Annotated in this window: 96 protein-coding genes, 9 tRNA genes and 1 other RNA gene (1 of these 106 running past the window's edge); 49 read left to right on the top strand and 57 right to left on the bottom strand. The window is 70.4% G+C overall.

The features are described from left to right. The 3 genes from hrpA to OIC96_RS25260 all read left to right on the top strand — a co-directional run. Positions 1-1523: the 3' end of an ATP-dependent RNA helicase HrpA gene (hrpA, locus tag OIC96_RS25270; RefSeq protein WP_330305659.1), read on the top strand. It extends 2455 nt beyond the left edge of the window; 1523 of the gene's 3978 nt are visible here — the last part of the coding sequence; its start codon lies beyond the left edge, outside the window; its stop codon occupies positions 1521-1523. Between the two features lie 94 nt (positions 1524-1617). Next, positions 1618-1692, top strand: a tRNA-Asp gene (locus tag OIC96_RS25265). A gap of 374 nt (positions 1693-2066) precedes the next feature. Further along, entirely contained in the window at positions 2067-2258 is a 192-nt protein-coding gene (locus tag OIC96_RS25260) for a DUF6274 family protein (RefSeq protein WP_330305660.1), read from the top strand. A gap of 467 nt (positions 2259-2725) precedes the next feature. Here the strand turns inward: OIC96_RS25260 and bldC are convergent, their stop codons facing one another. Together bldC and OIC96_RS25250 are read right to left on the bottom strand one after the other, a co-directional pair. Further along, a complete protein-coding gene (gene bldC / locus OIC96_RS25255) occupies positions 2726-2932 on the bottom strand; it encodes a developmental transcriptional regulator BldC (protein WP_003949541.1) in 207 nt (68 codons plus the stop codon). A 610-nt stretch (positions 2933-3542) separates the two neighbouring features. Next, positions 3543-4391, bottom strand: a complete 849-nt coding sequence (locus OIC96_RS25250) for a hypothetical protein (RefSeq protein ID WP_330305661.1) — start codon at positions 4389-4391, stop codon at positions 3543-3545. 222 nt (positions 4392-4613) lie between these two features. Here OIC96_RS25250 and OIC96_RS25245 point away from each other — a divergent pair, with 222 nt between their 5' ends. Together OIC96_RS25245 and OIC96_RS25240 are read left to right on the top strand one after the other, a co-directional pair. Continuing rightward, entirely contained in the window at positions 4614-5711 is a 1098-nt protein-coding gene (locus tag OIC96_RS25245) for a Leu/Phe/Val dehydrogenase (RefSeq protein ID WP_330305662.1), read from the top strand. 321 nt (positions 5712-6032) lie between these two features. Further along, positions 6033-6290 (top strand): DUF3073 domain-containing protein, encoded by a 258-nt coding sequence (locus tag OIC96_RS25240; protein ID WP_327429915.1) that lies wholly within the window; start codon positions 6033-6035, stop codon positions 6288-6290. A gap of 171 nt (positions 6291-6461) precedes the next feature. Here the strand turns inward: OIC96_RS25240 and purM are convergent, their stop codons facing one another. From purM to OIC96_RS25210, 6 genes are all read right to left on the bottom strand, one after another. Then, positions 6462-7559: a phosphoribosylformylglycinamidine cyclo-ligase gene (gene purM / locus OIC96_RS25235; RefSeq protein WP_330305663.1), complete on the bottom strand. Its 1098-nt coding sequence runs from the start codon at positions 7557-7559 to the stop codon at positions 6462-6464. 43 nt (positions 7560-7602) lie between these two features. Then, positions 7603-9129, bottom strand: a complete 1527-nt coding sequence (gene purF / locus OIC96_RS25230) for an amidophosphoribosyltransferase (protein WP_330305664.1) — start codon at positions 9127-9129, stop codon at positions 7603-7605. 61 nt (positions 9130-9190) lie between these two features. Beyond that, positions 9191-9991 (bottom strand): META domain-containing protein, encoded by an 801-nt coding sequence (locus tag OIC96_RS25225; RefSeq protein ID WP_330305665.1) that lies wholly within the window; start codon positions 9989-9991, stop codon positions 9191-9193. Between the two features lie 244 nt (positions 9992-10235). After that, the gene (locus OIC96_RS25220; RefSeq protein ID WP_330305666.1) at positions 10236-11048 is read right to left on the bottom strand and encodes a maleylpyruvate isomerase family mycothiol-dependent enzyme; all 813 of its coding nucleotides are present in this window, start codon (positions 11046-11048) and stop codon (positions 10236-10238) included. Positions 11049-11057: 9 nt separating this feature from the next. Next, complete coding sequence (locus OIC96_RS25215; protein WP_330305667.1) at positions 11058-12293, bottom strand: hypothetical protein; 1236 nt, start codon at positions 12291-12293, stop codon at positions 11058-11060. 100 nt (positions 12294-12393) lie between these two features. Next, positions 12394-13032 carry a TetR/AcrR family transcriptional regulator gene (locus tag OIC96_RS25210; protein WP_330305668.1) on the bottom strand — a complete coding sequence of 213 codons (639 nt, stop codon included), beginning with the start codon at positions 13030-13032 and terminating at the stop codon, positions 12394-12396. 78 nt (positions 13033-13110) lie between these two features. Between OIC96_RS25210 and OIC96_RS25205 the strand changes: the two genes are divergently transcribed. Beyond that, positions 13111-14595, top strand: coding sequence for an MFS transporter (locus OIC96_RS25205; RefSeq protein WP_330305669.1), 1485 nt, complete (start codon positions 13111-13113; stop codon positions 14593-14595). 144 nt (positions 14596-14739) lie between these two features. Here the strand turns inward: OIC96_RS25205 and purL are convergent, their stop codons facing one another. The 3 genes from purL to purS are packed head-to-tail and all read right to left on the bottom strand — an operon-like array spanning position 14740 to position 17935. After that, entirely contained in the window at positions 14740-16998 is a 2259-nt protein-coding gene (purL, locus tag OIC96_RS25200) for a phosphoribosylformylglycinamidine synthase subunit PurL (RefSeq protein WP_330305670.1), read from the bottom strand. Continuing rightward, complete coding sequence (purQ, locus tag OIC96_RS25195) at positions 16995-17675, bottom strand: phosphoribosylformylglycinamidine synthase subunit PurQ (protein WP_327429924.1); 681 nt, start codon at positions 17673-17675, stop codon at positions 16995-16997. Before purQ ends, purL begins: the two co-directional genes overlap by 4 nt. Continuing rightward, positions 17672-17935, bottom strand: a complete 264-nt coding sequence (gene purS / locus OIC96_RS25190) for a phosphoribosylformylglycinamidine synthase subunit PurS (protein ID WP_005482678.1) — start codon at positions 17933-17935, stop codon at positions 17672-17674. Before purS ends, purQ begins: the two co-directional genes overlap by 4 nt. 359 nt (positions 17936-18294) lie before the next feature. Between purS and OIC96_RS25185 the strand changes: the two genes are divergently transcribed. From OIC96_RS25185 to OIC96_RS25150, 8 genes are all read left to right on the top strand, one after another. Next, the gene (locus OIC96_RS25185; RefSeq protein WP_330305671.1) at positions 18295-18612 is read left to right on the top strand and encodes a histone-like nucleoid-structuring protein Lsr2; all 318 of its coding nucleotides are present in this window, start codon (positions 18295-18297) and stop codon (positions 18610-18612) included. A gap of 124 nt (positions 18613-18736) precedes the next feature. Further along, positions 18737-18808: transfer RNA gene (locus OIC96_RS25180), tRNA-Gly, on the top strand. An 80-nt stretch (positions 18809-18888) separates the two neighbouring features. Beyond that, positions 18889-18964 (top strand) — tRNA-Gly (locus tag OIC96_RS25175). Positions 18965-19125: 161 nt separating this feature from the next. After that, positions 19126-20172 carry an ABC transporter ATP-binding protein gene (locus tag OIC96_RS25170; RefSeq protein WP_330305672.1) on the top strand — a complete coding sequence of 349 codons (1047 nt, stop codon included), beginning with the start codon at positions 19126-19128 and terminating at the stop codon, positions 20170-20172. Between the two features lie 35 nt (positions 20173-20207). Then, entirely contained in the window at positions 20208-21014 is an 807-nt protein-coding gene (locus tag OIC96_RS25165) for an ABC transporter permease (RefSeq protein WP_330310180.1), read from the top strand. A gap of 20 nt (positions 21015-21034) precedes the next feature. Then, positions 21035-22384, top strand: coding sequence for a sensor histidine kinase (locus OIC96_RS25160; protein WP_330305673.1), 1350 nt, complete (start codon positions 21035-21037; stop codon positions 22382-22384). Beyond that, entirely contained in the window at positions 22381-22989 is a 609-nt protein-coding gene (locus OIC96_RS25155) for a response regulator transcription factor (RefSeq protein WP_330305674.1), read from the top strand. The genes OIC96_RS25160 and OIC96_RS25155 overlap by 4 nt, the downstream gene beginning before the upstream one ends. A 23-nt stretch (positions 22990-23012) precedes the next feature. After that, positions 23013-23088: transfer RNA gene (locus OIC96_RS25150), tRNA-Gly, on the top strand. A gap of 96 nt (positions 23089-23184) precedes the next feature. Here the strand turns inward: OIC96_RS25150 and OIC96_RS25145 are convergent. From OIC96_RS25145 to ffs, 6 genes are all read right to left on the bottom strand, one after another. Continuing rightward, the gene (locus OIC96_RS25145) at positions 23185-24084 is read right to left on the bottom strand and encodes a phosphoribosylaminoimidazolesuccinocarboxamide synthase (RefSeq protein ID WP_330305675.1); all 900 of its coding nucleotides are present in this window, start codon (positions 24082-24084) and stop codon (positions 23185-23187) included. 182 nt (positions 24085-24266) lie between these two features. After that, positions 24267-25802, bottom strand: a complete 1536-nt coding sequence (locus tag OIC96_RS25140) for a N,N-dimethylformamidase beta subunit family domain-containing protein (protein ID WP_330305676.1) — start codon at positions 25800-25802, stop codon at positions 24267-24269. Positions 25803-26231: 429 nt separating this feature from the next. Next, on the bottom strand, positions 26232-28070 hold the full coding sequence (locus OIC96_RS25135) for a hypothetical protein (protein ID WP_330310181.1): 1839 nt from the start codon (positions 28068-28070) through the stop codon (positions 26232-26234). A 399-nt stretch (positions 28071-28469) separates the two neighbouring features. Continuing rightward, positions 28470-29723, bottom strand: coding sequence for a phosphoribosylamine--glycine ligase (purD, locus tag OIC96_RS25130; RefSeq protein WP_330305677.1), 1254 nt, complete (start codon positions 29721-29723; stop codon positions 28470-28472). 226 nt (positions 29724-29949) lie between these two features. Beyond that, on the bottom strand, positions 29950-32208 hold the full coding sequence (locus tag OIC96_RS25125; RefSeq protein WP_330305678.1) for a DNA polymerase III subunit gamma and tau: 2259 nt from the start codon (positions 32206-32208) through the stop codon (positions 29950-29952). 82 nt (positions 32209-32290) lie between these two features. Then, positions 32291-32389, bottom strand: an RNA gene (ffs, locus tag OIC96_RS25120) — signal recognition particle sRNA small type. Positions 32390-32484: 95 nt separating this feature from the next. On the opposite strand from ffs, the gene OIC96_RS25115 reads away from it, so the two are divergent. From OIC96_RS25115 to OIC96_RS25105, 3 genes are all read left to right on the top strand, one after another. Next, positions 32485-32572 (top strand) — tRNA-Ser (locus OIC96_RS25115). A gap of 296 nt (positions 32573-32868) precedes the next feature. Then, a complete protein-coding gene (locus OIC96_RS25110; RefSeq protein ID WP_330305679.1) occupies positions 32869-35295 on the top strand; it encodes a helicase C-terminal domain-containing protein in 2427 nt (808 codons plus the stop codon). Positions 35296-35357: 62 nt separating this feature from the next. Then, positions 35358-36779: an ATP-binding protein gene (locus tag OIC96_RS25105; protein ID WP_330305680.1), complete on the top strand. Its 1422-nt coding sequence runs from the start codon at positions 35358-35360 to the stop codon at positions 36777-36779. An 89-nt stretch (positions 36780-36868) separates the two neighbouring features. On the opposite strand, the gene OIC96_RS25100 is transcribed toward OIC96_RS25105, so the two are convergent. Then, a complete protein-coding gene (locus OIC96_RS25100; RefSeq protein ID WP_330305681.1) occupies positions 36869-37534 on the bottom strand; it encodes a class I SAM-dependent methyltransferase in 666 nt (221 codons plus the stop codon). 136 nt (positions 37535-37670) lie between these two features. Between OIC96_RS25100 and OIC96_RS25095 the strand changes: the two genes are divergently transcribed. Then, on the top strand, positions 37671-39200 hold the full coding sequence (locus OIC96_RS25095) for an FAD-dependent monooxygenase (RefSeq protein WP_330305682.1): 1530 nt from the start codon (positions 37671-37673) through the stop codon (positions 39198-39200). Between the two features lie 99 nt (positions 39201-39299). Here OIC96_RS25095 and OIC96_RS25090 read toward each other — a convergent pair whose 3' ends face one another. Then, positions 39300-43829, bottom strand: coding sequence for a CHAT domain-containing protein (locus tag OIC96_RS25090; protein ID WP_330305683.1), 4530 nt, complete (start codon positions 43827-43829; stop codon positions 39300-39302). 154 nt (positions 43830-43983) lie between these two features. Here OIC96_RS25090 and OIC96_RS25085 point away from each other — a divergent pair, with 154 nt between their 5' ends. Together OIC96_RS25085 and OIC96_RS25080 are read left to right on the top strand one after the other, a co-directional pair. Then, positions 43984-44373: a hypothetical protein gene (locus OIC96_RS25085; protein ID WP_330305684.1), complete on the top strand. Its 390-nt coding sequence runs from the start codon at positions 43984-43986 to the stop codon at positions 44371-44373. Between the two features lie 5 nt (positions 44374-44378). Then, positions 44379-45197, top strand: a complete 819-nt coding sequence (locus OIC96_RS25080; protein ID WP_330305685.1) for a hypothetical protein — start codon at positions 44379-44381, stop codon at positions 45195-45197. 9 nt (positions 45198-45206) lie between these two features. Here OIC96_RS25080 and OIC96_RS25075 read toward each other — a convergent pair whose 3' ends face one another. The 8 genes from OIC96_RS25075 to OIC96_RS25040 all read right to left on the bottom strand — a co-directional run bounded on the left by OIC96_RS25075 (position 45207) and on the right by OIC96_RS25040 (position 56673). Beyond that, positions 45207-47219 carry a beta-galactosidase gene (locus OIC96_RS25075; RefSeq protein WP_330305686.1) on the bottom strand — a complete coding sequence of 671 codons (2013 nt, stop codon included), beginning with the start codon at positions 47217-47219 and terminating at the stop codon, positions 45207-45209. After that, positions 47216-48529, bottom strand: coding sequence for a glycoside hydrolase family 36 protein (locus tag OIC96_RS25070; protein ID WP_330305687.1), 1314 nt, complete (start codon positions 48527-48529; stop codon positions 47216-47218). The genes OIC96_RS25075 and OIC96_RS25070 overlap by 4 nt, the downstream gene beginning before the upstream one ends. Positions 48530-48556: 27 nt before the next feature. Further along, entirely contained in the window at positions 48557-49447 is an 891-nt protein-coding gene (locus tag OIC96_RS25065; protein WP_330305688.1) for a carbohydrate ABC transporter permease, read from the bottom strand. Then, positions 49444-50424: a carbohydrate ABC transporter permease gene (locus OIC96_RS25060; protein WP_330310182.1), complete on the bottom strand. Its 981-nt coding sequence runs from the start codon at positions 50422-50424 to the stop codon at positions 49444-49446. The genes OIC96_RS25065 and OIC96_RS25060 overlap by 4 nt, the downstream gene beginning before the upstream one ends. An 8-nt stretch (positions 50425-50432) precedes the next feature. Further along, positions 50433-51746, bottom strand: coding sequence for an ABC transporter substrate-binding protein (locus OIC96_RS25055; protein ID WP_330305689.1), 1314 nt, complete (start codon positions 51744-51746; stop codon positions 50433-50435). A 215-nt stretch (positions 51747-51961) separates the two neighbouring features. After that, a complete protein-coding gene (locus OIC96_RS25050; RefSeq protein WP_330305690.1) occupies positions 51962-53803 on the bottom strand; it encodes a copper resistance CopC/CopD family protein in 1842 nt (613 codons plus the stop codon). 112 nt (positions 53804-53915) lie between these two features. Then, positions 53916-54536, bottom strand: coding sequence for a GNAT family N-acetyltransferase (locus tag OIC96_RS25045; protein WP_330305691.1), 621 nt, complete (start codon positions 54534-54536; stop codon positions 53916-53918). Then, positions 54526-56673, bottom strand: a complete 2148-nt coding sequence (locus OIC96_RS25040; protein WP_330305692.1) for a penicillin acylase family protein — start codon at positions 56671-56673, stop codon at positions 54526-54528. Before OIC96_RS25040 ends, OIC96_RS25045 begins: the two co-directional genes overlap by 11 nt. A 145-nt stretch (positions 56674-56818) precedes the next feature. Between OIC96_RS25040 and OIC96_RS25035 the strand changes: the two genes are divergently transcribed. The 3 genes from OIC96_RS25035 (at position 56819) to OIC96_RS25025 (ending at position 59207) form a co-directional block, all read left to right on the top strand. After that, positions 56819-57403, top strand: a complete 585-nt coding sequence (locus OIC96_RS25035) for an HhH-GPD-type base excision DNA repair protein (protein WP_330305693.1) — start codon at positions 56819-56821, stop codon at positions 57401-57403. A 499-nt stretch (positions 57404-57902) separates the two neighbouring features. Then, entirely contained in the window at positions 57903-58481 is a 579-nt protein-coding gene (locus tag OIC96_RS25030) for an HdeD family acid-resistance protein (RefSeq protein WP_330305694.1), read from the top strand. Positions 58482-59069: 588 nt separating this feature from the next. Beyond that, positions 59070-59207, top strand: a complete 138-nt coding sequence (locus OIC96_RS25025; protein ID WP_330305695.1) for a hypothetical protein — start codon at positions 59070-59072, stop codon at positions 59205-59207. 64 nt (positions 59208-59271) lie between these two features. Here the strand turns inward: OIC96_RS25025 and OIC96_RS25020 are convergent, their stop codons facing one another. Next, positions 59272-60975, bottom strand: a complete 1704-nt coding sequence (locus tag OIC96_RS25020; RefSeq protein ID WP_330305696.1) for a helicase HerA-like domain-containing protein — start codon at positions 60973-60975, stop codon at positions 59272-59274. 105 nt (positions 60976-61080) lie between these two features. On the opposite strand from OIC96_RS25020, the gene OIC96_RS25015 reads away from it, so the two are divergent. Both OIC96_RS25015 and OIC96_RS25010 read left to right on the top strand, forming a co-directional pair. Then, positions 61081-61377, top strand: a complete 297-nt coding sequence (locus tag OIC96_RS25015) for a type II toxin-antitoxin system VapB family antitoxin (RefSeq protein WP_003999914.1) — start codon at positions 61081-61083, stop codon at positions 61375-61377. Positions 61378-61491: 114 nt separating this feature from the next. Beyond that, positions 61492-62121, top strand: a complete 630-nt coding sequence (locus tag OIC96_RS25010; protein WP_330310183.1) for a LytR C-terminal domain-containing protein — start codon at positions 61492-61494, stop codon at positions 62119-62121. Between the two features lie 133 nt (positions 62122-62254). Here OIC96_RS25010 and upp read toward each other — a convergent pair whose 3' ends face one another. Then, positions 62255-62890: a uracil phosphoribosyltransferase gene (upp, locus tag OIC96_RS25005; RefSeq protein ID WP_327429951.1), complete on the bottom strand. Its 636-nt coding sequence runs from the start codon at positions 62888-62890 to the stop codon at positions 62255-62257. Positions 62891-63038: 148 nt separating this feature from the next. Between upp and OIC96_RS25000 the strand changes: the two genes are divergently transcribed. The 9 genes from OIC96_RS25000 (at position 63039) to OIC96_RS24960 (ending at position 68739) form a co-directional block, all read left to right on the top strand. Then, positions 63039-63221, top strand: coding sequence for a hypothetical protein (locus OIC96_RS25000; protein WP_327429952.1), 183 nt, complete (start codon positions 63039-63041; stop codon positions 63219-63221). A gap of 262 nt (positions 63222-63483) precedes the next feature. Further along, positions 63484-64026 carry a tRNA adenosine deaminase-associated protein gene (locus OIC96_RS24995; protein WP_330305697.1) on the top strand — a complete coding sequence of 181 codons (543 nt, stop codon included), beginning with the start codon at positions 63484-63486 and terminating at the stop codon, positions 64024-64026. Positions 64027-64095: 69 nt separating this feature from the next. Next, a complete protein-coding gene (gene tadA, locus OIC96_RS24990; protein WP_330310184.1) occupies positions 64096-64560 on the top strand; it encodes a tRNA adenosine(34) deaminase TadA in 465 nt (154 codons plus the stop codon). A 10-nt stretch (positions 64561-64570) separates the two neighbouring features. Next, positions 64571-64655, top strand: a tRNA-Ser gene (locus OIC96_RS24985). Positions 64656-65063: 408 nt separating this feature from the next. Further along, complete coding sequence (locus tag OIC96_RS24980; RefSeq protein WP_330305698.1) at positions 65064-65243, top strand: hypothetical protein; 180 nt, start codon at positions 65064-65066, stop codon at positions 65241-65243. A gap of 31 nt (positions 65244-65274) precedes the next feature. Next, on the top strand, positions 65275-65568 hold the full coding sequence (locus OIC96_RS24975) for a Dabb family protein (RefSeq protein ID WP_330305699.1): 294 nt from the start codon (positions 65275-65277) through the stop codon (positions 65566-65568). A 198-nt stretch (positions 65569-65766) separates the two neighbouring features. Further along, complete coding sequence (locus tag OIC96_RS24970) at positions 65767-66678, top strand: RNA polymerase sigma factor SigF (RefSeq protein ID WP_330310185.1); 912 nt, start codon at positions 65767-65769, stop codon at positions 66676-66678. A gap of 244 nt (positions 66679-66922) precedes the next feature. Then, positions 66923-67846: an RNA polymerase sigma factor SigF gene (locus tag OIC96_RS24965; RefSeq protein WP_330305700.1), complete on the top strand. Its 924-nt coding sequence runs from the start codon at positions 66923-66925 to the stop codon at positions 67844-67846. Between the two features lie 98 nt (positions 67847-67944). Further along, positions 67945-68739, top strand: coding sequence for a hypothetical protein (locus OIC96_RS24960; protein ID WP_406501784.1), 795 nt, complete (start codon positions 67945-67947; stop codon positions 68737-68739). A gap of 91 nt (positions 68740-68830) precedes the next feature. Here OIC96_RS24960 and OIC96_RS24955 read toward each other — a convergent pair whose 3' ends face one another. Beyond that, the gene (locus OIC96_RS24955; RefSeq protein WP_330305702.1) at positions 68831-69028 is read right to left on the bottom strand and encodes a hypothetical protein; all 198 of its coding nucleotides are present in this window, start codon (positions 69026-69028) and stop codon (positions 68831-68833) included. Positions 69029-69278: 250 nt separating this feature from the next. Here OIC96_RS24955 and OIC96_RS24950 point away from each other — a divergent pair, with 250 nt between their 5' ends. The 4 genes from OIC96_RS24950 to OIC96_RS24935 all read left to right on the top strand — a co-directional run bounded on the left by OIC96_RS24950 (position 69279) and on the right by OIC96_RS24935 (position 73803). Continuing rightward, complete coding sequence (locus tag OIC96_RS24950; RefSeq protein ID WP_330305703.1) at positions 69279-69764, top strand: MarR family winged helix-turn-helix transcriptional regulator; 486 nt, start codon at positions 69279-69281, stop codon at positions 69762-69764. A gap of 41 nt (positions 69765-69805) precedes the next feature. Beyond that, positions 69806-72343, top strand: coding sequence for an MFS transporter (locus tag OIC96_RS24945; protein ID WP_330305704.1), 2538 nt, complete (start codon positions 69806-69808; stop codon positions 72341-72343). A gap of 106 nt (positions 72344-72449) precedes the next feature. Continuing rightward, on the top strand, positions 72450-73277 hold the full coding sequence (locus OIC96_RS24940) for a YceI family protein (protein WP_330305705.1): 828 nt from the start codon (positions 72450-72452) through the stop codon (positions 73275-73277). Positions 73278-73332: 55 nt separating this feature from the next. Next, complete coding sequence (locus tag OIC96_RS24935; RefSeq protein ID WP_330305706.1) at positions 73333-73803, top strand: PPOX class F420-dependent oxidoreductase; 471 nt, start codon at positions 73333-73335, stop codon at positions 73801-73803. 252 nt (positions 73804-74055) lie between these two features. Here the strand turns inward: OIC96_RS24935 and OIC96_RS24930 are convergent, their stop codons facing one another. The 11 genes from OIC96_RS24930 to OIC96_RS24880 all read right to left on the bottom strand — a co-directional run bounded on the left by OIC96_RS24930 (position 74056) and on the right by OIC96_RS24880 (position 86786). Further along, entirely contained in the window at positions 74056-74829 is a 774-nt protein-coding gene (locus OIC96_RS24930) for a TetR/AcrR family transcriptional regulator (protein ID WP_330305707.1), read from the bottom strand. Positions 74830-74909: 80 nt separating this feature from the next. Next, positions 74910-76442 carry an MFS transporter gene (locus OIC96_RS24925; protein WP_330305708.1) on the bottom strand — a complete coding sequence of 511 codons (1533 nt, stop codon included), beginning with the start codon at positions 76440-76442 and terminating at the stop codon, positions 74910-74912. A gap of 113 nt (positions 76443-76555) precedes the next feature. After that, positions 76556-78859, bottom strand: coding sequence for an ArnT family glycosyltransferase (locus tag OIC96_RS24920; protein ID WP_330305709.1), 2304 nt, complete (start codon positions 78857-78859; stop codon positions 76556-76558). Further along, positions 78856-80370 (bottom strand): bifunctional glycosyltransferase family 2/GtrA family protein, encoded by a 1515-nt coding sequence (locus tag OIC96_RS24915; protein ID WP_330305710.1) that lies wholly within the window; start codon positions 80368-80370, stop codon positions 78856-78858. The genes OIC96_RS24920 and OIC96_RS24915 overlap by 4 nt, the downstream gene beginning before the upstream one ends. 14 nt (positions 80371-80384) lie before the next feature. Then, on the bottom strand, positions 80385-82007 hold the full coding sequence (locus tag OIC96_RS24910) for a HAMP domain-containing sensor histidine kinase (protein ID WP_330305711.1): 1623 nt from the start codon (positions 82005-82007) through the stop codon (positions 80385-80387). Beyond that, the gene (locus OIC96_RS24905; protein WP_327429970.1) at positions 82004-82744 is read right to left on the bottom strand and encodes a response regulator transcription factor; all 741 of its coding nucleotides are present in this window, start codon (positions 82742-82744) and stop codon (positions 82004-82006) included. Before OIC96_RS24905 ends, OIC96_RS24910 begins: the two co-directional genes overlap by 4 nt. Positions 82745-82868: 124 nt before the next feature. After that, positions 82869-83792, bottom strand: a complete 924-nt coding sequence (locus OIC96_RS24900) for an amidohydrolase family protein (protein WP_330305712.1) — start codon at positions 83790-83792, stop codon at positions 82869-82871. Further along, entirely contained in the window at positions 83779-84156 is a 378-nt protein-coding gene (locus OIC96_RS24895) for an antibiotic biosynthesis monooxygenase family protein (protein ID WP_330305713.1), read from the bottom strand. Before OIC96_RS24895 ends, OIC96_RS24900 begins: the two co-directional genes overlap by 14 nt. 138 nt (positions 84157-84294) lie before the next feature. After that, positions 84295-85164 carry a DUF2797 domain-containing protein gene (locus tag OIC96_RS24890; RefSeq protein WP_330305714.1) on the bottom strand — a complete coding sequence of 290 codons (870 nt, stop codon included), beginning with the start codon at positions 85162-85164 and terminating at the stop codon, positions 84295-84297. Between the two features lie 178 nt (positions 85165-85342). After that, entirely contained in the window at positions 85343-86278 is a 936-nt protein-coding gene (locus OIC96_RS24885; protein WP_330305715.1) for a BRO-N domain-containing protein, read from the bottom strand. 142 nt (positions 86279-86420) lie between these two features. Then, positions 86421-86786 carry an HGxxPAAW family protein gene (locus tag OIC96_RS24880; protein ID WP_330305716.1) on the bottom strand — a complete coding sequence of 122 codons (366 nt, stop codon included), beginning with the start codon at positions 86784-86786 and terminating at the stop codon, positions 86421-86423. Positions 86787-86954: 168 nt separating this feature from the next. Between OIC96_RS24880 and OIC96_RS24875 the strand changes: the two genes are divergently transcribed. From OIC96_RS24875 to OIC96_RS24865, 3 genes are all read left to right on the top strand, one after another. Next, the gene (locus tag OIC96_RS24875) at positions 86955-87386 is read left to right on the top strand and encodes a MarR family winged helix-turn-helix transcriptional regulator (protein ID WP_330305717.1); all 432 of its coding nucleotides are present in this window, start codon (positions 86955-86957) and stop codon (positions 87384-87386) included. Positions 87387-87592: 206 nt separating this feature from the next. Then, positions 87593-88576 (top strand): tetratricopeptide repeat protein, encoded by a 984-nt coding sequence (locus OIC96_RS24870; RefSeq protein WP_330305718.1) that lies wholly within the window; start codon positions 87593-87595, stop codon positions 88574-88576. A 140-nt stretch (positions 88577-88716) separates the two neighbouring features. After that, positions 88717-89082 (top strand): hypothetical protein, encoded by a 366-nt coding sequence (locus OIC96_RS24865; RefSeq protein WP_330305719.1) that lies wholly within the window; start codon positions 88717-88719, stop codon positions 89080-89082. A gap of 332 nt (positions 89083-89414) precedes the next feature. Here OIC96_RS24865 and OIC96_RS24860 read toward each other — a convergent pair whose 3' ends face one another. Together OIC96_RS24860 and OIC96_RS24855 are read right to left on the bottom strand one after the other, a co-directional pair. Then, a complete protein-coding gene (locus tag OIC96_RS24860; protein ID WP_406501787.1) occupies positions 89415-90053 on the bottom strand; it encodes a lamin tail domain-containing protein in 639 nt (212 codons plus the stop codon). A 622-nt stretch (positions 90054-90675) separates the two neighbouring features. After that, positions 90676-91920 carry a calcium-binding protein gene (locus OIC96_RS24855; RefSeq protein WP_330305720.1) on the bottom strand — a complete coding sequence of 415 codons (1245 nt, stop codon included), beginning with the start codon at positions 91918-91920 and terminating at the stop codon, positions 90676-90678. A gap of 301 nt (positions 91921-92221) precedes the next feature. Between OIC96_RS24855 and OIC96_RS24850 the strand changes: the two genes are divergently transcribed. Next, complete coding sequence (locus OIC96_RS24850) at positions 92222-92512, top strand: tyrosine-type recombinase/integrase (protein ID WP_330305721.1); 291 nt, start codon at positions 92222-92224, stop codon at positions 92510-92512. Between the two features lie 81 nt (positions 92513-92593). On the opposite strand, the gene OIC96_RS24845 is transcribed toward OIC96_RS24850, so the two are convergent. Both OIC96_RS24845 and OIC96_RS24840 read right to left on the bottom strand, forming a co-directional pair. Continuing rightward, a tRNA-Arg gene (locus OIC96_RS24845) sits at positions 92594-92666 on the bottom strand. A gap of 193 nt (positions 92667-92859) precedes the next feature. Further along, positions 92860-92950, bottom strand: a tRNA-Ser gene (locus tag OIC96_RS24840). A 229-nt stretch (positions 92951-93179) separates the two neighbouring features. Between OIC96_RS24840 and OIC96_RS24835 the strand changes: the two genes are divergently transcribed. Together OIC96_RS24835 and OIC96_RS24830 are read left to right on the top strand one after the other, a co-directional pair. Further along, positions 93180-93698, top strand: coding sequence for an SSI family serine proteinase inhibitor (locus OIC96_RS24835; protein ID WP_330305722.1), 519 nt, complete (start codon positions 93180-93182; stop codon positions 93696-93698). Positions 93699-93984: 286 nt separating this feature from the next. After that, a complete protein-coding gene (locus OIC96_RS24830) occupies positions 93985-98070 on the top strand; it encodes a PAS domain-containing protein (protein ID WP_330305723.1) in 4086 nt (1361 codons plus the stop codon). Positions 98071-98129: 59 nt separating this feature from the next. Here OIC96_RS24830 and OIC96_RS24825 read toward each other — a convergent pair whose 3' ends face one another. After that, positions 98130-98714 (bottom strand): TetR family transcriptional regulator, encoded by a 585-nt coding sequence (locus tag OIC96_RS24825; protein WP_330305724.1) that lies wholly within the window; start codon positions 98712-98714, stop codon positions 98130-98132. A 164-nt stretch (positions 98715-98878) separates the two neighbouring features. On the opposite strand from OIC96_RS24825, the gene OIC96_RS24820 reads away from it, so the two are divergent. Continuing rightward, the gene (locus OIC96_RS24820; protein ID WP_330305725.1) at positions 98879-100135 is read left to right on the top strand and encodes an MFS transporter; all 1257 of its coding nucleotides are present in this window, start codon (positions 98879-98881) and stop codon (positions 100133-100135) included. 138 nt (positions 100136-100273) lie between these two features. On the opposite strand, the gene OIC96_RS24815 is transcribed toward OIC96_RS24820, so the two are convergent. The 8 genes from OIC96_RS24815 to OIC96_RS24780 form a co-directional block, all read right to left on the bottom strand. Beyond that, on the bottom strand, positions 100274-101917 hold the full coding sequence (locus OIC96_RS24815) for a long-chain fatty acid--CoA ligase (RefSeq protein ID WP_330310187.1): 1644 nt from the start codon (positions 101915-101917) through the stop codon (positions 100274-100276). A 173-nt stretch (positions 101918-102090) separates the two neighbouring features. Continuing rightward, entirely contained in the window at positions 102091-102654 is a 564-nt protein-coding gene (locus OIC96_RS24810; protein WP_327429984.1) for a SigE family RNA polymerase sigma factor, read from the bottom strand. A gap of 412 nt (positions 102655-103066) precedes the next feature. Further along, positions 103067-104233 carry a lipid-transfer protein gene (locus OIC96_RS24805; RefSeq protein WP_330305726.1) on the bottom strand — a complete coding sequence of 389 codons (1167 nt, stop codon included), beginning with the start codon at positions 104231-104233 and terminating at the stop codon, positions 103067-103069. Further along, the gene (locus OIC96_RS24800; RefSeq protein ID WP_330305727.1) at positions 104230-104625 is read right to left on the bottom strand and encodes a MaoC family dehydratase; all 396 of its coding nucleotides are present in this window, start codon (positions 104623-104625) and stop codon (positions 104230-104232) included. The genes OIC96_RS24805 and OIC96_RS24800 overlap by 4 nt, the downstream gene beginning before the upstream one ends. After that, positions 104622-105752: an acyl-CoA dehydrogenase family protein gene (locus OIC96_RS24795; protein WP_330305728.1), complete on the bottom strand. Its 1131-nt coding sequence runs from the start codon at positions 105750-105752 to the stop codon at positions 104622-104624. Before OIC96_RS24795 ends, OIC96_RS24800 begins: the two co-directional genes overlap by 4 nt. A 1-nt stretch (position 105753) precedes the next feature. After that, positions 105754-106731 (bottom strand): bifunctional MaoC family dehydratase N-terminal/OB-fold nucleic acid binding domain-containing protein, encoded by a 978-nt coding sequence (locus OIC96_RS24790; protein ID WP_330305729.1) that lies wholly within the window; start codon positions 106729-106731, stop codon positions 105754-105756. A 29-nt stretch (positions 106732-106760) separates the two neighbouring features. After that, positions 106761-107957 (bottom strand): acyl-CoA dehydrogenase family protein, encoded by a 1197-nt coding sequence (locus OIC96_RS24785; protein ID WP_330305730.1) that lies wholly within the window; start codon positions 107955-107957, stop codon positions 106761-106763. Positions 107958-108237: 280 nt separating this feature from the next. Next, positions 108238-108543, bottom strand: coding sequence for a hypothetical protein (locus OIC96_RS24780; RefSeq protein ID WP_330305731.1), 306 nt, complete (start codon positions 108541-108543; stop codon positions 108238-108240). Between the two features lie 372 nt (positions 108544-108915). On the opposite strand from OIC96_RS24780, the gene OIC96_RS24775 reads away from it, so the two are divergent. Next, a complete protein-coding gene (locus OIC96_RS24775) occupies positions 108916-109785 on the top strand; it encodes a bifunctional DNA primase/polymerase (protein WP_330305732.1) in 870 nt (289 codons plus the stop codon). Between the two features lie 180 nt (positions 109786-109965). Here OIC96_RS24775 and OIC96_RS24770 read toward each other — a convergent pair whose 3' ends face one another. The 3 genes from OIC96_RS24770 to OIC96_RS24760 form a co-directional block, all read right to left on the bottom strand. Continuing rightward, the gene (locus OIC96_RS24770; protein WP_330310436.1) at positions 109966-110301 is read right to left on the bottom strand and encodes a hypothetical protein; all 336 of its coding nucleotides are present in this window, start codon (positions 110299-110301) and stop codon (positions 109966-109968) included. A gap of 148 nt (positions 110302-110449) precedes the next feature. Then, positions 110450-110536: transfer RNA gene (locus tag OIC96_RS24765), tRNA-Ser, on the bottom strand. A 46-nt stretch (positions 110537-110582) separates the two neighbouring features. Beyond that, positions 110583-112079 carry a S1C family serine protease gene (locus OIC96_RS24760; protein WP_330305733.1) on the bottom strand — a complete coding sequence of 499 codons (1497 nt, stop codon included), beginning with the start codon at positions 112077-112079 and terminating at the stop codon, positions 110583-110585. A 257-nt stretch (positions 112080-112336) separates the two neighbouring features. Here OIC96_RS24760 and OIC96_RS24755 point away from each other — a divergent pair, with 257 nt between their 5' ends. The 3 genes from OIC96_RS24755 to OIC96_RS24745 all read left to right on the top strand — a co-directional run bounded on the left by OIC96_RS24755 (position 112337) and on the right by OIC96_RS24745 (position 115171). Further along, on the top strand, positions 112337-113146 hold the full coding sequence (locus tag OIC96_RS24755; RefSeq protein ID WP_330305734.1) for a glycerophosphodiester phosphodiesterase: 810 nt from the start codon (positions 112337-112339) through the stop codon (positions 113144-113146). A 127-nt stretch (positions 113147-113273) separates the two neighbouring features. Continuing rightward, the gene (locus OIC96_RS24750; protein WP_330305735.1) at positions 113274-113912 is read left to right on the top strand and encodes an ATP-binding protein; all 639 of its coding nucleotides are present in this window, start codon (positions 113274-113276) and stop codon (positions 113910-113912) included. 269 nt (positions 113913-114181) lie between these two features. Next, a complete protein-coding gene (locus tag OIC96_RS24745; RefSeq protein WP_330305736.1) occupies positions 114182-115171 on the top strand; it encodes a DUF5926 family protein in 990 nt (329 codons plus the stop codon). Positions 115172-115343 lie beyond the last annotated feature (172 nt).

The following is a 115343-nucleotide window of genomic DNA, read 5'->3' as shown; positions in this document are numbered from 1 at the left end:
ACGTCGTGTCCGGCGCGCACTTCGACTCCTGGTGGAAGCACAAGCGCCACGAGGAGCCCGAGCTGCTCGACTTCGAGCGCTCGATGCTGATCAACGAGCGCGCGGGGGATGTCAGCAAGGACGACTATCCGGACTCCTGGCGGCAGGGGCCGCTGAAGTTCCGCGTGACGTACCAGTTCGAGCCGGGCGCGGACGCCGACGGCGTCACGGTCCACATCCCGCTCCAGGTCCTCAACCAGGTCACGGACGAGGGCTTCGACTGGCAGATCCCGGGCCTGCGGGAACAGGTCGTCACGGAGCTGATCCGCTCGCTCCCGAAGCCGATCCGCCGCCACTACGTCCCCGCCCCGAACTTCGCGACGAGGTTCCTGGACCAGGCCGTCCCCCTCCAGGAGCCCCTCACCCTGACCCTGGCGCGCGAGCTGAAGCGCATGGTCGGTGTCCCGCTCACGGCCGACGACTTCGACTGGTCCCGGCTCCCCGACCACCTGAAGATCACCTTCCGGATCGTCGACGAGCGGCGCCGCAACCTCGCCGAGGACAAGGACCTGGAGGCGCTGAAGCTCCAGCTGAAGCCGAAGGCGCGCAAGGCGATCTCGCAGGCCGCGGCGGCGACGGCGGAGCGCGAGGGCGGCGAGTCCCTGGAGCGCTCGGGCCTGACGGACTGGACGATCGGCTCGCTCACGCGCCTCTTCGAGACCCGCCGCGCCGGCCAGCCCGTGAAGGCGTACCCGGCCCTGGTCGACGACGGACCGACGGCGAACACCGTCTCCGTACGGCTCTTCGACACGGAGGCCGAGCAGGCGCAGGCGATGTGGAAGGGCACGCGGCGGCTGATCCTGCGCAACATCCCGGTGAACCCGGGCAAGTTCGCGTCGGACAAGCTCACCAACGCCCAGAAGCTCGCCCTGTCCGCGAACCCGCACGGCTCGATCCAGGCCCTCTTCGACGACTGCGCGATGGCGGCGGCGGACAAGCTGATCGGGGACTTCGGGGGGCCGGCGTGGGACGAGGAGTCGTACCGGAAGCTGTACGACAAGGTGCGCGCCGAGATCGTCGACACGACGGTCCGTACGGTCGGGCAGGTGCAGCAGGTTCTTGCCGCCTGGCAGGCCTGTGAGCGCCGTCTGAAGGGCGTGAAGAGTCCGACGCTCCTCGCCAACCTCACGGACGTACGCAGCCAGCTGGACGCCCTGGTGAAGCCGGGCTTCGTGACGGCGACGGGGCTCCGCCGGCTGCCGGACCTGATGCGCTATCTGGTCGCCGCGGACCGGCGGCTCCAGCAGATGCCGACCAATGTCCAGCGGGACACCACCCGTATGGAGAAGGTCCACGAGATGCAGGACGAGTACGCCTGGCTCCTGGAGCAACTCCCGCAGGGCCGGCCGGTCCCCTTCTCGGTCCTGGACATCCGCTGGATGATCGAGGAGCTCCGGGTCAGCTATTTCGCCCATGCGCTCGGCACGGCGTATCCCGTGTCCGACAAGCGGATCGTGAAGGCGATCGACGCGGCTGTTCCGTAACGGGGCCTGCACGGTGGGTGAGTTCGACCCCGGGCTCACCCTCCTGTACAGTCTCATTTCGCAGCACGGCGCACCGCGAAGTGCCGCGAAACCTGGTCCTGTGGAGCAGTTTGGAGTGCTCGCCACCCTGTCAAGGTGGAGGCCGCGGGTTCAAATCCCGTCAGGACCGCAACAAAGACAGAGCCCCGCATCCGGCAACGGATGCGGGGCTCTTCTGTTTCGCCCCCGCCGCCCCTACCCGTCCCATCCCCAGGGACGCCGCCCCTTCGACCCCGGGGGTTGCGTGTCGGCTGCGGGTGGGTGGGGGCTGGTCGCGCAGTTCCCCGCGCCCCTAAGGCGCGGGGCTTCGCCCCGCGATCCCCCGCCCGCCCCCAGTTCTTCAGGGGCGCGGGGAACTGCACAATCTTTTAGGGGGGTCTGGGGGCGCAGCCCCCAGGGATGGGACGGGTAGGGGCGGCGGGGGCGAGACACCTTGACGGCGTCACATTCCGCCGGTACCCCGGAAGCCAGGGTTCTCGTCTCCCCAGCCCCCCGGAGGTGCGTATGGCGGCGTCCGCTAGGCACGAGACGCGCGCTCTGCTCCGTGCCCACCTGGCGGCCGCCTCCGAGTACCGCCATCTGACGCGCCACTGCCCGATCTGCCACCGGCTCCTGCGGCTGGCCATGGAGCCCGCCCAGAGGGGCGAGGAGGACGCCGAGAGCGCCGTCGAGGACGAAAGCCCCTCCAAGGCATGACCAATGGCGGCGGACACGCTCACGGGCCGGTGGGAGTCTCGGCGTACGACCGCCTGCGCGCAGCCCCAACTCCCTTAGCGCACAAGCCTCTCGGGCAACAAGGACTGTGGCATGTGACGGGTGTCACCGCATAAGTTTTCAGAAGTGCGGAACTTACAGCCCACCTACAACTGGTCAATTTAATATGTGCAATTGCACCACCGGGTAAGCGCTCCCACAGGAGATCCGACACCCCTCCCCAGACTGCGACAAGGCCACTCACAGGCCGCCCGCCGGGACACCGTGAGGGCACAAAAAAGATCGCGCTGGACTCGGCGGAGTCCAGCGCGATCTACGACGCACCCTTGTCAGTGCCAGAAAACCTTGGGCGTGGGCTCTGTTGGGGCAGAACCCGCGTCGCTTGGAGCTGTGGTTCGGGCGCCTCGACGGGTTGGGGGACCTGTCGAATTGTCCGGTTATGCAGTTGTTCAGGCCTCGCTGCGCTGCTGCGGGATACCCGCGAGCAGTGCGCGGACCTCAGCCTCGCGATAGCGGCGGTGCCCGCCGAGCGTGCGGATGGACGTAAGCTTGCCGGCCTTCGCCCACCGCGTGACCGTCTTGGGGTCGACGCGGAACATCGTGGCGACCTCAGCCGGGGTCAGCAGCGGCTCGGCATCAGGGGTGCGAGCGGTCATGAGCGGCCTCCTCGGGAGAACCGAACCTTCTCGGTTCATTCCTCTAAATTCTGCACCTTGACCCGCGTTGCCCGAAATGGCGGACGCGAGTCGAGTCGGTTATAGGACGAACGGCTTGTCCTCGGCACTACAACTACACCATCTGTCCAACCGCGTCGGCCAAACCGATGGAATTGCCCTCCCAGGTGTTCATCAGCGACGGAAGCCGATGGACCATGCCATAGCGGACAGTCACGCCACTGTGACGATCAGTCACAGGGCGATCAGGAGTCACCAGACCCCCCATAGCGTGCAATGCTGAGATTCCACCCATACGTGGGTAGACGGAGCCCTCCCCCGGACTCCTTGTCCTATTTTGACACGAGGGGTGGCAAGCGACGCAAGAGCCAGGTAAGTGCCATCCGTCACGCTTGACACCCGCTTGACGCAAAAGCCCGGATCGGGACCAACGTCCCGGAGTGAGGGTCTTCAGCGTGTGAGGACCATACGCGAGTTCGACGCGATCCAGTGAGAAGCAGATCACACTGCACATGCGGCTCGCACGCCCCAGGAACCCCAGAGGCCTCGCGCGTCCCGTCTCGGGAACCCCAGAGGCCTCCCAGGTCCCGCCTCAGTTCGCCGAGCGCCGGTCCCTGACCGACCGCCACCGCTCCACGAGCCGCCCGTACGCCTCGCCCGCCGCGGCCCCGTCCCCGTCACGCAGCGCCTCGATGCCCTCGGCGACGTCCGCGGCCGAGTGGTCCCCTTCGAGATGTGCGGCGGGCAGGACGTGCACGAGCCCGCCGTAGTCCAGCTCCACGAGCGAGCGCGGGTGGAACTCCTCCAGCCAGCGCCCCACGTCCACCAGACCGTCGATGAGCGGCCCCTCGCCGAGGGTGTCCTTCAGCGTCTTCAGGGCCCGTGCCGTCCGCCGCCGGGCCTGCACCATCGGCGTCCGGTAGCGCAGCACCGGCGCGGCACCGCCGGGCCCGGCCCCCTTCTCGTACTCCCGCTCCTCGTCGGAGACGAGCACGAACCAGTTCAGCGGCACCTGCCAGGTCGAGGTGCGGATCCACGGGCGGGCGTCGGGGTTGCGGGCCATCCAGCGCTCGTAGTCCAGGGTGGCCTGACGGCGCACCAGCGGCGGCAGCACCGCGTCGAGCACGGGCGCCGGCAGCTCCTCGGCCAGCTCGCCCAGGGCCTGCCAGCCACGCAGCCGGGTGCGCCAGGGGCAGACGCACAGCACCCCGTCGACCTCCGCGACGAACGCCTCGCTGCTCTCGTGCACCGGCACCGGGATCGGCGGGGTGGGCAGCAAGTCGGCCAGCGAGCGGCGCAGTTCGTCCTGGTACGAGGGGCGCTCGGCCCGGCGGGCATAGCGCGCCCAGTGGCCGCGCTCCGGCTCCGGGAAGGCGGCCAGCGGTTCGTACACACGCAGATACGACGCGTACGGGACGATCACCGAGGACACCTTGGGCACGCCTGCTCCCTCCCCCGTTGGCCACCGGGAAAACCAGCGAAAACCGCTCACAACCTGACGAGAAACCTATGCAAATCGAACCATGGCTGTACTCCGCCAGTGGGTGATCCTGAACACTGCACCGAAGGCGGGTGGGCGCAGGCTCTAGTCTCATGCCCACGGAGCCCGCCATCCGCACGGGCCCCGCACCCAACCGCCGCTTATTACCTGGGAGTCACCACAGTGACCGACGTAACCGGCGCACCTGCTGATGTACTGCACACCCTGTTCCACTCGGATCAGGGCGGTCATGAGCAAGTCGTGCTCTGCCAGGACCGCGCCAGCGGCCTGAAGGCCGTGATCGCCATCCACTCCACCGCACTGGGCCCCGCCCTCGGCGGTACGCGCTTCTACCCGTACGCGAGCGAGGAGGAGGCCGTCGCCGACGCCCTGAACCTCTCGCGCGGCATGTCCTACAAGAACGCCATGGCCGGTCTCGACCACGGCGGCGGCAAGGCCGTGATCATCGGAGACCCCGAGCAGATCAAGTCCGAGGCGCTGCTCCTCGCGTACGGCCGCTTCGTGGCCTCGCTCGGCGGCCGGTACGTCACCGCGTGCGACGTCGGTACGTACGTCGCCGACATGGACGTCGTGGCCCGCGAGTGCCGCTGGACGACCGGCCGCTCCCCCGAGAACGGCGGCGCCGGGGACTCCTCCGTCCTCACCGCCTTCGGTGTCTTCCAGGGCATGCGGGCCTCCGCCCAGCACCTGTGGGGCGACCCGACGCTGCGCGGCCGCAAGGTGGGCGTCGCCGGCGTGGGCAAGGTGGGCCACCACCTCGTGCAGCACCTGCTGGACGACGGCGCCGAGGTCGTGATCACGGACGTACGGGAGGAGTCGGTGCGCCGGATCCTCGACAGGCACCCGGCCGGTGTCACGGCCGTCGCGGACACCGAGGCACTCATCCGCACCGAGGGTCTGGACATCTACGCCCCGTGCGCGCTGGGCGGGGCGCTGAACGACGCCTCCGTGCCGGTGCTCACCGCGAGGATCGTGTGCGGCGCGGCCAACAACCAGCTGTCGCACCCGGGTGTGGAGAAGGACCTCGCGGACCGCGGGATCCTGTACGCCCCCGACTACGTCGTGAACGCGGGCGGTGTCATCCAGGTCGCCGACGAGCTGCACGGCTTCGACTTCGACCGGTGCAAGGCGAAGGCCGCGAAGATCTTCGACACCACGCTGGCCATATTCGCACGTGCGAAGGAGGACGGGATTCCGCCGGCCGCCGCGGCCGACCGGATCGCCGAGCAGCGGATGGCGGAGGCGCGGCACCGCGGATAGCGGAGCCACTCCTTCCGGCCTGACGCGCGCTCGCCCACGGGCTTGTCAGGGACCCGCCGATGGGACACTTAGAGAGAACTCTCACGTCTGTCGGCGGGTCGTCCGCCAAGAAGAGGTTAAAATCGCGGTTGACCAGCGAGGACAGGGCACCTCGCGGGTTCTGGGCAAAGGCGCGTAGTGCGGGCGACGTACCGTATGGGCGCGGGCTCAGGTACCGTGGAAGCCCTACGGACCGGTCTCTCCACGGAGAGCCCGTTCCAGATCATGAACGCGTGTCAAGACTCTGGGGCCACCGAGCCCCGTATCCGAGGGGGTCGAGCCATGGGGCGCGGCCGGGCAAAGGCCAAGCAGACGAAGGTCGCCCGCCAGCTGAAGTACAGCAGCGGCGGGACTGACCTCTCGCGTCTGGCCAATGAGCTGGGCGCTTCGACTTCGAGCCAGCCGCCGAATGGCGAGCCGTTCGAGGACGACGACGAGGAAGAAGACGACCCGTACGCTCAGTACGCGGATCTCTATAACGACGACGATGAGGACGAGGACGACCAGTCCGGTCCCACGTCGCAACGTCGCGGCGCTTGACGCAGCAGCGTCCCTCGCAGTTTTCGCGAACCAGCTTTCCGCGATCTTTCTCAGCAGATTTCTCGTAGCGGATTTCTTCTGGCGGATTTCTTGTAGCGGATCTCGTAGCAGCTGCACTTCACCCGGTCCGGGGCTTCAGCGCCGGACCGGGTTTCGTGCTGCCGTGACGGCTTACTTGGCGTAGTCGCCGATCAGCGCCGCGCCCGTCGCGTGCTCGCCCCGCTCGGTGATCTCACCGGCGATCCAGGCGTCCACGCCACGGTCCGCGAGGGAGGCGAGGGCCACGTCCGCGGACTCCTCGGGGACGATCGCGATCATGCCGACGCCCATGTTCAGCGTCTTCTCCAGCTCCAGGCGCTCGACGTCGCCGGTCTTGCCGACGAGGTCGAAGACCGGGGCCGGGGTCCAGGTCTCGCGGTCCACGATCGCGTGCAGCCCGTCCGGGATGACCCGGGCCAGGTTGGCCGCGAGCCCGCCGCCGGTGATGTGGCTGAAGGCGTGCACCTGAGCGGTCTTCGTCAGCGCCAGGCAGTCCAGCGAGTAGATCTTGGTGGGCTCCAGGAGCTCCTCGCCGAGCGTGCGGCCGAACTCCTCGACGTGCTGGTCCAGGCTCAGGTTGGCCCGGTCGAAGAGGACGTGCCGGACGAGCGAGTACCCGTTCGAGTGAAGACCGGAGGCCGCCATGGCGATCACCGCGTCACCCGTACGGATACGATCCGGGCCGAGCAGCTGGTCGGCCTCGACCACGCCCGTACCGGCGCCCGCGACATCGAAGTCGTCCGGACCCAGCAGGCCCGGGTGCTCGGCCGTCTCGCCGCCGACGAGGGCGCAGCCCGCGAGGACACAGCCCTCGGCGATGCCCTTGACGATGGCCGCCACGCGCTCCGGGTGGACCTTGCCGACACAGATGTAGTCGGTCATGAAGAGCGGCTCGGCGCCGCACACCACGATGTCGTCCATGACCATCGCGACCAGGTCGTGGCCGATGGTGTCGTACACGCCGAGCTGGCGGGCGAGGTCGACCTTGGTGCCCACGCCGTCCGTGGCGGAGGCGAGCAGCGGGCGCTCGTACCGCTTGAGGGCGGAGGCGTCGAAGAGGCCGGCGAACCCGCCGAGGCCGCCGAGGACCTCGGGGCGCTGCGTCTTCTTCACCCACTCCTTCATCAGCTCTACGGCGCGGTCGCCCGCTTCGATGTCGACGCCGGCAGCCGCGTAGGAAGCACCGGTACTGCCCGGGGACGGAGTCCCCTGATCGGACACAGCAGACATTGCCTGGGATCTTTCGGGTTGGTGAAACGGGGCTCTACGGCGCTTACGGGCGACGGATGGCGTCGGACGCGGCCGTGGCTGCGGGACCCGCGGCCAGCTCGGTCTCCAGAAGCTGCTTCCCGAGCAGCTCGGGGTCCGGAAGGTCCATCGGGTACTCGCCGTCGAAGCAGGCGCGGCACAGGTTCGGCTTGTCGATGGTCGTGGCCTCGATCATGCCGTCGATGGAGATGTACGAGAGGGAGTCGGCGCCGAGCGAGGTGCCGATCTCCTCGATGGTCATGCCGTTGGCGATCAGCTCCGCGCGGGTCGCGAAGTCGATGCCGAAGAAGCAGGGCCACTTCACGGGCGGGGACGAGATCCGGATGTGGACCTCCGCCGCGCCGGCCTCGCGGAGCATGCGCACCAGCGCGCGCTGGGTGTTGCCGCGCACGATCGAGTCGTCGACGACGACCAGGCGCTTGCCCTTGATGACTTCCTTCAGCGGGTTCAGCTTCAGGCGGATACCGAGCTGGCGGATCGTCTGGGAGGGCTGGATGAAGGTCCGGCCGACGTACGCGTTCTTGACCAGGCCGGCGCCGAACGGGATGCCGGAGGCTTCCGCGTAACCGATCGCGGCGGGCGTCCCGGACTCCGGGGTCGCTATCACCAGATCGGCCTCCACAGGGGCTTCCTTGGCGAGCCTGCGGCCCATCTCGACGCGCGAGAGGTACACGTTCCGGCCGGCGATGTCCGTGTCGGGGCGGGCCAGATAGACGTACTCGAAGACACAGCCCTTGGGCTTCGCTTCCGCGAATCGCGAGGTACGGAGCCCGTTCTCGTCGATGGCGACGAACTCGCCCGGCTCGATCTCGCGCACATAGCTCGCGCCGCAGATGTCGAGGGCGGCGGACTCGGAGGCGACGACCCAGCCGCGCTCCAGCCGGCCGAGGACCAGCGGGCGGATGCCCTGCGGGTCGCGGGCCGCGTACAGGGTGTGCTCGTTCATGAAGACGAGGGAGAAGGCGCCCTTGACCTGCGGGAGGATCTTGGCGGAAGCCTCTTCTATGGTCAGCGGCTTGCCGTCGTCGTCGACCTGCGCCGCGAGGAGCGCGGTGAGGAGGTCGGTGTCGTTGGTGGCCGCCACACGCGTGGTGCGGCCTTCCTGCTTGGGAAGGTCGGCGACCATCTCGGCGAGCTGCGCCGTGTTGACGAGGTTGCCGTTGTGGCCGAGCGCGATGGAGCCGTGCGCGGTGGCACGGAACGTCGGCTGGGCGTTCTCCCAGGTGGAGGCACCGGTGGTCGAGTAGCGGGCGTGACCGACCGCGATATGACCCTGGAGCGACCCTAGAGAGGTCTCGTCGAAGACCTGGGACACAAGGCCCATGTCCTTGAAGACGAGGATCTGGGAGCCGTTGCTGACCGCGATTCCCGCGGATTCCTGGCCCCGATGCTGGAGGGCGTAGAGCCCGAAGTAAGTGAGCTTGGCGACCTCTTCGCCCGGAGCCCAGACACCGAAGACGCCGCAAGCGTCCTGGGGGCCTTTCTCACCGGGGAGCAGATCATGATTGAGTCGACCGTCACCACGTGGCACGCCTCCGAGTGTAGGCGAGATCGACCACTGGTCCGAATTGGGGATACGGGACCCTAATGGATCACTCGTCGGCGACAGCGCTGATGATCGCGCCGTTTGTGCTGGTCAGCGTGAGGGTGCGGTGATCCAGTTCGTATACGACCGTGCCGCCGAAGAGGCCGAGCAAGGTCTTCTCGGTGTCCATGAGTGAGCCGTCGCACATCATGCGGGTCGTCTTGGGCGCGCCGAGGGTGATATGTCCGTCGCGGACGGTCGCCTTCGCGGAGACGTGGTTGCAGCCGAGGCGGCCGGAGAGGGTGCCGTGCTTCTTGTCGAGGACGAAGTACGCCTTGCCCTCGGCGCCCTTCGGGAGGGACTGGGCGCTGTTCGCGTCACCGAGCGCCGTGACGGTCCACTTCGTGCCGTACAGAGGCGCGTCCTGCTCCTTGCTGAGGCTGACGCGGTCGCCCTCGTCGGTGGTGAGCGTCAGCTTGTCGCCCTTGACCTTCGTGGTGAACGAGCTGTTGACGAAGGTGCGGCTCATGTTCTCCTCGAAGGTCATCGGGCCCTTCTGGCAGCCCATGTCGGTCGTCTCGAGCCGGCCGAACTCGACGCGGTCGCCCTTGACGGTGGCGGTCGAGCCGAATCCGTTGCAGCCGAGGTTGCCGCTGGCCCGGCCGTCCTTGTCGATTCGCAGGTAGGCGCTGGCGGGGGCCTGCCTGGTCGTGCCGTCCACGGTGAGGCTGTCGATGGTCCAGTGGACTTCGGTGACGGGGGACGAGGGCGACCCCACGGAACCGCTGCCGCCGGCCGACTCGGTGCCGCAGGCCACCGCGAGCGGAAGCAGGGTCAATGCGGTGAGGGCCAGTCGCTGCTTGTCCATGCCGGTGTGACGGGAGCACTGGGGTGGTTGGTTCCCTGGTTTTTCGCCCCCGCCGCCCCTACCCGTCCCATCCCCCAGGGGCTCCGCCCCTTCGACCCCGTGCGTTGTTCGTCGGCCGCGGGTGGATGGGGGCTGATCCAAAAGATTGCGCAGTTCCCCGCGCCCCTTTTAGGGGCGCGGGGAACTGCGCGAGCAACCCCCACTCACCCGCAGGCGACACACATCCCACGGGGGCCGGAGGGGCTCAGCCCATCAAGGGCAGGAGCCCCCCGAGGTCGGCGCGTTCTCCGCTTGCGCTGACCTTGGCGTCTTCCAGCGCCGCCTTCCAGGCCACGCGCCCCGTCGCGAGCCGGAGCCACGTCAGCGGATCCGTCTCGACGACGTTCGGCGGGGTGCCGCGAGTGTGCCGCGGCCCTTCCACGCACTGCACGACGGCGTACGGCGGAATCCGTACCTCCGTCGACGCGCCGGGCGCCTTCACGGCGAGCGCGTCGGCGAGCAGCCGGGTGCAGGCGGCGAGGGCCTGCCGGTCGTACGGGATGTCGAGGCCGGGCACGGCGCGGTTCAGGTCGTCGGTGTGGACGACGAGTTCGACGGTGCGGGTCACGAGGTAGTCGGCGAGGGTCATGGCACCGGTGCGGGTGACAAGCAGCCGGTCGTCGGGGGCCGTGGCCAGCCGCTCGGTGACCCGCTGCTCGGTGCGGGCGTAGAGCGCGTCGAGGTCGGGGTTGCCGGCGGCGAGTTGACGCGTACCGTCGGCGATGTCCCCGGCTCGGGCCGCCGTCACGAACGGCCAGTCGAGCAGGGCGAGTTTCCGCGGGACCGGCTCCTGCTGAGCGGGCTCCGGGCGGTCGATGTTCCGGCTGACGGTCTCGACGGCCATGGTGATGTGCGCGGCCAAGTCCCGCACGCTCCAGTCCCCGAGGCCGGTGGCCCCCGCCAACTGCTCATCGGTCAGGGCGCGTACGCCTTCTCGTACGTTCCCGAACTGTGCGAGCACCGCGGCGCGGATCTTGGCGGAGTCGTAGGTGCGGGTGCGCTTCTTGGCGGGCGGCATGCCGGGAGCCTAGTCGGCGCGGAAGGTCGAGGACGCGGGGAACTTGGTGTCCGTGCAGCCGCGGCGCTCGGCGGTGTCGGTGACGTAGGCGCGGAAGACCTTCTCGTACGCGGGTGCCGTCAGTTTGTCGTACGGGTAGGCGACGGTCATCGTGTGGATCTGGGGCGCTCCGTCGCAGACGGAGGACGCCCACCAGATCGATTCATCGCGGCTGCGGCCCGCCTTGCCCGGTTCCGCGGGCTCGGGAAGGTCGTCGTTGCCGTCGACTGTGAGCTCGACGTACTTCGCGTCCTCCCCGGAGTACGTGTGGAAGGAGACGAACCAGTCACCCGCGCGGGTCGGCTCGTCGAGGTCCTTGATGTCGTCGTGGTGCGCGTACCAGAGGTCGCGCGCGCGGGTGTCGCTGACCACGAGGCCGCAACTCTCGTCCCACAGCGTGTCGTCCACGCGGCTTTCGAGCACCTGGTCAGCGAGCAGTTCCTGGCGGGGGAAGCCGGCCTTGCGGTACCAGGCGCAGGTGCCGTCCGCGTGCGAGGCCGAGGTCGGGCCCTCGGTCAGGGCGGGGATGTCCTCCGGCGGATCGGGCAGCCGGTCGGCGCAGCCCAGCCGTGCGGCGAGGTTGTTGGCGGTGCCCACGGCGGTCTCGGCGAGGACGCTCCGGTCGTGGGCGGTGAGCTGGCCGTTCTCGGTGAAGGGCGGCCCGGGGTCCATGAGCGAGGCCCTGGCCCACAGCGCCTTGATCGACTCGCCGTCGGACTTTCCCTCGGGGCACGGGAGTTGGACGGTGACGCCCGTGTCCGAGACCAGGCCGGTTATGCCGCCGCCGAGCGGCTGGGCGGGGTAGGTGTAGTCGGCGTACGAGTCGAGGATGCTGGATATCGGATCGTCGGCGATGACGGCTTTGTCGCCGGGCACGACGCCCACCGCGCCCGTGAAGAACCAGCGCTCGCCGCTGCGGGTGCCGTACTTCTCCCCCGCCTCGGTGCTGAAGATCTCGCAGTCCTGCGGCAGTCCCGCGTTGAGCTCGATGGTGCCCTCGGCGGCCACCCGGTGCGAGATGGAGCCGCCCGCCGGGGAGAGTGCGAGCACACGCCCGGCCGGGACGAGTCCCGCGCAGGCCTCGTTGATCTGGTACCGGCCGTACAGGACCTGCCAGATCTCCAGGCCGCTCCAGCCGATGCCGGCCACGGCGACCAGACTCAGCAGCACGTTGACGAACTTCCGCGCGCGCTCGGGTACTCGCACCGCTCCCCCGTACCTCGTTCCCCACACGTCCCCAGGGTTGCCGAAGTTAGCAGCAGTCACTGTCAACACGACGGCGCGGACTGACATCCGTACGGGAACCTCACGCTTTGCGCGCGTAGTCCCCGAGTCCGTGTTCCACCAGTGCGAAGGCCCGCTCGGCGCGCTCGGCGGCGTCGGCCGCGACGGTGTCCACGCTCTCGCCCGCGTCGACGCGGCGGTGGTGCTCCTCGATCAGGGCGTTGCGGGCGGCGCTCAGCATGGCGGCGGCGATCGTGCCGAGCATGAGGTCGCCGGTCTCCTCGGCCAGGGCGGCGGCCAGGTCCCGGGTGCCCTTCTGGGCGGCGAGGAAGGCGCGTTCCATCAGGACCGGGGTCTCCATGACGAGCCCGCGCACCTGGCGGGCGAACGGCTCGCTGTTGAGCCCGACCGCGGGGTCGCGGCTCTCGACCATCTCCAGGAAGTGGCGACGTACGGCTTCCACGGCGGACTCGCCCGGCTGCCGGTCCCGCACGGCGCGGGCCGCGTCGCCGAAGTGCTCCTCCATGGGGAGGAAGACCAAGTCCTCTTTCGTACCGAAGTAGTTGAAGACGGTCATCTTGGAGACCTCGGCGGCGTCGGCGATCTCCTGCACGGAGACGTTGTCGAAGCCCCGTTCGGCGAAGAGCTCGACGGCGGTCCGGTAGATCCGCATCGCGGTCTGCAGCTTCTTGCGCTCACGCAGCCCCATCGCCTCAGCCATGCGGTCACTGTACCAAGGCGAAATTTAATCCCAGATGAAAGATTGACTGGGTACACATTTGACGCCATGGTGGTGCCCATGACCGAGACCCAGCGCAAAATCGGCTTCGTCGTCTGCCTCGTCACGATCGTCCTGGCTGTCCTGGACATGCAGATCGTGTCCGCCGCCACCGTCCCGATCGTCCGGGACCTCGACCCCGACCACGGCATCGCCAAGATCCCTTGGCTGGTCAGCGCGTTCGCGCTGGCGTCGGCCGCGATGCTGCCGCTGTACGGCAAGCTGTGCGACATCCTCGGCCCGAAGCGCGTCTTCACCGGTGCGATCGCCACCTTCCTGCTCGGCTCCGCGCTGTGCGGCGCCGCCCAGTCGATGGACCAGCTCATCGCGGCCCGCGCCGTGCAGGGCCTGGGCGGCGGCGGGCTGATGAGCGTCACGATGGTGGTGATCGCCCACCTCAAGGGCCCGGAGGAGAAGGGCGCTGGCAAGGGCACCAACATGGGCGGACTCGTCGCCGGCGCCGCGATGGCGGTCGGCCCCTGGATCGGCGGCCTGCTGGCGGATCACGCGAGCTGGCGCTGGATCTTCTACGTCAACCTGCCGGTCGGCCTCGCGGTCCTCGCCGCCTCCGCCTTCGCCCTGAAGCTCCCCGCACACCCTGTGCGCCGCCCGCTCGACTACGCCGGCGCCGCGCTCGCCGCCGCGTTCTCCAGCACGTTGCTCCTGGTCACCGACTGGGGCGGCAAGAAATACGCCTGGTCGTCGCCGGCCGTCCTCGGCCTGATCGCCGTCGTGGCCGTCACGCTCGCCCTGTTCCTGTGGCGACAGCTGAGGGCGGCCGAACCCGTCCTCCCCCTCTCCCTGTTCCGCATCCGCGAACTACGCCTCGGCTTCGCCATCCAGGCGATCATGGGCGGCGCGATGATGGGCGCCATCTACTACGTGCTCATCTACCTCCAGGTCGTCCGCGGCATCACCAGCTCCTCCGCGGGCCTCTACCTGCTCCCGATGGCCGTCGGCATGTCGGCGACCGGGCTGCTCTCCGGCCCGCTCACCGCGCGCGGCTGGACGGCACGGACCTTCACCGTCAGCGGCACGGCCACCACCGCCCTGGCGTTCGTGCTCCTGGCCACGACCACCGGTCCCGACACCTCGCTCTGGCTGATCCGCGCCGAACTCCTGCTGGTCGGCGCCGGGTTCGGGCAACTGCTCGGCCAGCTGATCCTGCTCGTCCAGGACGCGGCCCCACGCCACCAGCTCGGCGTCGCCACCACGTCCATCCGCTACTTCCAGTCCCTCGGCAACGCCCTGGGCGCCGCCCTCTTCGGCACCGTCCTGGCCCGCCTGTACGCCACCCGCGGCCCCGGCGGCGACATCAGCACCCTCGCCCGCCTGACCGGCACCGCCCACGCCGACGGCGTACACGTGTTCATCGACGCGACGAGCGTGGTGTTCTGGTGCGGTGCCGGCCTGATGGCGCTCGCCGCCGCGCTCGCGCTGCGGCTGCCCAGGTCCGCTCCCCCGCAGGCCACTCCGGAGCCGGCGAAGGAACCGGTCGCCGCATGACGAAGGCCCCGCATGACGAAGGCCCCGCATGACGAAGGCCCCGCATGACGAAGGCCCCGCATGACGAAGGCCCCGCCCGTTGGGAACGGGCGGGGCCTTCGTCGTCGTACGACTGCCTACTGCTTACTGCTCACTGCTGTTCGCTTACGCGAGCAGCGCCGGGATCGTGCCCTCGTGCGCCGTGCGCAGCTCCTCCAGGGTGAGCGCGAACTCGCCCTGGACGTCGACCGTGTCTCCGTCGACGACGCCGATGCGGGTGACCGGCAGGCCCCGCGCACCGCACATGTCGTTGAAGCGGAGCTCCTCCGAGCGCGGGACGGCGACGACCGCGCGGCCCGCCGACTCCGAGAAGAGGAAGGTGAACGCGTCGAGACCGTCGGGGACGATCAGCCGCGCACCCTTGCCGCCCTGCAGCGCCGACTCGACCACGGCCTGGACCAGACCGCCGTCGGACAGGTCGTGCGCGGAGTCGATCATGCCGTCGCGGGAGGCCGAGATGAGGATCTCGGCGAGCAGCCGCTCGCGCTCCAGGTCGACCTGCGGAGGCAGACCGCCGAGGTGGTCGTGGACGACCTGCGACCAGGCCGAACCGCCGAACTCCTCGCGGGTGTCACCGAGGAGGTAGAGCAGCTGCCCTTCCTCCTGGAAGGCGACCGGCGTACGGCGGGCGACGTCGTCGATGACGCCCAGCACGGCCACGACCGGGGTCGGGTGGATGGCCGCCTCGCCCGTCTGGTTGTAGAGCGAGACGTTGCCGCCGGTCACCGGGGTGCCCAGCTGCTGGCAGGCGTCGGCGAGACCGCGGATGGCCTCGGCGAACTGCCACATGACGGCCGGGTCCTCGGGCGAGCCGAAGTTCAGGCAGTCGGAGACGGCGAGCGGCTTGGCGCCGGTCGTCGCCACGTTGCGGTAGGCCTCCGAGAGCGCCAGCTGCGCGCCCGCGTACGGGTCGAGCTTCGCGTAGCGGCCGTTGCCGTCCGTCGCGATGGCGACGCCGAGACCGGTCTCCTCGTCGATGCGGATCATGCCCGAGTCCTCGGGCTGCGCCAGCACCGTGTTGCCCTGCACGAAGTGGTCGTACTGGGAGGTGATCCAGGACTTGGAGGCCTGGTTCGGGGAGGAGACCAGCTTGAGGACCTGGTCCTTCAGCTCGTCCGACGTCGCCGGTCGCGGAAGCTTGTTGGCGTCGTCCGCCTGGAGGGCGTCCTGCCATTCCGGACGGGCGTACGGGCGCTCGTACACGGGGCCCTCGTGCGCCACGGTCCGCGGGTCGACGTCGACGATCTTGCCGCCGTGCCAGTAGATCTCCAGGCGGTCTCCGTCCGTCACCTCACCGATGACGGTGGCGATGACGTCCCACTTCTCACAGATCTCCAGGAACCGGTCGACCTTCTCCGGCTCCACGACCGCGCACATGCGTTCCTGCGACTCGCTCATGAGGATTTCCTCGGGCGAGAGCGTGGAGTCGCGCAGCGGTACGTCGTCGAGGGTGACGCGCATGCCACCGGAGCCGTTCGAGGCGAGCTCGGACGTCGCGCAGGACAGACCGGCCGCGCCGAGGTCCTGGATGCCGACGACCAGCTTCTCCTTGAAGGCCTCCAGGGTGCACTCGATGAGGAGCTTCTCCTGGAAGGGGTCGCCGACCTGGACGGCCGGGCGCTTCGACGGCTTGGCGTCGTCGAAGGTCTCGGAGGCCAGGATCGAGGCGCCGCCGATGCCGTCGCCGCCGGTGCGGGCGCCGTACAGGACGACCTTGTTACCGGTGCCGGACGCCTTCGCGAGGTGGATGTCCTCGTGGCGCATGACGCCGATGGCGCCGGCGTTGACCAGCGGGTTGCCCTGGTAGCAGGCGTCGAAGACGACCTCGCCGCCGATGTTGGGCAGACCCAGGCAGTTGCCGTAGCCGCCGATGCCGGCGACGACGCCCGGGAGGACGCGCTTGGTGTCGGGGTGGTCGGCCGCACCGAACCGCAGCGGGTCGACGACCGCGACCGGGCGGGCGCCCATCGCGATGATGTCGCGCACGATGCCGCCGACGCCGGTGGCCGCGCCCTGGTAGGGCTCGACGTACGACGGGTGGTTGTGCGACTCGACCTTGAAGGTGACCGCGTAGCCCTGGCCGACGTCGACGACACCGGCGTTCTCACCGATGCCGACGAGCAGGGCGTCGGACTGGGGGGCCTTCTCGCCGAACTGGCGGAGGTGGACCTTCGAGGACTTGTACGAGCAGTGCTCGGACCACATGACGGAGTACATGGCGAGCTCGGCGCCGGTGGGCCGGCGGCCGAGGATCTCGACGACGCGCTCGTACTCGTCCTTCTTCAGGCCCAGTTCGGCCCAGGGCAGCTCGACGTCGGGGGTCGCGGCCGCGTTCTCGACCGTGTCCAGAGGCGTGCGGCTCATGCGTTGACCAGCTTCTTGAGGATCGAGGTGAAGAAGGGGAGGCCGTCGGTGCGGCCGGTCCCGACCAGCGGCTCGACGGCGTGCTCCGGGTGCGGCATCAGACCGACGACGTTGCCCGCCTCGTTCGTGATGCCGGCGATGTCGCGGAGGGAGCCGTTCGGATTGAAGTCCACGTAACGGAAGGCGACCCGGCCCTCCGCCTCGAGCATGTCGAGCGTGTGCTCGTCGGCGACGTACCGCCCGTCCATGTTCTTCAGCGGGATGTGGATCTCCTGGCCGGACTCGTAGTCGGCCGTCCAGGAGGTCTCCGCGTTCTCCACCCGCAGCTTCTGGTCGCGGCAGATGAAGTGGAGGTGGTTGTTGCCGAGCATCGCACCGGGGAGGAGGTGCGCCTCGGTGAGGACCTGGAAGCCGTTGCAGATGCCGAGGACCGGCATTCCGGACTTCGCCTGCTCGATGACGGTCTCCATCACGGGCGAGAAGCGCGAGATGGCGCCGGCCCGGAGATAGTCGCCGTACGAGAAACCGCCGGGGAGCACCACGGCGTCGACCTGCTTGAGGTCCTTGTCCTTGTGCCAGAGGGCGACGGGTTCGGCGCCGGCGAGCTTGATGGCTCGCTGCGTGTCCCGGTCGTCGAGGCTGCCGGGAAAGGTGACGACTCCAATACGAGCGGTCACTTTCCTGCCTCCGCGACTTCTTCGACCTTGACGGTGAAGTCCTCGATCACGGTGTTGGCGAGGAAGGATTCCGCCAGTTCATGGATGCGGGCGAGCGCGGCGTCGTCCACCGGTCCGTCCACTTCCAGTTCGAATCGCTTTCCCTGACGTACGTCGGAGACACCTTCGAAACCGAGACGCGGCAGTGCACGCTGCACCGCCTGGCCCTGGGGGTCGAGGATCTCCGGCTTGAGCATGACGTCGACTACGACGCGTGCCACTGGCACTCCCGGTGTGTGGTGCTGAGCAGGTCCCTTCAGACTACCTGCACAAAATTTCTACTCGCGTAGATTCGTAGAATCCTACGTGACCCCGATCACGATCCCGCATCGACGCGGGGACCTGCACGGAAAATCCTGGGAAAAACCGCAGAAGAACGGCAGGACCCCATTGCCCTCGGACACGCGGAAGGATTTAGTCGGGCTTCACAATGCAATGCCGGGCACTGTACAAATGAATTGGCAATAGCCGATACTTTGCCCAATAACAGCCGGACAGTCGACATCTCCCCGACAACTCCGTGACGTCTGCGCACGTCATGACTTGATCGCAGAGATGTCGCACGAAGGGACCGATATTCGTGGCGCAGCGTGTCGTGGTCACTCTCTCTGACGACATCGACGGCTCAGAAGCGGCGGAAACGATCGTCTTCGGACTGGACGGCAAGTCGTACGAGATCGACCTCAATCCAGCCAATGCCAAGAAACTGCGTAAGGCGCTCGCGCCCTACCTTGAGGCCGGCCGCAAGCAGTCCAAGTCCGGGAAGGCGTACACGCACACCGCGCTGACCCCCGACCCGGCCGCCGTCCGCGCCTGGGCCCGCTCCAACAAGATGGACGTGCCGCCGCGCGGCCGCATCCCCAAGAAGGTCTACGAGGCGTTCGCCGAGGCGCACTGACCCCCTCGCTCCGGCCGGCCATCCGCCCCTGGGAAGAACCGACTTGCGCTGACCCCCGTCTGATCAGCTAGAGTCTGGAACACGCCGAGGGGCAAGGCCGAAAGGACGAACCCCAAGGAGTCATGCGGGTGTAGTTCAGTAGCAGAACATCCCCCTTCCAGGGGGAAGGCGCAGTGTGCAATTCCTGTCACCCGCTCTGCAACCCCTTACCGACCACTCTTGTGGATCAGGTAGGGTGGTGCTCGCACCGATCGGTGAAAGCCGGTCGGGGGCAATGCGGACGTAGCTCAGTTGGTAGAGCGCAACCTTGCCAAGGTTGAGGTCGCGAGTTCGAGCCTCGTCGTCCGCTCCAGCACGAAGGCCCCGGTCATGGACCGGGGCTTTTTGCTGTGCCCATCTCTGTACGTCTCTCCGTACGTCTCTCCGTACGTCTTCGGCGCATCTGACATTTGTCATGCGGAGTGATGACACCGCGCACTGCTGCGGGGCCCCCTCCGCGGCGACGCTGATTTCATGAACACGAGCGAGCACGACGAGCACGATGACGTGATTGAGGTCACTGATCTGCGCCGTGTGTACGGGGGAGATCGGGGAGGCCGCGGAGTCGGCGGAGCTTTTGAAGCGGTCCGCGGAGTCAGCTTCTCCGTCGGCCGCGGTGAACTCTTCGCCCTGCTGGGCACCAACGGCGCGGGCAAGACATCCACGGTCGAGCTGCTTGAGGGCCTCGCGCCCCCGGCCGGCGGGCGGGTGCGGGTCCTCGGCCACGATCCGTACCAGGAGCGGGCGGCCGTACGGCCCCGGATCGGCGTGATGCTTCAGGAAGGCGGCTTTCCCTCCGAGCTGACGGTCGCGGAGACCGTACGGATGTGGGCGGGCTGCACGAGCGGCGCGCGACCCACCGCGGAAGCCCTGGACCTGGTCGGCCTGACACGGCGGTCCGGCGTACGGGTGAAGCAGTTGTCCGGGGGCGAGAAGCGGCGCCTGGATCTGGCGCTCGCGCTCCTCGGCCGCCCCGAGGTCCTCTTCCTCGACGAGCCGACGACCGGACTCGACGCCGAAGGACGCCGGAGCACCTGGGAGTTGGTGCGCGAACTGCGCGACGGCGGTACGACGGTGCTGCTGACCACGCACTACCTGGAAGAGGCGGAGGAGCTGGCCGACCGGCTCGCGATCCTCCACGAGGGGCACATCGCGGCCTCCGGCACCCCGGCCGAGGTGACCGCCTCCCAGCCGTCCCGGATCTCCTTCGAACTGCCCGACGGCTACTTTCTCGGGGACCTGCCCCCGCTCGCCGAACTCGGCGTGAGCGACCACGAGACGACGGGCCGCGTCATCAAGCTGCGCACCGACGAGCTCCAGCGAACCGCCACCGCACTACTGCTGTGGGCCGAGCGGGCTCGCGTCGAGCTGCGGGGGCTCGATGTGCGGTCGGCCTCGCTGGAGGAGGCGTTTCTGCGGATCGCGCGGAGCGCGGCGGCGGGCAGTGCGGGTGCGCGGGAGCGGGAGACCACGGGGCACGGGGCCGGTGCGAGCACGAGCACGAGGGGGACGGTGGCATGAGCGGCGCGACAGTCACGAACGATGTGGGTACGGGGATGGGGACGGGCAGGGGCAGGGGTACTGGTTCCGGTTCCGGTACGACCACGGCCGCGGGGCGCATGGCCGCGCTGGCGCGTGCCGAGCTGACCCTGCTGGGCCGTACGAAGGCGACGCTCGCCGCCGCCGTGTTCGTGCCGCTGACCTTGCCGTTCAGCCTTCGCGGGACGGTCGACCAGATGGATCTGAAGGGCACCGGGCTAACGGTCGGCTCGGTCATCGTGTCGTCGTCCGTCGGCTTCTCGCTCCTCTTCGCGGTCTACTGCTCGCTGGTGAGCGTGTACGCGGCCCGCCGCGAGGAGCTCGTCCTCAAACGGCTGCGCACCGGGGAACTGCGGGACGCCGAGATCCTCGCGGGCGCGGCCCTGCCCTCGGCCGCGATCGGCCTGGTGCAGTGCCTGGTCCTGACGGTCGCGTGCGCCGCGCTCCTGGACGTCGGGGCGCCCGAAGCACCCCATTTCGCCATCCTGGGGCTGCTGTTGGGCCTGGCGATGTGGCCCCCGCTCGCGGCGGTCACCGCGAACTTCAGCAAAAGCGTGGAGGGCGCGCAGGTCGCCGCCATGCCCCTGATGCTGCTCTCCCTGATCGGCTCGGGCACCTTCATCCCTCTCCAGTTGATGCCCGACGGGCTGGCCTCGGCCTGTGAACTGCTGCCCCTGACCCCGGTGATCACCCTGATCCGCGGCGGCTGGACCGGTGGCCTCTCCGCGCACGACGCCCTCGGCGCCCTCGCCACAGCGGTGGCCTGGACCGTGCTCGCGGTGTTTGCTGTACGACGGTGGTTCCGCTGGGAGCCGCGGCGGTGAGCGGGGGCGCGGTGGTGGGGATGAGCAGGCCCGGGAGCTGGTGCCGGCGCAGAAGCCGGCCGGGGGCTGGTGACGGCGACAGCAGGCCAGGCGGCTGGTGGCGGCGCAAGAGCACGCCGGCGAAGGTCGAGACGTACACGCGCTGGTCGTTCCACTTCTTCGCCGTGATCGAGATCGCCGCGGTCGGGCTCGCGGCCTTCGCGCAGGTGGGGACCCGGCTCGCGACCTGGCTGTGCCTGATGGTGTGCGTACACGCGCTGCTCTGTGCCGTGACCGCGTCCCGGGCGCTCGACTGGACGCGCGGCCGCCGTCAGCAGCCGGTACGCCTCATGTGTGTGCTCGGCGGGGTCACCGCGGTGATCGCGAACGTCGCGCTCGCCCTCGCGGAGCGCGGTCCCGGCGGCGCGGGCGCCGACACCGCGGCGGGCTCGGTGTTCGGGGGCGTACTGACCTTCGGCGCGGGCACCCTCGCGCTCGGCGTCCGCAACCGGCGCCGTGTCCTGGCGATCGTGGCGGGCTTCGCGATGGGCGCCGGAATCTTCGCGTTCCCGCTGGGCGTGCCAGGGCCCGCCGCGCTCGGCACGGCGGTCGCGGTGCTGGTCGGCGCCGGGTTCCTCGCCTTCACCTCCGTCTTCTCCGTCTGGCTGCTCAACGCCGTCTACGAACTCGACGCGGCCCGCGAGACCCGCGCCCGCCTCGCCGTCGCCGAGGAACGGCTGCGCTTCGGGCGCGATCTGCACGACGTGATGGGCCGCAATCTCGCGGTGATCGCTCTGAAGAGCGAGCTCGCCGTGCAGCTGGCCCGGCGCGGGCGGCCCGAGGCCGTGGACCAGATGACCGAGGTCCAGCGGATAGCGCGGGAGTCGCAGCGCGAGGTGCGTGAGGTCGTACGGGGTTATCGGGAAGCCGACCTCGGAACCGAACTCGCGGGCGCCCAGAGCGTGTTGACGGCCGCCGGCATCGACTGCGAGGTCGGCGGCTCGGCGACCGGGCTGCCCGCGCAGGTCCAGTCGGCGCTCGGCTGGGTCGTACGGGAGGCGACGACGAACGCGCTGCGGCACGGGGACGCCGGGCGGTGTGCGGTGTCGCTGCGGGTGGCGGAGGGGCGGGTGACCTTGAGCGTGGAGAACGACGGGGTGCCGGACGCGGAGTCCGGCACCGCCGAGCCGGTGAAGGGATCCGGCCTCGCCGGGCTGCGGGAGCGGCTGAGCGAGGTGGACGGCGTACTGCGGGCCGGGCCGGCCGGCGGCGGACTGTTCCGTCTGACCGCCGATGTGCCGCTGCCCCCGGCCCCTGAACCCGCCCGGCGCCCGGAACCGGGATCGCTGAAGTCCGCCGTCCCGCACCCTGTGAGTGAGGCCACCCCGTGACCGTACGACTGCTGCTCGCCGACGACGAGCATCTGATCCGGGGTGCGCTCGCCGCGCTGCTCGCCCTGGAGGACGATCTGGTCGTGGTGGCCGAGGCGGCGACCGGGCCCGAGGCGCTGGCGATGGCGCGGGCGCACGAGCCCGATGTCGCCGTGCTGGATCTTCAGATGCCGGGGGCGGACGGTGTGAGGGTGGCCACATCGCTGCGAGCCGAACTGCCCGGCTGCCAGGTGCTGATCGTGACGAGTCATGGGCGGCCGGGGCATCTGAAGCGGGCGCTTGCGGCTGGTGTGCGCGGGTTCGTCCCGAAGACGGTCAGTGCGCAGCGGCTCGCCGAGATCATTCGTACGGTGCATGCGGGAAACCGCTATGTGGACCCGGAGTTGGCCGCCGACGCGATCTCCGCCGGGGACTCGCCGCTGACCGTGCGCGAGGCCGAGGTGCTGGAATTCGCCGCCGACGGGGCGCCCGTCGCGGAGATCGCCGAGCGGGCCGCGCTGTCCCAGGGGACCGTACGGAACTATCTGTCGTCGGCCGCGACGAAGCTCGGGGCGGAGAACCGCCATGCGGCGGTGCGGCTCGCGCGGGAGCGAGGTTGGGTATAGTTGGCCTCGCGCCACGGCGCAGTGCGGACGTAGCTCAGTTGGTAGAGCGCAACCTTGCCAAGGTTGAGGTCGCGAGTTCGAGCCTCGTCGTCCGCTCCATAACGAAGAAGCCCCTGACCCTTCCGGGTCGGGGGCTTCTTCGTGTCTCTCGCCGTGTATGTCTTCGTGTCTGTCTTCGTGACTCTCCTGGCGTCCTCAGCTCCAGCTGTTGCCGGTCAGACGCTCGTACGCCTCGATGTACTTGGCGCGGGTCGCCTCCACGACGTGCGGGGGCAGCGCGGGCGGCGGCTGCTCGCTCTTGCGGTCCCAGCCGGACTCGGGGGAGGTCAGCCAGTCGCGGACGTACTGCTTGTCGAAGGACGGCTGGGCGTGGCCCGGCTCCCACACGTCGGCGGGCCAGAAGCGGGAGGAGTCCGGGGTCAGCACCTCGTCGGCGAGAATCAGCGTCTCGCCCTCGTAGCCGAACTCGAACTTGGTGTCCGCGAGGAGGATCCCCCGGTCGCGGGCGATGTCACGGGCGCGGCTGTAGACGGCGAGGGTCGCCTGGCGCAGCTGGGCCGCGGTGTCGGCGCCGACCTGGCGGGCGACCTCCTCGTACGACACGTTCTCGTCGTGCTCGCCGACCGCCGCCTTGGTGGCGGGGGTGAAGATCGGCGCGGGGAGTTCCGAGCCGTCGACCAGGCCCTCAGGGAGGGCGAGGCCGCAGACGGTGCGGGACTGGTTGTACTCGACCAGGCCGGAGCCGGTGAGGTAGCCGCGGGCGACGCACTCGACCGGGGCCATCCGCAGGGACTTGCAGATCAGGGTGCGGCCGGCCCAGTCGTCGGGGGCGCCCGGCGGGAGTTCGGCGCTCAGGACGTGGTTGGGGACCAGGTCGGCGAGCTGGTCGAACCACCACAGGGAGAGCTGGGTGAGCGTGCGGCCCTTGTCGGGGATCTCGGTGGGGAGCACCCAGTCGAAGGCGGAGATGCGGTCGCTGGCGACCATCACGAGGTCGCCCGCCTCGTTCTGGTACAGGTCGCGCACCTTGCCGGTGTGCAGATGTACCAGACCCGGCACCTGAAGGGGCTCGGGCTTTTCGACGAATCCGGACACGGTTCCTCCCCGTGGTTCTGTCCAATTGGCTTGATTCTCCCGTATGCGGGGAGTGGCTTTGGCCAGGGGGTGTGTGAGGTGCGCGCGGGGGTGCGTGGGGGCCCGTTGTGGCGATGGCTTGCGGGGGAAGCTGTGGGGGTGGCTTCTGAGGGTGGCCTGTGGGGGTGCGGGGATGTGCTTCCTCAGTCGTGTTTGCAGATGCGGTCGAGGAGGTTGGCCGTAGCTCGCTGGACACGGGTGTCGACATGGCCCGGGCGGTCCAGGGCCGGGGACCATGCGAACGTTCCGGACGCGAAGACCAGGGCGCCGGACGGGGCCCGGTAGAGGGAGGTCTCCTGGTGACGGACGGCGCCCTCGCTGTCCCGGTACGGGGAGTGGGCCAGGAGGATACGGCCCTGGTGCTCGGGGAGCGGGGTGCGCGGGAAGTAGCGGTCGGCCTCGCCCGCGACCATGCCCTCCAGTTCGTCGCCCTCCTGGGCGCCGGTCGCCTCCCACAGCCAGTGATCGGAGTTGCGGACGACCAGCGGGTGGGGCTCGGGGACTGTTCCCGCGTATTGGATGCCGATGAGTTGCTGCTCAGGGCGGTCGATTTCACGCCACAGGGCCGGTTTGCCGGGGCCCCTGCGCTTGCGGCAGGTCAGCAGGCGGTCGGCGACGCCGGACGGGGACGGGCCCAACTCCACCTGCCAGTACATGGTGTTGGCGGAGAGGAAGACGAGCGAGGTGCCGTGTTCGCGGGCGAGTTCCGTGGTGCGGCGCATCTGCGTCGACCAGTACTCGTCGTGGCCCGGGAAGACGAGGCCGCGGTAGCGGGTGGGGTCGACGCGGCCGGCGTGCAGATCGCGGGCGTCGGCGTAGGCGAGGTCGTAGCCGTAGCGCTCGGCCCAGCGGATGAAGTCGTAGGCGTGGCCTACGTGGAGGGGGAGCCCCGCGCCCGCGTACGGCCGGTCGAAGGAGACCGTCGTCGCGGCGTCGGACTCGCCGAGCAGCCGGCCTTCCTCGTCCCACGCGTGGTACAGGCTGGCGCCGGTGTGGCCGTCCTCCGGGTACAGGTTGTACGCCTGCCAGGTGATGTCCGGGAGCAGGAGGAGCAGGTCGGCGGGGTGGTTGTCGCGGATGGTGAACGGGACGTGGGAGCGGTATCCGTCGGCGGTGGTGAGGACGGCGACGTACGCGCCGATGCTCCAGTAGGTGGGGATCTGGAGCCGCCAGGAGAGCCACCAGTGGTGGCAGGAGACGGTGCGGTCGGCGGTGAGCGGTGGGGGTTGGACGATGCCGGAGAGGCGGGGGCTGGTGGTGATCTTGGATGCCCCGTCACCTCCGTAGTGGCCGATCCGGTAGATGTCGACGCTGAATTCCTGGGGCGGGTCGACGGTGATGTGGAAGTCGATGGCCTCGCCGGGGGCGGCTGCGCCGGTGGAGGTGAACCCCTTGATCTGGCGGTGGACGTCGTCGGCGGAGCGGGGGCCTCCGGCTCGGGGGTGGGGGATGGCTCGCTTGGCCTGGGCCTTGGTGTCGCGGTCGTCGCGGGCGTCGCGTACGAGGGTGGCGCCCGGGGTGTTGTCGATGTGGTCGATGTACCAGGGGACGACGTGGCCGGTGTCGTCGAAGTAGTGCTCGTCGCCGCGGAGCCACGGGACGGGGCCCTGGCCGAAGGGGTCCGTCACGGCGTGCGCGAGTGCTCCCGACTCCCAGCGGCGAATCTGCTCCGACCCCATGCCTGCTCCCCTCCCTCTCGCCCCCGTCATCCTTGTAAGCCCTTGCCTTGTGCGCGATCGGTCCCAGCACATCACATTACGCACGCACTCCGTCACCGTTCGTCGCGAATTGGCGTGAGTGGAACAGAGGGTTCCGCCTTGGGGGTGGGTTCGCTGGGGGTTCGTTGCGGGTCGGGGCCGTGTCACACTCGCCCCCGCCGCCCCTACCCGTCCCATCCCCAGGGGCTCCGCCCCTTCGACCCCGGGGGTTGTGTTTCGGCTGCGGGCCGGTGGGGGCCGTTCGCGCAGTTCCCCGCGCCCCTAAAAGGGGCGCGGGGAACTGCGCAATCTTTTAAGCGGGGGTCTGGGGGCGCAGCCCCCAGGAACGGGATGGGACGGGTAGGGGCGGCGGGGGCGAAGAACCGCCCGGGCGCACCCGGGGGTGGTGCGTCAGACGAGGCGGACCGGCTTCTCCGCGCGGACGCCGAGGTGGCGGAGCCAGTCGCGGAGAGGCGTGGGGTCACCCGTTTCGACGAGGGTCACGACACGCGGTCCAAGATCGGCGGCACGTTCGCCGTCGACGAAGAGGGACGGACCGTCGAGCCAGTCGAGCCCCGGCATCGCCCCCGCGGTGTCCATCGCGGCACAGCACACCATCGCCGTGACATGGTCGGCCAGCAGCTCCCGCCCGGTCCGGGGCGGCTGGAGGGGGAAGAGGGGAAGCACCCCGTCGTCCCAGAGGGCCCGGTCGGGGCCCTGCTGCTCCGTGCCCCCGGCCGACGCGGGCGCCACGGCCGGCGCCGACGCCTCCTCGCGGGCCAGCTCCGCGGTGAGCCCGGCCGCGAGCGCGGCTGTCCGCTCGTTCCCAAGGCCGAGATCCGCGTCGTCCTCGTCCTCGGCCATCCCCTTGTACGCGTCCGCACGGTGCGTGGCGAGGGCGTCCGAGTCCGGGCCCGGCGCCGCTCTGTCCTCCGGCGGCGAGGACAGGTGGTCCATCACCCGCGCCAGCGTCGGACCGTTCGCGTCGGGCGCCGCCGGGTCCGTGGAGTGCCGCACGCCCAGCGCGTCCAGCACCCGGTGCAGGCGGGCCGCGTCGGTGCGCCATTTGCGGTCGACGACCTCGTCCGGGTAGTCCTGCCAGTCGACCGGCGCCCAGTCGGGGCCGGGCTCGGCGGGGCCGCCGTGGAAGAGGCGGGCGGCGAGGAGCGAGGCCGCCTCGTCCACCGTGCCAGGCTCTTCGAGCAGGTCACAGGCGGGGCGCTCGCCGAGGCGGGAGGTAAAGCCCTCGGCCAGGCGGTCGCGGCGGGACAGCTCGGTGAGGGCAGCGACCACGCCGACGTCCAGCCGGGACGGCCAGCGGCCCATCCGCCAGGCGGGCAGCGCGACGCGGGTCAGGAGCCGGTCCCAGCCCGCGTAGGCGAGACCCACCTGCTCCTGCGCGACGATCCGCAGACCGTAATCCACAGCCTGTGCACGCTCGGCCGCGGCGGCCGCCACTCCTCGCTCCATCTCGGCCGCGTGGCCACGGCAGCTGCGCAGCAGAAGGCGGGTCACCCAGCCGACGCCGCCGAGGACTGCGCGGGACAGCGGTCCGCGCTTCGGCGCCGAGGTCACGGCCACGGCCGCGTCCAGACCCCGTACGAAACGGCGGGCTGCGGCTATGTCGGGGTGCGCCGAGGGACCCGTACCGGCGACGACCGGGGCGAGGACCGCGCGCAGTTCACCGACCCGCATCCACCACAGGAAGGGGGAGCCGATGACGAGGACGGGGGCGGAGGGGGCGCGGCGGGGCCCTGTCGACAGCCCTCGTACGCCACGGGTCCCCGCTCCGCGTATGCCTCGCATGCCGTCCGGCTTGTCTCCGCCCGCTGAACGGGGCGGGCCGTGCGCCGGGTGGGTGCGGTCCTCCAGCCAGCTGTCGCAGTCCGGGGTGAGCGCTATCGCCGACGGGGCCGGGACGTCGAGGCGGTCGGCCAGGTCGCGGACCATGCGGTAGAGATCGGGGGCCGATGCCTCGGTGATCGGGACCGTGGGGCTCACGGCGGGCCGCGCGCGGGCGACGACGAGCGCGATGCCCGCGGCCGCGAGGAGGACGAGGGCGGCGAGGATCGTCACGATCCAGCGGGTCGTACCCCAGCTTCCGCCGGTGATGTGCCCGGTGGAGCCGCCGACGAGCAGCACGACGGCGACGGCCGCGGGCAGCAGGGCTACGGCCAGCGCCCTGCTGCGGATGCGCAGCACGGCGAGAGCCCGGGACCGCGCGGCCTGCGCGCCCACGTCCACACCCATACCGGTCACGACCGGACGTCACCCCCTACGGTCCGCCGGGCGCGAGCTGTCTCACAGCTCGTGCCGACGGATGTCCTGGCGTTGCTCACTCCCCCACTGTGGCACCCGCCACTGACATCGCAATGCCGGTGGGCCAAGTGCCGGAACGCTTTCGCCGCACCCTAGTTGGGGCCCCGGCCCCCGTCAGCCGGATGGGGCATCGGTCACCCGATGGAATGGCTTTGGGGAAAGGTGGATGACGGTGGGCGATGATCAGGCCCCCGTTTCCGTACAGAAATCCATGCGGCCCAGGCTGTGCCCAGTCCGTGCGCCGTCCGTGCGCCGTCCGTGCGGAAAGGCCCCGGATTCCTTGCGGGATCCGGGGCCTGGCGGCGCGTCGAGCGGTCGGGTGCCGGGGGCTTACGCCTCCGCCGCCACCTTCGCCGCGATGTCCGTGCGGTGCTGCGAACCGTCGAGACCGATACGGGCGACCGCCGTGTACGCGCGGGCGCGGGCCTCGGTGAGGTCGGTGCCGGTCGCCGTGACGGAGAGCACTCGGCCACCCGCGCTCACCACCGCGTCACCGTCACGCTTGGTCCCGGCGTGCAGGACGTAGGCGTACGGGGCGTCCTGGGCCGCGACCTCGTCGAGTCCGGTGATCGGGTCACCGGTGCGCGGGGTGTCGGGGTAGTTGTGCGAGGCCACGACCACCGTGACGGCCGCGTCGTCGCTCCAGCGCAGTGGCGCCAGGTCGGCGAGGGTGCCGTTCGCCGAGGCCAGCAGCACAGCCGCGAGCGGGGTCTTCAGGCGGGCGAGGACCACCTGGGTCTCCGGGTCGCCGAAGCGGGCGTTGAACTCGATGACCCGTACGCCACGGCTGGTGATCGCCAGACCCGCGTAAAGAAGGCCGGAAAACGGTGTGCCGCGGCGGCGCAGTTCGTCGACGGTCGGCTGGAGGACGGTCTCCATGACCTCCTCGACGAGCTTCGGGTCCGCCCAGGGCAGCGGCGAGTACGCGCCCATGCCGCCGGTGTTCGGGCCCTCGTCGTTGTCCAGCGCGCGCTTGAAGTCCTGGGCGGGCTGCAGCGGGACGACGGTCTCGCCGTCCGTGATCGCGAAGAGGGAGACCTCGGGGCCGTCGAGGAACTCCTCGATGACGACGCGGTCGCAGGCGTTGGCGTGCGCGCGGGCCTTGTCGAGGTCGTCGGTCACGACCACGCCCTTGCCGGCCGCGAGACCGTCGTCCTTCACGACGTACGGGGCGCCGAAGGCGTCCAGCGCCTCCTCGACCTCCTCGGGCGTCGTACAGACGTACGAGCGCGCCGTCGGAACGCCCGCACCCGCCATCACGTCCTTGGCGAAGGCCTTGGAGCCCTCCAGCTGCGCGGCCTCCTTCGAGGGGCCGAAGACGGGGATTCCCGCCGCGCGCACGGCGTCGGCGACCCCCGCGACGAGCGGGGCCTCCGGGCCCACGATCACCAGCTCGGCGCCGAGCTCCGTGGCCAGCGCGGCCACGGCGGCGCCGTCGAGGGCGTCGACCGCGTGCAACTCGGCCACCTCCGCGATGCCTGCGTTCCCGGGGGCGCAGTACAGGGCGGTGACGTCGGGGTCGAGGGACAGGGAACGGCACAGGGCGTGTTCGCGGGCGCCACTACCGATGACAAGGACCTTCACGGGGTCAGCCTAACCGTCGGGGGTGGGTGCCTTTGTGGGGGCTTCCGAAGAGAGGGGCGTGCGGGGCTGGTGGGATCCTCTAAAGGAAGGCGGTGCCGGCGGGTGAAGCGGTCGTACGCGGGTGGGGGCGGACAGGAAGGCGGCGTACGCCGATGGAGGCGCCGGAGAGCGCTCGTGAAGTAGCTGCACGCCGGTGAAAGCCCCGCTACTCGCCACTCGCCACTCGCTACTCGTTGGAGAACTCCTCCATCACCGTCGCCCCCAGCTCGCGGACGATCAGGTCGTGGCCCGAGAGGGCGGACTCGTCGAGGTCGGGGTCGTCGTCCTCGGGGATGTCGTCCTCGGGGGCCACCGGAGGCGGTTCGGGAGCCGGAGGACGGGTCGGTGTCGGGGCGGGCCCGGTCGGGGCGTGGCCTGCGGAGGGGCTGCCCTGGGGAGCCGCGGGGCGTGCGGCAGGAGCCGGTGGCTGCTGGGGCGCGGGGCGCGCGGCGGCCGGAGCCCCGCCGTAACCCCCGCCGCCGTAGCCGGAGCCGGCCGGAGGCGGCGGTGCGGAGCCGCCCGAGGCGTCGACGATCGCCTCGATCCTCCACTGGAGGTTGAACTGCTCGGCCAGCGCCTGTCGCAGCACCTCCTCGCTGCCGCTGCTCGCGAAGTTGTCCCGCGCGCCCGCGTTGACGAAGCCGATCTGCAAAGTCGTACCGTCGAAGCCGGTGACCTGCGCGTTCTGGCTGAGCAGGATCCAGGTGAACCGGCGGCGGTTCTTCACCGCCTCCAGGACGTTCGGCCACAGCGTGGTGAAGTCGATGCCGCCGCTCGCGGGAGCCGCCGGAGCGGCGGGAGAGGCAGCTACGGGCGCGGGGGTGGCCGCGGCAGGAGAGGGCGCGGGCGCACTCGGCGTCGCGGCCGGAGGCTGTCCCCCGCCCGCGGGGGTCGCCGTCGGCCATCCGCCTGGGCGTCGGCCACTGCCCGCTGCCGTCGCGGTGGGCCAGGCGCCGGGCGCCGGCGCCGGCGGAGCAGCGGCTGGGGGTGCGGCGGCCGGGGCCTGTGGCTGCGCAGCCACAGGCGGGGCCGCCGGAGCGGCGGGGGGCGCACTCGCCGCGGGGGCCGAGGGAGCCACGGAAGCCACGGGCACGGCCGGCTCGACGCTCTGCGGGGTGGCCCCGCCAGGCCCAGGACCGGCCCCGCGCGCCGCGGCCCGGGCCGCGGCGGCCCCGCCCCCGGGCGGAACCGGCGGAGCCCCCGGAACCGAAGCGACCGGCGCCGCGCCGTGTACCTCGGGCCCGGGCACGTACCCCATGACGGGTGCGCCACCGCCGCCGGAGAAGTTCACACCGCGCTCGATGCGGTCCAGCCGGGCCATGACGGACCGCTCGTCCCCGTACGCGGCGGGCAGCATCACGCGCGCGCAGATGAGTTCGAGCTGGAGCCGGGGCGAGGTGGCGCCGCGCATCTCCGTCAGCCCCTCGTTGACGAGGTCGGCGGCGCGGCTCAGCTCGGCGGCGCCGAAGACTCCGGCCTGGGCCTGCATGCGCTCCACGACATCGGACGGGGCATCGATGAGCCCCTTCTCGGCGGCATCGGGCACGGCCGACAGAATCACCAGATCCCGCAACCGCTCCAGCAGATCGGCGACGAACCTCCGAGGGTCATTGCCGCCCTCGATCACCCGGTCCACGATCTCGAAGGCCGCGGCGCCGTCCCCCGCGGCGAACGCCTCGACCACCGAGTCCAGCATCGACGCGTCCGTGTACCCGAGCAGCGAGGTCGCCATGGCATACGTCACACCGGCGTCGCCCGCGCCCGCGAGCAGCTGGTCCATGACGGACATGGAGTCACGCACGGACCCCGCACCGGCCCGTACGACCAGCGGCAGCACCCCGTCCTCGACGGGGATGCCCTCGCGTCCGCAGACCTCGCCGAGGTAGCCCCGCAGGGTTCCGGGCGGCACGAGCCGGAACGGGTAATGGTGGGTCCGCGACCTGATCGTCCCGATGACCTTCTCGGGCTCGGTCGTGGCGAAGATGAACTTGAGATGCTCGGGCGGCTCCTCGACCACCTTCAGCAGGGCGTTGAAGCCCGCCGGGGTGACCATGTGGGCCTCGTCGATGATGTAGATCTTGTACCGACTGCTGGCGGGCCCGAAGAAGGCCTTTTCTCGCAGGTCACGAGCGTCATCGACACCACCGTGCGAGGCGGCGTCGATCTCGATGACGTCGATGGAACCCGGCCCGTTGCGCGCGAGATCCCGACAGGACTGGCACTCCCCGCACGGGGTGGGCGTGGGCCCCTGCTCGCAGTTGAGACACCGGGCGAGGATTCGTGCGCTGGTCGTCTTCCCGCACCCGCGCGGACCGCTGAACAGGTACGCGTGATTGACCCGGTTGTTCCGCAGCGCCTGCTGCAACGGGTCGGTGACATGCTCCTGCCCGATGACCTCGGCGAACGACTCCGGGCGATAGCGGCGGTACAGCGCGAGAGACGACACGCATACGAGGTTATAGGCGCCCACTGACAACGAGCACCGCTCGCTGACGACGACAGGGACCGCTCACCGGCACATCCCCGCAAACGCAAGCGCCCCCCACGCACCCGCCAGAGCCAACCTACCCTTGCTGCCTTCCGGCCCTGGGGGAGTTCAGTCAGATAGCGCCACGTGAGGGGCTCCGCACAGGGTACCCGATCTGAGCGGGAGGAACGAACGCGATCTGAGCGGGGGGAACGGGTTCGCGAGCACTCCTCAACGTCTTGTATTGTTTGCGGCGGAGGATTCGCCTAGAGGCCTAGGGCGCACGCTTGGAAAGCGTGTTGGGGGCAACCCCTCACGAGTTCGAATCTCGTATCCTCCGCCAGTGCCTCACCGGGCACGATGTCGAAGGGCCCCACCGTTCGCGGTGGGGCCCTTCGACGTGTTCTCAGCCCTCGCTGTCCTGAGTTTTTTGTCCACAGCGGGTGTTTCCTGGGGTCCCCAGATGGCCCTTCGCGCCGCGATCGCGGCAGTCCCCCGAGGCGCCGACGCCCACTAAGGGGTGACCTGTCTGCATGCGACCCTGCGGATCATGAGGATGCGCCATCCTTGAACCCGGCGCCGGACCGGCTCCGGCCACGCTGCGGCGCTCGTACTCCGGTCTGACGAGGTGCACCCCACATGACGTCCCGATCAACGCTGGTTACGTGGCTGGGCAGCCTCGACGGCACTCGACTGGCACGCGTGCTCGTGACACGGAAGGACGCCGTGTCCCCTCCAGAGCCACGCTCACTGGGGGAACTGGCGGACCGTCTTCAGCGTCCCGGGTCGGTGTCGCTGGCCCTGCCACGGCTCGCGCTGCCGTACCTGCAGGCGGCCGAGGCACTGGCGGCGCTGGGGGCACCCGCGTCGCGTGATGCCCTGGCGAAGCTGCTGGGAGCGGCGGACGAGGAAGCCGCTCGCGAGCTGAACGTTGTGCTGGGGGTACTGGCCGATCATGCTCTGGTCTGGCCGGATGGCGCGGAGAAGCTCCGCATGGCCGCACCGCTGCGGCAGGCATGGGACGCGCCTCTGGGGCTGGATGCTCCGCTGAAGGAGCTGCTCGCGGGCACGACCTCCGACGAACTGCGCAGCATGCTGGTGGCACTGGGAGTCAAGCCTCCCGGCACCAAGCCACAGCGAATGGTCGCTCTGGTGGAACACCACGGCGACCCGGAGCAGATCGCCGCGCTGGTCGCGAAGGCTCCTACTGCGGCCCGGAAGTTGCTCGAACGCCGAGCGGAGGCCACTGCGAGGCAGCCTGAGTTCATCATGTTCGGGGCTCCCGGCCCCGGCCTCGAATCGGGCACGCAATGGGCACTGGACCGGGGGCTCCTGGTCCAGGACCGTCATCGCTACGGCCCGGCCCGTATGCCTGTCGAAGTGGCGCTCGCGCTGCGCGGGCCCTCCTGGCACGCCCCGTTCCATCCCGTCCCACCTTTCGCCCCGCTGGTGCCCGTCACCCCGGCAGAGGTGGATCGCGAAGCGTCGGCCGCGGCCACGGCGTTCGCCGCTCACGCCGTCTCCGTCCTGTCGGCCTGCGCGGCGGCCGCGCCGGCCCGGCTGAAGTCCGGCGGGATCGGCGCACGTGAACTGGTCCGGATCGGCAAGGCCGCCCAGGCCGAAGACGCCGTCGTACGCATCACCCTCGAGACCGCGTACGTTGCCGGGCTGCTGGGCCGGGACGGCGATCACATGGCATCCACCGACGCTTATGAGGCCTGGGCGGAACAGGAACCGTCGGAGCAGTTCGCCGTACTCCTTCGAGCATGGCGGAACCTGCCGCTCACCCCCACCCGGGCTCGTGACGAGGACAACAAGGCGCTTCCGGCCCTCGCCGGCGCACCGCCCTGCGACGGCTGCCTGCAGGCTCGCGAGGGGCTGTTGGCCGCAACCGGCCTGCTCCCGACAGGTCAGGGCTTGAGGGCCGCCTCGGATCTCGGGCCGCTGATCGCCTGGCACCGTCCACTCGCCGAGTCGTCGCCCCAGGACCAAACGCCGTTCGCCGCCGCGATCCGTGAGGCCGAACTGCTCGGCGTACTCGCTCGTGGTGCCCTGTCCCCCCTCGGCGCCCACCTGCGGACCGACGACATGCAGGAACTGGGCACCACGTGCCGGCGGCTGCTGCCCCCGGCCACCTCAGCGGCCCGAATCGGCGCCGACCTCACCGCCGTCGTCACGGGCACACCGTCCGCGCGGCTCGCCGCGCTCCTGGACTCCGTCGCCGACCGGGAGACCAGCGGCACAGCGTCGGTGTGGCGGTTCAAGGCCGGCAGTATCCGCCGGGCCCTGGACGCCGGCCGCACCCCCACCGACATCACCGCCGAGCTGGCCGCTGTCGCCGCCGGGCCCCTGCCACAGCCACTGTCGTATCTGATCTCCGACGCCGCGCGCCGCCACGGGCGGGTGCGCATCGCCCCGGCCGCCTGCGTCCTCCACGGCGACGAGCCCGCGCTCCTGGCGGAGATCGCCGCCCACCGGGGGCTCACCAAGCTGGGACTACGACAGCTGGCGCCGACGGTACTGGTCAGCCGCAGCCCGGTCGACGCGACCCTCGCCGCGCTCCGAGCCGAGGGATACGCCCCTGTCGGCGAGACGGCCGAGGGAACGGTACGCATCGACAGAACCCGGCCTCGGCGGGCCGCCGTTCCCGTGCCGGCCCCACGCGGCACCAGCGGAAGGAGCAGCTTCCGGATCACGGCCACCGTCACGGCGAAGGCGCCGGCCGCCGTCGACCCGAGCGCCTTGGCGGCCCGACTGCTGGCCGCCCCGCCGAATGCTCCGGATCCGGCACCGTTCGACGGAGGGGTGCCCTTCGGCACGGACACCGAGGAGATCGTCTCGTCGTGGGCGAAACTCCTGCCCTACACCGATGTCCGCCAGCTCGCCCATGCCATCGACACCGGTCGGGCCATCACCGTCGAATACGTCGCCACCTCGGGCAACCGGACCGTACGTACCCTCAGCCGCCTCGCGCTCGACCCGCCCTATCTCGAAGCCTGGTGCCACCTGCGGGACGCCGAACGCGTCTTCACCCTCTCGCGCATCCACAGCATCATGCCCGAGTAGGGCAAGATGGTAACAATGGAGATAGTATCTCCAGCGATACTATCTCCCACGGGGGTATTCCCATGCGTCGTTTCATCGGACGGGACCGGGAGCTGAACGTGCTCCGCAACGCCCTGCAAGCCGTTGGCGATGCCGTCGGGTCAGCGAAGCCGGGCCAGTGCATCCTCATGCGGGGGCGGCGGCGGGTCGGCAAGTCCAGCCTCGTCGAGGAGTTCCTCCGGCGCACCGAGACGCCGTACCTTTTCTTCACCGCTGCGGGCGGAACGGCGGAGGACGAACTGACGGAGTTGCTCGACGCCGTCGCCAGATCCACGCTCCCGGAGCGAGGGCTGTTCTCGGAGGAGGCCCCGGAACAGTGGAACGCCGCATTCAGACTGCTTGCGGAGGTCCTGCCCGACGACAGCCCGAGCGTCGTCGTCATCGATGAGGTTCCGTATCTCATGGACCGCATCGACGCCTTCGAGGGCATGCTCCAGCGCACATGGGACCGGCTGCTCAGCCGCAAGCCGGTGCTCCTCCTCCTGGTCGGATCCGACCTGTCGATGATGGAGGCGCTGAACAGCTACGACCGCCCCTTCCACCAGCGGGGCCGGGAAATGGTCGTGGGGCCGCTGAACCCGGCCGACATCGGCGAGATGCTCGGGCTTGAGCCGGCGGACGCCTTCGACGCCGCCCTGATCACGGGCGGCCTCCCGCTGATCTGCGCGGAGTGGCGGGCCGGAGCGGATGTCTGGGAGTTCCTCCGCGACTCGCTGGACAACCCGATCTCGGCGCTGCTGGTATCCGCCGAGCGCTCACTGGCCGCTGAGTTTCCACCGCAGGCGATGAGCCGGGAAGTGCTGCGGGCCATCGGAAGCGGGGAGCGAACGTTCACCAACATCGCGCGCGCCGCCGGCGGCATCGCCCACACCACTCTCACTCGAGCCACGGATGTCCTGACCGAGAAACGGGCGGTGGCAGCCGAGTTGCCACTCTCGATGCGGCCGTCGAAGGAACGCCGCTACCGGGTGGCCGACCCTTACCTCCGGTTCTGGCTCGCGTTTCTGGATCCGCACATGGCGGAGATCGAGCGGATGCGGGGAGATCTCACTCTGAGCCGGATCAAGGAGCAGTGGACGAGCTGGCGGGGCCGCGCGATCGAGCCCCTGGTCCGGGAATCCCTGGCCCGTCTCCTGCCGGACGGGCTCCTGCCCGCCGCCCCGGCGATCGGCGGGTACTGGACCCGCAGCAACGACGTCGAAATCGACTTGGTGGGCGCCGACCGACAGCCCGTGGCCAAGCAGTTGCTCTTCCTCGGCTCGGTCAAGTGGCTGGAGACTTCCGCGTTCGACAGCCACGATCTGGCCGCGCTGCAGAAGCACCGGGCGGCGATCACCGACGAGCCCGTTCCACTCGTGGCGGTCTCCCGCAACGGGATCAGCTGTTCCGGGCTCCAGGCGGCATACGGCCCCGAGGAATTGCTCAGCGCCTGGCACAGGGCGTGAGCAGGGACCGGCCCCCCGCTGGTTGCAATTCTGGTTGCATCACGATGTCGAAGGGCCCCACCGTTCGCGGTGGGGCCCTTCGACGTATGTCACCGTGGCACGGTCTGCGTGACCCGCCACAGTCGGCGCGGCAGGCCGCCCTCCTCGAAGGGGTGGACCTCGTGAAGGATCCAGCCTTCGGCGAGGTGGTCGACCAGGGAGCGCGGGAAGAAGTGGACGGCGAAGCCGCCGTGCTCCCAGATGTCGTCGCCGTGCCCCGTACCGGCCCGGTAGTGCGCGTCCCCGGTGTGCCGGACCGTGTAGACGAACGCGCCGCCCGGCCTCAGCACCCGGCGGACCTCGGTGACCAGGGCGTGGATTTCCCGGGTGGAGAGAGCCATGCACAGCAGCATGTGAGCGAAGACCGCGTCCACCGATGCATCCGGGAGCGGGAGCGGCCGGCGGACGTCCTGCACGTGAGTGCTGACCCGTTCGGCGACGCCTTGAGCGTGGGCGGCCTCGTGCAGCTGGTCCAGGCCGACCGGGCTGAAGTCGGTGGCCAGCACGGTGAAGCCCTCGCGGGCGAAGAACAGGGCATCGCGGCCGTGCCCGGCGCCCAGCTCCACAACCTCACGGGCGCCGGCGGCCCGGAATACCTCGGCGGCGTGGACGGCCGGTTCGGACGGCTCCTCGCCGTACATGCCGGGGTGCTCGCCGTAGGTCCGCTGCCAGTGCTCTCGCTGGGCTCCGGCCAGCTCCTGCCCGTCCTCCGACATGCTGATGTCCTTCTCCCTCATGGCCGCGTCAGCGGTGCGATCCGCATCGGCCCAGCAGGCGCGGTGGCCCTCGGCCCCATGATCGCCCGTACGGCGAACGGGAAGCATCGAGACGGCCGAGCACTACCGTGGACTCATGACGGCTCCTCTGGACGTGCTGGTGGTCGGCGCGGGGCCCACCGGGCTCGCCCTCGCCGCTCAGCTGCGGACCTACGGAACCACTTTCCGGATCGTCGACCGCTCACTGGACCGGGTCCACGAGTCGCGCGCGCTGGCCATCCAGCCACGCACCCTGGAAGCGCTGGCCCCGTTCGGGGTGACCGACGAACTGGTCGGACGCGGCAACCCCGCGATGCGGGTGAGGATGCATCTGCCGCAGCGGGTGGTGCAGATGCCGTTGTTCGACATCGGGCTGGCTGACACCGCGTACCCCTTCGTGCTGTTCCTCTCGCAGGCGGAGACCGAGAGCGTCCTCTCGGAGCATCTGAGGGGCCGGGACGTGGACGTGGAGCGGGGCACGGAGGTGGTCCGTCTGGAGCGCACGGGCTCGTCCGTCAGCTGTCGGCTCCGGCACGGCGACGGCACCGAGGAGGCCGTAGCGGCGAGGTACGTCGTGGGCTGCGACGGTGCGCACAGCACGGTGCGGGCCGAGGCGGGCATCGGCTTCGAGGGGTACGCCTACCCGCAGAGCTTCCTGCTCGCCGACCTGGAAGTCGACGGGCTGGAGTCCGGGGCGGTGCACGCGTACATGACCGGGGCAGGGGTGCTGCTCTTCTTCCCCCTTGGGACGCCGGCCACCTGGCGGATGCTCGCGATGCGACCGCCGGGCGCCCCGGACACCAAGCTGACTCTGGGGCTCCTGCAGGAGATCACCGACCGGTACACCAGCGACCGGCTGGCGTTGCGCGACCCGGTGTGGATGACCGACTTCCGCCTCCACAACCGCGCGGCCGCCCGCTATCGCTCGGGGCCCTTCTTCCTCGCCGGGGACGCGGCCCACATCCACAGCCCGGCAGGCGCCCAGGGCATGAACACCGGCATCCAGGACGCCCTCAACCTGGGCTGGAAACTCGCCCTCGTCTGCCAGGGAAGGGCTCCGGAGGAACTGCTGGAGACATACGAGGCCGAGCGCGCCCCGGTCGCCCGCAGAGTGCTGCGCTTCACCGACCGCGCGTTCACCATCGGCACCAGCAGCAACCCGGTCATCCGCTTCGCCCGTACGCGACTCGCGCCGCGCCTGGCTCCATTGGCGCTGCGTGCGAACGGGCCGCGCGGGCGGGTCTTCCGTACGGTGTCTGAGCTGGGCATTCACTACCGGCGCAGCCCCGCCACCACCGTGGGCCCACGGCCGCCGAGGCGCGGACCGCGGCCGGGCGACCGTCTGCCCGACCTCCCGCGCGGGCTCCAGGCACGGACCGCGGGACCGGGTTGGCACCTGCTGCTGTCCGGGCCTCCCGAGATCTGGAGCGATGAACATCTCGCCTCTGCCCTGTGCGGCCGCGACGACATGATCAGCGTGCACCGGCTCGGCGGGGAGAGTCCATGGCCGACCGTGGTCCACGGGCTCCTGCGCCCTGATGGGTACTTCGGCTACGTCACTGCCGGGACGCACCTGGAAGGGCTGCGCGACTACCTCGATCGTTGGCTGCCCGCCCGACAGAGTTGACGCGTGTGCGGGGGCGCAGTCGACCCCTGAGTCACCCATAGGCCGAGTCAACGGTGCCGGCCACCACGCTTGGAGGGTCGGGCCACCCGCACGGTGCGGTCAGGTGCCCGCGTGGACGTACGCCGCCCAGACATGCGGGCGGTCGGGGATGCGGTGGCGGAGTTCTCGGACGGTGTGGTGCAGGGCGTGGGCCGAGGTGTCGGTGCCAGGGGTTGTCATGCGGTCGTAGAAGGCGCGGGTGACGTGGTCCGCGTGGGTGCTGTCGATCTCCCAGAGGGTGCCTACGGCGGTGGGGAAGCCGGCGAGGAGGAAGGCGCTGGTGATGTGGATGGCCTCGTCGGCGAGCCGCTCGGAGGCGCGGGCGGTGCCGCAGGCCGCGAGGAAGGCGAGGCGGGCCGACCGGGGCCGGGCGCGGCAGATTTCGAGGACGGACAGGTGCTCGCCGCTGGGCAGGTGCAGCAGGGCGCCCGAGGGTTCCGTGGGGTCGGTGGCCGCGTGGCAGCCGAAGTGCGCCCAGGGGGTGGCGCCGAGCGCGGCGAGTACGGCCTCGCGGGTGGCGGCGGCACCGACCAGCGGCTCGTGCGCGCCGAGCAGTCCGGCGGCGTAGCCGGCCGCCGCCGCGACGCCGGGCAGCTCGTCCTCGGGGGACGCGACGAGCAGGGCGCCGCCGTTGTCGGCGGTGTCGCGGTGCCCGGCCCGGGTGCGCGCGTACGCCAGGGTCTGGAATCCGGGGACGTACGACGAGACGACGGCGTCCAGCGCGGCGCCGCAGCCGTCGAGTGCGCAGTCGGGCAGCGTGCACTGGGCCGCGTGCAGCGGCAGGGCGTTGAAGGCGCCCGTGGGCACCCACCAGATGCGCGGCCAGCTGCCTTCGTCGGGAACGGGCGCGCTTGACCCGACCAGATCGAGCACCGGGCGCACGATCTTGTGCCAGGTCCACGCCAGCGTACGAGAGAGCGTGGCGCCGGCGGCGATGAGCTGCGCCGGGGACGGTCTCGACCGGCCGCGTGCGTTGATGGCGTCGACGGCGTCGCCGAGTTGTCGGGCCGTTTCGGTGATCTCGTCCGCGTCGGGTTCGAGGTGCAGGGAGGTGATCGACTCCGCCGTCACCACGAGGGCGTGGCACGCGCCCTGGGTGTGGTTGAGCACGACGATCGGACCGTCGGCCGCGAGCAGGCGCAGTTGCCCGGCGGAGAGCGGGCGCAGAAAACCGTCGAACCCCGGCTGGGCGCGGATGCGGTCGACCAGCTCGTCGAGTTCGCGTGACGCGCGGAGCCCCGCGAGCCGGGCCCGTTCGGCGTGCCCGGCGGGGGCCGGATCGGATACGCCGGGTGTGCCGAGCACGTCGGGTATGTCGGCCTCGGTGGCGAGCAGGTCGGTCAGCCGCTCGAACTCGCGAGCCAGCGCGGGATGCGCCGACCGTACTTCGCCGATGTCGGCGCGGGCCTCGATCCGCCGTGCCAGCAGCAGCCCGCGCCCGCGTTCGAGCAGCTCGGTGGTGCGGTCGACGTCGGGCCCCGCGACGATACGGAGCTTGCGGGAGAGGGCGGCGGCATCGGGCAGGGCATCCGGCACACGCTGTTCCCGCAGGGCGGTCTGGAAGTCGTCGAGGGCGCTTTTGACGTCGTCGGCGAAGGCGCTCACCTCGGTGGCGGCCTGGCGGCCCTGGACCGTCAGGAGGATCAGCTCGACGATCCGGCGGATGTCCCCCTCGAACGAGGTCAGACCGTGCTCGGCGGACTGCTGGTCGCTTCCCCGGTCGGTGACGTCCGCCATGGCTTCGATGGCCGCTTCGAGGTGGGACAGGGCCAGCTCGACACTGCCGTTCTCCCTCCCCAACGCACCGGCCGCGGCGCCGAGTTCCCCGTGCGCCCGGAACCACGTCGGGAGCATGGGGTCGCGCAGCGCGGTGGGGTCGGCGCTGCCGGACAGGCGGGTTCCGAGAAACGCCATCATGGCCTCGACGGCGTTCGCCGGCGCCCGGGAGGGGGTCATGGGCGGCCCGTCCGGCAGGGAGAGCCGAGGCAGGCGTCCTTTCCCGATGACACCGATGAAGACGCGCATCGTGTCGGCCCAGCCGTCGGGTGCCTCCCCCTCGACGCCGCTGATCACCTCGTTGGCCTCGGCCGCCAGGCGCGCCGCGTGCTCCGGATCGGCGCGGCGCACCGCGACGGAACGCTGGGCCAGCGCCCGCATGAACGTGGAGGCGGTGAACAGCCGCATCGGGTGGCCCGCCGGACACGCCTCGAACGTGCTCCGGCACTGCTCGACCAGCTCGTCGGTGATGTCGGGCTTGGGGCCGCCGCCGGGCCCCAAGGTGTCGACCAGGTTGAGCAGGGCGTCGCCCAGCACGTCGAGCCCCGGCAGACGGTCCCCGTCCTGGGCGTCCGCTCGGCCGGTGAGTTCCTTGAGCCGTCGCGCGAACTCCCGGGCCCGTTCGAGCTGGGCCGGTTCGTGGCCGATCAGGTAGTTCTCCACGGCGTTGGTGAATTCGGTACGGGCCGACAGCACCTCCACCTCGAAGTCGGTGAGTTCCCCTTCGGCCACCGCCGCTTCGACGCCGGGCGATGACCCGTCAGCCGCCGCGGCGAGCAGTGCCGCCGCCTCCCGCGCCCCTTCCGCGTCGAAGCGCCCGAACGACCAGGCCGTGAGCGCGCCGGCGAGGACCCGGTCGATCCCGTCGAGCCCCTCGGTGACGCCACCGGCGTCGGACGCGTGCGAACGCGCCTGACGCAACAGCGGGACGGCCTCGTCGAGCGGGGCGAGATCGCCCTGCTGGGAGCTCTGGGCGGAGAGCGCGCTGCCGAGCGCCCCGGCCAGCAGCGCCTGTATCGAGGGGTCTTCCTCGCCGAGGTCCGCGAGCAGTTCCCGCATGACCACGATGTCGGCGTCGAGGTGATCGGGGTCGTCGAGCCGGACGTCGTCCATGCGGGACACGAAGGAGACCAGCCTGGTCAGGTCGCGCAGGTCCTCCGCACCGTCCGGCTCGTCCGCGTGGATCGCCGCCATGGCGACGGGCAGCGCGGCGTCGAAGAGGCCACGGCGCAGCAGGCCGAGCGGCAGGAAGCCGTCCGGGGCGGCGGCCGCCACCTCGTCGGTCAGCGACCGGGATTCCGCCGTGAGCGCGGCCGCCCTGGCGGGTTCGGCCTCCCGCAGGGCCTGCGCGTGCGCTCCCGTGAGGGCGGCCAGCACGGCGACATAGGCGTAACGGTGCGGGCTGTCGGCGGGCAGGCCGGCCAGGGCGGCACGGTAGCGGGCGATCCGTTGATCGGAGACCACGCCGGAGTGCGCGGATCGCCTGGAATCTCTGGAGTCCTTGGAGTCCTTGGAGTCCCTGGAGTCCCTGGAGTCCCTGGAGTCCCTGGAGTCCCTGGAGTCCCTGGAGTTTTCCGCCTGCCCCGACTGCCCCATGATCACGCTGACCATGTCGAGGATTTCGAGGTCGATGTCCGGGGCGGGTGCGGACTCCCCGTCGCCCGGGGCGCGTTCCCTGAGCTGCTCGACGAGGTGGCCGAGCAACGGCCCCGCCTGCTGCCGGCGGCCCGGATCGTCGTCCTCGATCAGCTCCGTCAACCCCCGGACGGTGGTGAGGAGTTCCTGGTCCGCTCCGGGGAAAGCGGCGAGGGTTTCCGCGTCGGCGCCGTTCAGCAGGCGCGTCACGTCGACCGTGGCGAGCAGTTCGGCCGCCTCACGTGCCGCCTCCCGTGCCACCGCGTCGTCGCCCCGCTCCTGGGCGAAGGCCGCGAGCGTCCGGCTCAGGGCGGCGGTGGCGAAGGGATGGGCCGGATGGTCGGCGGGGGTGTGGGCGAGCGCCGCGCGCAGCCGCCGGGCACCGCAGACGATCCGGCTCGCGTCGTGCTCACGTATGCCTGCGTCGGCGATGACCGAGCCGACGCGCAGGTCCATCTCCCCCGGCCAGGCGGCCGGTTCGGCGTCCAGCTCACGCAGGAAGCGCAGCGCCTCGGCGCCCTCCGGGGTGAGCGCGCCCTCCGGGGCCGCCGCCACCAGCCGCTCGACCTCGCCGAGCGGGGGTTCGCCGAGCAGCCGCGCGGCGTCCAGGACGGTCCCGAGGGCGACCGCCGCCGCCTCCGCTCCCTCCGGGCCGGCGGAATCCAGCCCTTCGCACACCGCCCCCGCGTACCGGGCGGCGACGGCGAGCGCGTCCGGGTCCGCCGCGAGCTGGAAACGCGCCGCGTGGAGCCCGAGGCTGTGGAACGCCAACTCGACGAACCCGTCGTGGCCTTCGGGCAGGAGCTGATGCGCCGTATCGGACCAGGCGAGCGCACGGTCCAGCGCGGCCAGCCGGCCGGCATCCCCGTACGCCGGACTGTCGCCGACAGCCTCCCCGTACGCCGAACTCACGAGGTAGGCGAACCGCGCCTCGTGCCCCGGATCGGCAGGGTCGAAGCCGTCCCGCAGCGGCTGCGGAAGCTGCGCGTCGGCCGGCACCTGCGGGCACAGGAATCCGAACGTGCTCAGCGCGATCAGCACGTTTCGCTGGGCGTCCGGGTCCTCGGGGCCCTGATGGCGGAGAAAGAACGTCCAGCAGACGGCGGCGACCCCGTCGAGGTCGATCGTTCCCTCGGGCGACGGCGCGGCCTCACGCAGCAGGGCCAGCGCATCGCTCACCGCGTCCTCCCCGCGCAGCGGCGCGGGATCTCGGGCGTTCTGAGCTGCTAAGAGACGGGCGATCACTCGATCCTGAAGCTCAGTCATCCTTCATTACACTAATCTGATCTCACGTCAGAGGGCAGTGATTCTCCGGACTTTCAGGGAGTCTGCGGTGGGGGACGGGACGCAAGCGCGCAGGCTCTACGAGAATGCCGTCGAATACCTGTGCCGCAATGTCGACGCGGTACGCGAGCTGATCGGCCCCGCGCTCTGGGAGGCACCCTTCGCGGTCGTCCGGGACGGCGACCCGTCCACCGCCGCGTGGCGGGACGCGGTGCGCGCGCTGCACAACGCGGTCGAGGCGGCCGGGATCCCCGGCGGGATCGGCCTGAGCATCACGATGGGCTCTAGCGTATGGCCGTCCGGGCCCACCCCGCGGTCGGTCGGCTGGGTCTGCCCCACGGGCCGTTGTGGCCGGGTGGACCTGCGCGAAGGGGCGACGGGCCCGGAGACTCCGGCGTGTGCCCTGGTCGATCGGCCGATGCGTCTCGTGGACGGCTGAGGGCCGTGGGGCTGCTCGTCGAACTCCAGAAGCGCATACCCGACGGCTGGTTTCTGCGCCGGCTGCTGCCCGCCGTGCTGTTCGTCGTGGTGGCGATCGTGGGGGGCGGGCAGCTCGGACAGCGCCACTGGGACGATCTCGGGCTCGCCCGCGAACGGATCGCCGGTGCGCTGCGGTGGAGCGGCGGCATGTCCGGGGACGGCGTCGCGTCCCTCGTGCTCGTCGCGGTGGCGGCGGTGGGAGCCGCGTTCGCGGTGCCCTTCGCCGGGGGCGCGATCGGCGCGCTGGCGTCGGGGGCCTGGCCCTGGTGGCTGATGCCGCTGGGCCGCCGGCTGACCGCGTGGCGGGTACGGCGCTGGGCGCCTCCCGAGGAGACCGGGCGGCGGGCCGTCCGCGCACGCGCCGCCGGACGGCAGCTGCGCGCCGACCGGCTCGACGCGCGCAGGGCCCGTACCGGGCCGGCCGAGCCCGGCTCCCCGACCTGGTCGGGCGACCGGTTCCGCGCCACCGAGGCGCACGTCAGAGCCGAGACGGGAACCGATGTCGCGAGCGAGTGGACCAGGCTGCTCCTCGCGCTGCCGGACGCCCCCCGTGCCGCGCTGAGCGAGGCCCGGGACGCCTACGACGCGGCGTGCGAGGCGCTCGCCTGGAGCCTCGCGTTCACGGTCCTCGGTGCCTGGTGGTGGCCGGCGGCGCCCCTCGGCGTCGTGGTCGGGCTGGCGTCCTGGCGGTCACTGCGCGGGGCGGTGGGGGCCCTGTGCCGCACCACCGAAGCGGTCTTCGCCATGTGGCACACCAGCCCGCCTCCACCGCCACAGCCGTGACCGCCCCGGTCAGCTCCCGTGCGGCTCCCGTACCACGGCCGTCCCACCCGGCGGAACCGTCACCGACCCCAAAGCGGGCTTACCGGTGAGGAGTTCCGTCGCGTCGGCGGCGACCGGCACCTCAGCGCCCTGGCCGCCGTGGTCGATCAGGAAGAGGTAGTCGGCGTGCGGCCCCCGGCGGCGGACCGCCTCGATGCCGAGTGGGGTGGTCGCGACCGGCTCGACGCCCGCCTCCTCGCGGATCCGGGTCAGCAGGGCGCCCAGTGTGGCCGGATCCGGGCGGGTGGCCAGGTACCAGGCGGTGCCCGCGCCGTATGTGTGCCGGGTGACCGCCGGAACGCCCGTCAGCGGGCCCTCCGTGTACGAGGTCACCGCCCGCGCGCCCGCGAGACGCACCCGCTCCGACCACAGCGTGGCCGTGCCGCCCCCGCTCAGGCCCACCGTCTCGTCGGCCAGCAGCGGGAACAGTTCGTCGGACCGTACGCCGAGGACCTCCCGGAACGCGCCCGGGTAACCGCCCAGCCGCACATGGCAGTTCTCGTCCACCGCCCCGCTGTGGAAGCCGACGGCGAGCGTGCCGCCGCGTTCGGCGAAGGCGGCCAGGTTCGCCGCGCCTGCGTCGTCCACCAGGTACAGGCTCGGCGCCAGGACCAGGCGGTACGCGCTCAGGTCCGCTTCGGGGCGTACGAAGTCCACGGCCACGCCCGCGCGCCACAGCGGCTCGTACCAGTCACGGACCAGGTCCTGGAAGCGGAGTTCGCCGCTCGGCTGGGAGGGCAGTTCCACGGCCCAGCGGGCGTTCCAGTCCCAGACGATGGCGACGGACGCCGTGCCCGTGCTGCCGCGCACCTCCGCCAGGGCCTTCAGGTCCTGGCCCAGTGCGACGACGTCCTGCCAGATGCGGCTGTCCGTCCCCGCGTGCGGCAGCATCGCCGAGTGCCACTGCTCGGCGCCCGCCTTGGCCGCCCGCCACTGGAAGTAGGCGATGCCGTCCGCGCCGTGCGCCACATGCGCGAGGGCGTTGCGGCGCAGCTCCCCCGGCCCCTTGGCGCGGTTGACGGGCTGCCAGTTCACCGCGCCCGTGGAGTGCTCCATCAGCAGCCAGGGGCCGCCCGCGAGCGAGCGCATCAGGTCGCCGCTCAGCGCGATGTCGATCTCCGACTCGGGGTCGGCGGACATCAGATAGTGGTCGTTGGAGACGACGTCCAGCTCGGGCGCCCAGCGCCAGTAGTCCAGCGCGTCGAAGTTGTCCATCACCATGAAGTTGGTGGTGGCGGGCGTCGCCGGGGCCGCCCGGCGCAGTACGTCCCGCTCGGCGACGTACAGCGACAGCAGTTCGTCCGAGCAGAAGCGGCGCCAGTCCAGCTGGTGGGTCGGGTTGGGGACGGCTCCGGTGGCGCGGGGCGGCAGGATCTCGTCCCAGTCGTAGTACCACTGGCTCCAGAAGGTGGTGCCCCAGGCGTGGTTGAGCTCCGCCAGGTCGTCGGAGTACCGGGCCCGGAGCCAGCCGCGGAAGGCCGCCGCGCTCGTGTCGCAGTAGCACTCCGCGTTGTGGCAGCCGTACTCGTTGTGGACGTGCCACATCGCCACCGCCGGGTGGCCGGCGTACCGCTCGGCGAGGGCGCCCGCGATGCGCAGGGCGGCCTCGCGGTAGGCGGGGCTGCTCGGGCAGAAGGTCTGCCGGCTGCCGTACGAGAGGGTGCGGCCGTCGCGGTCCACGGGCAGCGCCTCGGGGTGCGCGCGGAAGAACCACGCCGGGGGCGCTGCCGTGGGGGTGGCCAGGTCGGCCGCGATGCCGTTCTCGTGCAGCAGGTCGAGCAGGCGGTCCATGCGGGCGAAGTCGTACACGCCCTCGGACGGTTCGAGCAGGGCCCACGCGAAGATGCCCACGCTGACCATGGTCACGCCGGCCTCGCGCATCAGGCGCATGTCCTCGGCCCAGACGTCCTCGGGCCACTGCTCGGGGTTGTAGTCGCCGCCGTACGCGATACCGGGCACGGACAGAGTGCGGATGCCGCTCATCGGGTAACTCCCCCCAGCAGACGTCGAGTTGTGGTCACGCCCCACTCGTCCAGCGACAGCAGCCGGTCGCTGGACGCCATCAGGCCGCCGGTGGCCTCCACATGCGCCGCCCAGCGTTCGCGGGTCTCCACGGCGGGGCGGGCCATCAGGCAGTCGGGGTCGTTGACCCAGAGACGGCCGTGCTGCCACTGGCGTCCGACGCCGGTGAACTCGGCGGCGTCCTGGCCGGGCTGGGAGTAGTCGTCGGCCTCGGAGCGGCGGTGCGGAGCCGTGTCGGGGCTGACGCGCATCGCGTCGAACAGGCCGATGGAGGGGAGGACCGGCGCACCGCAGCCCAGCAGATAGGCGTCCGGGCCGATCGCCTCGCGGATCAGGGCGATACCGGAGCGGTACGCCGTGAGGGCGTCGGTTCCGTCGTGCCGTACGCCGTCCAGGGCGCCCGCGTAGAGGAAGTCGACCTTGAAGTAGTCGTAGCCCTCGGCGCGCAGGGTGGTGAAGACCTCGGTCAGGTAGGCCGCCGCGGCCGGGTGCGTGGTGTCCAGGACGTACAGGTCGTGGCCCCAGTTGCGGCCCGCGTGCAGGGGCGTGCCGTCGAGGGACCGGACGAGCCAGTCGGGGTGGGCCGTGGCGAGTTCGCTGCCCGGGTCGACCAGGAACGGCGCCGTCCAGATGCCCGCCCTGCGGCCCCGCGCGCGGATGGTGTCGGCGATGCCGGAGCGGGAGCGGAAGCGGCCGGAGAGGGTGAGCCAGTCGCCGAGGGCGCGCTGGTAGCCGTCGTCGATCTGGACGACGTCGATGGGGAGGTCGAGGGTGTCCATCGCACGGAGGTTCTCGTGGATGTCGTCCTCGGTGACGGCGGTGAAGTACTCGTACCAGGAGCACCAGACGGTGGGCGCCGGCCGCGGGGCGGCGAGGCCGAGGCCGTCCGCCCAGTCCGCCAGCAGGGACTGGATGTCGGTGCCGGTCAGCGACTTCACCGGCCCGTCGGCGCTGATCTCCGCCCGGTCACCCCGTATCTCCAGCCGGATGGACGGCACGGACCGCAGCGGCTCGGCCGCCGCCCACAGCCGGACCGGCGAGCCGTCGCCGGGGTCGAGCGCCAGCAGGCCCTCACCCTGGAAGGTGCCGTGGGGGACGGTGACGCCTGGCCGGTAGCAGACGGTCGCCCAGTTGTCGTTGGTCGGCCGGTACGGCGTCGCGTCGAGGGCGTAGGCGCCGCTGGGGCTCCAGGACTGCCAGCCCTCCTCGTAGACCCTGGCCCTGCGCGGGTCCACGGGCACGGAGTCGAGCGGAGTGAAGGGGTGGGGCACGGTGGTTCTCTTTCAAGTACGAGGGCGTCAGCCCTTGTTGGCGCCCAGCGTGAGACCGCCGACGAACTGGCGCTGGAGCGCGAAGTACACGGTCAGCGTCGGGATCGCGGTGAGCAGGGCGCCGGCGGCGACCAGGTTGGGGTCGGTGAAGTACTGGCCGGAGAGGTTGTTCAGGGCCGAGGTGATCGGCATGTTCTCGCCGGTGGAGATCAGCACGATGGCCCAGAAGAAGTCGTTGTAGATCCAGATGGACAGCAGGGTCGCCAGGGCCGCGATCGCGGGCTTGCACAGCGGCAGCACGATCTGCCAGTACAGCCGCCACACCGAGGCGCCGTCGACGAGCGCGGCCTCGGTCAGCTCGTGCGGCAGCGAGCGCATGTAGTTGCTCAGCACGAAGGCGCAGAACCCGGACTGGAACGCCACGTGGATGAGGACCAGGCCGAGCGCGGAGTCGTACAGCTTGCCGCTGACGGTGATCCCGGGCAGGTCGATCAGCAGGTACAGGCGGTACAGCGGGGTGATGATGACCTGCTGCGGGAGCAGGTTGCCGGCCGTGAACACCAGCAGCAGGAAGAGGTTGACGCGGAAGTCGAAGCGGCTGACGTAGAACGCGACGCACGACGACAGGAACAGCGTCAGCAGCACGGCCGGGATCGCGATCAGCAGCGTGTTGCCGAAGTAGTGGAGCATGTCGGACTGCTGGAACGCGTTGGTGAAGTTGTCGAAGCTCAGCTTGTCGGGCCACGAGACGTAGCCCTTCTCGCTGGTCTCGCCGTACGGCCGCAGGGCGGCGAACAGGGCCCACAGCAGCGGGCCGAGCCAGGCCAGTGACGTGAGGACGAGGAACACGTGCAGCAGGACCCGGGCCGGGCGGACGGGGGTGCGCTGCTTGCCGAGCGCGGCGGTGGGGGTGCTCATGCGCGCCGCTCCTTCCGGAAGGTGGCCACCAGGTACGGGATGATCACGACGAGCGAGATCACGAGCAGGACGACGGCGATGGCCGATCCGTACCCGATGCGGCTGGACTCGCCGATGATGTTGTTGGTGACCAGGATCGAGAGCAGCTCGGTGCCCTGGGCGCCCTTGTTGAAGACGAACACCAGGTCGAAGGCGCGCAGCGACTCGATGATCGTGACGACCAGGACGACCGTGTTGGTGGGGCGCAGGGTCGGGAAGACGACGTTCTTGAACGTCTGCCACTCGTTGGCGCCGTCCAGCGCGGAGGCCTCGCGCAGGGCCGGGTCGACACCCTTCAGACCGGCCAGGTAGAGGATCATCATGTAGCCGGTGTGCCGCCAGGAGGCGGCGACCAGGATGGCCCAGAGGTTGAGGTTCGGGTCGCCGATCCAGTCGATGTAGTGGCCGGGCTTGTTGGCGCCGATGAGGCTGTTGATCAGGCCCGTGTCGGGGTTGTAGACGAGCTGCCAGACGAAGCCGATGACGGCCATCGACACGACGACCGGCAGGAAGAACGCGGTCTGGTAGACCCGGCTGAACCGGATCTTCTTGTCCAGCTGCACGGCCAGGAACAGGCCGATCGGGGTCGGGATCAAAATCAGCACAACGAACCAGATGACGTTGTGCTGGACGGCGGGCCAGAACTGCGGGTTGCTGCTGAACAGCTCCTTGAAGTTCTGCAGCCCGACCCACTTGATCGAGCCGAAGCCGATGCCGTCCCAGGTGGTGAAGGCCAGGGCGATCGAGGCGAGGGCCGTGAACCAGACGAGGATCACGTGCAGGACCGTGGGCACGCCGGCCATCAGGCCGAGCGTGATCCGGTCACGGCGGGTCAGCAGACGCTTGTGGCCCTGCGGAACCCGCTTCTTGGGGGACGCGGCGCCCGGAGGCGGCACGGCGGCCGCCTCCGGGGACTTCGTCGTCGTATCGATGTTCATGTCGCTGCTCATGAGGACGCGAAGATCGTCTTCTTCTGGCGCTCGATCGACGTCAGCAGACTGTCGATGCCCTTGGGGTCGCGGACGAACTTCTGCAGCGCGGGCTGCATCACCGTCGAGGTGAAGTCGGGCCGGCTGTCGCGGTCCATGTACTGCGTGAGGTTCTTGGCGCCGCTGATCATCTCGTACGCGCGCTTCTGCAGGGCGCTGTACGAGGAGGTGTCGGCCTTGGTGGACGCGGCGACGACGTTCGGGTCGGACTTCAGGTAGATCTGCTCGGCGGCCGGGGTGCCCAGGTACTCCAGGAGCTTCAGGGCCCCCGCCTGGTTCTTCGGGCTCTTGCTGAGCATGAACCCGTCGGTCGGCGCCTCGACGGTCTCCTGGCCGTAGGTGGGGTCGATCTCCGGGAAGGCGAAAAAGTCGAGGTCCTCGCGGTCGGCAGCGTTGGTGAACTGCTGGCCCACGAAGGAGCCCAGCAGATACATGCCGGCCTTCTTGGACACCAGGGTCTGGGCGGCGTCCTGCCAGGTGCGGCCGACGGCGCCGTCCTGGTGGTAGGGGAGGATCTCGGCCCAGTTGTCGAAGGCGGCGCGGGTGCGCTTGTCGGTCCAGGAGGCCTTGCCCGCCATCAGCTCGACATGGAAGTCGTAGCCGTTGGTACGGAAGTTGATCTGGTCGAAGGTGCCGAGCGCGGGCCAGGCGTCCTTGTCGCCGAAGGCGATCGGGACCAGGTTGTCCTTCTTCATCTGCTTGCACAGCGCGATGAACGCGGACCACGTGGTGGGGACTTCGTACCCGTACTTCTTGAAGACGCTCTTCCGGTAGAAGACCGCCCAGGGGTACGTGTACAGCGGCACGAAGTAGTACTTGCCGTCCTCACCCTTGCTGAGCTTCTTCATCGCCTCGGGGAAGTTGCCCCCGATCTTCTCCCACACGTCGTCGATCGGGGTGGCGAGCTTCTTGGCCGCGAAGAACTGCATGCGGTAGCCGGCGAACCAGTTGAACACGTCGTCGGGCGTGCCCTGGAGGTAGGAGTTGATCTGCTCCTGGAAGGTGTTGTGGTCCTTCGTGTTCACATCGACCGTGATGCCGGACTGCTTCTTGTAGGCCGCGTAGATGTCGGCGAAGGCCTTCTTCGGCACGGCGTCCGACGCGTTGGAGCCGACGGTGACGGTCTTCGGGTCACTGGCCGCCGTGCTGCCGCCACAGGCGCTGAGCAGGGGTATTCCCGCCGCGAGCGCGGCCGCGCCGCCGACGCCGCGCAGCACGCTGCGACGGCTCGGGCCGGGGACGGAGAGACCGGAAGGGGAGAGGTGGTGCATGACGGCTCCTCGAAGACGTGCGTCCGGTCGCGGGGGAGAGCGGGGTTGAGCCAGATCGAAATCGACCAGAAATCAACTTGACCGAACATCGTGTGGCGCAATAACAGTCGTATGTCCTGTCATACGTCAAGAGTTGTCGGCGGCCTTTGTTGAAACGTGATGGACACGACGAAGATCAATTCCGGTGACATACGGGCCGGGAGGGCGGCGAGCCGTCAGCCGACCCTCACGTTCTTCGAGACCGTGACCTGATCGATGTCGGTGGTGCGCACCGTGACCTTCATGGTCCAGGTACCGGCCAGCGGGAGCGTGAGGGCGTCCGTCCCCCAGTAGCCGCCCTTGTCGGTGAGCCCGGCGTCGATCGGGCCGACCTGCTGCGCGGCCAGCGTGAAGGTGAGCCGCAGCTCGGGGACGGTCGCGATGCCCCCGTCGGGCCCGAGGATCACGGCCTGCACGGAGTTCTCGCCCACCCGCCCGGGCGACAGCTCGATCTGCACCTTGCCGTGCCCGCCCGGCGTACCGACGTCGAAGGGAACCAGCGACGTCGACGACGTGGGCCGGTCCGCGGCCACGGCGGAAGCGGCCGCCTCGGTGGCCGCCCGCCCCGGCTGGGTCCCGGTCAGCACGGTGGTGATCACCAGGACGACGATGCCCACGGTGACCTCGGCGAGCACGGAGCGGCGCAGACCCCGCCGGTACGTGGCGGCCTGATCGGCGCGGGACGCGGCTTCCGGTCGTACGTCATCGGGGGCGGCGTCAGGTCGTACGTCGTCGGAGGCGCCCGCGTCCGTGGCCGCCGGCCCCCCGACGGGCACAGCCACCCGTTCCACGGCGGCGGGAGCGAGAAGTGCGGCCTCCGTCACCGCCAGCCGCGCCGTCCAGCGCCGCGAATACGCCGCCCCCGCCAGCAGGAGCAGCACCGCGCACAGCTTGGCGAGCAGGATCCTGCCGTACGACGTCGAGGTCAGGGCGTCCCAGGAGCCGAGGCCGCGCCAGGACTGGTAGACGCCGGTGCCGGCGAGGACGGCGACCGAGGCGAGGGCGAGCCGGGAGAAGCGGGTGACGACGGCCGTGGAGAGGGGCTCGGCCGGGCGGTAGAGCGCGGTGAGCAGGGCGGTCAGGCCGCCGAGCCAGAGGGCCATGGCTAGCAGGTGGAGCACGGAGGAGACCATCGCGGCGGGGACCTGGATCCCGGCGGACGCGTGCTCGGCGGCGGCCCAAGTGACCGCGAGACCGAGGGCGAGCGCCCCGCCGAGGACGAGTGCACCCCGCGCCCGCCCCCGTTCCCGTACGCGAACGCGCTCGGGAAGGAAGGCGGCCACCCCCAGCAGCACCAGCCGGGCCACCAGAGCCACCCCTGGCCGGCTCGTCAGCGTCTCGCGCAGGGCGGCCGGGTCGAAGGCCGCGGTGACGCCTGTGCCGCGCTCGTAGGGGCCGCGCAGGAGCAGCAGCGCGAGCGTGGACAGCAGCAGGGTCCACCAGCCGGTCAGCAGCAGGCGCCGCACGCTCCCCTGGAAGCCGCAGGCCAGGACGAAGCCGGCCGCGCCGATGAGCAGGGCGAGGCCGCCGTACGCGACATAGCGGGCGATGTCGTAGAGCGTGGCGGAGGCGGTGTCCCCGGCGGGCGCGGAGGGCAGGGCGACGGAGGTCGCGGAGGGTTTGCCGATGGAGAAGGTGAAGGCGCCGGAGACGGGGTGACTGTCCGCCGAGACGACCCGCCAGGCCACCGTGAACGTGCCGGTGCCGAGGCCGCGCGGCAGGGTCACGCGGGCGGTGTCGGAACGGCCGCCCGCGTGGCCGGGCGCGCCCGTGTGGACGCGCCGGTTCTCCGGGGTGAGCACGCGGAAAGAGTCGTCGAGGAGCCCGACGGACTCGCTGAACGTCAGCGTGATCTGCCGGGGCGCGGACTTCAGCACACTGCCGTCCTGCGGATCGGTGCCCGTCAGCGCGGCATGCGCGGACGCGCCGCTCACCCCGCCGAACAGAACCAGCACCAGGACGCCCGCCAGCAGCGCCAGGCCCCGGACCACGCCCCGCCGCTCCCGCTGTCCGCTCACACGCCACTCCGCATCCGCGTTTCCAGAGTCCCGGTTACGTACGGACGCGAACGGCGCGCTGCTCACCCACAGGCGAGGAACCCTCCTCAAAGGCCTTCGTCAAAGGATCTCCTCAACGACCTTCCTGAAAAGCCTTCCGGGTGAGGAAGGCGAGCCGGGCGCGCTTCTCGGGGAGGTAGACCTCGGGCAGGTCGATCTCGGGCAGCACGATCTCCTCCGCCGGGACGAAACCCTGCCGGGTCAGCCGGTCGATCGCCTTCACGTTGCGCGCGTCGGGTTCGACCACGACCCGCTGCCGGTCGAGGCCGGTCAGCAGATACGTGGTGAACGCGGTCAGCAGGGTCGACGACCAGCCCGGCCGGCCACCGCCGGGTCCCGCGGGCCCGATCAGCAGATGCATACCGATGTCACCGGACTCGACGTCGTAGCACTCGCTGACCCGGTCGGCCTCGGGCTCGTACGTCTGGAAGAGCGCGGCGGGTTCGCCGTCCTTGACCGCGAGGAAGGCGTGATGGGTGTCGAGCGAGTCCAGATGGACATACGTTTCGAGCACCTGCTCCTTCGTGAGCCCGTTCATCCCCCAGAACCTGGCCCGCTCCTGCGCGACCCACCCGTGGATGACATCGAGATCGGCATGCGGATCGACCGTCACGACACGAACGGTGCCGAACCCGTCGAGCACCTGCTCGTGTACGGCTTCGCGGCCCAGGGCGTACGCGTTCTCAGTCCTCATGGCTCTCCTGCCCCTCCTGACTCTCATGGCTCTGCTTGGTCAGCGTGTTCCAGTCGGTGGTCACCGGGACGAGATCTCCCTTGAGCCACAAGGGGAGTTGGTCACGGTGGTGGCCCGACCCCGGGACGCCGTCCGCACCGAACGGAACCACCCACAGACTGTTCTGCCGGTCGGCGAGATCCCAGACGTAACGGGCGGCCGGGCCACGCGCGCTCAGATCGGTGAGACCGGGCACCGCCGAGGTGCACAGCACACAGTCGTGGTCGCCGGACAGCCCCGGTTCGTCGTACGACGTGTCGGTGAGCGCACGCCAGGGCGCGAGCCGGTGGGTGTCGCCCCACGTACCCGGCGCCGGGGCGGCGGCCACCTCCTCGACGGCCGCGCGGACGATCGCGTCGCGGTCGATGCCGTACAACTCCTCGGCCTTCAGCAGGTTTTCGAGGGCGAAACCGACGCGCGAGGTGAGGGCGAGCCACGGAAGAAAAATCTCCGGATACGCGGACGGACCGGCCGGATCGGCCAGCACGGCCAGCGCAGCCAGCGCGGGCTGCGCCACGAGCCGCCGTACGACCGCACCGCGCACCGCCGCGTACACCGCCGCCTCGGCACTGCCGGCCTCCATCCGCCGGTCCCAGCCGAGGAGTTGCTCCCGAAGCGCGACCGCACCGAGGCTGAACTCCTCCCGCGCAAGGGCACCCAGCCGGTCCAACAGGGCGGCGGCCGAGGCGAGATGGGTGTCCATGTGGATGGCGGGCATGTCCTGCGCCGACCAGTGCTTCGCCGCGCCGAGAAGCTGCCGGATGCGCGAGGCGCGGTGCGGCGGGGCGAACTCGACGCCGAGCGGGGCGGCGGGCCCGCGCTGGTTGGCCATCACGGCGACGCCGTCCTCGAAGGAGCCGTACGGCATCTCGTGCCAGCCCTGCCACTCCCGCCCGGGCTCCCAGGCAGCCACCACCCGCGTCCGGTTGTCGGCGCTCCGCACCGGGACCCGCCCGGCGACACGGTGCAGCAGCCCGCCCTCGGTGTCGGCGGCCTGGACGACGTTGACGGGCTCGGCCCAGCGGTCGAACGCCCGGTCCACGTCGGCGACCCGGCGGGCGCGCAGCAGCGGGAGGAGGGCGCTGAAGCCGAGGTCCTCGGTGACGCGCGGCGGATACCGGAGGCTGATGGACTCCTCGGCCCCCGCTCCACCGATGACCACGGGCCCCCGCCCCGTCTCGATCACCTCGACCTCGACGGACTCGCTCCCGGCGACATGAATGGTCTCCAGATGCCGGTCCGCGGTCCGCCAGGCCCCGTCGGGATCAAGCACTTCAAGCACATCGGCCGCCTCGACGGACGAACCGTCACCGGGATGCCCGGCGGCCCACCGCAGGCGCTCGCGGTACAGGTCCTGGTAGTCGGCCATCGCGTTGGTGATGGCCCAGGCGACGGTTCCGGTGTGGGCGAAGTGGGCGATGCCCGGGACGCCGGGGACGGCGAGGCCGACGACGTCGAACTCCGGGCAGGAGAGGCGTATCTGCTGATAGACGCCGGGATCCTCGATGAACCGATGGGGATCACCGGCGATGACGGCCCGCCCGGTGACGCTGCGCCCGCCGCTCACCAGCCACCCGTTGCTCCCCGAGGTGCCGGGCCCGTCCATGGCGAACAGCTGGACCGCGTCCGCCCCCAGCAGCCGTACGACCTCCTCGCGCCAGAGCTTGGCGGGGAACCCGGCGAAGAGGATGTGCGTGCCGAGCCAGACACCGAGGGGGCTCCAGGGCTCCCAGCGCCCGGGGGCGAGCCCGGTCGCCGCGAACTCCGGTGCGCGCCGGGCGCCCTCGGCGAGCCCCTCATTGACCCCGGCCACATAGGAGACAACCCACGCGGCGGTCTCGGGATCCCGTTTCTCCAGGGCCGCGAAACAGCGTCTTGCGGTGTCGTCGAGCCGGGCCTGCCGGGCGAACCGGTCCCAGGCGACGGCGTCGGCGCCGAGGAAGGCGGCCGAGGTGCCCTGCGAGCGGTGCCGTTCGACCTCCAGCTGCCAGGCCCGGTCCACGGCGGTGGTACGGCCCTGCGCGTGGGCGAGTTCCTGTGCGCTGTGCGCGCGCAGGTGGGGGATGCCCCAGGCGTCACGGTAGATCTCGACGGTCACGATCCATCCCCACTCGTCTCAGGTTAGGCCAGGTTAGGCTAACCTAACTCCCATTGGGGCGAAATCGTACGCGAGCGGTGAAGACCGCGCGGGCCGGGGTCTTCACCGCCCTGCACCCCGCCCGCGTCCGGGGGATCATCGGTCCATGGACGTCACTCTTCACCTCGCCCAGCAGCCGGAAGCCGACGAACTGCTCGGCCGCAGCGCGCTCGCCGCCCTCGTCGGCATGCTGCTGGACCAGCAGGTTCCGATGGAGTGGGCCTTCGCGGGGCCGTACACGATCGCGCAACGGCTGGGTACGGACGATCTCGACGCGCACGAGATCGCCGCGTACGACCCGGAGAAGTTCGCCGCGTTGCTGTCCGCCAAGCCGGCCGTGCACCGCTATCCCGGTTCGATGGCCAAGAGGATCCAGCAGCTGTGCCAGTACCTCGTGGAGCACTACGCCGGAGACCCCACCGCTGTCTGGAACGACGCCAAGACCGGCGCCGAACTCCTCCAACGCCTCAAGGACCTTCCCGGCTTCGGCCCCCAGAAGGCCCAGATCTTCCTCGCCCTCCTCGGCAAACAACTGGGCGTACGTCCCAAGGGCTGGCGCGAGTCCGCGGGTCCCTACGGGGAGCCCAAGTCCTTCCGCTCCGTGGCCGACATCACCGGCCCCGACTCCCTCGCCAAGGTCCGCGCCCACAAACAAGAACTGAAAGCCACCGCCAAGGCCTCCGGCAAGTAAGACCCCGGGTTCCTCGCCCCCGCCGCCCCTACCCGTCCCATCCTCCAGGGGCTCCGCCCCTTCGACCCCGGGGGTTGTGTGTCGACTGCGGGTCCGTGCGGGCTGGGCGCGCAGTTCCCCGCGCCCCTAAAAACACGACCCCAGGAACCGTTCGCCACACGGACCGGCACCCACACCCTGCGACGCACAGGCCCAGCCGGCACGCACCCGCAGCCGACGAAGCGCAGACCCCGCCCACCCCCACCCGCTACGACGGCGGCGCAGTTGGCAACGCGCCGAAGGGGCCGTGCCGGTACGTCCAGCCCGTCGCATACGGGGTTATGGCCAAGTTCATGCTGTGGCAGCAAGCAGCAATGCCCACCGGCGACGGGCTGGACGTACCGGCACGGCCCCGACCCACCCACGCCACCGAACCCAACCGAACCGAACGCACCGCCATACGTCCACCACTCGGGTCATCCCGGTGGCGAGATCCCCGCAGCCGTTCACAGCATGGGTCATGAGCGAGCCCACAGACGAAGGCCCCCTGTACCTTCTCTCCCGCACCGCCTGGCAAGCCGTACTAGGCGCCGGAATCGCCGCGCTGGCGCTGGGCGTCATGGTGCTGGTCTGGCCGGAGGCCTCACTCCGCGTCGCCGGAGTGCTCTTCGGGCTCTACCTGATCGTCAGCGGCGTCCTGCAACTCGTCGCCGCCTTCGGCACCCACGCGGCGACCTCCCTCCGCGTCCTGGCCTTCATCAGCGGCGCCCTGTCCATCCTGCTGGGCCTCTTCTGCTTCCGCGGCGCAATGGAGTCGATCCTGCTCCTCGCCCTGTGGATCGGCATCGGCTGGCTGTTCCGCGGCATCACCCAGGCCATCGCCGCCGCGTCCGACCCGACCGTGCCGGCCCGCGGCTGGCAGGTGTTCCTCGGCATCGTCAGCTTCATCGCCGGCGTCGTGCTGATCGTGGCCCCGTTCAAGTCGGTCGCCGTCCTCACCCTCGTCACCGGCTGCTGGCTCATCGTGGTCGGCATCGTCGAGATCATCACGGCGTTCGGCATCCGCTCCGGCGCCCGGCGCATCCCCCGAACCGCCTGACCGCCTGACCGCACCTCCTGACCACTCCGCCAACAGGGCGGATCTCCCGGCCAACCCGATGAATCACCCACCTCCGGTGGGGACAGGACCTCTCATGAGCCCCACCCCGCACCCCCCGCACCCGCTGCGCCGGTGCGCGCGAGCGCGGGGAGGGGCTCCTTCACGTTCAGGGACGTCACGTTCAGGCACATCACGTTCAGGCACCTGGCTGCGGATCCTCATCCTGCTGGTCACCGCGGTACTCGCCACAGGCCCGCACCTCGAAGCGCTCGCCGCGTCCACCCCCACGCCCGCCCCCACGGCCGGCACCGCATCAGGATCAGGCACCGCCGAACACGACGTACTCGACACGGCCCTGCGCCCACCCACCCGCCAGGACCACCACCCCCTCACCCCCCTGCGCCCCGACACGCGCCCCCCGGAGCAACAGCACGGCCCCCTCCCCGTGCGGGCCCCCGCGTCCCCCTCGCACTCCTCCGCCCCGCACACCCTCCGCTGCGTGGTCCTGCGCTGCTGACGGACCCGGCTTCCGCCCCGGCAAGTCCCTCACCAGCGAACACAGCGAACACAAGGACACAAGGACACCCCATGCCCAGCGACCCCTACGCGGTCCTGCGCGCCCTGCTGCGCGCAGAGGCCGTACGCAACGCACCGAAGCCGGCTCCCCGCCCCAAGCCGAACGGCCCCCACCACAAGAACCCCCAGACGGAACACAGCCACAACTGACAACAACAACAACAACAAGGGCGACCGCCCCTCCCCCGCACCCCCGGGACGGGGCGGTCGCCCCCTACCGCCGACGCCGAGCCGTCCCGAACAACGACCGAGTGATCTCACGGCCGATCTGCGTACCGACCGACCGGGCCAGGGACTTGAAAAGCCCACTACCGACCACCTGCTCGACAACCGAGGCCTCCTCCTTGGCCGGCCGCCCCTTCGCCGGTGCCCCCTTGGCCCGCGCGGACCCAGGAGCAGACGCAGACCCAGGAGCGGACGCAGACCCCGCCGCCACCTCCTGCCCCGCCTCCACCTCACGGGCAGCGGTCAGCTTCTCGTAAGCCGACTCGCGGTCCACAGCCTGTGCATACCGCCCGTAGAGCGGCGACGCCGTGACCGCCCGGTCCAGGACCGCCGCGTCGACCGGGCCCATCAGCGACCCGGGCGCACGCAGCCGGGTCGCGGCGACGGGGGTCGGGGCGCCCTTCTCGCTCAGGACCGTGACCACGGCCTCCCCCGTGCCGAGTCCCGTGAGGAGTTCCTCCAGGTCGTACGCCGAGTTCGGGAAGGTCTTCACCGTCGCCCTCAAAGCCTTCTGATCGTCAGGGGTGAAGGCCCGCAGCGCGTGCTGGACGCGGTTGCCGAGCTGGCCGAGGACATCGGCGGGTACGTCCTTCGGAGTCTGCGTCACGAAGAAGACGCCAACTCCCTTCGAGCGAATGAGCCGGACGGTCTGGGTGATCGAGTTCAGGAAGGCCTTCGAGGCGTCGTTGAACAGCAGGTGCGCCTCGTCGAAGAAGAACACGAGTTTCGGCTTGTCGGCGTCGCCGACTTCCGGAAGATCGTGGAACAGGTCGGCGAGCAGCCACATCAGGAAGGTGGAGAAGAGCTGCGGCTTGTCCTGGACTTCCGGGAGTTCGAGCACCGACACCACCCCCCGCCCGTCCGACCCAGGCCCGTCCGACCCCCGCCCGTCCGACACCGTCCGCAACAGCTCGCTCGTGTCGAACTCCGGCTCCCCGAAGAAGGGGCTCATGCCCTGCGCCTCGAAGGCGGTGAGGGAACGGAGGATGACGCCCGCCGTGGCCGTGGACAGCCCGCCGATCCCCTTCAGCTCCTGCTTGCCCTCGTCCGAGGTCAGGAACGTGACGACCGCGCGCAGGTCCTTGAGGTCGACCAGCTCCAGGCCCTTCTGGTCGGCGTAGTGGAAGATCAGGCCGAGCGACTGCTCCTGGGTCTGGTTGAGCTGGAGCACCTTGGACAGCAGCACCGGGCCGAAGCTGGTGATCGTGGCACGTACGGGGATGCCATGGCCCATGCCGCCGAGCGCGTAGAACTCGGCCGGGTATCCGGTCGGCGTCCACTCCTGGTGGACGTCCCGGGCGCGCTCCTGGACCTTGTCGCCCGCCACGCCCGGCGCCGAAATGCCCGACACATCGCCCTTGATGTCCGCGAGGAACACCGGCACGCCCTGGGCCGACAGCTGCTCGGCGATCAGCTGGAGCGTCTTGGTCTTGCCGGTGCCGGTGGCGCCGGCGACCAGACCGTGCCGGTTGAGCATCGGCAACGGGATGCGGATCTGTACGTCGGGCAGGCACTGCCCGTCCCAGAGCAGGGCGCCCAGATCGAGGGCGGGGCCGGAGAAGGCGTACCCGGAAGCGATTTCCAGGGCTTCCCGCGGCAGCGCGGCGGAGCTCCCTCCCGCGGCGGGGGCGTTTCCGGTCGTCCCGGGAGCGGTGCCAGGGCCAGCCGACGGCATGGTCTCGCTGTCACGCATATCAGGCCCCTGTTCCCGATTTGAACGGATTTACGGCGTCTTTTCCAGCGTCGCACTCCGTCGCCATGGCTGCGCCCGGAAGCTCTTGACCGGTAGGCTTTCCGTGTGATCTTCAAGCGCATCGGAAACGGACGGCCGTACCCCGACCACGGCCGGGAAAGCACCCGGCAGTGGGCGGACGTCGCGCCGCGCCCGGTCCGCCTCGATCAACTCGTGACGACCAAGGGCCAGCTGGACCTGGAGACCCTCCTCGCCGAGGACTCCACCTTCTACGGCGACCTGTTCGCGCACGTGGTGAAGTGGCAGGGCGACCTATACCTGGAAGACGGCCTGCACCGTGCCGTCCGCGCCGCGCTGCAACAGCGCCAGGTGCTCCACGCACGCGTCCTTGAACTGGACTAATGGCCACGGCTTGACCCCAATGGGTTGAACTGACCGCCGGGCAATGATCATCTAGTAGTTATCGCCGCCGCGGCGCACTACGCTGCGCCCATGAGCATGCTCACTCCCCCTGGCATGGGCGGCCAGTACCGGATCACGGGGGACAAGTACCCGCGGATGCGCCGGCCCCGAGGGCGCCGCAGGCTCGTGTTCCTGGTCGTCGCCTCCGTCACCGCACTCGGGCTGATCGGGTGGGGGACCCTGCAGCTCATCGACGTCTTCACGGGCGGCGGCGACAAGGCGACGGCGGCGGGCCCCAAGGCGGACTGCGCGACGAAGGTCAGCGCGTCGGCCACACCGGCCGCCGCCACCGCCAAGACGCTGCCCAAGCCCGGCCAGATCACCGTGAACGTCCTGAACGCCACGCCCCGCAGCGGGCTGGCCAAGGAAACCGCGGACGAGCTGGAGAAGCGCGGCTTCAAGATCGGCGACGTGGGCAACGCGACGGACGCGTACGACAAGAAGGTCGAGGGCGCCGGGATACTCCTCGGCGCGAAGTCGGCCTACTCGGCCGCGCTGCCCGTCCTCAACACCCAGCTCCCCGGCGCCGAGTTGAAGACCGACGGCCGCGACAAGGCCACCGAGGTCGACCTCATCATCGGCACCGGCTTCAAGTCGCTGACGAAGAAGGACGACGCCGACAAGGCCCTGGCCGTCCTGGCCAAGCCCGCACCGGCGCCCTCCACCTCCTCGAAGAGCTGCTGAGAGCCGCGTACGGCCGGGAAAGGCGTACGGGACGGCAGTCCCGCAGAACCAAGAAGGCCGTACGGAGCCGAAAGCCCCGTACGGCCGAAATCCTTTGGGGAACCCGGGAGTCACTCCACCGGGAACCCGCGAGTCACTCCGCCGCGCCGTACATCCGGTCTCCCGCGTCGCCCAGCCCCGGCACGATGTAACCGTGCTCGTTGAGCCGCTCGTCGACCGAGGCCGTGACGACGGTGACCGGCGTGCCCGCCAGTTCGCGCTCCATGACCTCAACGCCCTCGGGGGCGGCGAGGAGGACCACGGCGGTGACGTCGTCGGCGCCGCGCTTGATCAGCTCCTGGATCGCCGCGACGAGCGTGCCGCCGGTGGCCAGCATCGGGTCCAGGACGTACACCTGGCGCCCGGAGAGGTCGTCCGGCATGCGGGTGGCGTACGTGGAGGCCTGGAGCGTCTCCTCGTCGCGCACCATGCCCAGGAAGCCCACCTCGGCGGTCGGCAGCAGCCGCACCATGCCGTCGAGCATGCCGAGGCCCGCGCGCAGGATCGGCACGACGAGGGGGCGCGGGTAGGAGAGCTTGACGCCCGTCGTGGAGGCGACCGGGGTCACGATGTCGACCTGCTCCGTGCGTACGTCCCTGGTGGCCTCGTAGGCGAGCAGGGTGACCAGCTCGTCGGCGAGCCGCCGGAAGGTCGCGGAGTCGGTGCGCTGGTCGCGCAGGGTGGTGAGCTTATGGGCGACCAGGGGGTGGTCGACGACGTGGAGACGCATGTCCACAACAGTAGCCGGGCTGCGGGCGCCCGCCACTGCCTCGCCTTGCCGGGCCCGGCAAGGTCCGGCCCGCGATGTCACCCGACCGCTGGCATCAAACCGCCCATCAGAGGGAAAGTGGGAGGGACGGACCTGGGGTGGTGTGTCTATGCGGAACCCGGAAGAGGAGTCCCCCGAGCAGGTGGAGACCGACGCCGAGCGCAGGCGGCGGCGCGCCCAGTTCCTGCGGGAACTGACCGAGGCGCGCGAGCTGCGCGACCGGGTCCAGCCCCGCCGCGCCAAGGCCGCACGACTGCGCCACGCCATGCGTATGCGCACCTTCCGCTGGTAGCCGCCCGCCGTGAGCCCATGCCCCCGCCCGGGCCGCACGAGCCCGTGTCTGGGCCGGGAGGTGCTTACGTGACGCCGACAGCCGCGTACGATCCGCTGTTAGCGATCAAAAGAGGCAGACACAGCAGGCCGAAGACGTCCCCTGAACGCTCTGTTTCTGCCACGATTCCGAGTGGGTGGGGCTCAGAGCAGCACGCCCCGCCCATCGACCTCCGCCGGGGGGACCCCCAACCGGCACGCCTACGACCAGTGGGAGAGTCACGGTGTACTTCGCCGCACTGCTCGCGCGCACCGAAGACGGGTGGGAAGCGAGCGACACAGAGCTCGACGATGTGGAGAGCCTGTCGGATCTGACCGACCTGGCCCGTGAAGCCTCGGAGGCGGACACGGTCCTCGTACTCATCGAGCAGGAGGACGCGTGGTTCGGCGTCGTCCGCGTGGACGGCGAGGAGGACCCTCGCATCTACGTCTCGGACGCCGCCGCCGCTTCCCGCAGCTCGTACGGCGAGATCCTGCTCACGGACGAACTACTAGGACGGGATCCGGGCGACGACGACGCCGACCTGGACTCCCTCGACCTGGACGGCACGGAGGACGGTGAACCCGACCACGAAAACGACTCCGACGACGACGAGGACGAGAGCGTGTCCGCCGACGCCGTCTCGCACAGCCCCGTCGGGGACCTTGCCATCCTCGCGGACCTCGGAGTGAGCGAGAAGGAACTGCTCACCCTGGACGAAGGCGACGCGCTCAGCACGATCGCCGACGCCCTGGGTGCGGCGGAGGTCCTGGAGACCGTCCGCTAGGTTCCCCGCGTGAGCACCGCCGAGGAAACTCCACAGCCCGATCCGGTACGCGACCGCTGGCGGGCCGCCATGCGGCTCGCCCTGGACGAGGCCCACCGGGCCGTCCGGGGCGGGGATGTTCCCGTCGGCGCTGTCGTGCTGTCCCCGGACGGTACGACGGTGCTCGCGGCCGGGCACAACGAACGCGAGGCCACCGGCGATCCGACGGCGCACGCCGAGGTCCTCGCGCTGCGCAGGGCCGCCGCGGAGCTCGGCGAGTGGCGGCTGTCCGGCTGCACGCTCGTCGTCACCCTGGAGCCCTGCGTGATGTGCGCGGGCGCGCTCGTGCAGTCCCGGGTGGACCGGGTCGTGTACGGGGCCCGGGACGAGAAGGCGGGCGCGGCCGGCTCCCTCTGGGACCTCGTACGCGACCGGCGGCTCAACCACCGGCCCGAGGTGATCGAGGGCGTCCTCGCCGACGAGTGCGCGCGCACGCTCACCGACTTCTTCCGGGACCGCCAAACGGATTTCAGACCACGGCCCACCTTGGGGTAAGGTCTCCCTCGGTAGCGTGTCCGAGCGGCCGAAGGAGCTCGCCTCGAAAGCGAGTGTGGCGCAAGTCACCGAGGGTTCAAATCCCTCCGCTACCGCTTGAGAAGGGCCCCGTCGAAAGACGGGGCCCTTCGTGCGTACACGGTCAAAAGAAGGAAAGAAGAAGAGGGAAGACGCAGGACTCAGAAGTGCGGAAGAAGGAAGAAGGACGGGGGAAGCGGCATCTGGGGGACAAGCCGCTTCCCCCGGTGGAGAGGGACCCGCAAGTCCGCGCCGCGTATCGGGGGAAGCTTGCGGCGGGGACCCCGCAGTGGGGTCCGTCCCGCCCCGCGGACTCCTGCCAGAACCGCCGGGCTCACCATCCATCCTGGGCCACCGCACCCCCGGAACGGCTCGGCAAAGGGCCTCGACCAGCGGGCCGTTGGTCCTTAAAAGCGGCGTGAAGGTTACACTCGCCGCCGGCAACAGGGGGCCCACCGGGCGCAGCAGTCACAGGGGAGGCCGCGATGGCGGTGAATTCGAAGAAGATCGCCGTCTATGTGCTCGTGGTCTTCGCGTTGTACGTGATCATCACAGATCCCGCCAAGGCCGCCGATTACGTCCAGATAGGGTTCGAGGGCATATCGAGTGCCGCTCAGGCCATCGGCGACTTCATGACATGGGTCGCCGACGGGGCCAAGAACTGAGAGGCGTCCCTCGCACCACCAAGGAGTGCCCGTGATCCGCCATCTGGTCCTCTTCAAGCTCAACGAGGGCGTCGAGCGCGACGACCCGCGCGCCGTCGAGGGCGTCGCCGCCTTCCGCGCGCTCGGCGACCGGATTCCCGAGCTGCGGTTCTGGGAATGCGACTGGAACATCACCGACCGGCCCATCGCGTACGACTTCGCGATCAACTCCGCCGTCGACGACGCCGACGCCCTGAAGCGGTACTTGGAGCACCCGGCGCACCAGGCGGCCGCCGTGCTGTGGCGGGAGTTCTCGACCTGGGTGATCGCCGACTATCCGTTCTGAGCCCTGCCGCCGGCCTTCCGAGCGCTGCCGCTCCGAAGCCCCTCGCCCGAACTGGCGGGGGGCTTTTCACGTCTTATGCCCCAACTCTCCCTCAACACGGCGTTATGCGGTGCTTGCACACAGTGCACATGTCTTGTGATGCTATGACCGCTTTTGAGGGATGAGTTGACGGTTGTGTTGACGAATGAAGAGGTGGCGTTGACCGTGTCGGCCAGTACTGCGCCGCCCCAGGAGGAAGCCCCGGCCCCGGCCCAGGCGCCGACCCCGGCACCACCCCAGGAAGCCACCCCGGAAGTCACGCAGGAAATCACCCAGGAGGTCGCGCAGGACCCCGCGCCGGAGCGGCGCCGCGGCGCCGACACCCGGGCCCTCACCCAGGTCCTCTTCGGCCAGCTCAAGACCCTGCAGCCGGGCACCGCGGAGCACAACCGCGTACGCGGGGCGCTCATCGAGGCCAACCTCCCGCTCGTCCGGTACGCGGCAGCGCGCTTCCGCAGCCGCAACGAGCCCATGGAGGACGTGGTCCAGGTCGGGACCATCGGGCTGATCAACGCCATCGACCGGTTCGACCCGGACCGGGGCGTGCAGTTCCCGACCTTCGCGATGCCGACCGTCGTCGGCGAGATCAAGCGGTACTTCCGCGACAACGTCCGCACCGTCCACGTACCGCGCCGGCTGCACGAGCTGTGGGTGCAGGTGAACAGCGCGACGGAGGACCTGACGACAGCCTTCGGGCGCTCACCCTCGACCGCCGAGATCGCCGAACGGCTGCGCATCACCGAGGAGGAGGTGCTGTCCTGCATCGAGGCGGGCCGCTCGTACCACGCGACCTCCCTCGAAGCGGCCCAGGAGGGCGACGGGCTGCCGGGACTGCTCGACCGGCTCGGCTACGAGGACCCGGCACTCGACGGGGTCGAACACCGCGACCTCGTACGGCATCTGCTCGTACAGCTGCCCGAGCGCGAGCAACGGATCCTTCTTCTGCGCTACTACAGCAATCTGACGCAGTCACAGATCAGCGCCGAGCTGGGAGTCTCCCAGATGCATGTGTCAAGGCTGCTCGCCCGTAGTTTCGCGCGTCTTCGATCCGCAAACAGGATCGAGGCATAACCGGTAGGAGCGAATCGCTCGATGGCTCCTTTTCCGACAGTTCAGCGCTGAAAGACCGTCAGACCCCCTCTTTCCAGGGCCTATTCACCCCTTCCATGTCGACATGTCACTACAGCGTGTTGCCGACATGTGACATTCTTCCGGAAGCGCGTTTGCCGCGGCCCCGCCTCCGGTATTCAGGTGGAGGCTGCGTTCCTCCGACGGGAGCGACTGCCGCGACCGTCCGCGACCCAAAGGGGGTGGCATGTCCGCAGACCAGGGCAGCTCGAAGGTGCTCACGCTCACGAAGAGCGAAGCAGCGCCCGAGACGCACGACGCGCTTCACGATGTCCCGGCCCTTCCGGCCCCCGACGCCGCTCCGGCCGCCCCGGCCCCCGAAGCCGTCAAGGCCCCCGAGTCCTCGGGCGCCATCGACACCCGCACCCTGTCCCGCTCCCTGTTCCTGCGGCTCGCCGCACTCGGCGAGAACAGCCCTGAGCGCGCCTATGTCCGGGACACGCTCATCGAGCTCAACCTCCCGCTCGTCCGGTACGCGGCAGCGCGCTTCCGCTCCCGCAACGAGCCGATGGAGGACATCGTCCAGGTCGGCACCATCGGCCTGATCAAGGCGATCGACCGCTTCGACTGCGAACGCGGTGTGGAGTTCCCGACCTTCGCGATGCCGACGGTCGTCGGCGAGATCAAGCGGTTCTTCCGCGACACGTCGTGGTCCGTCCGCGTCCCGCGCCGCCTCCAGGAGCTGCGCCTGGCCCTCACCAAGGCCAGCGACGAGCTCTCGCAGAAGCTCGACCGGTCTCCGACGGTCACCGAACTCGCCGCGGTCCTGGGCGTGTCCGAGGAGGACGTCGTCGACGGCCTCGCCGTGGGCAACGCGTACACCGCCTCGTCCCTCGACTCCCCCGCCCCCGAGGACGACGGCGGCGAGGGCTCCCTCGCGGACCGCCTCGGCTACGAGGACACGGCCCTGGAGGGCGTCGAGTACCGCGAGTCCCTCAAGCCGCTGCTCGCCAAGCTCCCGCCCCGCGAGCGCCGGATCATCATGCTCCGCTTCTTCGCGAACATGACCCAGTCGCAGATCGGCGAGGAGGTCGGCATCTCGCAGATGCACGTCTCCCGACTGCTGACCCGGACCCTGGCGCAGCTGCGGGAAGGGCTCATCTCCGACTGAGGCTCGGACTGGGGCTCCGGCTTGGGGCTCCGACCGAGGTTCGCCTCAGGAGCCTCCCGAGGGTTCATAATTGACGGATCGTCAGCCACACTGGCGCGATGCGTCGAGAGTCGATACGTGGTCGCCGAGGTGCCCTTGTGGGTGCCTCGGCGACTGTGGTCTGCCTGGGTACGGTGCTGGCCGCCTGCGGAAGCGGTGGCGGCGGGGACGGATACGTCGCCGTCGGAGCCGCCGGGGGTTCACCCCGGGCGTCGGGCGCGGTGGTCGCCCCCACGGGGGATGTGTCACTGATGCCACTGAAGGGCGGCACGGCGGCCGGCTCCAAGGGGGCGGGAACTTCCGGGAGTTCGGGCTCCGGGGAATCGACCTCGACATCGAGCTCGACCTCGGCTTCGAACTCCGGCTCCGGTGAGACGACTTCGGGATCCGGCACCAGCGATCAGGGCGGCGGCGGAACAGCCGACGGCAGCGGCGGTACGTCGACACCCTCGTCCGGGAGCGGCAACTCAGGTGGCGCGAGCGGAGGTTCGGGAAGCACGTCCGCGTCGCCGGCCCCGACGGCCCCCGGGTCCACGGCGAGCGCCGGGCCCGCCGTGCTCAGCGTGGGCGATCCCTCGCGCGAGGCCACCGATCAGCGGTGGTGCGAGAAGGTGACCGTCTCGTTCCGCAACACCGGCGGCACGGCGGTGCGTTCGGGCACGGTGACCTTCGGGACGCACATCATCGGGGCGCTCGGGATCGACTGGGCGACGATCGAGTCCATCGAGGACCTTCCCGCACCGATCGCCGCCGGCGCGAAGAAGGACAAGACCTGGACGGTGTGCGTCGACGCGTGGCGCGTGCCGCTGGGCATGCACATCGAGACGCGGGACGTGTCCGTCCGGTGGAAGTAGGGCTCGGCCCCCGCCGGAAGCAGGGCTCGGGCCCCACCCGGGGGCCGTTCACCCGTCTCGCGTTACTCGCCCCTGTTCACGTCCTTGAGTGTTACTTGAGCGCGAGCCAGGCCACGGCCGCCACGACCACGACGGCGAGGACCACGCCGACGATGAGGCCGACGCGGGGGCCCGCCGGAGCGACGGCCTGCTGCTGACGGCTCTGGGGGGCCTCGTCGACGAAGGCACGGAACATCTGGGTGCTGCCCGCGGGGTCGTAGTTGCCCTCGGGGCCCTGGGTGTTTGCCATGGGTCAGGACACTAGCGAATTCATGAGGGCTGCCCAAGTGCGGGGCCCTCCTGGTTCTCCGGAGCCACGGTCCCGCCCTCCCCGCTCACTCCCAGGGCATTCCCAGCCAAGTCATCCCCTCTCACCTGCAAGTTTACGTTCGCCAATACTTGCCTTTGCCAAGTTTTTAGGCCAGACGTAAAGGATTTCGTTTGCCTGTGGCAACCAACTTGATTTATGGTTGCCCCAAGCAACGAATACGGGAGGTGCGATGGCCGAGCAGACGCAGTACGAGGAGTTGGCCCGTCAGCTCAGTGCCATCGGTGCCGTGAAGAGGGACATGGGGCGGATCCTGCCGCCCGACTGCCCCGGGGGCTCCGCCGCCGTGCTGACGCTGCTCGGCCGGTACGGCGAGATGCGGATGAGCCGGCTCGCGGAGCTGCTCTCCGTGGACATGTCGGTGACCAGCCGCCATGTCGCGCACGTCGCGGACCGGGGCTGGATCGAACGGTCCCCCGACCCGGCCGACAAGCGCTCACGCATCCTCCACCTCACCCCCGCGGGTCAGGAGCAGCTCGACGAGCTCTCCCGGCGCACCACGCGGCTCCTCGCCGACCGGCTGAGCGACTGGTCCGACCACGAGGTCGGGCTGCTCATCGCGCTCATGGGCCGGCTGCGCGAGAGCTTCGGCGACTGCCGCTCCACCACACAGCGGCCGCTCCACCCGCACCCGTATGCGACAGCGCAACAGAACTGACCACCCGTACACCCGCGTAAGTACGTAAGAAAAGGAAGCCCATGGCAACGACCACACCAGCCGGTGTGCGGGGCTCTCACGCCAAGCACGGAGGCGCCACGAGCGGCGACGCTCCGATGACGCACCGGCAGATCATGGAGGCGCTCTCCGGGCTGTTGCTCGGCATGTTCGTCGCGATCCTGTCGTCGACGATCGTCTCCAACGCACTCCCCCACATCATCGGCGACCTCGGCGGCGGCCAGTCCGCCTACACCTGGGTCGTCACGGCCGCGCTGCTCTCCATGACCGCGACCACGCCGCTGTGGGGCAAGCTCTCCGACCTGTACAGCAAGAAGGCCCTCGTCCAGATAGCCCTGATCATTTATGTTCTGGGCTCTGTGGTCGCGGGTCTGTCCCAGAACGCGGGCATGCTGATCGCGTGCCGTGTCGTCCAGGGCATCGGTGTCGGCGGCCTGTCCGCCCTCGCCCAGATCGTCATGGCCGCGATGATCTCCCCGCGCGAGCGCGGGCGGTACTCCGGCTACCTCGGCGCGACCTTCGCCGTCGCAACCGTCGGCGGTCCGCTGCTCGGCGGTGTCATCACCGACACCTCGTGGCTCGGCTGGCGCTGGTGCTTCTACGTCGGTGTGCCGTTCGCGATCATCGCGCTGATCGTGCTGCAGAAGACCCTGCACCTGCCCGTCGTGAAGCGGGACGTGAAGGTCGACTGGGGCGGCGCGTTCTTCATCTCCGCCGCGGTCTCGCTGCTGCTGCTCTGGGTCACCTTCGCCGGTGACAAGTACGACTGGGTGTCGTGGCAGACGTACGCGATGGTGGGCGGCTCGATCCTGCTCGGCCTGATCTTCGTGCTGGTCGAGTCCAGGGCGAGCGAGCCGATCATCCCGCTGCGGCTGTTCCGAAACCGCACCATCACCCTCTCCTCCCTCGCGTCGCTCTTCGTGGGTGTCGCGATGTTCTCCGGCACGGTCTTCTTCAGCCAGTACTTCCAGCTGGCCCGTGACAAGTCCCCGACGATGTCGGGCGTCATGACCATCCCGATGATCGCCGGCCTGTTCGTCGCCTCCACGGTCTCCGGCCAGATCATCACCAAGACCGGCCGGTGGAAGTACTGGCTGGTCGCGGGCGGCGTCCTGGTGACCTCGGGCCTCGGCCTCCTCGGCACGATCCGCTACGACACGACCTACTGGCACATCGCGATCTTCATGGCGCTGCTGGGCCTCGGTGTCGGCATGATGATGCAGAACCTGGTGCTGTCCACGCAGAACCAGGTGGCCCCGGCCGACCTCGGCTCGGCCAGCTCCACGGTGACGTTCTTCCGTTCCCTCGGCGGTGCGATGGGCGTCTCCGCGCTCGGCGCGATCATGGCCAACCGGATCACCGACTACGTCAAGGACGGTCTGACCGACCTCGGCCCCAAGTACGCCTCCCTGGCCTCCGGTTCCAGCTCCACCAGCTCCATCCCGGACATGGACAAGCTCCCCGCGCCGCTGCGCACCGTCATGGAGAGCGCGTACGGCCACGGCATCGCGGACGTCTTCCTGATCGCCGCGGGCATGGCGCTGATCGCCTTCTTCATCGTGCTGTTCATCAAGGAGGTCCCGCTGCGGACGTCGGGCGCACTGGCCCAGGCAGCGGACGCCAAGACGGAAACACCGGCGGAGACTTCCACCGCCGGGGCTCCCGCCGCCGGAACTCCCGTCGCCGAGGAGAAGGTCCCGAGCTGGGCCGTCGCGGAGACCGAAGCCGGCCCCGAGGGCACGCAGCGACTGTCCGCCGTCGCCACGGCAACGAAGGAGACCACCCCGTTGCCCGCCTCCAGTGGCGTTCCCGTACGCGGTTACGTCCGCGGCGCCGAGAGCGCGCCCGTGCCGCAGGCCGCGGTCACGCTGATCTCGCTCGCGGGACGGCAGCTGGGCCGTTCGGTCGCCCAGGCCGACGGCTCCTACGCCCTGGACGCGCCCGGCGTGGGCAGTTACGTCCTGATCGCCTCCGCCGACGGCTTCCAGCCGCAGGCCTCGACGATCGTCGTCAACGACGAGCCGGTCGCGTACGACATCCTGCTGAGCGGCACGAGCGGGCTGAGCGGTGTCGTGCGGGCCGCCGACGGCGGTACGGCGGTCAAGGACGCCATGGTCATCGTGACCGACGTACGCGGTGATGTGCTGGCCACCGGGACCACCGGTGAGCAGGGCGAGTTCACCTTCGCCGAGCTGGTGCCGGGTGTCGTGACGGTCGCGGTGAACGCCGCGGGTCACCGGCCGCGGGCCCTGCCCGTCGAGGTCGGCGGCGCCGGGGTCACCCGGATCGAGGTCGAACTCGACTCGGGCGCCCAGCTCCAGGGTGTCGTACAGGCGCCCGGCGGGCCCCTGGCCGACGCCCGGGTCACGCTGGTCGACGCGGCGGGCAACGTGGTCGGCACGGCCAGGACGGGCACGGACGGCGCGTACGCCTTCACCGACCTGGACGGCGGCGAGTACACCGTCATCGCGACCGGCTACCCGCCGGTGGCCACGGCACTGACGGTCTCCGGCCGCGGCGTCGACGACCACCACATCGAACTCGCCCACCCCGGCGAGTAGTTCGAGCCCCGGCCCGTGGGGAAGCGCGCACTCTGAGCGGAGGTGCGCCCCCCACGGGCCGGTTTCATTACGACCAATTTTTCGTGTCTTGCAGGGAGAAAACGGGATGGGACTGACCGCACGGATTCGTACGCGGGACGGATGGGCCGTGTCGCACGCGGTCGTCACGGTGACCGACATGACGGGCGCCCAGGTGCTGCGCGCCGAGGCGGACGCCGAAGGAGCCGTCCACGACACGACCGCCCTCGCGCCCGGCGCGTACACCGTGATCGTCACGGCGGTCGGGTACGCGCCCGCCGCGTCCAGCGCCCTGGTGACCGCCGCCGGCCGCGCCGAGATCGGCAATGTGACCCTGGCCCGCCAGGGCGGCACCGAACTGCCGCCGCCCGGCCCGTGGACCATCGACCCCGCCCACTCCTCCGTGGGCGCGGTCGCCCAGCACCTGGGCATCTCCAGCGTGCACGGCCGCTTCACCGACTTCTCGGGCACGATCGAGATCGCCCCCGACGACGTGACCAAGTCCCGCGTGGAGGCGGTGATTCAGGCCGCGTCCATCGACACCGGCAACGGGATGCGCGACGGACATCTGAGGTCACCGGACTTCCTGGACGTCGAGACCTACCCGCACATCACCTATACCTCGACCGCCGTGACCCCCGCCGGTTCCGACCGCTGGACCATCCACGGCGAACTGGCCCTGCACGGCGTCGTACGCCCGGTCGACCTGGACCTCGCCTACCTCGGCACCGGAGCCGACCCCTGGGGTGGCACCCGCGCCGCGTTCCGCGCCACGACGGAACTGCACCGCGAGGACTTCGCGATGCGCTACAACCAGGTCGTGCAGGCGGGCATCGCCGCGATCGGTACGACGCTCAAGGTGGAGCTGGACATCCAGGCGGTGCAGGGCGAATCGCTCCCCCAGGCACTCGCATAGGCATAGGCACGGCAGGGACAGGCCGGAGCACCGTCCAGCCCGTAGGCTGCGGACCATGGCACCGAACATCGCGACGAACACCTCTGTCTCCCGCGACGAACTGCTCGACTTCGTACGCCCCCGCCACCGCGCCATCCTCCTCACCCGCCGGGCCGACGGGAGCCCTCAGGGCTCGCCCCTGGCCTGCGGGGTCGACGACTCCGGCCGCATCGTCGTCTCGACCTATCCCGAGCGCGCCAAGACCCGCAACGCCAAGCGGGACGAGCGCGTCAGCGTGATCGTCCTGAGCGACGAGTGGAACGGGCCGTGGGTCCAGATCGACGGCACCGCCGAGGTCATCGACGCGCCGGACTCCGTCGAACCCCTGGTCGAGTACTACCGCAATATCGCGGGCGAGCATCCGGACTGGGACGAGTACCGCGCGGCGATGCTCAAGCAGGGCAAGTCCATCATCCGCGTCACCCCCGACCGCTGGGGCCCGGTCGCCACCGGCGGCTTCCCGGCCCACCTGGCCCCCCAGCCCTAGGGGGATTCTCGCCCCCGCCGCCCCTACCCGTCCCATCCTCCAGGGGCTCCGCCCCTTCGACCCCGTTCGCTGTGTGTCGGGTGCGGGTGGGTGGGGGCTGGGCCAAAAGATTGCGCAGTTCCCCGCGCCCCTAAACGGCGACGGGGCGCAGCCCCGAGCCGTTAGGGGCGCGGGGAACTGCGCGGCCAGCCCCCACCGGCCCGCAGACGACTTTTTGGCGCCCCACGCACCCGCAGGGACCCGCAGGGACCCTCAGCCGCGCGCCACCATCGTCTCGATGCCGGCGATCAGCATCTCCAGGGCGAAGCCGAAGTCCCGCTCTCGCATCTCCTCGACCGTGTCACCCCCACGCGCCTCCATCAGATCCGCCGCACTCTCGAAGTTCGCCGCGAACTGCGGCTGTTCGCTGATGGTGCTCATGGCCTGGCGGAAGTACTCGTCCTGGGACATCCCCGCCGAGGCGCAACGCTGCACGAAGTGCCCCTCGATCGTGCCGAAGCCGTACACGAACTGGAACACCGCCGACAGCGCACCCATCTGCCCGTACGGCGGCAACCCCGTGTTGCGGACCACCTGCTGCACGCAGAGCGAGAACGCCATGGAGTGCGGCCCGATGTTCAGGAAGTTGCCGATGAGCGGCGACACCCAGGGGTGGCGCACCAACAGCGCCCGGTACCCGGTGGCCAGCGCGCGCAGCTGATCGCGCCAGTCCTCCCCCGACTCCGGGTCCGGCAGCTCCAGTTCACCGAACACCGCGTCGAGGGCGAGTTCGAGCAGGTCGTCCTTGGTGTCGACGTACCAGTACACGGACATCGCGGTGACGTTCAGCTCGGCGGCCAGCCGGCGCATGGAGAACTTCGCCAACCCCTCCGCGTCCAGCGACCGCACTGTGACCTCGGTGATCCGCTCCCGGTCGAGCCCCGACGGCTGCCCACCGCCCCGAGCCGCACCGCCCCGGGGGGCCTTGCCCTCCAGCCAGACACTGGTCCGCGCCGGACGCTTGGCCCGGTCGGCTGCCCTCACCATGGCGCACCTTCCTAGGAACTCGGACTGCGGCGCGGCCCGGAATCCCCCGGTCCGCCTTCCTTGATGATGCTAAGCGGGCGCTACGCGGAAACCGCCACCGCGGAGTCTGCCCTCTCCGCCCGCCGCAGCAACGCCGCCGCCAGGAGTCCACCGAGAAGCACGGCGAGCGCACCCACCAACTGACTGGTCTCCAGCCCCGACGAGAACGCGTCCGTGATCCGCCCCCGCTCCTGCGCCGACCGCGCCGAGCCGAGCGCCGCCGGCAACGAACTCGCCGCCACCGGGATCAGCGCCGCGAACCGCGAGTTGAGGACCGCGCCGAGCACGGCCACCCCCAGTCCGTTGCCGAACTCGGCGAGCGTGCCGTTGATGCCCGCGCCGACGCCCGCCTTCTCCCGGGGAATCGCGCTCATGATGGCGTGCGCCATGGCGGGGTTGGCCACGGCACACCCCGCGCCGATGAGCAGCAGCCCGAGCAGGGTGCCGCCGTACCCGTGCGCGGCGAGCGTCGCGATGGACACCAGCCCCGCCGACATCAGCACCATGCCGAGCGCGATCGACACCGGTGTCCCGAGCTTCGTCGTCCACTTCGCGGACAGGCCGGAGAAGTTCAGGGCGACGACCGACAGGGCGAGCGGCGCGGTCCGCAGCCCGGCCTCCAACGGCCCGTATCCCAGGACGAATTGGAGATGCTGCGTCAGCAGGAACAACGCACCCCCCATCCCGAAGGTGATGAGCACCGCTCCCGCGACGGCCCCCGTGAACCGCCGGTCCCGGAAGAAGTGCAGATCGAGCATCGGATACGGAATCCGGCTCTCCCAGTACGCGAACACACCGAGCACCGCCACAGCCACCCCCGCCGTGACCAGCACCCGCCCCGAGGCCCACCCATGCCCGGGCCCCGAGATGATCGCGTACACGAGCGCGGTCATACCGACGGTGGAGAGCAGCGCGCCCAGCAGGTCGGGCCGGTCACCCCGCGGATTTTGCGACTCGGGTACGAGCGCCACCACCGCGACGAGCCCCAGCGCCGCCACCGGCAGATTGACGAGGAAGATCGCCCCCCACCAGAAGTGGTTCAGCACGAAGCCGCCGAGGAGCGGTCCGGCCGCGAACCCGAGTGCGTTCACGGCACTCCAGATACCGATGGCCTTCGGGTGTTCGTCGGGCGTGAAGATCTGCATGGCCACGGCGAGCGTGGTGGTGAGCAGCAGGGCACCCCCCACCCCCATCCCCGCCCGCGCGGCGATCAACTGCCCGGTGGAGTCCGCGAGTCCGGCCACCAGTGACCCGATCCCGAACAGCACCAGCCCTGCCACCAGCATCTTCTTGCGCCCGTAACGGTCGGCCGCGCTGCCCGCGGTGAGCAGCAGCCCGGACTGCACCAGCGAGTACGCGTTGATCATCCACTGGATGTCCGAGGTGGACGCGTCCAACTCCCGGGTGAGGGAGGGGATCGCGACGTTCAGCACGGTGTTGTCGAGCAGCACGGTGAGCTGCGCGAGACAGATGACACCGAGGATCAGCCAGCGCTGGGGGTGCCCTTGGGGGGCAAGGGGGCCTTCGGGGCCTTGGGAGGTTTGGGGGGTCTGGGGTGTCGGCGTACTTGACATGCTGTACACCGTAGAACAGTTCCCATACGCCGTACAAGAAAGTATCGCGACCCCCCGGACAGACCGATGGCCCGGAGCAAACGCTCCGGGCCATCACCCTGCGAAAGGAACCGTCAGCTGCTGGAGCTGCTGCTCGCCGCCTGCGTCAGGTCGTAGAACGTGGCCGAACCCACGGTCACCTTCTTGAAGTTGGCCGTCACCCACGAGCTGATCTGCGACGACGTACCGCTGCTGCTGCCGCCCATGCCGCCGCCCGAACCGCTGGAGATGAAGTAGTGGATCTTGCCGTCCGCCACGTACTTCTTGAACTGGGCCAGCGTCGGAGACGGGTCCGTGCCGTTGAAGCCGCCGATCGCCATCACGGGCTTGCCGGTGGCGAGCTGGTAGCTCGCGGAGTTCTGGGAACCGATGGCCGCCGCCGCCCAGGTGTAGTCGTCCGCGTTCTTCGACAGCAGGCTCTTGGCCTCGGAGGTGACGGTCGCGCCGTTGAGCAGACCGCCGACGCCGCCTCCTCCGCCCATGCCGCCCTCGCCGGTCTGGCCGCCGGGGCCGCCCTGCTGGCCGTTCTGGGTGGTGCCGTTGCCCTGCTGGTTCTGACCGGGGAAGCCGCCCGTGCCACCGGTACCACCGGTGCCGCCGGTCGGAGGCTGCCCCATGCCGCCACCCTGCTGGGCGTTGCCGTTGCCGTTCTGGGTGGTGCCGTTCTGGCCCGGCATACCGCCGCCGAACCCACCACGGCCGCCGGCGCCACCGCCGCCAGGACCGCCTCCGCCGCCCATCATGCTCGCCCCGGACGGACCGGCCGTGACGATGGACCCGGTGTGCCCGGTGTTCACGGTGGAAAGGGTGTACGCCGTCGGGCCCGCGACCGAGGCCACGAAGCTCAGCCCGACCGCCGCGAGCGCCAGCTGACGCCCCAGCCTGGCCGCGAAGATCAGGCCGAGCGCGCCGACCAGACCGCCGATGAGGACGAGCCACTTCAGCCAGGGCAGGTAGTCGGAGGTGCGGTTGAGCAGGACGTAACCCCAGGCCGCGGTGGCGGTGACCGCGCCCGCGAGGGTGAGCGACGCCCAGATCCTGCTCCGCTCCTCCCACAGGACCGTCGCGCCCATGCCGACGACGGCGGCGATGTAGGGGGCCAGCGCCACCGTGTAGTACTGGTGGAAGATGCCGGCCATGTAGCTGAAGACGACCATGGTCATCAGCAGCGCGCCGCCCCAGGCGAGGAACGAACCGCGGGCCAGGTCGGTCCGCTTGGCCTTCCGCGTGAGCACGAGGCCCGCCACGAGCAGGATCAGCGCGGCCGGGAGCAGCCACGCGATCTGGCTGCCGATCTCGGAGTTGAACATCCGGTTCCAGCCGGTCTCGCCCCACTGGCCGGTGCCACCGGCGCCGCCACCGCCGCCGACGCTGCCGGTCTCGTCGCCGTTGATGCGGCCGAGGCCGTTGTAGCCGAAGGTCAGCTCAAGGAAGGAGTTGTTCTGCGAGCCGCCGATGTACGGGCGGGAGGACGCGGGCCACAGCTCCACGATCGCGACCCACCAGCCGCCGGAGACGACCATCGCGACGGCCGAGAGGCCCAGCTGGGCGAACCGCTTCTTCAGCTTCACCGGCGCGCAGACCGCGTACAGCACGGCGAGCGGCGGAAGGATCAGGAAGGCCTGGAGGGTCTTCGCGAGGAAGGCGAAGCCGACCGCGACACCCGCCCAGACCAGCCACTTCGAACGGCCGTCCTCCAGGCCGCGGATCACGCAGTAGACCGTGACGGTCATCAGCAGCGCGAGCATCGCGTCCGGGTTGTTGAACCGGAACATCAGCGCGGCGACGGGGGTGAGCGCGAGCACCGCGCCCGCGATCAGACCGGCCGCGGGGCTGAAGCGGCGCCGGACGGCCGCGTACAGGACGCCGACCGTGGCCACGCCCATGAGCACCTCGGGGACGAGGATCGCCCACGAGCTGAGGCCGAAGATCCGCACCGACAGGGCCATCGGCCACAGCGAGGCCGGGGGCTTGTCGACGGTGATGGCGTTGGCCGAGTCGAGCGAGCCGAAGAACATCGCCTTCCAGCTCTGACTGCCGGCCTGCACGGCCGCCGAGTAGAACGAGTTGGCGTACCCGGAGGCGCTCAGGTTGTACAGGTACAGCACCGCGGTGGCGAGCAGCAGGCCGAGGAAGGCGGGGCGCACCCAGCGCGGGTCCTCGGGCCGGCCGCGCCAGAAGCGGCGCGGGAGGGGCTGCTTGGGCTCACCGGAGCCGGGCGCCGGGACCGGGGCCACGGCGGCGGGCACGACCGGCTCCTGCAGAGCCGTCGACGTGGGAGGCCCCCAGAAGGGACTGGCTTCCGCGGAGGGACTGGCTCCCCCGGAGGGGCTCGCGCCCCCCGGAAGGCTCGTATCCGTATCGGGCTGAGTGGTCATCGCGCGTTCCTCGGATCGTGATCGTGATCGTGCGGGCGCACCGCCTGCAACTGCATGGTCGAGTCCCCCCAGGTGCGGTCCGCGGCTTCACCGGCGCGGAACTGGGCTGTGTCATATGTGTCGTACGAAGACTGCGGCGCCGTCGGACGCTGGGGCAGCGGCGGGTGCCCTGCCTGGGCGTGCTGGGCGGCCGAGTGGTGCTGCGCCGTCGAGTAGGTCGGCGAGGCCGGGTTGTGCGAGGTCACCACCTGGGACGGCGACGGCGTGTCGTCACGCCGGTCGGGGAAGACCCAGGCCCGGAAGAGCAGGAAGCGCAGCACCGTCGCCGCGAGGTTGGCGGCGATGAGGACCGCCAGCTCCGTGGAGTGCGAGGGGCTGGTCGTCGCGGCGTTCAGCGCGGCGAGCGAGCCGCTGGTGAGGGCGAGACCGATACCGAAGACGACCAGGCCCTGTGCCTGGTGCCGGACGGCGCCGCCCCGGCCGCGTACGCCGAAGGTCAGTCGCCGGTTGGCCGCCGTGTTGGCGACCGCCGACACGAGCAGGGCGAGCGCGTTGGCGACCTGCGAGCCCGAGAACGAGCGGAAGCCGCTGTAGAGCAGCAGGTAGAAGAGGGTGGACAGCGCGCCCACCACACAGAAGCCGACCAGCTGCCGGGCCAGGCCCTTGGGTACGTCGGTCAGGTCGCGGTCGCGCGGGTCGTCCCCGAAGGGCCGGGCGAGCCGGTCGAGCGCCAGCGAACCGGTGGCGAGAGCACGTCCCACCCGCCACACCCCCTTGAGGTCGTCCGTCGCGGTCTTCACGATGTGCACCGTCGAGTTCGGGTCGTCGACCCAGTCGACCGGCACCTCGTGGATGCGCAGTCCGGCGCGCTCGGCGAGCACCAGCATCTCGGTGTCGAAGAACCAGCCGGTGTCCTCGACCAGCGGCAGCAGCACCTGCGCGACATCACGGCGGATCGCCTTGAAGCCGCACTGCGCGTCCGAGAAGCGGGCCTGCAGCGAGCCGCGCAGGATCAGGTTGTACGTGCGGCTGATGAACTCCCGCTTGGCGCCGCGCACGACACGCGAGGAGCGGGACAGCCGCGAGCCGATCGCGAGGTCCGAGTGACCGGAGATCAGCGGCGCCACCAGCGGCAGCAGCGCGTTGAGGTCGGTGGACAGGTCCACGTCCATGTACGCGAGGATCGGCGCGTCCGAGGCGGACCACACGGTCCGCAGCGCCCGGCCGCGGCCCTTCTGCTCCAGCCGGAAGGAGGTGACCTCCGGGATCTCCGACTCCAGCCGCGCTGCCACCTGAGGGGTGGTGTCCGTGGACGCGTTGTCCGCGACAGTGATGCGGAACGCGTATGGGAACGTGCGCTTGAGGTGCTCGTGCAGTCTGAGCACACATGGCTGGAGGTCCTTCTCCTCGTTGTAGACGGGGATCACTACGTCCAGGACAGGCGTACCGGCGTCTCCGGCCGGGAGGTGCTCCCGCGCCGGCAGATTGCCGGGAGAAGAGTCGGTTCGCATGCCAACGACTCTCGTCAAACGCCCTGTTGCACCCATGTGGTGGCGCTGTGCTGTGCCTGTGAGTGCGATTGCCAATTTGTTTCCGGAACAAGCGCAGGCAAATGCACGGTAAACACGGTCCTGCCCGGGATGCTGTCGACGGTCACGGCACCGCCGTGCGCGGACGCGACGGCCTGCACGATGGCGAGCCCCAGACCGGTCGAGCCGGAGGCCCGGGAGCGCGAGGAATCACCGCGCGCGAACCGTTCGAAGACACGGGGGAGCAGATCCGCGGGGATACCCTGCCCGTCGTCCTGGACGTCCACGCACAGCCACGGCCCGTGCCGGTGGACGCGCGCGGTGACGGTCGTACCCGGTGGTGTGTGCGTGCGTGCGTTCGCGAACAGGTTGACCAGCACCTGCTGGAGCCGTGCGGCGTCCGCCGACACCAGCGCGGGCTCCTCCGGCAGCTCCAGCCGCCAGTTGTGCTCCCGCCCGGCCGCCCGCGCGTCGCTGACGGCATCGATAACCAGGGGTACGAGGTCGGTCTGCTCGTACTGGAGCGGGCGGCCCGCGTCGAGCCGCGCGAGCAGCAGCAGGTCCTCGACGAGCCCCGTCATACGCCCGGCCTCGGACTCGATCCTGCCCAGCGCGTGCCGGGTGTCGGGCCCGGTCTCCTCCCTGCCGCGCCTGGTGAGCTCGGCGTAGCCGCGGATGGAGGCCAGCGGCGTACGCAGCTCATGACTCGCGTCGGCGACGAACTGCCGTACGCGCATCTCGCTCTGCTGGCGTGCGTGCAGGGCGCCGTGGATGTGGTCGAGCATCCGGTTGAGGGCCGCGCCGACCTGGCCGACCTCGGTGTGCGGATCGGCCTCGGACTCGGGAACCCGCTCGTACAGGGTGACTTCCCCACTGTGCAGGGGGAGTTCGGAGACCCGGGTGGCGGTGGCGGCGACCTTGCGCAGCGGGCGCAGGGCGACACCGACGAGGACGCTGCCCGCGATGCCGGCCGCGATCAGACCGGCCGCGGTGACGCTCACCTCGACGATGATGAGGGTGTTGATGGTGTTGGTGACGGACGCGGTGGGGAGGGCGACGTAGAAGTTGCCCTTGCCGCCCTGGACGTACGTGACGCGGTACTCGCCCAGGCCCGGGATGTCGATGGTGTGGATGCCGGTCTTGGATACGGAGCCGAGCGCGGCCTTCTGGGCCTCGTTGAGCTTGACGCCCTTCATGCGTTCGAAGACACCGCTGGTGGTGGACTCCTTGGCGATGACCGCCTGGGTGACTCCGCCGTCGTCGTCGACCGCGGCGGCGATGGTGTCCTTCTGCGTCCCCTGGGTGACGAAGACGTCGAGCCTGTCCTCCGACGAGGAGATGCTGGAGGTGGTCGCCGACGGGTCACCGTTCGGGTCCATGGGCAGCCCATTGCCCTTGCCCGGATTCCCCGGCGGCCCTCCGGCTCGCTTGGCCGCCTCGGTGACCTGGCTGTTCAGCTGCTGATCCAGATGCTGCCCCAGCGCGATGGTCGTGACCGTACCGATCACGGCGCAGACCACGGCGATCAGTGTGACCGCCGAGACGACGAGCCGCGTCCGCAGCGTGCGCGGCTGTCGTGCTCGCCTCTTCTGCGTACGCGGCCGTCGTCGCCCGCTCATGACGCGGCGGGCTTGATCAGATAACCGGCCCCACGCCGGGTGTGGATCATCGGCTCGCGCCCGGCGTCGATCTTGCGGCGCAGATAAGAGATGTAGAGCTCGACCACGTTGGCCTGGCCACCGAAGTCGTACGACCACACGCGGTCGAGTATCTGTGCCTTGCTGAGCACCCGGCGCGGATTGCGCATCAGGAAGCGCAGCAGCTCGAACTCGGTCGCGGTGAGGTGGATGTTCTCGCCGGCCCGCGACACCTCGTGGCTGTCCTCGTCGAGGGTGAGGTCCCCGACGACGAGCACGGAGTCGGAACGCCGGTCGGCGGCACCGGAACGGCGGATCAGTCCACGCAGCCGGGCCACGACCTCTTCGAGGCTGAACGGCTTGGTGACGTAGTCGTCGCCGCCGGCGGTCAGGCCCGCGATGCGGTCCTCGACGGCGTCCTTCGCGGTAAGGAACAGCACCGGAACTTCGGGCAGCTCGCGACGCAGCCGACCCAGGACGGTCAGCCCGTCCATGTCGGGCAGCATCATGTCGAGGACGACAGCGTCGGGGCGGAACTCGCGCGCGGTCTGCACCGCGCCCTGTCCGTCACCCGCGCTGCGGATCTGCCAGCCTTCATAGCGGAGGGCCATGGAGAGCAGTTCGGTGATCGACAGCTCGTCGTCCACCACAAGCACTCGGACGGGGCTCCCGTCCGGCCTCAGCAGTTCGGTGCGCCCCTGGGGCGAGGTCGTGGTCATAGCGGACACCTTGTCCGGGTCCTCTGAGAGCACGCTTTCGGGAACCTGTGATTTCCCTGAGAAACACACAGGTGCCTCTCAGGCAACTCCTGGGAAGATCATCAAGTGTCCGGGGCTGAGCGGTTCAGTGGTTGATCTTGAAGAGGCGTGCGCCGTTCTCGTAGCAGACCGCCCGGAGCCAGTCGTCCCCCAACCCGAGCCGCTCCAGGGCGTGCAGCTGGTGCGCGTACGGGTACGGGATGTTCGGGAAGTCGGTGCCGAGGAGGACCCTGTCGCCAAGATCCGCGAGCCGGGGAAGAGCGCGCCGGGGGAGCGGGGCGAACCGCTCGCTGAAGTCCGTGAACGCCATCGTCGTGTCGAGCCGCACCTCCCCGTACCGCTCGGCGAGGTCGAGGAAGTCCTCGTACTCCGGCATCCCCATATGTGCGACGACGAGCCGCAGCCGGGGATGCCGGGCGAGTACGGCGGCGACCGGACCGGGCCCGGTGTGCTTGCCGGGCGAGGGGCCGGACCCGCAGTGCATCACGACGGGGACCCCGGCTTCGGCGAGCAGCCCCCACACCGGATCGAGGAGCGGATCCCCCGGGTCGTACGCCCCCACCTGCACATGCGCCTTGAAGACCCGCGCACCCTCGTCCACCGCCGCACGCACATACGCCTCGACGCCCGGCTCGGGAAAGAGGGTCGCCGTGTGCAGGCAGTCGGGGGTCCGGCGGGCGAAGTCGACGGCCCACGAGTTGAGCCACTGGGCCATGCCGGCCTTGTGCGGGTAGAGCATGGCGGTGAAAGCCCGCACCCCGAACTCCCTGATCACCGCGAGCCGTTCGTCCTCGTCCCCGCGATAGGTGATCGGCCACTCGACGCCGCCCGTCAGCGGCCCGAGCCCGTCGAAGTAGTCCCACACCTTGCGCAGCACCCGCTCGGGCATGAAGTGCGTGTGCACGTCGACGAGCCCGGGAAGCCCGAGCCGCTCCCAGAACCCCCGGACCTCAGCCACCTCAGCCTTCCCAGTCTTCTCCGCCTTCTCCGCCTTCTCAGCCACGGGCACGCTCGAATCCGTGACTGTGCTCGACCTTGGCGATATGGAGGGTGTAGCGCTCGTACCAGTGGGCGCGCCCGTACTTCTTCGCCGCCTGGTGCTCCATGTGGTGGCGCCACTCGTCGATGGAGGCCTCGTCCCGGAAGTAGGCGATGGTGATCCCGAGCCCGCCGGGCGTACGGGCGGCGTCCTCCCCGAGGAACCCGGGTATCTCCTTCACCAGCTCGCCCATGCGCTCAGCGGTCTCGCCGTATCCGTTGTCGCCCTCCGTCCGCACGGAGGTGAACACGACGGCGTAGTACGGGGGTTCATGGGCCGCGACGGGTGCGGCGACGGGTGCGGCAGCGACAGGTGCAATGAAGTGATCGCTCATGTCCGCCACTCTCGGCTCGGGCTCCCGGGCACGTCCAGCACCTTTCCGAACGGGATCCAAAAGGGATCGAAGTCTTGACCATTCCGCCGTGCCGGAAGAGACCTCTTCCGGCACGGCGCAAAGAGACCGTCTCGCCCGCTAGAAAAGCCCGTCCTGCACGCTGCGCTCCCCCATCTCCCTTACGGGAACGGTCAGTCCGGCCTCACCGCCGACACCGGTCAGCTCCCACCCCGTCATCAGCCGCGTATCAAGAACGACAACACCCCTCCCGGTCGCGAGGTGCAGATCGGGCCCGGCGGCAGCACACAACTCACCACTGACGACACCGCCCGCGGCCAACTCGCTCACGACACCCTCCATCGCGGGTATCCCTGTCAGCCCGAACACATCGGTGTGGTCGACGGGCTCGAACGGCGCGCGCCGGAGCGACTCGGGCCAGGCATCGAGCCGCCCCACGCGCGCGTGCAACTCCTCGATCTCGGCCACCCGCTCACCGGGCCCCGGCAGCGCCGCCCGCACGGCCCGCTTGTCGGCGTACGGAATCCGATCCGGCACCTTGAGCGCGGCCCGCAGCAACTCCTCCGCCCGCCGCGCGGCCATCAAGGGCCCCTCCCCCAGCCAGCTGAAGGTGACGGCCCCCTGCTCCAGCAGCCGCGCGGACCCCCGCTCGACCCGGGTGATCCCCACCTTCACCATGGCGGGCCCGAACCACGCGAGATACACGCGGTACGGCCGCGGGTCATCGGCGATCGTGTCGGCGGCCACGGAGTGCGCCCGGTCCAGCCGCGCACATTCCTCGCACCGCGCCCCGGTACTCCGCCCCGACACGGCGGCCCGCACGGGGCAGTCGTGCCCCCGCGCCCCGACACACGTCCGCACACCCCCGTCCACCACACCGAACGCCACCTGCTTCCCCCAGGCCAGCGGGCTCCGGCGCCCCCCGCCCCACACGAGCACGGGCCCGTCCGACGCCCACCGCAACCCCGAACATCTCCATGCCTGCCGCACGCCATCGACAATAGGGGGCAGGACTGACAGCGGGCCTGACCAGCGATGTTGCACGAACCGTCGCCAGGATCGACGGTTCGTGCAAGATCGCCGCACCAAGCCGAGCGGTCCGATACCGTACGGCGAGGCCCGAAGCCGCAACTTGGATTTGCGACTTCGGGCCTCTCTCACTGCGCTCCTACGGCAGCACGTACACCGGCGCCCCGTCCGGCGTGCAGCCCTGCTGCCGCATGCAGCCGCGCTTGAGCAGCATCCGTACGCAGTCGTGGACGCGCGCCTGCGCCAGTCCCGTACGGGCAGCGATCTCTTCCAGTCGGTACTGAGCCCCGCCCCGCAGCAGCGCCGGGGCCAGGTAGGCCGCCACCGCGTGGATGTCCTCGGTGACGACGAGGTTCTTCGCCTTCCAGGTGGCGAGAAGCTCCTGCGGCGTCGGCTCGGCCCTCGCCGCAGGGCGTTGGCCGACAGCGGGGCGATCCAGAGCAGTGGCGATCTGCTGCAGGGCCGCGGCGATCACGCCCTGACTGCGGCTGATCTCCCGCAACAGCTCGCCGCGCTCCTCCTGGAAGGCGAGCAGCATCTCGTCGGCCCGGACGTTTCGCTCTTCGAGCCGCACGATGGCATCGGCGACCTGCTGGGGCATGACGTACGCGGTGCCGCCGCTGGGCGCGGGCTGGATGGGGGCCGGTTCGAGGGAGTAGGACCCATCGCGATGGACGGTCTCGATGACCTCGGAGACCCAGTTCTTGAACGGAGTGCACTCGGCCTTGGTGCAACCGTTGACAAGCCTGATGAGCCCCCTCAAGTTCACCATCTTCATCGACTTCTTAAGCCCGTGACCTGCAATCTTGCTCAAGGCGTCTACTCCATAGACGCTTCGAGCAAGATCACCCAAGTTTCGCTGGCATTCTGCTGCAACATGCCAGAGCAGCGCCTGACGTGTGTTCGCGTAGCCAAGATCCGAGGCCACGTCCGCCGCCGGAAACCAGTGCTCCCCATCCGGCAACGTAAGCCTCCGCACCCGCGCCCCCGTAGCCGCGAACACGAAGTCATTGATGTCGATCGCGTCCTGCCGCTGTACCGCCGACTCGTCCGGCGGCGTGTTCTGCTCGTACATCGAGCATCACCTCCGCTCCGGAAATTAGGCACACGGAAGGTCAACTCGGGGCGTTAGCAAGGATGTTCACCCGATAGGCGACGGAGGTATCGATTCTGCCCCTGACGAGGAAGAACGCAGACGAAGAACGACGACGAAGACCTCAGCCGACGGACTCGCTCACCGGCTCACCGGTGCCCGACTCCCCAGCCACCCGTACCGGAAGCCCCGCAGGCCGCCCCCGCCCCGCCAGCCGGCACCCGACGCACCCGGGATGCCCCTCCCGCGCGGTGAGGTCCTTGACCCGCAACCCCCACTGCGAGACGGGCCGGCGCCCCGGCGGCTTGCCCCAGCCGGAGAGGTGCAGCGCCCAGGTGACCGCGGCACCGATCGCCACGACGGCCAGCCCGCCCCACACCCCCAGGGCGTTCCCGGTGCAGACGCCGACAGCGATTCCCGCCACTCCTACCGTGGCGATCCCGAACCCGGTCCACCCCGCGATGGTGTGCCCCTCGTCCCACTGGCTCATCCCCAGCCCCCTCCTAAGCCAACGACTAGACTCACAACCCCTCACTACCTAAGAAATTCAGCACCGAAACTCTCACGCACTAAGGGAATATCGATGCAGCACGGCAGCCCACCGCGCTCGCGGCCCCACCCGCGCCCACCCGCGACACCGGCGCAGGCGCTATCCGCCATGGACCACCTGATCGCGGCGAGCATGTTCGGCCGGCAGGAGATGGCCCAGCGGCTGAACCTGAACGTCAGCGACCTCACGTGCTTCGGGTTCGTCCTGGAGGCCGGCGACACCCTGCTCACGGCCGGCGACCTCGCGGAGCGCGCGCAGGTGACGACCGGTGCTGTCACGGGCATCCTCAACCGCCTCGAACGCGCCGGTTACGTCACCCGCCGCCCCGACCCCACGGACCGCCGCCGCGTCCGCGTCGCCGCGCAACCGGCCGCCGTCACCCGCGTCCTGGCCCTCTACGAGCCCTACTACGCCCGCCTGACCGAACTCTTCGCCGACTACACCCCTGCCGAAGTCGCCGTCCTGCACGACTGGTTCACCCGCACGGGCGAGCTGATGAGCGAGTACCGGGAAGAGCTCCGCACACAGAGACCGGCCTAGTAGGGGTTCCGATGGGCGAACGCCCACGTGAAGATCCCAACGGCGATCACCGTCAGCAGAAATCCGGCGAGAAGGATCCAGCGGAAGAACGTCCAGTCCATCTGTCCCCGCTGCCGTCACTCACGGATCATCAACTGCGTGCCGCCGCACAAGCGGAAGGGGCCACAGAACCTTTGGCCATCTTTGGCCATGGATATTCTCTGGCGATGTCGAATCAGTCAGTGGCGGCGGGCGTCAGTCTCGCTCGTGTAATGGCGCACTGCGGCGGAAGTCCGGTCGGCGCCGTGAAGTTCCTGGTGGGGGCGATAGCCTCCGCGCCGGCGGCCCCGGAGCCCTATGCGGGCCTCGCCGACTTGTGGAGGGACCGGCGCTCGGAGCTGGAGGCGGGTCTCGAAGGGGACGGCTCCTTGAGCGCTGTGCTGGCGCAGGCGTACTTCCTGTTCCTCAAGGGGGACATGGATGACGCGGTGATGACCCTTGGTTCGGTCACGGGCGCGCGGCCGGACGTGCCGTGGGGCACTGCTCCATGGTTCGGCGATGCGCGTTTTCTCGACGCGGTGAGTGCCGAGGCACTGGCGGAGGCGTGTCTGCGGACGTTGGACTACGGCCACGACCTGGACACCGACGAGATGCGTGAACGGTTCGCGCCCTGGTTTCACACCATCGACGTGGTGTCCGAGCGGAGTCCGGTGCCGGAATCGCTCGCCGCCATGGCCCGACTGCCCCGGGCCTGCGGACGCTACGAGCTCTCTTTCGCCCTCTGCGACCGCGCCGATACCGTCGACCGGGTCATGTGGACCGCGGTCGCGCGCGCGAACACCTGGATGGCGATGGGCGACCTCGACCAGGCTGCGGCGGCCTTCGAAGACGCCCTGACCCTGGACCCCGCCAACTGGTCCCTCTACCTGGACCTGGCCGACGTGCGTGCCGAGCAGGGCGACTTCGCCGCAGCTGTGGCCCTCGTCGAACAGGGCCTGCAACACGAACCGCAGGAACTCTCCCTGCGCGCCGCGGGTGCCGCGTATCGCACGCGCCTGTCCGGGTCATCCGACGACCTGCGGGCCCTGATCTCCATGGCGCCGGAGCTCGCGAACACCGCCTACCGGGACCTGCTGATCGACTACGCGTGCGCGGGGCCGGGGCTGCCCCGGAACCTCCTGGCCAAGGCCCGCCGTATCCGCAAGAACTGAACACGCACCTGCGCAAGGGCTGTCGTGGGGCGGAGCCGAACTCCGCGACCGCCAACGGCCGACCAACCACGATCGTCGCCCTGCCGGCCGCCCCGGAAGCCCCTGGCATCGAACCTCGAGGCTCGTGCCAGCATGATCTCGTGGAAACTGTTGACCCGGATAACCCGCTCCAGTTGCTGATGGGTGCGGAGGTGAGTGCCGTGCACTTCGTACGTGATTACGTCGAGCTGCATTTTGACGGACCGGTCCTGCGGGCCTTGAGTGATCCATTCGGCCTGTACGACGGCCGCGAGTGGCGCTTCCCCGAACCGGGATCGCTGGACCTCATGCACGGCTATATCGGCAGGACGGTCGACGGCTACGAACTGGATCCGGACCAGATCCTCGCCCTGGACTTCGGCGAGCACCGATTCGCCATCCCTCTGGACGATGACTCTCGGGTGGGCCCTGAGGCGGCCCACTTCCTCGGCCCTGATGGCGTCGTCGGAGGGATGTGGATCTGGTGACGAGGGCGAATCAAGCCTGCGATTGATGGTGACGCAGGTCGCTGCAACCTGAACCGCTCCTTCGAGGTGCTGAGCACCCGTGCCGGCCTCCGCAAGGTCCGCTTCCCGACCGGTACCAAGCCGCGAAAGCCAAGCTGCGGCCTCCGCACGGAAGGCCGGCAGCTTGGCGACGTCGTCCGGGTGGGCGAAAGCGATCCTCATGGAGGCTCGTTCTCGCTTCGGACGGTCAGGCCGTCGATCTCGCGGCTCATCCGGCCGGTTCGACCCGCCCACTCGTGTTCCCGCGAAGGGCGTAGCCACCGGCCACCGGCCATCAGCGGGCCGGGGGTGAATCAGCGGCGGTAGCCGCGGTGGTCGCGGTCACGGTGGTCGCGGTCACGGTGGTCGCCGCGGTAGTCCCGGTCACCGCGGTAGTCCCGGTCACCGCGGTGGTCCCGGTGGTCGCGGTCACCGCGGTAGTCCCGGTGGTCGCGGTCACCGCGGTGGTCGCGGTCACCGTGGTCGCGGTCACGGTCGCTCCAGGAGAAGTCGTCGACGAAGCGGCCGCGGTCGTTGCGCAGGGTGGCCGTGTCGGAGTGGTTGTCCCAGAACTCGTGGCGACGGTCCTGGAACAGGTCGCTACGACTGTCACGGCCCTCACCGGTATGGACGCGGACGGTCGCCCGGCCGGCCAGGCGGTAGTAGTGGAAGGTGTAGGTGTGGCCGTCCTCGTCGGCCAGCGTCCACCCGTCCAGGTTCACGCCGTGGCGGCTGTTGTTGGTGATCTCCACCCACTCCTTGTTCAGGGAGCGGTTCGAGTCGTCGTTGCGGCGGCCCGGGACGTCGTACTGGACGTCGCTGATCTCCACGGTCGACCAGTGCGGGCTGTGGTCGGCCGCGGACGCCGGCAGCGTCACCGCCCCGACCAGGGCGCCGGCTGCCAGCGCGGCGGCGGCCAGACTGCGGGCGGTTACGATCTTGGAAACAGGCACAGGTTCTCCCTGCTCGGTGCACGCACAACCCCGCCTGCGGTCAGTCGACCGACGAGGTGTGCGGTATGCGGGTGGCGACCGGTCGGCCGCGCATCCACACCGTGGGCCCGATGTGCCGGTAATGCGAATAAGACGTGAACGACGTTACAAATCACGCACATTACTGTGACTCTCCCGTGTATCACCCATTTATGAACTATATGCACCAGTTTGACGCCTCGGTGCGACGGTGACCCGTGCGCCCGTTGACCCCGGACATTCGCCACCCTCGCAACGCCACCCCACCAACGCGTGCGACGCCAACCGAAAGTGGGTAACAAGCGCCGCCGCCCACCCCTCACCCCGGGCACTGCCGTCAAGACAAAAGCCAGAGGCCCCGTGGATTCCTCCACGGGGCCTCTGGCCTGCTGTGCACTCGGCAGGATTCGAACCTGCAACCCTCTGATCCGTAGGCGGGTGCAGCACCATCACGAACCGCTCGCCTGCTGGAATCTGTCGGCTCGTCCACCGATCACGGGCGTCCCACGGTGCGCGGTTGTACGCCTCTGTTGATGTCAGCTACTGGAGGTGCCGGGGCCCGTTTCTGATGTCCGTCGATCAGGTCGGCAGCGTGTGGGGTGGGTCAGGGGCAGCCGGGTCCGGTGGAGGGGTTGAAACAGGCGTTGGCGCCGGGGCCGGCGTCGTTGGTGTTGGTACCGGGGCCGCCGTAGAGGGCGTCGTTGCCGGGGCCGCCGAAGAGGGCGTCGTTGCCGTTGTTGCCGTTCAGCCTGTCGGCGCCGTTGCCACCCTCGATGCGGTCGTTGCCGTCACCGCCGGACAACGAGTCGCTGCCGTCGCCGCCGCAGATGAGGTCGTTGCCACCGCGGCCGTCGACCGCATCGCTGCCGCCGAGAGCGAAGATCACGTCATCGCCGGGAGTGCCGACCAGGACGTCGGGGCCGTTGGTGCCGGTGATGGTCGGCGTGGCGGTCGCGCAGGTGGGGGGGACCGGCTCGTAGGTGATGGTCACCTGGGCCGCTCCCGCTGCAGGTCCGGAGGTAGCTCCCGACGGGACGAGGTTCGACCCACCGCCGCCACCACCGGAACCTAGCGTGCCATTGGAGGCGATGGCGTTGCAGCCTCCGCCTCCGCCGCCTCCGAACCAGCCGCCGCCTCCGCCGCCTCCCCCGAAGCCGCTCCCGCCGGTGCCGGCGGCGCCGGCCGCACCGTTGGTGCCGCCGGTAGATGGGTTCGGCGAGCATGTGGCTCCGCCGGTGCCGCCGGTGGTCTGAGTACCTCCGCCACCGCCCACGCCGCCTTGCGGTCTGTCGCCGCCGGGCTGGCCGGTGTCTCCGGCGTCTCCGCCGGTGGAGTCAGGCCCGGAAATGGTGAAACCGCCGTGGCCGCCGCCTCCGCCGCCGCCCGCGACGATGAGGCGGGGGTCGGTGCCGGGGACGCCGGTCAGGACACAGCTGACGTTGGCCGAGCTGCAGGTGCGGACGTCGCTGGAACCGCCGCCGACACCGCCCGCTGCGACCCCGGTGACTGTGCCGCCGCCGGTGTCGACGTTCACGAACAGGGTGTTGCCCGGGGTGGCGGGGACGGTGCCGGTGACGGTGGCGCCGTTGCCGCCTGTGCCGCCGTTGCCCCCGTTCTGGCCCGCGGCACCTGTGGCGGTGACGGTCAGTTGGGTGACGCCGGCCGGGACGGTGAAGGGCTGGTCGGCGCCCGCGTTGAAGGTGACGGTCACGGGCACCGCCGCAGCAGCGGGCGTGGCCGTGGGCACCACCAGGGCCGCCGGCAGCGCCACCGTGGCGAGCAGGACGGCAGCACGCCTGGCCGGGCGCCTCCGCTCACCCGTGGCTCCAGCGCCACGTCGATGGAACATGGCATGTTGCAGGGTCGGTCTCACGAGGGAAACTCCTCGACAAAGAGCGCGGCACTCAGCACGCGCCACGGACGTCGGTTGGTGTTCAGGCCCCTGCCGGGACCGCCCGACGATCAAGCCACACCCGCCCTGTGCAGCCGTACAGACACACCGTCATACCGCCCGCGATCCACCGACCAGACGCTGCCCGACCCCGAACTCGGTCCTGTGATCCGTTGGCGCGTGCGGCACCGTCACGAACCGCTCGCCTGCTGGGATCTGTTGGCTTGTCCACCGATCGCAGGCGTGCCACCGTGCGCGGTTGTACGCCTCTGTTGACCTGAACCGGATGCTCACCATCCTGTGCCGTGACGCACGAGTGCGGCGGGTACGGGTGCACGACCTGCGGCACACATGCGCGTCCCTGCTGCTCGCTCAGGGCGTCGACGTCCGCACCATCATGGAGACGCTGGGCCACAGCACGATCACGATGACGCTGGACACGTACGCGCATGTGATGGGGACGGCCCTGCGGGCTGCGTCCGATCGGATGGACGACGTGTTGGGCCCCGACCTTTCGGAAGATGATCCGGAGGCGGAGAACGCGGCCTGATCGGCGATATCCGGGGGCGTTGATGTCACCCGGTGATGTCAAAGGCCCCGCCGGTTCAACCGGCGGGGCCTTTGAGCTGTGTGCACTCGGCAGGATTCGAACCTGCAACCTTCTGATCCGTAGTCAGATGCTCTATCCGTTAAGCTACGAGTGCTTGTTTTGTTTTTGTCCTGCTGTCCCGTTCCCTGGGCTTTCGGCCCGCTCGCGGCGACAGGAAGAACATTACATGACTGCCGCCGCCATGTGAAATCCGTTTGCCGCACCCCTTGTGAGCTGGGCAAACGCACTCCAGCGCCGGGTAACGCCGAAGCCCCGGTCCAGAGGGACCGGGGCTTCGGATCTTGACGCGGAGGCGGAGGGATTTGAACCCTCGATGGGCTTGAAGGCCCAAACCGCATTAGCAGTGCGGCGCCATAGACCGGACTAGGCGACGCCTCCCGCACAGCCGCTCGCGCGAGCGCGAGTGGTGCGTGCAGATGATGACACAGTCGAGCGCGGTGTCACCAATCGCCCCCCACGGTACTAGGCAGGCGGGCCGCAGAGCAAAGCCCGGATTCGACGGGACGGCGGGAGGGGGAGGAGGGGGACGCCGGGAGGGCGGACGGCGGGAGGGGGTGGTGGCCGGATCGTCGCGCAACCGTGCGGGGCGCGTGGCGTTAGGCAGGTCATGTTGCGCCGTCTCGTTCTCACCGCCGCCGCGTCCGCCACCGCCGCGCTGTCCGCCGTACCCGCCGCGTCCGGCGCGTCCGCCGCACCTATGTCGGGCAGCCCCGTGTCCGGCACCCCTATGTCCGGCAGCCCCATGGTCGGCACCCCCATCTCCCCCCTGATGCCCCCGCCGGCCCGCGACGAGGACTCCGGGGACCGGCTGACCGTGACCGTCCACGGCATGGGAAACGGTGCGGACGGGACGTACGAACTGCGGTGTCATCCCGGTGGCGGCAGTCACCCGGATGTGGACGGGGCCTGTCAGCAGTTGGACGGGAAGACCACCTGGGGCAAGGACCCCTTCGGTCCGGTGGCGCCGGGCACCATGTGCACGATGCTGTACGGCGGTCCGGCCACCGCGCATGTCACGGGGACCTGGGCGGGGCGCCCCGTGGACGCGCGGTTCGACCGCACGAACGGGTGCGAGATCTCGCGGTGGGACGCGCTGGTGCCGCTGCTGCCGGGCACCCGCGTGTAGCGAGGACAGAGGAAGACAGAGGAAGACAGAAGAAGGCAGAAGAAGGCGGGGAGGAGGACAGAGTGGAGTCACGGCTGCCTCACGGTGGTGCGGGGCAAAATGCGTGGTCACAGGTTCTACGTCTCTTCTGCGTCCTTTCCGCGTCACTTCCGCGTGCGACCTCCCTCTCATCCGGCGTCGCGAGCGCAACCTCTGCCCGTAGACTCCCTCGCGTGACACGCTGCGGGCCGGTTGGCAAGATGGCATCCGCGGTCGGCAAGGTGCGGTAACAGGGAGGAAGCGTCTCGTGAGCAGCAGGCCATCCCGAGGCGCTGCTCGCCTCGCAGCCATACTGGACGCGCTGCCCGATGCGTTGGTGCTGGTCAACGCCAATGGGACCGTCGTCAACGCCAACACCATCGCCCTGGAGGCCTTCGAGGCCCCGGGCACGGCTCTGGTGGGCCGGGGACTGCTCGATCTGCTGCCGCAGTTCGACTCCCGGCTGATCCCGGGATCTATGCGGCGGCCCGAGACCATCGACCAGAGCGGGCGGACCAAGCCGACCCGGATGATCGCGCGGCGGACCGACGGGACCGAGTTCCCGGTCGAGGTCACCAGTGCGAATCTCGAGAACGGCCAGCAGGCCTACGACAGCTACGGCCCCACCCCTGACGAGCTGCTCATGCTCGTCGTACGCGATCTGTCGGGCACCGTCGACACCGAGGCCGAACTCGCGCGTTCGCAACGCCAGACCGAGATGATCCTGCGCGCGGCGGCCGAGGGTGTCGTCGGGACGGACACCGAGGGGCGGGTTGTTCTGGTCAATCCGGCGGCCGCTCAGATACTCGGATACCGGGCCAGCGATCTCGGCGGCCAGGACCTGCACTCCCTCATCCTTCACTCGCGCGCGGACGGCGACGAGTTCGCGTACGAGGAGTCGCCGCTCGCCGACACCCTGCGCTCCGGGCGCAAGCACCGGGTGCGCGGGCAGGTGCTGTGGTCGAAGGCCGGGGACAAGGTGCCGGTCGACCTGACGACCGCGCCGGTGCGGGACGGGGACCAGCTCGTCGGCGCCGTCATGACCTTCACCGACCGGCGGCCGTACGACACCCTGGCCGAGGAGAAGGACGCCGAGGCCACCCGGCACGCCGACGAGCTCGCCCGGATCGCCGACGAGCACGCCGAGGAGCTCAAGGCGCTGCGCGAGACGCACGCGGCCGAGCTGGCCGAGGTGAGCGAGCAGCACGAGGAGGAACTCGCCGCCGGCGACGAGCGGTACGCGGCGCTCGGCGAGCGCGAGAAGGACCGCTACGAGGCGCTGACCGCGCGGCACGAGCAGCTGCTCGCCGTGCTCAGCCAGTCCCTGCGCGGACCGCTCGACCAGCTGCGCGGCGAACTCTCCAAGCTCGCCGCCGACGACGCCGGACAGCTGTGGCCCGAGGCCAACCAGGTGCTCCACCATCTCGCGGCCGGCTACTCGCGGATCACCACGCTCGTCGACAACGTCCTCGGCTATCAGCGGCTGGATTCGGGCGCGGAGGAAATCACCCGTACGAAGGTGATGCTCGACGCGGTCGTCGCCGCCGGTGTCGACGGGGCCGTCGAGCTCATCGGGCCCGGGCGCGTCCAGTTCGCCGTGCACGCGCCGCCCATCGAGGCCGAGGTCGACCCGAAGCGGCTGGCGAACGCCCTCGCGCATCTCATCGCCGATGTGGCAGGGGTCGACGCGACCGGCAACGCGCCCGTGTCGGCGGGCGGTTACATGGACAACACGGTCGTCGTGGCCGCCGCGCAGCGCGGTGAGGGCGTCCGTATCGAGGTGCGCGGGCCGTACGCCGGGGGAGACCCGGTGCACGAGCCGATCGTGCGCGGGATCGTGCGCGCGCACGGCGGTGTGCTGCAGACGCACGAGGTGCCGGGCATGAGCGGCAGCGCGTTCGTGCTGGAGGTGCCGATCGGCGGGGGCGCCGGGACGGTTCCGGCCACCGCGGCCGCGGACGCTCCCGGTTCCGAGCTCGCCCTTCCCGAGCAGGCCTCGCACCAGAGCGGCGGCAGGCGGCGGGCCCGGCGGTCCTCCGTGGACGCCTTCCTGGAGAGCGAGGTGGCGGGGGAGTCCGAGCCCGCGGCCACCGAGACCGGCGGGGCCGCTCCCACGGGGCGGCGTCGGCGGCGTACGGCCGATGAGCAGAACCCCGGCGAGGCGATGGTGCCCGCGCAGGGGTCCGCGGTCGAGGGCCCGGGTGACGGCGGTGGCTCCGGCGGTACCGGACGGCGGCGCGGACGGCCGAGTCCGGCCGAGGACGCGGGCGACGGTACGACGGGTGACATGACCGGCGAGGCGACCGGTGACGGCACCGGCGGTGTCTCCGAGGGCGCGGTCGTCATGGCGGGCGAGCATGCGGCCGGGACCGCGGCCGTGGGCACGGGGCTTGGCGGGACGGTGCCTCCGCAGGGGGTGCCGGTGCCCGCCGGGCGGCGTGCGCTGCGGGACGGCGAACAGCACGCGCTGCCGGCGGCGTTGCCCGCGGCGCCCAGTGCGCCCGTCGCCCCTGATGCGCAGGGGACGCAGGACGCCGGTGGCTCCGCGGACGCGGGGCAGCCGACCGGGCGTCGTCGGCGTGCGCTGGCCGCCGCGGCCGAGCGTGCCGCCGCCGCGCAGGAGACGGGCGCCCGTACGGTGTTCGCGCTGCCGCCCGCGGAGGCGGACCAGTCACCCGAGTACGTCCAGGCCCAGGCTCAGGCACAGGCTCAAGTCCAGGCCCAGGCCCGGGCTCAGCTCCAGCAGGCCGACGACGGCCGTCATGACGTGATGCTGCACGACCCGGCCGACGATCACACCCCGCCGCAGCCGCACCCCGTCTCCAACCCGACGGGACGGCGACGCGCCCGCCTCGCCCCAGGTCAGCCGGATACGGCGGGGACAACGGGGACACCCGCGCAGGGTGTTCCGGCGCAGGCGGTTCCTGCACAGGGCGTTCCGGCACAGGTCGTTCCCGCACAGGGCGTTCCCGCGCAGGCACCGCAGCCCCCTGCCGCCGCCCAGGCCACCCCGGCCCCCGCCCAAGCCCTGCCTCCGCAGCCGTGGCCGAACGCCAACACCAACGACACTTCCGGCGCGGGCACTCCGGCCCCCGCACAGCCGGTGGCCCCGGCGCAGCCCGCGCCGAGCGCTCCCGCCGCGGCTCAGCCCACCCCCGCCCCGGGCACCCCTCTCCCCCCTGAGCTCCCGGCGAAGCCGCGCGTCGCTCAGCCGCTGCCCGCCGAGGCCGCCGCCCCGGTCGACCCCAACTCGACGCAGGGCCGTGCCATAAGCGTGCGTACGCTCGGCCAGGGCGTCCCGTTCGCCCGCCAGCCCGGCGCCCAGGTTCAGCCCCAGTCCGCCACGCCTCCCCCGCACCAGACGAACGGTGGGGGCCGCCGCCGCAAGCTCGGTACGCCTCCCGAGCCCGCTGCCGAGCGCCCGGAGACGGAGGCCCGTCCGCACCCGCAGGCCGGCCAGGCCGCCACGGCGCCCGGACCCCGGCTGCCCGGAGCCACCGAGGGCGCCGGACGGTCGTACGCCATAGGAGCACCGGACGAGAACGCCGCCGAGGGCCCCGAGCCGCTCGACGGTCCCGGCGGCGCGGTCGAGGTCGCCGACCAGCCGCAGCCGCGGCCCCTGGACGACGAACTGCCCCCGGAGCCGCTGGACAACCCGCGGCGGCTGCTCGTGTGGCCGGCGCCCGACGTCACCACCCAGCAGGCGCTGAGCGATCGCGGCTACCGGCCCGTCATCGTGCACTCGCGCGAGGAGGTCGACGCGCAGATCGCCGCCTTCCCGGCCGCGCTCTTCGTCGACCCGCTGACCGGGCCGATCACGCGCACGGCGCTCCAGTCGCTGCGCCAGGCGGCCGTCGCGGCCGAGGTCCCCGTCCTCGTGACGGCGGGGCTCGGACAGGCGACGCGCGAGGCGGCGTACGGCGCCGATCCCGCCGTACTCCTGAAGGCCCTGGCGCCCCGGGACTCCGAGCAGCACCCGCCGCGCGTGCTGCTCATCGAGGAGCACGCGGAGATCGCGCTGGCGCTGACCGCGACGCTGGAGCGGCGCGGGATGCAGGTCGCGCGGGCGTCGACCGACGCGGACGCCGTCACGCTGGCCTCGCAGATGCGGCCGAACCTGGTCGTGATGGATCTGATGCAGGTACGGCGCCGGCACGCCGGAATCGTGGACTGGCTGCGCGCGAACGGGCAGTTGAACCGCACACCGCTCGTCGTCTACACGGCCGCCGTCGACCGGGCCGAACTGCCGCGCCTGGCCGCGGGGGAGACGGTGCTGTTCCTCGCCGAGCGCTCGACCAGCGCCGAGGTGCAGGACCGGATCGTCGACCTGTTGGCACGCATCGGCACCAACTAGGCCCGGTCAACCGGGTCCGGCCGACCCCGGGCCCGGCCGGCCAGGCCAGGCCCGGGGGCTTACCGGGCGGTGAGCCGTCGTGCCGCCGCCCGGACCGAGGCCCGTACCCGTTCGTTGTCCGTGTCCTCGCCGCCGACCAGGATGCGCCGCATCTGCGGCACGGCCGTGGACCAGCCCGCGAGCGCGAGCAGCATGAACAGCAGGTCGTTGGGCGGGATCTCGTCGCTGATGACGCCGCGGGCCTGCGCGTCGGCGATGGCGGCGGCCTTGCGGGCGTAGTGCTCCTGACGCTCGGCCTCGTCGGGGAGTTCGGCCGTGGCGTACTCGATGCCCTCCCAGAAGAAGAGCCTCAGCAGTTCGGGATGAGCGGCGTGGTAGTCCATCACCCGGTCCATCCAGCCCTCGATGTCGTCGCCGTCGACCGGGAGCGCTATGGCGAGGTCGAGCATCCGCCTCTCCAGGACGCGCGCGAACAGCTCCGCCTTGTTGCCGAAGTAGGCGTAGATCAGCTGCTTGTTCGCCTTGGCCTCGGCCGCGATGCGGTCGATACGGGCGCCCGCGATGCCGTACCGGGCGAATTCGGCGACCGCCGCCTCGAAGATCCGGGCCTTGGTGGCCTCGGGGTCCCTGACTTTCGCTGCCATGCGGACAGGGTAGCGGAATAAGTAACCAACCAGTTGGTTGACACTCCCGTGGGTGCGGGGCAGACTCGGCCTCCGCAGCCAACCAACCAGTTGGTTACATGGACAGCCGACCCCGATCCGCCCCGCAGCCAGCCCGCAGCCGGCCCGAAGGAGTCCCGCCGCTCATGCCGTCAGTCACCGAGGAGATCCCGGCGCCCCGCACCGGTGTCCGCCGACCGTCCGCCGCGCCGTCGCTCCCGCCCACCCTCCTCCTCACCCTCATCGCCCTGTGCACCGCCGTCACGGCCGCCAACATCTACCTCGCGGCCCCGCTGCTCCCCCTGATCGCCCACGACTTCGGCTCGGCGCCCTCGGCCGTGGCCTGGATCGCGTCGGTCGCGCAGTTCGGCTACGCGACCGGGCTGCTCTTCTTCGCCCCGCTCGGCGACACCGTGAACCGGCGCCGCCTGGTCGCCGCCCTCTCGCTCGTCACCACGGCGGCGCTGACCCTGGGCGCCTTCTCGGGCGGGACCACCACGCTGGCCGCCGCCGTCTTCGTCGCGGCCGCCGCCACCGTCGTACCGCAGCTGCTGGTGCCACTGGTCGCCGCGCGCGCCCCCGCGGACCGGCGGGCCCGGCACGTCGCCGCCATCATCGCCGGGCTCTTCACCGGGATCGTCGCGGCCCGCGTCCTCGGCGGGCTGATCGGCCAGGCCTTCGGCTGGCGGATCGTCTTCGTCGGTGCGGCGGTGCTGACCGCCGCGCTGGGGCTCGCGACCGCCTGGGCGCTCCCCACGGACTCCCGCCCCCGCACCGGCCCGCTGTTCGCGGGGCTCCGGGCCCTGCCGTCCGTCGTCCGCACCTCCCCGGACCTCTGGCGGGCGTGCCTGCGCCAGGCCGGGATGTACGGGGCGTGGAGCGCGCTGTGGACCTCGCTCGCGCTGCTGCTGACGGGCGACGGCGGGTACGGGCTGTCCACCGCGACGGCCGGGCTCTTCGGCCTCTTCGGCCTCACCGCGAGCGCGGTGGCACCGCTCGCGGGCGGGCTCGTCGACCGGTTCGGCGCCGCCAGGGTCGTACGGTCCGCGTATCTGCTCGCGGCCGTGTCCGTACCGCTGTTCTGGCTGGGCGGGAGCACGCTGTGGGCGCTCTGCGCGGCGGCGATCGTGGTCCACGCGGCCCTGGTGACCAGCCATGTCGCCAACCAGACCCTGGCGTTGACGACGACCTCGACCCCGGCGACCGCCAACACGGCTTATGTGGTGGCCGGTTTCGCGGGCGGCGCGCTCGCATCTGCGCTGGCGGGCAGCGCGTTCACCCAGTGGGGCTGGGGTGGCGTGTGCGCGGTGGCGGGGGTGTGGCTGCTTCTGGGGTGGACCACGACCTCCGTACGGCGTGGTCCGGGGCGGAACGCGAGGGCCACGGCGTCCGTACGGCGATGATCTGCGCGGACGACGGATGCGTACCGCGTACGACGGACACGGACAACGGACGCGGACGACGGACGCGGACGACGGACGCGGACGGCGGGGAGGTGCCCCGGGGGGTGCCCGGGGCGGGCTCCCCCCGTCGTCCGTGTGTCAGAGCTTCGTGACGTCCAGCTCGCCCTCCGCGTACTGCCTGCGGAGCACCTTCTTGTCGAACTTGCCGACACTCGTCTTCGGGACCGAGGGGATGATCGTCCAGCGCTCGGGGAGTTGCCACTTGGCGATCTTGCCCTCGTCGGCGAGGAAGGCGCGCAGCGACTCGAAGTCGGCGGCGGAGCCCTCCCTCAGGACGACGGTGGCCAGCGGCCGCTCGCCCCACTTGTCGTCGGGGACGGCGACGACGGCGGCCTCGGTGACATCCGGGTGGGACATGAGGGCGTTCTCCAGGTCCACGGACGAGATCCACTCGCCGCCCGACTTGATGACGTCCTTGGCGCGGTCGGTGAGGGTCAGGAAACCGTCGGCGCTGATGGTGCCGACGTCACCGGTCTTGAGCCAGCCGTCCTCGCTGAACTTGTCGGCGGGGCGCAGCGGTTCGGCGCCCTGGCCGCCGTAGTAGGCGCCCGCGATCCAGGGGCCGCGCACCTCCAGCTCACCCGCGGACTCGCCGTCCCAGGGGAGCCGTTCGCCGCCGGGGCCGGTGAGGCGGGCCTCGACGCCGGTCGGGAAGCGGCCCTGCGTCAGCCGGTACGCGAACTCCTCGTCCGTGCCCTCGGCGTGGGCCGGCGGCCGGGCGATGGTGCCGAGCGGTGAGGTCTCGGTCATGCCCCAGGCGTGACAGACCCGCATGCCCAGCTCGTCGAAGGCCGCCATGAGCGAGGGCGGACAGGCCGAGCCGCCGATCGTGACCTGGGTGAGGGAGGAGACATCGCGGGGCTTGGCGGTCAGCTCGGCGAGCAGGCCCTGCCAAATGGTGGGGACGGCGGCGGCGTGCGTCGGCCGCTCGCTCTCGATCATCTCGGCGAGCGGCGCGGGCTGGAGGAAACGGTCCGGCATCAGCATGTTGATGCCGGTCATGAAGGTCGCGTGCGGCAGACCCCAGGCGTTGACGTGGAACTGCGGGACCACGACGAGAGTCGTGTCGCGGTCGGTGAGACCCATCGACTGGGCCATGTTGACCTGCATGGAGTGCAGGTAGATCGAGCGGTGGGAGTAGACCACGCCCTTGGGGTCGCCGGTGGTCCCGGAGGTGTAACACATGGCCGCGGCCTGGCGTTCGTCGATCTCCGGCCAGTCGTACGTCGTCGGCTTCCCGGCGATCAGCTCCTCGTACTCGTGCACCCGCACCGACGCTCCGGCGAGCAGCGAACGGTCACCGGGGCCCGAGATCACCACGTGCTCGACGGTCGGCAGATGGGGGAGGAGCGGCGCGAGCAGCGGAAGCAGCGAGCCGTTGGCGATGATCACGCGGTCGGCGGCGTGGTTCACGATGAAGACGAGCTGCTCCGCGGGGAGGCGGAGGTTGAGCGTGTGCAGGACCGCGCCCATGGAGGGGATCGCGTAGTACGCCTCGACGTGCTCCGCGTTGTTCCACATCAGCGTCGCGACCCGCTCGTCGCCCGTCACCCCGAGGTCGTCGCGCAGGGCGCCCGCGAGCTGGGCCGCACGCTCCGCGGCCTCGCGGAAGCTGCGACGATGCGGCTCGCCCTCCCCGGTCCAGGTCGTGATCTGCGACGAACCGTGCACGAGCGCGCCATGTTCGAGAATGCGGGTCACAGTCAGCGGTACGTCCTGCATCGTGCTCAGCACGGCGTCCTCCCGGGGGCGACATTGCCTACGCGGTAGTAAGGGTTGCGCTGATTCTGCGCACATACCGCGCGGTATGTCACTAGGGCCCGTTGATCGATCACATCACGTTGCCAACGGGAACCTTTTCTGGCCCACCGGAAGGTGACCTGCCGGATGGTTGCCTACCGGACGAGTCCCAGCTCGGGGTCTTCGCGCAGCTTGCCCAGCGCACGCGACACCGCCGACTTGACCGTCCCCACGGAGACCCCGAGCACCTCCGCGGTCTGCGCCTCACTCAGGTCCTCGTAATACCGCAGAACGACCATCGCCCGCTGCCGCGTCGGCAACTTCGCGATCGCCCGCCACATCGCGTCGTGCAACGCCTGCTGCTCGGCGGGGTCCCCGGCGGACAGCCCCTCCGGCTCCGGCAGCTCGTCGCACGCGAACTCGTCGACCTTGCGCTTGCGCCACTGCGACGTCCGCGTGTTCAGCAGCGCCCGGCGCACATAGCCGTCCAGCGCCCGGTGGTCCTCGATCCGGTCCCAGGCGACATACGTCTTCGTCAGCGCGGTCTGCAGCAGGTCCTCGGCGTCGCTCGGGTTCGCGGTGAGCGACCGGGCCGTACGCAGCAGCACCGGCTGGCGGGCCTTCACATACGACGCGAACGAGGGATACGGCGCGTACGGAAGGGTTTTCACCGCCGGTGTCGCGGCGTTCGAAGCGCTCGTGCAGACGAGTGTGGTCATGGCTCCACGCTAGGTTCGCCGCCTCCTCTCGCGGATCGGCCGCAGGTCCCGAAGCGGTGTCCCCCTCAGGTTGTAGGAGTGGGGCTGACCCCACCTCCTGAGGGTGGACGAGCGGCGCCTGCACCCTGAGGGTTCATCCCTGAGAGACACCTACCGAGGCAGTACACCGGGGCAGTACACCGGACCACTGGGGGCTGCGCGCGGGACGTCCGAGGCCTGCACGCGGGACGGCCGAGGCCTGGTCGCCGGACCACGGGTAGCCGGTCGCGGGACCGCCGGGAGCCGGACCGCCGGGAGCCGGTCGCCGGACCGCCGGGAGCCGGTCGCGAGACCGCCGGGAGCTGGTCGCGAGACCGCCGAGGGGCGGCTGTACGCGGGACCGCTGGATCCTCCCGGACACGCTCCCGCCTTCTCACCCGTCCGCCCCGAGGATCAGCCCCGATGTGGGAACTCCGGTGCCCGCGGTGACGAGGACGCGGCCGGCTCCCGGTATCTGGTTCACGGACGTGCCCCGCAGCTGTCGCACCCCCTCCGCGATCCCGTTCATCCCGTGCAGATACGCCTCCCCGAGCTGTCCTCCGTGGGTGTTCAGCGGCAGCCGCTCCTCGGCGACGAAGTCCGCGGCCTCCCCCGGCTTGCAGAACCCGAACTCCTCCAGCTGCATCAGCACGAACGGCGTGAAGTGGTCGTACAGAATCCCCACGTCGATGTCCGCCGGACTCAGCCCCGCCGTCCGCCACAACTGCCGTGCCACCACGCCCATCTCCGGCAGCCCCGTCAGATCGTCCCGGTAGAAGCTCGTCATCTGCTCCTGCGCCCGGCCCGCTCCCTGGGCGGCGGCCGTGATCACCGCGGGCGGATGCGGCAGATCGCGGGCCCGCTCCACGGACGTGACGACGATCGCCTGGCCGCCGTCCGTCTCCTGGCAGCAGTCCAGCAACCGCAGGGGCTCGACGATCCACCGCGAGGCCGCGTGCTCGGCGAGGGTGATCGGTCTGCCGTGGAAGTACGCCGCCGGGTTCGTCGCCGCGTACTTCCGGTCCACCACGGCGACATGGCCGAACGCCTCGGGTGTCAGTCCATAGGTGTGCAGATACCGCTGGGCCGCCATCGCCACCCAGGAGGCCGGCGTGAGCAGCCCGAACGGCAGGGACCAGCCCAGCGCCGCCCCCTCCGCCGACGGCTCCCGCCGCTGCACCCCGGAACCGAATCTCCTGCCCGACCGCTCGTTGAACGCCCGGTAGCAGACCACCACCTCTGCCACTCCGGTCGCCACCGCGAGCGCCGCCTGCTGGACCGTCGCGCAGGCCGCGCCGCCCCCGTAGTGGATTCGCGAGAAGAACGACAGCTCCCCCATTCCGGCCGCCTGGGCGACGGTGATCTCCGGGCTGGTGTCCATCGTGAACGTGACCATCCCGTCCACGTCCCCCGGCTTCAGCCCGGCGTCGTCGAGCGCGGCCCGCACCGCCTCCACCGCCAGCCGCAGCTCACTGCGCCCGGAGTCCTTGGAGAACTCGGTGGCCCCGATCCCCACGACCGCCGCCGCTCCGCCGAGGCTGTCCCTCGTCCGTACGCTCATCGGGCACCCCCGGACGGCACGGTGACCGTCACCGTCCCGGTCACATGTCTGCCGATGCCGTTCGCCCCGATCACCCGCACCGTCGCCGTGTCGCCCTCGACCGCCTCGACCGAGCCGGTCAACACCATGGTGTCGCCCGGGTAGTTGGGTGCGCCCAGGCGTATGGCCACCTTGCGAAGCACCGCGTCCGGTCCGAGGCAGTCGGTGATGTACCTCCCGACCAGGCCGTTGGTGGTCAGGATGTTCATGAAGATGTCGGGGGAACCCTTCTGCCGTGCCAGCTCCGCGTCGTGGTGCACGTCCTGGTAGTCCCGTGACGCGATCGCCCCGGCCACGATCAGCGTGCGCGTGACCTCGATCTCCAGCGGCGGCAGTGCGTCGCCGACTCTCATGTCTCCACCTCCCCGCTCACGATCAACTCCCCCAATTCCTGAAGCACTTCGCTCCCGCACCCCAGATACGCGTCCAGCTGCCGCCCCCAGAGAAAATGCCGGTGCACGGGGTGTTCCAGATCGGCTCCCGTCCCGCCGTGCAGATGCTGGCCCGTGTGCACCACCCGCTGTCCCGCCTCGGACGCCCACCAGGCGGCGGTCAGCGCGTGCGTCGCGTACGCCAGCCCCTCGTCGCGGCGCCATGCCGCCTCGTACGCCGTCACCCGTATCGCCTCGGTGTCCATGTACGCGTCGGCCGCACGGAGTTGGACGCCCTGCTTGGCGGCGAGCGGCCGCCCGAACTGCTCCCGCGTGTTCGTGTACTCCACGGCCCGCGCCAGCGACCCCGCGCACACCCCGGCCTGCAGTCCGGCGAAGGCGGTACGGGCGGTGGCGAGTATGTCGTCGTAGGCGTCCTGGGGAGCCTGCTCCTCCTCGCCCGTGTCCACCTCGCCCGTGTCCAACTCGCCCGGCCCCACCTCGTCCGGATCCACCTCGGCATATCGCTCGCCCGGCGGCCCACCAAGCCGCTCACCAGGTGTCCCGTCGAGCGTCAGCCGCCCCGCCGACCAGGGCGCCGTCAGCTCCACCGGCTCGCATGCCGCCTCGGCGGTCCGCACCAGCCAGAGCCGGTGCCGGTCGTCCGCGACGAGCACATGGGTGGCGTCCCGCAGCCAGGGAACCACGGGGACGACACCGCTCAACCGTCCCGGCGCTCCCTCCCGGACGGCACCCGGCCCGGACACCGCCCCGCTCACCACCACCGCGCCGTCCCCGATCGCCGGCAGCAGCCGCTCCCGCTGCTCTGGTGAACCGTGGGCCGTCACCGCCAGGAGCCCGTACACACAGCTCGCCGCGAACGGAACCTGGGCCGTGGTGCGCCCCTGTTCCTCCAGGAGGAGCACCAGGCCGAGGAGCCCTATGTCCGCCACGGCCGCCACGAGCCCGGCCGCGCACAGCTCCTTCCACAGCTCGGCGTCGCTGCCGGTCCCCGCGGCGGCGAGCCGCTCGTGCGTGGAGAGGTCGCCGAAGATCCGTGCGGCGAGATCACGGGCGGCCGCCTGCTCCTCGGTCGGCGTGAAGTCCATCTCAGCTCCCCCCGCCACCGGTCTCACCGGCCCGGAAGACGGGCAGCACCAACTCCTCGTCGTACCGCACGAATTGGAGCCGCACGGGCATCCCGATCCGCACCTTGTCGTAGGGCACCCCGATCACATTGCTCACGATCCGCACGCCCTCCGCCAGCTCGATCAGGCCGACCGCGTAGGGACCTGCCGCATGGGGACCCGCCGCGTGGGCGGCGTGATCAGATTCCGTGAAGGCAGGGAAGGGCGGATGGTGCATGACGACGTACGAGTAGACGGTCCCTTCGCCGCTCGCCTCGACCGTGTCCCACTCCAGACAGCCACACCCGTTGCACCCCGGCAGCCAGGGGAATCTCAGCTCCCGGCAGCCCGTGCACCGCTGGATCAGCAGCCGGTGCCGCTCGACGCCCTCCCAGAACCCGGCGTTGTCCCTGTTGACGACCGGGCGCGGGCGCCTGCTCCTCGGCTCCGCCTGCTCCCTCGGCTGTTTGGGCTTCCGTCGCGCCGGCGCGTACTTGAGGATCCGGAACCGGTGCGTACCGGCGAGCTCGCCCCCCGCCCGTACATCCATCCGCGTCGTGACGAAGTGCCCCGTGCCCAGCTTGGTCGTCTTGCGTTCGGAGACCGACTCGATCACCGCGTCGAAGGTGATCTCGTCCCCCGGGCGCAGCGGACGCGCATACTCCTGCTCGCAGTCGGTGGCGACCACCGAGGTGTACCCGGCGTCGTCGAGCAGCCCGAGCAGCTCGTCGAACGCGTCCGAGCGGCCCGTGTGTCCGGAGAGGCCGCCCATGGTCCATGCCTGGAGCATGGTGGGCGGTGCCACGGCGTCCGGCCCCTCGTACGCCGGATTGGTGTCGCCCATCGCCTCGCACCAGTGCCGGATCATCGGCTCGTTGACCGGGTCCTTGCCCACGCCCGCGACAGCGGCAGCGCGCCCCTCGTACGCCTTCAGCCGCAGCCCCAGCGCGTCCGGTTCCATCGGTTTCATCGTTTCCATCGGTTCGTCACTCACCGCCGCCCCCTCTTCATCCCGAGCCGCATGGTCGCCACGATCTCCCGCTGCACCTCGCTCACCCCGCCCCCGAATGTGTTGATCTGCGCCGCCCTGTTCATCCGCTCCAGCTCGCCGTCCCCGAACACCCCCGGTGAGCCGGAGCGGACCAGTGCGTCCGCTCCCACAATTTCCTGACACATTCGGTACACCGCGACCGCGGATTCGGTTCCCACGACTTTCACGCCGCTCGCGTCGCCGGGCGCCAGCCGACCGGCCCCCACATCCCCCACCAAACGCCAGTTGAGCAGGCGTGATGCCGCCAGTCGGGCATGTACTTCGGCCAGTCGGAACCGCACCCACGGCTCGTCAATCCGACGCCGACCATTCACCGGATCAGGTGTACGAGCCGCCTCCAGCGCGGCCGCGTAGTAGTCCTCGGCCTGCATCCCGATCGCGGCGAGCGCGACCCGCTCGTGGTTGAGCTGGTTGGTGATGAGCCCCCAGCCGCCGTTCTCCTCGCCGACGAGGTTCCCGGCGGGGACGCGGATCCCGTCGTAATACGTGGCCGTGGTCGTCAGCCCGCCCACCGTCTCGATCGGCGTCCAGGAGAAGCCGGGCGCGTCCGTGGGCACGAGGAGGATCGAGATGCCCTGGTGCTTGGGCGCGTCCGGGTCGGTGCGGCAGGCGAGCCAGATCCAGTCGGCGTTCTGGGCGTTGGAGGTGAAGATCTTCTGCCCGTCGATCCGCCAGTGCCCGCCCTCGGCGTCCCCCGGACCGGAGGTCTCCCCGCCGTCGCGCACGGCACGCGTCCGCAGGGAGGCGAGGTCCGTCCCCGCCGAGGGCTCCGAGTACCCGATGGCGAAGACGAGGTCCCCGCTCAGGATGCGCGGCAGGAAGAACTCCTTCTGCTCCTCGCTCCCGTACTTCATGAGTGTCGGCCCGACGGTGTTCAGCGTGACCATGGACACCGGCGCGCCGGCCCGGTAGGCCTCGTCGAAGAACACGAACTGCTCGTCCGCGCCGCGCCCTTGGCCTCCGTACGCGACCGGCCAGCCGAGTCCGAGCAGCCCGTCGGCGCCGATGCGGCGCAGCAGGACGCGCTGCCGCCCGGGATCGCCGGCGGGCGGCGGTCCGTCGGGCATCAGGTCCCGGAAGTACGCACGGAGCTCCGCGCGCAGCCGTTGCTGGCGCTCGGTGGGGGCGAGGTGCACGGCGGCGGCCCTCCCGGACTTCGTACGAACAAGGGTTTCTGACTGTCCGTCAGATACCGTCCACTGTCAAGGTCACCGGAGCCGTGACGGGCCCTCCCGAGGGTCGGGACCGGAGCCGCCACGGACCCTCCGGAGAACCGGCGCCGAAGCCGTCGGAGGCGCACCGAAAACGCGTCTGCGCGACGGCACCGAAGCACCGCCGCGCAGACGCGTTACCACCCCACAGAGCGCAACCCCACACGGGAGTTTCCGGGCCGATGTGAGCGCATCGGCCCCCGGCTCACCAGAGGTTGGTGAAGTTGACGACGGCGTTGTCCTGGTCGATGGCCGTGAACCCCGAGCCGTTCACCTGGGCCGTGTTGTTCTGGTTCGAGGCGCCGGAGCCGACCGCCTGCTGCTGGGTAGTGGAGGAGTTCCCGTTGTTGTTGTGTCCGACGCCGCTGCCGACGATGGACGCCACGCCCGCGTTCGATCCGTCGTCCGCGAAGGCGCCGTTGTCTGCCGTCGCGACACCCGAGAAGAGGGCGGCCGCGAGGGGCAGGGCCGCGACGGCGGCGAGGACGCGGGCGGTACGGATGCTTGCCATGTGAATTCCTCCAGAACCGGTTGTACGCACCGGCGGTGAACCGGGATGTACGTGAAATCAGGCTTGTTCCCAGGCAGTTGGCCGACTGCCTCGGCGTTGTTCACGACGTCGCGAGTCCAGAGTTGCCCACAGAATCCCCGGCGAACCACCCCGGAAGCCGCGATTCCCCCTCAAGCGTGAGGACATGTCGATAAACCCCCTTCACGCCCATAAACTCCCTGCTCAGCCCTGGCCGGGCGACTCAATCCCAGTCACCGCAAGGGCTGAAGCGTTCCGGCACATTTTCGGCCAATCCCACCCTTCGCCCACCCCGCGCCCTCGTGTGTCCGGCGAACCCTTCCCTTTTTCGAACACTCGTACGAACATGGATGCATGGCCACCATCGACCGGCAGGCCACCACCCTGGCCCTGGCCCACGCCCTGTCCGCAGCCGAGCGCGGACTGGCGGTGATCCCGCTGTCCCGAACGAAGCTCCCGGCCCTGCGCTCCCCCCATCGCGACGACCCCGAACCCTCCCCCTGCCACGGCGAATGCGGCCGCTTCGGACACGGCGTGTACGACGCCTCGACCGACCCCCGGCGCATCCGCGAGCTCTTCGCCGCCGCCCCCTGGGCCACCGGCTACGGCATCGCCTGCGGACTGCATCCGCACCACCTCATCGGCATCGACCTCGACACCAAATCCGGTACGGACTCCTCGGCGGCCCTCCGTGAACTGGCCCTGCGCCACCTGTTCACGATCCCGGCGACCGTGGTCGTCCTCACCCCCAGCGGCGGCCGCCACCTGTGGCTGAGCGGACCGCCGGACGTCGTCGTCCCCAACTCGGCGAGCCGGCTGGCCCCCGGGATCGACATCCGCGGCGCCGGCGGCTACCTCGTCGGCCCCGGCTCCCGCACCGAACACGGCGTGTACGAAACGGCTCCGGGCACCGCGCAGCTGGCGCCCGCGCCCTGCCCGCGCGAACTGCTGCGCCTGCTCACGCCCCCTCCCCGTACGCACCACCCCACGCCCCCCGCGACCGGCCAACACGGCCAGGGGCTCGTCCAGTTCGTGCTCGCCGCCCACGCGGGGCAGCGCAACACCCGCCTCTTCTGGGCCGCCTGCCGCGCCTACGAGAACGGCATCGGCCTCCAACTGACCGAACCCCTCGTCGAAGCCGCCGTCCGCACGGGCCTCACCGAACGCGAGGCCCGCTCGACGATCGCGTCGGCGGCCCGCATGACGAACCGGTCGCCCAGTTGAAGCACCGTGCCCGCCATCCCGTACGACCTACGGCACGCGTGCGTGTCGTTCTGGTTCCACTCCGGGGTGAGCCTCGCCGAGGCTGCCCGTCACGCGGGGCGGAGCGTGGCCGTACTCCAGCGCTGCTACGCCGAGATGCTGGGCGCAGGGGCGTTCAATCAGCCACCTGCGAACGCCACTTCAAGCCTCTGGATCAAGGTCGTCCACCTTGACTCCGAGGGTCATCCGTCCGAGGTCCCACACCGTCTGGGAGCGATAGCCCGGACCGTTGATCGGTGTCCAGCACAGAGGGCAGAAGATCGAGTCGATGTCCTCATTGAATTGAAGTTCCGCAGGCTGATCGGGAACAGCCCTGGCTACCGCGAAGTCGATCGGTGCCTCCATGTGGCATTCCGGCCCGCCTTGGGTCGTCCAGAACGGGCCTGCCCCATGACCGGGCGGAAGGGGACGGAAACTGTTGCCGGCCCGGACGAGCGCGTCGACCACGGCCTCCAGATGGTGATTCGTATGATCCACGGCCTCAGTGTGCGCCGGCTGTCCCGAGCGCCGAGGTCCGCGGGCAGGTGACGCAGGGGCTCGTCAGTGTGAGACAGGGTGAACGCGGAAGGGGTGCCGCTCCGGAGAGTGGCACCCCTTCTGACCTGCAAGCTTCTGACCTTCGAAGCGGTGGGTGTGGGATTTGAACCCACGGTGACATCGCTGCCACGACGGTTTTCAAGACCGTTCCCTTAGGCCGCTCGGGCAACCCACCCCGCGCCGCCCACGATCGTGGGCGGCGCGGGGACAAGACTAACGGGTCAGCTGTCGCCCTCGCGCTGTCCCAGGGTGACGTCCACGGTGTGGGTCTTGCCGTCGCGCGTGTACGTGAGCTTGACGGTGTCGCCGGGCTGGTGGGTCCAGATCTCACCGATGAGGGTCGGGCCGCTGTCGATCACCTGGTCGTCGAGCTTGGTGATGACGTCGCCGGGCTTGAGGCCGGCCTTGTCGGCGGGGCCGCCGGAGGTGACCGCGTCGGAGCCGCTCGCGCCCTGCTCGGTGATCTTCGCGCCGCCGGTGCCCTCTTCGAGGGAGACCGACGCGCCGATCACCGGGTAGACCGGCTTGCCGGTCTTGATGAGCTGCTGGGCGACGTTCTTCGCCTGGTTGATCGGGATCGCGAAGCCCAGGCCGATGGAGCCGGACTGGCTGGTGCCGCTGAGGCCGCCGCTGCTCGTCGACTGGATCGCCGAGTTAATGCCGATGACAGCGCCCTGATCGTCCAGGAGAGGACCACCGGAGTTGCCCGGGTTGATCGAGGCGTCCGTCTGCAGGGCGCTCATGTACGAGGCCTTGCTGCTGGAGCTGCCGTCACTGGAGGCCACCGGGCGGTTCTTGGCGCTGATGATGCCCGTGGTCACCGTGTTGGAGAGGCCGAAGGGCGCACCGATCGCGATCGTGGAGTCGCCGACGGCCACCTTGTCGGAGTCGCCGAGAGCCAGCGGCTTCAGGTCCGACGGCGCGTTCTTGAGCTTGATGACCGCGACGTCGTAACCCTGCGCGTGGCCGACCACCTCGGCGTTGTACTTCTTGCCGTCGGGGAAGGTCGCGGTGAGCTTGCCGCCGTCGACCGCGTCCGCCACGACGTGGTTGTTGGTGAGGATGTGGCCCTGGGTGTCGAACACGAACCCGGTGCCGGTGCCGCCCTCGCCGTTGGTGCTCTGGGCCTCGATGGTGACGGTGCTCGGCAGCGCCTTGGCGGCCACGTTCGCGACCGTGCCCGAGGCACGCTTCACGCTGCCGCTGTTGCTCGGGGCGGAGACCGTCGTCGAGTCGGTGGAGTTGTCGTTGTTCTTGGCCAGCGAGTAGCCGATGCCGCCGCCGACGCCGCCCGCGACCAGCGCCGCCACCAGGATCGCGGCGACCAGGCCACCGCGCCCGTTCTTCGGCTTCGGCGCGGGCTGCTGGTAGGACGAGCCCCACCCGTCGGCTCCCGAGCCGCCGCCGTCCGCGTACGACGGGGTGGCGGGCGGCGGAGGCGGCCAGCCCGCCTCGGCGGCGGAGCCGGGGGCTCCGGTGCCCTGTGCGTACGGGTCGGCTCCCTGCCCGGCTCCGGCGGAGGCATACGCCGACTGCTCCGCGAGCGCCGGTGCCTGCCCCGGCGCGCCGGGGGCGCTCGGAGGCACCGCCGGGATCGGGGCTGTCGGTGCGCCCCCCTCGGGCGCAGCGGTCTGCGCGGAAGCAGCGGGAGTTTCCACCGGCACAGGAGGTGCGGACGGGGCCGGGGGTACTGCAGTGCCCTCGTTCTCGGTGCTCACAGCTCTTCTCCTCGATCCACGGCTGTTGTTCTCGGTCGCACTCGGTCACGCTCACTCACGCTTGTCGACGGCCCGGCGCGATTCAGCTGTGCATGTGCTCTTGTACGCCGTCAGCTTTTCCCACCGGACGTCAGAGCACCATAAGCGGTGGCTGTGGGTCCGGGGCCATTCTTTATAACGGACCTGTCAGTCGAAATTGACCTATTCCTGACGTCTCCGACCTCACGCCTGCCCCGCGACGGTGGCACCATGACGCGGTGACCCTCGCACGACAGCACCCGATTCAGGTCGTCGCCCACCGCGGAGCCTCCGAAGAGGCCCCCGAGCACACCCTGGCCGCGTACAAAAAGGCGATCGAGGACGGGGCGGACGCCCTCGAGTGTGACGTACGGCTGACCGCGGACGGGCATCTCGTCTGTGTCCATGACCGGCGCATCAACCGTACGTCCAACGGCCGCGGAGCGGTCTCGGCCCTGGAGCTCTCCGAGCTCGCCGCGCTGGACTTCGGCTCCTGGAAGAACCGTGACGAGTCCCCGGACTGGGAGTACGGCCCCGGGGACCCGGAGGACACCTCGGTCCTCACCCTGGAGCGACTGCTCGAACTCGTCGCCGACGCGGGCCGGCGCGTGGAACTGGCCATCGAGACCAAGCACCCCACCCGCTGGGCGGGCCAGGTCGAGGAGCGGCTGCTGCTCCTGCTGAAGCGTTTCGGCCTGGACGCCCCGGAGTCCGCCGCCGAGTCGGCCGTACGCGTCATGAGCTTCTCGGCGCGCTCACTGCACCGCGTCCGGGCCGCGTCCCCGACCTTGCCCACGGTCTATCTGCTGCAGTTCGTCTCGCCCCGGCTGCGCGACGGACGACTGCCCGCGGGTGTCCGGATCGCGGGCCCGTCGATGCGGATCGTACGCAGTCACCCTGGGTACATCGAACGGCTGAAACGAGCCGGGCACCAGGTGCACGTCTGGACCGTGAACGAGCCCGAGGACGTCGATCTCTGCGTTGAGCTGGGCATCGACGCCATCATCACCAACCGCCCGCGCGCGGTACTGCGCCAGTTGGGCCGCTGACTTCGCGGCCCCCTTCCTGAAGCCACCTCCGGAACGCACCCCGAACCCCCGGATTCCACCGTCGAATTCAGGACACGCGATTACAGGGAGTGCACCGGCGCGTTCGGTCCGTATTCGATCGTTACGAGTGCGTCAGCAGACGTGGATTGGCCGGTTTCCGGTCCAGTCCAAAGGGGCATTCACACCGTGGCGTGGGGCAAAGGAGGTCTCGGGGGTGGCGTTGGTGGTGGCACAGGAGGTGCCCACGTCGTCGAGCATGGCCGTACCCCATGGCCCTGCGGGCGTGGGGAAAGCAAGACACCGGATGCGTGATCAGCTGCGCTCCGGTGGCGTGGCGGAATCGGTCATCGACGATGCCGTACTGATCCTTTCCGAACTGCTGAGCAACGCGTGCCGACATGGCAGGCCGCTGGGCGATGCCCTGGCCGGCGACGGCGACGTCCGCGCCGCGTGGCGCGTCGATCCGTCCGGAAGACTCACCGTCGAGGTGACGGACGGCGGTGGTCCGACCCGCCCGGTTCCGGCCACGCCCTCGGTCACCGCGCGCGGCGGCCGCGGGCTGAACATCATCACGGCGCTGGCCAAGGACTGGGGCGTGCGGGACGACGCCCGCGGTGAGGTCACGGTGTGGGTCGTCGTCCAGGAGGACGTGGCGGACATGGCACCCGCGCGCCGCCGTGACGACTTCGCTACGCGCGTCGCGTCACCGACCGTGTCCGGAATACCCGACCTCGACTTCGCGGACGCCTTCGACGACTTGGACTGAGCGACACACCGATCCAGGTCCTGCACCGAACCAGGTCCTACGGCGATCGAGGTCCTGCACCGATCCGGTCCTCCGCCGAACCAGGTCCTACGCCGATCGAGGCGCCCCCCGGCCGCCTTCCTGTGAGCGCGGTCGGACCGAGGCACACGCGGACCGAACCACCGGTTCCGGGACGACTCGGTGCGTTGTCCACAGGGTCCCGTCGGCCGTCGTACGAACGGCTAGGCTCGCGCCCGTACAGGACGAGCTGTGATCGGGAGACACCCACGATGGCCAAGAAGCGACCCCAGACGAAGGCCAAGCAGCCTCAGCCGAAAGATGGCGCCCGCGCCGGAGGCGCTGATGGGAACTTTCCGGTTGTCGGCGCTCGCGAGCCCTGCCCCTGCGGCAGTGGCCGCCGCTACAAGGCCTGTCACGGCCGAGCGGCGGCGCACGCGGTGACCGAGCTGGTGCACCGCCCCTTCGAGGGCCTGCCGGGCGAGGGTGACTGGGTCGCGCTGCGCGAGCTGGTGCCCGCCGCCACAGTCGAGCTGAAGCTCAATGAGAGCCTCCCCGAGGGCGTCCCCTCGGTCACGCTCGCCACCGTCCTGCCCATGGCGTGGCCCGCGCTGCGCCGCGACGACGGCTCGGTCCTGCTCGGCCTGCAGAACGACACGGCGTCCGGTGACATCAGCCGCGATCTGGCCGACACCCTCCAGCGCGCGCTCACCGCGCAGCCCGGCACTCCGGTCGAGGGCCGGCGCGCCCCGGCCGACGGTCCGCGGCTGCAGGACCTGCTCGACCCCGAAGGCGCGTTCGAGCCAGTTGTGCACCCGGGCTTCGAGTTCTGGGTCCCGGACGCGGAGAACGCCACGCCGGAGGTGACCGCCTCCCTGGAGCGCGCCAACGCCGCCGCCATCCCGACGGTGAAGCTCTCCGGGGTCGACGCCGCCTACTGGTGCGAGACGCCCGACAAGAACCACCTGCGGTGGGTCATGCCGCACCCGGAGGAGCAGCTTCTGGACGCGCTGGCCCGGCTGCACGCGGCCGGCCGGTCGAGCCTCGGGGAGGGCACCCGACTGGTCGGCTCCTTCCGTGCGCACGGGCTCACGGTGCCGGTCTGGGACCTGCCGACGGGGGTCACGGCGGACGACGTCGAGAAGCCGGCGGCCGAGTTCGCCGAGCGCCTCGCCACCGCTCTGGCCACGGACGCACCGCTCACCGCGGACGAGCGCCGCGCGCGCGGCGGCCTCACCAACCGACAAGTAACTCTCAGCTGATTCACAGACAGCGAAACTGACCGACTGGTCAGCTGGTCAGGACCTCGCAAACGGGTGACTCCTGTCACAACTCCCCGTTGTGACAGGTAAATCCGTGTCCGAATAGCCGAGATCGAATTTGCGAACCGCCGATCTCTTGTTACCGTTCGAGTAGCCCGGTTGCTGGTGCATC

It is taken from the genome of Streptomyces sp. NBC_00775 (assembly GCF_036347135.1).
Taxonomy (GTDB): Bacteria; Actinomycetota; Actinomycetes; order Streptomycetales; family Streptomycetaceae; genus Streptomyces; species Streptomyces lutosisoli.
The sequence above is the reverse complement of the archived record's forward strand: the minus strand, read 5'-3'. Positions and strand labels throughout refer to the sequence as shown.

Excerpts from the sequence above, each read along its gene's own strand:
- OIC96_RS25260 (WP_330305660.1), top strand. The coding sequence starts at position 2,067 with ATGGCGGCGTCCGCTAGGCACGAGACGCGCGCTCTGCTCCGTGCCCAC.
- bldC (WP_003949541.1), bottom strand. The coding sequence starts at position 2,932 with ATGACCGCTCGCACCCCTGATGCCGAGCCGCTGCTGACCCCGGCTGAG.
- OIC96_RS25240 (WP_327429915.1), top strand. The coding sequence starts at position 6,033 with ATGGGGCGCGGCCGGGCAAAGGCCAAGCAGACGAAGGTCGCCCGCCAG.
- purM (WP_330305663.1), bottom strand. The coding sequence starts at position 7,559 with ATGTCTGCTGTGTCCGATCAGGGGACTCCGTCCCCGGGCAGTACCGGT.
- OIC96_RS25225 (WP_330305665.1), bottom strand. The coding sequence starts at position 9,991 with ATGGACAAGCAGCGACTGGCCCTCACCGCATTGACCCTGCTTCCGCTC.
- OIC96_RS25220 (WP_330305666.1), bottom strand. The coding sequence starts at position 11,048 with ATGCCGCCCGCCAAGAAGCGCACCCGCACCTACGACTCCGCCAAGATC.
- OIC96_RS25210 (WP_330305668.1), bottom strand. The coding sequence starts at position 13,032 with ATGGCTGAGGCGATGGGGCTGCGTGAGCGCAAGAAGCTGCAGACCGCG.
- OIC96_RS25205 (WP_330305669.1), top strand. The coding sequence starts at position 13,111 with ATGACCGAGACCCAGCGCAAAATCGGCTTCGTCGTCTGCCTCGTCACG.
- purL (WP_330305670.1), bottom strand. The coding sequence starts at position 16,998 with ATGAGCCGCACGCCTCTGGACACGGTCGAGAACGCGGCCGCGACCCCC.
- OIC96_RS25170 (WP_330305672.1), top strand. The coding sequence starts at position 19,126 with ATGAACACGAGCGAGCACGACGAGCACGATGACGTGATTGAGGTCACT.
- OIC96_RS25165 (WP_330310180.1), top strand. The coding sequence starts at position 20,208 with ATGGGGACGGGCAGGGGCAGGGGTACTGGTTCCGGTTCCGGTACGACC.
- OIC96_RS25160 (WP_330305673.1), top strand. The coding sequence starts at position 21,035 with ATGAGCAGGCCCGGGAGCTGGTGCCGGCGCAGAAGCCGGCCGGGGGCT.
- OIC96_RS25140 (WP_330305676.1), bottom strand. The coding sequence starts at position 25,802 with ATGGGGTCGGAGCAGATTCGCCGCTGGGAGTCGGGAGCACTCGCGCAC.
- OIC96_RS25135 (WP_330310181.1), bottom strand. The coding sequence starts at position 28,070 with ATGGGTGTGGACGTGGGCGCGCAGGCCGCGCGGTCCCGGGCTCTCGCC.
- OIC96_RS25110 (WP_330305679.1), top strand. The coding sequence starts at position 32,869 with ATGACGTCCCGATCAACGCTGGTTACGTGGCTGGGCAGCCTCGACGGC.
- OIC96_RS25105 (WP_330305680.1), top strand. The coding sequence starts at position 35,358 with ATGCGTCGTTTCATCGGACGGGACCGGGAGCTGAACGTGCTCCGCAAC.
- OIC96_RS25100 (WP_330305681.1), bottom strand. The coding sequence starts at position 37,534 with ATGTCGGAGGACGGGCAGGAGCTGGCCGGAGCCCAGCGAGAGCACTGG.
- OIC96_RS25095 (WP_330305682.1), top strand. The coding sequence starts at position 37,671 with ATGACGGCTCCTCTGGACGTGCTGGTGGTCGGCGCGGGGCCCACCGGG.
- OIC96_RS25075 (WP_330305686.1), bottom strand. The coding sequence starts at position 47,219 with ATGAGCGGCATCCGCACTCTGTCCGTGCCCGGTATCGCGTACGGCGGC.
- OIC96_RS25065 (WP_330305688.1), bottom strand. The coding sequence starts at position 49,447 with ATGAGCACCCCCACCGCCGCGCTCGGCAAGCAGCGCACCCCCGTCCGC.
- OIC96_RS25060 (WP_330310182.1), bottom strand. The coding sequence starts at position 50,424 with ATGAACATCGATACGACGACGAAGTCCCCGGAGGCGGCCGCCGTGCCG.
- OIC96_RS25055 (WP_330305689.1), bottom strand. The coding sequence starts at position 51,746 with ATGCACCACCTCTCCCCTTCCGGTCTCTCCGTCCCCGGCCCGAGCCGT.
- OIC96_RS25045 (WP_330305691.1), bottom strand. The coding sequence starts at position 54,536 with ATGAGGACTGAGAACGCGTACGCCCTGGGCCGCGAAGCCGTACACGAG.
- OIC96_RS25035 (WP_330305693.1), top strand. The coding sequence starts at position 56,819 with ATGGACGTCACTCTTCACCTCGCCCAGCAGCCGGAAGCCGACGAACTG.
- OIC96_RS25030 (WP_330305694.1), top strand. The coding sequence starts at position 57,903 with ATGAGCGAGCCCACAGACGAAGGCCCCCTGTACCTTCTCTCCCGCACC.
- OIC96_RS25025 (WP_330305695.1), top strand. The coding sequence starts at position 59,070 with ATGCCCAGCGACCCCTACGCGGTCCTGCGCGCCCTGCTGCGCGCAGAG.
- OIC96_RS25020 (WP_330305696.1), bottom strand. The coding sequence starts at position 60,975 with ATGCGTGACAGCGAGACCATGCCGTCGGCTGGCCCTGGCACCGCTCCC.
- OIC96_RS25010 (WP_330310183.1), top strand. The coding sequence starts at position 61,492 with ATGGGCGGCCAGTACCGGATCACGGGGGACAAGTACCCGCGGATGCGC.
- upp (WP_327429951.1), bottom strand. The coding sequence starts at position 62,890 with ATGCGTCTCCACGTCGTCGACCACCCCCTGGTCGCCCATAAGCTCACC.
- OIC96_RS25000 (WP_327429952.1), top strand. The coding sequence starts at position 63,039 with ATGCGGAACCCGGAAGAGGAGTCCCCCGAGCAGGTGGAGACCGACGCC.
- tadA (WP_330310184.1), top strand. The coding sequence starts at position 64,096 with ATGCGGCTCGCCCTGGACGAGGCCCACCGGGCCGTCCGGGGCGGGGAT.
- OIC96_RS24980 (WP_330305698.1), top strand. The coding sequence starts at position 65,064 with ATGGCGGTGAATTCGAAGAAGATCGCCGTCTATGTGCTCGTGGTCTTC.
- OIC96_RS24965 (WP_330305700.1), top strand. The coding sequence starts at position 66,923 with ATGTCCGCAGACCAGGGCAGCTCGAAGGTGCTCACGCTCACGAAGAGC.
- OIC96_RS24960 (WP_406501784.1), top strand. The coding sequence starts at position 67,945 with ATGCGTCGAGAGTCGATACGTGGTCGCCGAGGTGCCCTTGTGGGTGCC.
- OIC96_RS24955 (WP_330305702.1), bottom strand. The coding sequence starts at position 69,028 with ATGGCAAACACCCAGGGCCCCGAGGGCAACTACGACCCCGCGGGCAGC.
- OIC96_RS24950 (WP_330305703.1), top strand. The coding sequence starts at position 69,279 with ATGGCCGAGCAGACGCAGTACGAGGAGTTGGCCCGTCAGCTCAGTGCC.
- OIC96_RS24945 (WP_330305704.1), top strand. The coding sequence starts at position 69,806 with ATGGCAACGACCACACCAGCCGGTGTGCGGGGCTCTCACGCCAAGCAC.
- OIC96_RS24940 (WP_330305705.1), top strand. The coding sequence starts at position 72,450 with ATGGGACTGACCGCACGGATTCGTACGCGGGACGGATGGGCCGTGTCG.
- OIC96_RS24935 (WP_330305706.1), top strand. The coding sequence starts at position 73,333 with ATGGCACCGAACATCGCGACGAACACCTCTGTCTCCCGCGACGAACTG.
- OIC96_RS24930 (WP_330305707.1), bottom strand. The coding sequence starts at position 74,829 with ATGGTGAGGGCAGCCGACCGGGCCAAGCGTCCGGCGCGGACCAGTGTC.
- OIC96_RS24925 (WP_330305708.1), bottom strand. The coding sequence starts at position 76,442 with ATGTCAAGTACGCCGACACCCCAGACCCCCCAAACCTCCCAAGGCCCC.
- OIC96_RS24920 (WP_330305709.1), bottom strand. The coding sequence starts at position 78,859 with ATGACCACTCAGCCCGATACGGATACGAGCCTTCCGGGGGGCGCGAGC.
- OIC96_RS24915 (WP_330305710.1), bottom strand. The coding sequence starts at position 80,370 with ATGCGAACCGACTCTTCTCCCGGCAATCTGCCGGCGCGGGAGCACCTC.
- OIC96_RS24910 (WP_330305711.1), bottom strand. The coding sequence starts at position 82,007 with ATGAGCGGGCGACGACGGCCGCGTACGCAGAAGAGGCGAGCACGACAG.
- OIC96_RS24905 (WP_327429970.1), bottom strand. The coding sequence starts at position 82,744 with ATGACCACGACCTCGCCCCAGGGGCGCACCGAACTGCTGAGGCCGGAC.
- OIC96_RS24895 (WP_330305713.1), bottom strand. The coding sequence starts at position 84,156 with ATGAGCGATCACTTCATTGCACCTGTCGCTGCCGCACCCGTCGCCGCA.
- OIC96_RS24885 (WP_330305715.1), bottom strand. The coding sequence starts at position 86,278 with ATGTACGAGCAGAACACGCCGCCGGACGAGTCGGCGGTACAGCGGCAG.
- OIC96_RS24880 (WP_330305716.1), bottom strand. The coding sequence starts at position 86,786 with ATGAGCCAGTGGGACGAGGGGCACACCATCGCGGGGTGGACCGGGTTC.
- OIC96_RS24875 (WP_330305717.1), top strand. The coding sequence starts at position 86,955 with ATGGACCACCTGATCGCGGCGAGCATGTTCGGCCGGCAGGAGATGGCC.
- OIC96_RS24870 (WP_330305718.1), top strand. The coding sequence starts at position 87,593 with ATGTCGAATCAGTCAGTGGCGGCGGGCGTCAGTCTCGCTCGTGTAATG.
- OIC96_RS24855 (WP_330305720.1), bottom strand. The coding sequence starts at position 91,920 with ATGTTCCATCGACGTGGCGCTGGAGCCACGGGTGAGCGGAGGCGCCCG.
- OIC96_RS24835 (WP_330305722.1), top strand. The coding sequence starts at position 93,180 with ATGTTGCGCCGTCTCGTTCTCACCGCCGCCGCGTCCGCCACCGCCGCG.
- OIC96_RS24825 (WP_330305724.1), bottom strand. The coding sequence starts at position 98,714 with ATGGCAGCGAAAGTCAGGGACCCCGAGGCCACCAAGGCCCGGATCTTC.
- OIC96_RS24820 (WP_330305725.1), top strand. The coding sequence starts at position 98,879 with ATGCCGTCAGTCACCGAGGAGATCCCGGCGCCCCGCACCGGTGTCCGC.
- OIC96_RS24815 (WP_330310187.1), bottom strand. The coding sequence starts at position 101,917 with ATGCAGGACGTACCGCTGACTGTGACCCGCATTCTCGAACATGGCGCG.
- OIC96_RS24810 (WP_327429984.1), bottom strand. The coding sequence starts at position 102,654 with ATGACCACACTCGTCTGCACGAGCGCTTCGAACGCCGCGACACCGGCG.
- OIC96_RS24805 (WP_330305726.1), bottom strand. The coding sequence starts at position 104,233 with ATGAGCGTACGGACGAGGGACAGCCTCGGCGGAGCGGCGGCGGTCGTG.
- OIC96_RS24800 (WP_330305727.1), bottom strand. The coding sequence starts at position 104,625 with ATGAGAGTCGGCGACGCACTGCCGCCGCTGGAGATCGAGGTCACGCGC.
- OIC96_RS24795 (WP_330305728.1), bottom strand. The coding sequence starts at position 105,752 with ATGGACTTCACGCCGACCGAGGAGCAGGCGGCCGCCCGTGATCTCGCC.
- OIC96_RS24790 (WP_330305729.1), bottom strand. The coding sequence starts at position 106,731 with ATGGAACCGGACGCGCTGGGGCTGCGGCTGAAGGCGTACGAGGGGCGC.
- OIC96_RS24780 (WP_330305731.1), bottom strand. The coding sequence starts at position 108,543 with ATGGCAAGCATCCGTACCGCCCGCGTCCTCGCCGCCGTCGCGGCCCTG.
- OIC96_RS24775 (WP_330305732.1), top strand. The coding sequence starts at position 108,916 with ATGGCCACCATCGACCGGCAGGCCACCACCCTGGCCCTGGCCCACGCC.
- OIC96_RS24745 (WP_330305736.1), top strand. The coding sequence starts at position 114,182 with ATGGCCAAGAAGCGACCCCAGACGAAGGCCAAGCAGCCTCAGCCGAAA.